The sequence below is a fragment of the Brevibacillus laterosporus DSM 25 genome (assembly GCF_002706795.1).
In the GTDB taxonomy this organism is placed as follows: Bacteria; Bacillota; Bacilli; order Brevibacillales; family Brevibacillaceae; genus Brevibacillus_B; species Brevibacillus_B laterosporus.
The window spans coordinates 3,427,939-3,543,281 of record NZ_CP017705.1 but is presented as its reverse complement, the minus strand read 5'-3'; the positions used below and the strand labels follow the sequence as shown (position 1 = coordinate 3,543,281).

The following is a 115,343-nucleotide window of genomic DNA, read 5'->3' as shown; positions in this document are numbered from 1 at the left end:
TCTCTCCCATTCGAGCTACTCCTCCTTCTGTCAGATCCTACTCATGAGAGCGCTCTTTGTTTTCTTGCACTTGCAAACAAAGCTTTTTCATCGGTATATAAACGAATGCCGCAAACAACATATTAAGTAGAACTGTCGGAAAAATTTCGTGAGTAAGTGTCCATTGAACATCTACAGGATTGGTCATAAATAAACGAAATAGTGTATAAGTAAGCCATTCATGCCCAAACAGAACTAGAAGAAGCGTAGTAAACACCACGGCAAAGCTACGATGAAATAGCATTAAGACTAGTCCAGCAAAGTACCCTGCTACCATCATAGATAACGTATACACACCGATAATATGACCAAAAATAACATCTTGTAGCAGCCCAAAGACCAATCCATATAATAATCCTTCTCGTCTCCCGATAAACAAAGAAATCAGGATCGTTCCCACTAAAGCAAAGCGGGGAATCGTCTCGTAAGACATCCCCCATGCACTCGGCACAAAAACTTGTACTACCGACCCTTCCAATATGAACAGCAATAGCAAGAAGAGGGACAATTTCGTTCGAGATAACATATTATTTACCCCCTTTTCCCTTTGATTGCTGAGTGGTACCTTTTTGATCAGGAGATACCGATTCACCAGTTGGAGTCGTCACAGGCTTGCGATCAATAACCAAGACATCAGAAATTAACGTAAAATCAGCGTACGGTCTAATATAGGCGGTTTGAGTTAATCCATAGTCTCCTGGCTCTGTTTTGACTACTACACCGATTGGAAGTTTACTAGGAATCATACCACCCAAACCAGACGTAATTACCGCATCATTCATACTTATTTTTTGATCTAAAGGAATTTTACGCATAATCAATAATTTTTCAACCGAATCGTAATCCTCTAAAATTCCACTTACATACTTGGTAGTAGTTGCAGGCTTCTGTTGATTAGGAGCCTGTGGGTTAGTTGCATTTGTTTTATTGCCCGCATTTGCTGTATTATTTGTGCCATTTGTCTGTTGACCATTACCGGTAGTCGAAGGCGGAGTTTGAATTGGTTGAGTAGCCAAAATATATCCAGAGACATGGTTACGATTAGAGCTCTCTCTGCTTGTGAGCAATTCAATTGTCGCAGAGAAATTGGAAACATCCTTCACTCTCCCAATTAAGCCTTTAGAGGTCATAACTGCCATGTCCTTCTTCACGCCTTGTTTGCTACCACTACTGATAACTAATACATCATTCCATTGACTCGAATTCCTTGCAGCTACTTCTGAATAAATCACATTGTAGTCATTTAATTTTTGTTTTGTGCCAAGACTCTCTCTAAGTTGTCCATTCTCATACTTTACGGCTTTTAACTCAGCAGACATTTGAGCATATTGATCCAAACTTGCTTTTAGTACGCGATTTTCTTCATACACATGATAAGCATCTTGAACATTGTGAACAAACTGCGAAACAGCCTGGGCAGGACGATAAAAAAGCCCCTGCACCACGCTGGTTGTATCTTTCATAAACTTTTCTGGCCATGTCAAGTTCATTCTGTCTTTAGCGGTATACCCCATCACTACTAACAGAACAACTAAGCCAATTAATACAATTATAAGTTTGCGATTACCGAAGAATGACATAGACACGTCACCCGCTTATCGTCTTTTTGCGCGTGAAGATGTGATTCCGTGTTTAGATTTAAAGAGATGCAAATTCTCAAGCGCACGTCCTGTTCCAATTGCTACACAGTCAAGAGCATTCTCCGCCACATGAACAGGCATACCTGTCTCACGTGTTAATAAACGTTCAATGTGACGTAATAATGCTCCGCCTCCCGTTAGTACAATTCCACGGTCCATGATATCCGCAGCCAACTCCGGAGGACTTTTCTCCAACGTAATTTTCACAGCTTCGACAATCGACATAATCGTTTCTGCTAATGCTTCTGCAATTTCTGTACTCGTAACAGAGATGGTTTTTGGCAAACCTGTCACAAGATCACGACCGCGGATTTCTACCGTTTCTTGTTCATCCGGGGCGATAGCGGAACCAATTTCCATTTTCAACGTCTCAGCAGTACGTTCACCAATCATCAGATTGTATCGACGTTTAATGTACTGAATGATAGCTTCATCCATTTCATCACCAGCTACACGAATGGAACGACTAGTTACAATTCCACCCAGTGAGATGATGGCTACTTCCGTCGTACCGCCCCCAATGTCCACTACCATGCTACCTGTTGGCTCCCAAACAGGTAAGTCAGCACCAATTGCAGCCGCAAATGGCTCTTCAATTGTATATGCTTCTTTTGCTCCTGCTTGTTTCGTTGCATCCTCTACCGCACGTTTTTCAACCGCTGTAATCCCAGATGGCACACAAACCATTACACTAGGACGACGGCTAAAGAAGCCTTGGTTTTTCTGAGCTTGACGAATAAAATAACGCATCATGGTTGCAGTGGTTTCAAAATCAGCAATAACTCCGTCTTTCATCGGGCGAACAGCCACGATATTTCCTGGTGTACGACCAATCATATTCTTTGCTGCATTACCTACAGCCTCAATTGTATTTGTATCAGTGCGGATCGCTACAACAGAAGGCTCGCTCACCACAATTCCTTTTCCTTTAACGTATACGAGGGTATTAGCTGTTCCCAAGTCAATCCCCATATCGCGTGTGAAACTACCAAACATATTGAAAATCTCCTTCCATTTTGTCAAAACGGTCATTTTCCTAGGATGCTTCCGCTGACAGACAGGTATTATTTGTTTTGTGAAAGGGTACGTGTTACATATATCCCTGTTCTTTTAAACTAACGTAATGGCCATCTCCGATAATAACATGATCCAAAAGAGGGATTCCTACTAAATCCCCTGCTTGAAGCAGAATTTTAGTCACATTAATATCCTCTTTACTTGGAGCAGGATCTCCGCTTGGATGATTATGCAAACAGATGATAGAGGCACAGGAGCGTTTAATCGCTTCGCGGTAAATATCACGTGGATGAACAATAGAAGAATCCAAGCTTCCCACAAAAACTGTTTTCTTCCCAATCACCTGATTTTTTGTATTTAAAAACAGGCATACAAAATGTTCCTGCACCAGTCCAGCCATCTCCGGCATCATATAATCTGCTACATCTTTTGGCAAGCGGATACTGATACGAATATCCCTAGCTTTTATGGCTGATCTTCGTCCTAACTCCAACGCAGCCTGTATTTCCACAGCCTTAACGGGACCAATCCCGTTTATATCTGTCAGCTCCTCATGAGTAGCTGTTGCAAGTTGTTGCAAATTGCCAAACACAGCTAATAAGCGCTGCGCTACCCCTTGGACTGAATCTTTTTCTGTGCCAGTCCGAAGTAAAATCGCTAAAAGCTCGACATCAGATAAAGCACCAGACCCTTGCCTTAACAAACGCTCGCGCGGACGCTCATATGTAGGGACGTTTTTTAGCTTCAAATTGTTACAGTTCATCTCTTATTTTGCCCCTTCCGTCATTCCTGCCAAGTGGCTTTTATCATGGAGAAGCAATCTAAGAGGAACACCTACTTGTTTAACAGGGAAATTCCAAATTGATTAAGCATCTGGGCTAAGCGATTAAGTGGCAAGCCCACTACCGTAAAATAATCACCCTCGATTCGCTCTACAATCGTCGATCCAAGACCCTGAATAGCATAGGAACCAGCTTTATCCATCGGCTCTTTACTAGCGATGTATCCACGTATCTCCTCAGCTGTCATTGTTCGCATTTTAACCCGTGTAGATGAATAATCAACTGCTATCTTCCCAGTCGAGACATCAATAATAGCTAGGCCGCTGTAAACCTCATGCTCGCGTCCTTCTAAAGAAGTGAGCATCCGAAATGCATCTTCTTCATCATGTGGTTTTCCCAATACCTGTCCGTCTAGCACAACAATTGTATCAGAGCCAATAACTAGACCAAATGACAAATTTTTGGCAACTGCATCCGCTTTCCTATGAGATAAGATTTTCACGATTTCTTCTGGTGCAATCTCTTCAGAAATCGTCTCATCTACATTGCTCACCTGAATGCGAAAAGGCAAGCCCAAGCAAGCCAGCAATTCTTGACGTCGTGGGGAAGAAGAAGCTAATACAATTTGCTGTTCTGGATTCATTATATCTCCCCCTATCGAATTTTTTTATATATCCAAAAAGCGAAAACAAGCCCTCCGATACTGGCTAGATTTAGTTTTACCTCAAAATGAAGATTGTACTTCAAAATGTCCAAATCTGCCGCAGGACTCCATGTTAACATCTTACTCTCTCGAAGAAAAGGAATCCAAGGACCTAATATTTGCCCTAACAGACTACCAAACAAGAGACCTGATAACAGGACAATCAATAAAATTACAAATTCTTTCCCCGTCATTCTCTCTACCCTCGTTTTTTTATCGTTGTTTGGAAGAAAGTCGTTATAATCACACCTAAGTGTAGCAAAACTTGACATCAAGAGACAACTACCGAAGCAGTTCATTTTCGATTTATTTTTTTGATCATAACGAAAGAAAGGCCTTGGTTGCAAGAAACCTTTTGCAAACAAAGCCTTTTTTCTAATTGTTTTCCTTCATCCATTTAGCATAGTAATGTAAATATTGCATAATTCCTTTTTGTACCTGCCAAGCATATGGCTCTGCATTGACTGTTTTTAGCTGAGTCATCGTGCTCATTGCCTGATTCATCCCCTGCACCATACCTGCTACATAGACTTGTTCCTTTTGTGACAGGGCCCGCTGTGTTGCTCTGCTATTGTCTAAAAAGGCGACATGCATGCTCTTTAATTTAGATTCTTGCTCGGCTGTAAGCGGTTGTACTTTTTGCTTATCTGTATTAACCACTTGACTGGATAACACAGATAGCTGTTGGATGATATCTACTCCCGATCTGATAAAAGCGTTAACGACACCTTTATCAGCAGAAGTACCTACTTCTAAAGCGGAAGCAGGGACAATCTGGACTTGTTTTTCCATAGCTGGTAGCTTCACTTCTTTTACATAGACATCAATTTGTCTTTGTCTAAAATTATCAGCCAATCCCAAAATAGCATCACGACTAGGAGCTACTCCGGTAAACAAATGAAGCCTTCCATCAATTTGATAAAGAAAATGGGGTAGTCCTTTTTCGTCAAGAGAAGCAATAGCTGGTTCAGCTGCTTTTTGGTCCGTAAACACTCCCATTTGGACCATGTAATAGTTTTGTTCCGGAAATTGTACGCTTGCAAGAACAGCATCTTCTATTTTCTGACTAGTAGAGCCAGTTGCTGATGTAGCCTGCTGTGACGTTCCCTCTTTAGGTAAGCCTGCTTCTTGTACATGATTAGATCCGTTAGCTTGATTTCCTCCATGTACAGGAATAGATTTTTCACTGAGTACATTCTTACTTTCAGAACTTACAGAAGAGGGTTGTAGTTCATTTGATTTTGGCAGTGTAGCACCCGCTTGTGAAGGATGCACCAGTTGTTCTTGTACAAAGATATTTAATACAATAAAGCCAAATAATACTCCAAGAATGATGGCACTTATTGTCGTAATAAATACTCTTAGAACAGGTCTCTTAGACATATGTCCTTGATTTTTTATTAATTTATCCCACCATGCTGGGTTCTTTGATTGTTGAAGCCAATCAGAGGAATAAAGCCCCTCGTAGTATGAGGCCTGATATCCCTCATTTTCCAATCGATCCTCTACTATCGCTCTGACTTTCTCGTCTTTTTTCAATGAACCCTCATCTCGATACAATTCAGCTAAGAATTGTTCCTTACTCGTATGAATAGGTGGGTTTTGTTCCTCCAGCTTACCCAGTCGACGCATTGCTTCAGCCAATTCTAGCTCCGCTTCCTTGACTTGTTGCTCGTCAATTTCTTGTCTGGTTTCTTTATTGTCATCACCTTCTAACTCCCGTATTCCTCCATGTATTCCCTCATTACCCATAGCCTTTTCTGCCTGTTCCTTGTGATCATGCTGTACTTTTACCTGTATATTTTCTACAGGTTTGTTTGCCCCCGTTTTATTTTTTAGAGGGATGGTAGGTGATAGTTTTATAGATATTCGATTGGAAGGTTGTCCGCTCATAGTAGGTCCTCCTCGTTCTCTTAACTCTAGTACTACTAGTTTACGAACAGACCTAACAGGTTATGACTACTTAGGGAAGAAAAAATGTGCTATAGACATGCAACACATCCATTCTATCTATATAGGTTAAAAACCAGCCAACCGTCAAACAGCATGCAAATGGTATTCCTTCTTTTTTCATCCGTGGCTGTCGCCCTAATAGAATAACAAGTGCAATTGCACTAATCCCTGCTACAAGCAAAAGAGCAATTATATATATCTTTCCAACAATTAGACCCAGTAAAGCAGCTAGCTTGATGTCTCCTCCCCCCACTCCTCCTTTTGTTATAATTGCTGTTACATACAAAAGTACAAAAGCCAATAACATGGCTAAAATATGTGTCGCAAATGTCTCTTTTTCTAAGGGATAAACTGAGCGTATACACAAAAACATCAGAATAGCGGGCAATACAATTGTATTAGGAATCAAGCGTTTCCTCATATCCGTAAGGCAAATCACCCCTAGTAACCCCCCACATAACCAGCTGATTAATCGTTCGATTTCAGCTTCTTCTATTAAGATATTGTACCAATCCCACTGAAGCATCCTAAAAACACCTGCCCCCTTAGCTGGTTACTAAGTTCACCTTTCTTTTCATCCTATTTCTTTTAACAAAGACAAAAAAACTGCCAGACAAATCCGGCAGTTTTCTTTGTTACCACTATCTAGTTTAGTATGACAATAAATGCTTTTATGCTCAGCTTTCCTGTGTTTCTTTAATCTTTTGTTCTAATTGCTCAGCGAACCAATAGGCGGTTTTCCAAATATCCCCGGCTCCCATTGTCAAGACGAGATCACCTGGTTGTAATTGTTTCACCAACTGATGCTGCACCTCTTCTTTGGTAGGAATGTACTGCGCGCGTGGATGGCTATTCACTTTAATTTTATCAACTAATATCTCCGAGGATACCCCTTCGATTTTCTTTTCGCCTGCTGGAGAGAAAATATCCGTAATAATCACTTCGTCCGCTTCCGCAAAAGCTCGGCTAAATTCTTCCATCAAGAAAAACGTACGCGTATAGCGCTGTGGCTGAAATATTGCAATTACTCGGCGACCACAAGACTTCGCTCCATTTAATGTTGCCATGATTTCTGTTGGATGGTGAGCGTAATCATCAACCACTAGAATATCCTGTACATGACCAATAATTTGGAAACGACGTTTTGCACCACGAAACGTGCTCAAGGCCTGAGAAATTCTTTCAAAGGAAACCCCTGCTTCTAACGCTACAATCATCGCTGCTAAGGAGTTGGCTACATTATGCTTGCCTGGGAAGTGAAGAATTACTTCGCCTAAATGAACTTCCTTATGCCATGCCTGATAGGTCGTAGTTAGATCACCGCATACAATGTCCGTAGCGTAGTAATCCGCTGATCCACTAAATACAGGGTCAATGGAATACGTAATTACCTGTCGATTAACTGAAGGCATTAATTCACGTACATGCTCATCATCCAGACATAAAATAGCTGTACCATCTGGTTTTATGTTGCCTAGAAAATGAACATACGCCTTTTTCAGGTTGGCAAAATCCCCATCAAAATGCTCTAAATGGTCTGGTTCAACATTGGTTACAATGGCATACGCTGGATGGTATTCCTTAAAAGAGCCGTCACTTTCATCTGCCTCTGCAACAACATAATCACTTTTACCAGCTTTTGCATTCGTACCAGCATTGACTAGCTCACCACCGATAATAAACGTGGGGTCCTCGCCACACGCTTCCAAAATGTGAGCTGTCATGGATGTTGTAGTTGTTTTTCCATGAGCACCAGCCACGGCTACACCTGTTCTCTCATTTAGAATCTTTGCAAGCATCTGTGAACGATGCAACAGCGGAATCCCTTTTTCCAGGGCCGCTGCAACTTCAGGATTTTCCTTCGATATACTAGTAGAATAAACGACGATATTTGCCCCTTCAATATGAGAAGCATCATGACCGATAACCACTTGTGCTCCTTTTTCTTGTAGTTTTCGGGCAAGATCGTTCATCGCTACGTCCGATCCTGTTACTTTATATCCTAAATCAACTAATACGCGTGCAATTCCACTCATACCATAACCGCCGATTCCGACGAAGTGGACATGTTGCAATGGTTCCACTTTATTCACCTACCTGTTCTACGGGGATTAAAAAGATTGAGCGTACCAAAGAGATGAAGTAAAGTGATCCGCAAATCAGCAACGTCTCATCGCTCTTCGTCTCGTCGCTCAGCCATTCACGCAACACGATTTCCCAATCATTAACACGTTCCAGTTGTTCTTGATTAAAGCCACCAATCAAAAAAGCATCCTCCAAGGTATCTACAGAGGCGGCTCTTGGAAAATCAAAGCTCGTGAGATACACGTTGGCAAATTCGAGCGGCGCCTCTTTAAGAACCCGAGCCATTTGAGACAACGGTTTATCCTCAAGAGCAGAGAACATTAAATAAATTCGCTTTGTATCATTTGCAAGTTCAGCTAAACTGTCGACTAGCATCGTGATACCTTCCGTGTTATGTGCTCCATCTATCATGCATAACGGTTTTCGTGAGACAATCTCCAAACGTCCTGGCCATATAGCATGCTCCAAGCCTTTTTGTCTATCTTCTTCTTCCACAAAAAAAGCATAAAATTCCCTCATCAGATCTAGAACCATCAAGGCAACACCCGCGTTTTGCACTTGATGCTTGCCTAGTAATCCCAATTGATATGTAGAAGAGGATGGACGAAACAAACTATTATATTCAATATGCTGGGTTCCTCTTGAAACGTCTGTAAAGAGGGGCTTGGAATTAAATTCGCTACCTAACCGATAAAGCTTGCTGTTTTTTTGTTTTGTAATTCGAGAAATAACATCCAGTGCCTCTTCTTGAAGATGTCCTACTACAACAGGCACTCCTGATTTGATAATGCCGGCTTTTTCCAAAGCAATCTCACCAATAGTTGAGCCTAGAACATTGGTATGATCAAGACCAACATTGGTAATGACACTTATAATGGGATGGACAACGTTTGTTGAATCTAAACGTCCACCAAGACCCGTTTCCCAAACCACAATCGCAGGTCTGACCACTCTGCCAAAATAACAGATCGCCAGTAAAGTAATAACCTCAAATTCAGTAGGACAGCCATACTCTGTTTCCTGTTCACAGCGCCCCACCAACGGCTTTATTTCATCCACAAGACGAACTAGGTCGTCCTGTGGAATGAGTTGGTTATTAAATCGAATACGTTCGCGAAAATCAGTGATATATGGGGAAGTAAAGGTTCCAACACTAATCCCCGCTTCCAGCAGAACGTGCGTCAAAAAAGTGCACGTAGAGCCTTTTCCATTGGTACCTGCCACATGAACAAATAACAAATTGCGTTCAGGATGCCCTAATTCCTCCAGCATCCAATTCATGCGCTCTAAACCAGGTTTTAGTCCAAAACGTAACAGGCTGTGAAGCCATTCCAACGCTTCATCATAAGTAAGAATGTGATCTGCCTTCATTTACCGTATGACCCCAATCGTTTAGTTATGACAAAAATGAAGCAGTCAAGCTTAGGATTCTAGATCAGCTAAACGAGCGATTACCTTTTCACGCTTGTTAGCGTAATCCGCCATTTTTGCTTTCTCTTCCTCAATGACATTTGTGGGAGCTTTTGCCATAAAGCCTGGGTTGTTCAGCTTTTTCTCGATGCGTTCTACTTCTTTATTTAGTGTATCAATTTCCTTCTCCAAACGCTTGCGCTCTTGTTCTAAGTCAAGTAACCCTGCAAGCGGTAAAAATAGCTCTGCTCCAGTGACAACAGCGGACATCGCTTTTTCCGGCGCTTCCAGATCAGTACCAATCACTAGTTTTTCAGGGTTGCAGAAACGTACCAAGAACTCTTCTCCACGTTGTAGACTTTGAAGAGATTGTTGATCGTTAGCCTTGATTACTAGCTCAATTTTTTTGGACATTGGCACGTTTACTTCTGCACGGATGTTACGTACGCTGCGGATAATGTCCATGAGCAAGCTCATTTCTGCTTCTGCATCGTTAAAAGTTAGCTCGCTTTTTACTTGCGGCCAAGCAGCAATAGTAATACTCTCACCTTGATGCGGTAGAGCTTGCCATATTTCTTCCGTGATGAAAGGCATGAATGGGTGTAATAAACGCAACGTCTGATCTAGTACGTATACAAGCACTGATTGAGTTGCTTTTTTGGCTTGTTCATCTGTACCGTACAGTGGTAATTTAGCCATCTCAATATACCAGTCACACAAATCATCCCAGATGAAATTGTACAACAGACGACCTGCTTCTCCAAAATCAAAAGCATCCATCAATCGAGTAACATCTGTGATGGTTCCTTGTAGACGGGTTAAAATCCATTTATCAGGAGCAGATAATTCTTTGGTTAAATCGATATCTTCATACGTAAAGTCTTGTAGATTCATCAAAGCAAAACGCGACGCATTCCAGATCTTGTTTGCAAAATTGCGGTTCGCCTCTACTTTTTCCCAATAGAAACGTTGATCATTACCTGGAGAATTACCCGTTGCTAACGTGAAACGTAAGGCATCCGCACCATACTTCTCGATTACTTCCATCGGGTCAACACCGTTACCAAGCGACTTAGACATCTTACGTCCATCGGAATCGCGGATAATTCCGTGGATCAACACATGTTCAAATGGTTTTTCTCCGGTGAATTCTAACCCACTGAAAATCATGCGCGCCACCCAGAAGAAAATGATGTCGTAGCCTGTTACAAGTACGTTAGTTGGATAGAAGTATTTCATGTCTTCTGTTTCATCTGGCCAACCTAATGTGGAGAATGGCCACAAAGCAGAGCTAAACCACGTATCTAAGACGTCATTATCCTGAGAAAGGTTGCTAGAATGACATTTGCAGCATTCTGTGATATCGACGCGGGACACATGCAGCTCGCCACAATCCTGACAATACCAAGCAGGGATACGATGGCCCCACCATAATTGACGGGAAATGCACCAGTCACGAATATTTTCAATCCAGCGTAGGTACGTGTTTTTAAAACGCTCAGGAACAAATGTAACACTGTCTTTTGAGGCAGCATTTTTTAGTGCCTCATCTGCAAGAGGTTGCATGTTAACAAACCATTGTGTCGATAGATATGGCTCAACTACTGCGTCACTTCGTTCACTGTGTCCAACTTGATGGATATGTTCTTCAATTTTAAACATAACGCCTTGATCTTGTAGGTCTTTAATAATTTGCTTGCGACAAGCGAAACGATCAAGCCCTTTATAGGAAGCAGCATTTTCATTCATTACCCCTGATTCATCCATGACAATGATTTGTTCCAAATTATGACGTTGACCAATCTCAAAGTCATTTGGATCATGCGCAGGTGTGATTTTGACCGCACCAGAACCAAATTCAGGGTCTACATAATCATCCGCTACAATCGGAATTTGACGACCTGTAATCGGTAGAACCACCATTTTACCAACCAAAGCTTTATAACGGTCATCCTCTGGGTGAACGGCTACTGCTGTATCGCCCAACATCGTTTCAGGACGAGTAGTAGCCACTTCAATAAATCCGCTTCCATCAGCTAATGGATATCGCATATGATGCAAAGCACCTTTTACTTCTTTATAAATAACCTCGATATCAGACAAAGCTGTACGAGCAGCTGGGTCCCAGTTAATGATCCGCTTCCCACGGTAGATCAAACCTTTGTCATAGAGGCGAACAAATACTTCACGAACAGCACGTGACAAGCCTTCGTCCATCGTAAAACGCTCGCGTGAGTAATCTAGAGCAAGCCCAAGCTTTTCCCACTGTTCACGGATATGGTTAGCGTAGACATGCTTCCATTCCCATACTTTTTCTACAAATTTTTCACGTCCCAAATCATGGCGACTTACGCCCTCTTCACGCAGATTTGCTTCTACCTTCGTTTGAGTTGCGATACCAGCATGATCCATCCCTGGTAGAAACAGCGTACTGTATCCTTGCATACGCTTAGCACGTGTAATAATATCTTGTAGCGTTGTGTCCAATGCATGACCCAAATGTAGCTTACCTGTTACATTTGGAGGTGGAATTACAATCGTATAAGGAGCTTTCTCTGGATCGCGCTCCGCTTTAAAGAATTCTTGTTCCATCCAGTAGGGATACCATTTGGCCTCCGCTGCCTTTGGATCATAGTTTTTTGGTAGTTGTGCATCAAGAGATGCTTGTTCGTTTGCCATAATCCTACTCCTCCTTATAATTGCACATCATTACATGGGCAAATAAAAAAACTCCTGATCATCAAAGGACGAAAAGGAGTTTGTTTCGCGGTACCACCTTTGTTAACGCGCATTCGTAATCATTCAAATACCTTTTCCACTCAGTAAAGGTACAGAACTCACGCGTTCACTCTAACAAGATAACGGTTTGACGCCGATTCCAACTACTTAATTATATCTCATTTCATTGGAATTGCTCATGGACGACTTTCCATATCCCTACTCCTTAGAGAATCTCGCAGCATAATGATTCTCCCTCTCTGCCAAGGTGGGTTTATGTACTCTTTCCAATCATAGCATTGTATATATAATCGTTTATATACAGCATATTATAGCGAACCCATAATGGTACGTCAAATAGAGAAAAATGTGAGTGCTTAAAAGCGGAAACGAAAGCTGTTTGATTTACCTTCCTCTCTAAATCAGACAACTTTCGTTCATTTTAATGAATGGCTTTTTTCTTAAAGCGACCGCCTTTTACATCATGAATGTTTCCAATGGCTAAAAATGCAGACTGGTCCCATTCTTCTACAATTGATTTTAATTTTGCCTCTTCCAATCTGGTGATTACAGTAAAGATAATCGTCTTATTATCCCTAGAATATCCACCTTCTCCATTTAAATAGGTAACGCCACGCCCCAACCTTGCAAGAAGGGTTTCACCAATTTCTCGATGCTTGTCACTAATGATCCAGACTGATCTGGACTCGTTAAAGCCCTCCAGTGTTACTTCAATCATTTTGTAGGCTATGTAGTAAGCAAGTAACGAGTACATAGCCTGATTCCAACCAAACACAAAACCAGCACTCCCTAAAATAAATATGTTTAGAAACATGATTACCTCTCCAACAGAAAAAGCTGTTTTTCTGTTAAACAAAATGGCTACAACCTCTGTACCATCCAGGGAACCACCATAACGAATGACCAAGCCTACCCCTATACCCAAAAATACACCTCCATAGACAGCAGCGAGAAATGGTTCTCTCGTAACTGCACTGACTGGGTGCAATAAGGTCGTAGCAATCGACATGATCGTAACTCCAAACAATGTAGACAGAGCAAATGTTTTACCTATCTGCTTATAACCAATAAGTAGGAAGGGGGCATTTAACAAAAATAAAAAAAGACCTATTGGCCAGCCTGTTAAATGGGTAAAAATAATAGAAATACCCGTAATTCCCCCATCAATGACCTGATTAGGAATCAAAAATTCTTCCAGTCCAAAAGAAAAAATCACGGACCCTAGAATGATAAAAAAAGCTCTTTTGAATAGTTGAACCGTATTAATCTTTCTGTGTTCAATCATAAGAACCACATCCTCTCTCCATTTCATTGTTTTCTATATTTTACTGCAATTCATGTAAATAAACGAATCAGAAAGTGCTTCTGGGCTTCACCCTCTATCCTCATTCTGCATACGCTGTTTCAGTAAGGGGTGATCATTATGAATTGGCGACGCTTTAAATACAGTTCTTTTCTGTTTAATTTGAAGACCTCCTATAAACAGTTTCTATTGCCTTTTACAGCCTTTCAGTTTATTAGAACCTTACTATTGCCTACCTCCCTTGATGTATTAATCTTAGGCTTCCTCGCCATTTCTTACGCAGCATTCTCGATGGATTGGCTGTAATCATGTCATGATATGTATCCAACGATCATGCAAAAAAACGCCTCCTTTTCCAAGAAGGCGCTTAAATCAAAACGCTTGATTGGTCCATCTATTTAATCTCACCAGCCGATCCAAATCCTTTTCCAATCGTTTAACTGCATATAGCTCTGTCCATTCATACCGTCTATTATAATAAGACTCCAGATTACGCATGATCCTCTCGGGATATTGTAAAAAATATTGTAGTAGCGAAATCTCTTCTGGCCGAAGGGGGAACACCTCGCTGTACTGTTCAAAAAGATCAGTTGCTGTTTTACTTTCCCCCCCTACCTGAAAATAATTACGTAGCATCATCGTTATATCTCGTACAGGAGTATCGAACACCGTTCGGTCAAAATTTAGTAAACGTATCCTGCCATTCTCATTCATAACAGTATGGCTTGGATGCGGGTAACCATGGATGAGCGATAGTCGAAATTGATTACTTGTTTCGTGGCGTCTTCTCCAAATCCGTAAATTTTCCAAGGCTTGATTAGCAGTGTCAGCGATGAAAGCATGATTTGCCAAAAAGACAACATCAAATGGGGACGCATAATCCCGTTCATTTGCGAGATCACGAAACATAGCTAACTGACGAAGCCAACTTTGCCATCTATTAATTAGGGCATCAACAAGCGGCTCCACCTGTTTTGGATCTTCAATTCGATAATTTTGAGTTAGCTGATGAAACTCCGCCAATCGAACAACTGTACCGGAAGCCCAATTAGACAGATTCGCTTTGGAAATCGAAACACTCTCTTCCCATTCGGATACATAATAAATCTCTTCCCCATGCTTTACATAAGGTTCATCAATTTTGGTATATAGAAGAGGTATAGCACCATCCCAACCTCTTTGCTCCAAATCCCTCAATACACCACTCACATAGAGTAAACGAGTGGCCGGTGCAGCTGTTTTCTTGCAGGAATAACATCCATTTGAAGTAGTTCCTTTAAAGACTCCCGGAGCTTTAACCAATTCAATTGTTTGTACATGCATATCGTACTCGTAAAACAAGGGGAAGAGTTGATCGTACTGACTCATGACAATTGCCGTCCTCGTTCTGCTCGCTTCGCCAAGCGTTGCAGATGATAATCTAGTTCGCGTTGTCGCAATACTGACTTTTTGACATCCTCCATTGCTTGTTTATCCTCTTTTGTCCTAGCTTGAAGATTTTTTTCCAACGTTTTCCACAAGTCCTGCGGATAAGCCATAAAAGAAAGTAGTAAACGAAATTCTTCATAGCTCAGTGCTTTTACCTCTTCATATCCATCAAGGAAGGCATCAACCAAAGCTGGATCCCCACCATCCAAAGCAATTTCCTGCAAAAAGCTTGCTGTATCTTTATGCTGAACAGTAAGAGAGGTTTTATAGAAGCCACGCAAAAATACCTTATCGTCAACCATCACCCAATTCTTTCGTGATAGTTCCTTATGAGAAGCTGCAAGCACTTCCTCCGGTAAAGATACGTCCTTGATCAAGCTAGCACTGCGTTCCATTCGTTCTAAAATTGACGGAAACAAGCTTCCCCATCTATTTCTCTGTCTGACATTCTTTTCACGTTCCCACTGCTTGAAAAAATTTTTTGTCCGTTCCACCACTTCCTGTGCATGCATTTGCTCACGTTTCAATAATTTTCCACCAATTTGGAGGGCTTGTGCCTGTTGAGCTTGATGCATTTGCGCTGTCATACGACCACATTCCAGCATGTTGTCAAGGGTGTAGGCAATAGGTTCTGCTTCGCTATGGTAATCTGTCAAGCTATACCCTTTTTTATTTGCTACTACATAGGGTTTAGAATCTTTTGTGCGGATAAATCGTTCAACGTTATTAACCCCTTGTCGTGCCATTTGCTCACGCCAGCCAAAAGACCAGCGCATATATTCTACACGAGGCCAAAGCCTCATCTCCTTAATTCCCCTGTTTGTTTCTATTAAATAGTAATCCGCCTTTGATGTAATTTTGATCGTTTTCAATTTATATCGTTTGCAGATGGGGGAAATATCTAATTGCTCCTTAGCCATGCCCTTCTCTCCCCTTATTGCGGAATGTAAAGAATTTGCCCCTCTTCTACCCGATCTGTTGACATTCGATTCGCCTCTTTAATTTTGGTCACGGACAAATCATATCGCTGTGCAATAGAATCTAAGGTATCATTTTTTTGGATGATACACATTTTCAATTTACTGAATTTTTCTGTACGATCCTGAACAAACGAGGTTAGGTTCCCTAATGCATCTCTACGTGAACTACTGCCATCACGTTTAGCTTTCGTTTGTTCTAATGCCTCCTCCTGTTTACTCTCCACACGTTGGTTTTTATTTTTTTCATTTCCATGTAGATGGGAGAAAATATTGGAAAAATTCATCATTTCATTTTGCTCTTTATGATTGTTTTTTGAACCAATTGCTACTTTCATTTCTTTTTCTTGTTCAACCACTGGGGATGCAACGATTTCCTCTACCGATTTTTCTTCTTCCGCTTCTAGTTGAGCCATGAGAACCGAAGCCTCTTCTTCTGTGCTTAATTCCGTACTGATAGCAGGGGCTTGCAGTTCCTGATCATATTCCGCTGTATGAGCATGCACCCTATTTTCATCTAGGTCGACATGTACTTTGGATGCTTCTGTCGTTCTTTCTGTTGTTGCTTCCTTTTTTGCTGTTTTGGTTACATCTTCTTGATCATCTTCACTACCTTCCCAGTACTTTGCATATGGATCTGGATCAGCGGATAATTGCACTTTAGATCGAGAATGAGGATTCGCTATCCATTCCTCGCGTTGTTCAGTAACAACTTCTTTTGGCTCTGTAGCCATTTCTTGCTGTTTGACAACCGCTTCTTTTGGTTCTGTAACTACTTCTTGATGTTTTACAGCAACTTCTTTTGGCTCTGTAACTACTTCTTGGTGTTTTACAGCAACTTCTTTTGGCTCTGTAACTACTTCTTGGTGTTTTACAGCAACTTCTTTTGGCTCTGTAACTACCTCTTGGTGTTTTACAGCAACTTCTTTTGGCTCTGTAACTACTTCTTGATGTTTTACAACCGCTTCTTTTGGCTCTGTAACTACTTCTTGGTGTTTTACAGCAACTTCTTTTGGCTCTGTAACTACCTCTTGGTGTTTTACAGCAACTTCTTTTGGCTCTGTAACTACTTCTTGATGTTTTACAACCGCTTCTTTTGGCTCTGCAACTACCTCTTGGTGTTTTACAGCAACTTCTTTTAGCTCTGTAACTACCTCTTGGTGTTTTACAGCAACTTCTTTTGGCTCTGTAACTACTTCTTGATGTTTTACAACCGCTTCTTTTGGCTCTGCAACTACCTCTTGGTGTTTTACAGCAACTTCTTTTAGCTCTGTAACTACCTCTTGGTGTTTGACAGCAACTTCTTTTGGCTCTGTAACTACCTCTTGATGTTTTACAACCGCTTCTTTTGGCTCTGCAACTACCTCTTGGTGTTTTATAACCGCTTCTTTTGGCTCTGTAACTACTTCTTGGTGTTTGACAACCGCTTCTTTTGGCTCTGTAGCTTCTTCTTGATGTTTTACAGCAACTTCTTTTGGCTCTGCAACTACCTCTTGGTGTTTTATAACCGCTTCTTTTGGCTCTGTAACTACTTCTTGGTGTTTTATAACCGCTTCTTTTGGCTCTGTAACTACTTCTTTGTGTTTTACAACCGCTTCTTTTGGCTCTGTAGCTTCTTCTTGATGTTCTGAAATCAATGTAAATGGTTCAGACTGCTCAATGTGAGATGACTCCTCTTTAAAGGTAGCTTCGTATGGAGATTCATGCACCTCCTCTAGAGCAGCTTCATCATCATCTTCAACTTCCACCGGCTCATGATAGGATACAGGTTCTGCATACACACCGTCAGTCCTTACCTCTTGATCTTCCACTGATTCTTCCACATATTCATTAGAAGGTGGTGGCTGATAAGTAGCTTGATATGGAGATTTAGCCATATATTCCGGTTGGTACTGCATGGCAGAAACAGGTTCGGGTACCGGATTTGGCGGATGTTGATAAAACATTTGTTGCGGTGGCGCATATGGTGGCATCTGGGCAAATGGATATTGTGGTGGTTGCTGATGATGAAACTGTCCTGCTATCGGTTGAAACGGGTTTGGAGGTGGTGGTGCAAAAGGAATTGGGTTCGGCTCTACACCAAACCCATGGCCTGGTCCCTGCCCAAAAGAATTTATTGGATAAAATGGCTGTGTGCCGTACGGCGGTGCATATTGCGGGGGCTCTGGCATGGAAATTGGGTGGAATCCATACTCATAAGGTGATTGCTGCCCCATAGATTCTTCTTGTATATTTGAATAAGTTTGATAAGGTACATTACTTGATTGCTCGATTTCTTCAATTTCTTCTCTCTCTGCTTCTTCTTCAGCTTCTGCTTCATAAGCTGCATACTGTGGATGTTGATAACGAAAACGTGTAGCCGAATCTTGATCCCAGCTACTTTGAGCTACATCTCCTTGCTGCATTTCAAATCCCGGAAATGGCTGATATAGCGGGTATGGTTGATATTGCTCTGTATCCGCCACCTCATCTATCAATTCTTGTCCCTCGTCGTTCTGTTGTTCCAATTGAGCCTCTACTTCTTTCTCTAAAGCGGTCAGCTTTCGTTCTAGATCATCAATAGTGACATGCTGATATTCATGTTCAGCACTCTCATCTTGAGCTACTTGAATATACTCCCAGGTATCAGCTGATTTATGCGATTGCTGTTCAGCACGTATCTCCTGTTCATTCTTTAGCTGGATTCCAGCTATTTTCAGATCAGCAGTAATGAGTAATTGTTTAGGGCCTTTTATCTCATAGTCAAAACTATCGACAATCCCGTGAATATCAGAGACCTCTTTGGTTCTGGAGATGGGAACAGAGATACTTAATGGTATACGATGCACGATATCCGCTTCTTCATCAGCGAAAAAAACTTCCGTATCTCCTTGTTCCAACTGCAATGGCGTAAATTTCATGGCCGAAACCAAGGTGTCCGTTCCGCCATTCGCTTTTGCATTGGCGTTCTTGGTCGGCACATACTTGCCTCGAAGTTGTAAGGACCCACATATCGTAATCTCATAATCATTTTCCCTTATTTCCAAATCGGGTAATAACTCCAGTTCCCGCAGTTCTTCAATTTCTGGTTTATCTGATGAGAGAAATATGGTCTCTTTCATTTGAAACGATAACAGTCCATCTTGTACAGACACACCTGCTCCTCCTTTCAGCTCCACAAGCATTTCCCTATATCTATATGGACAGAGCAATGGAAATAGAACATGAGAGAAGGATTTGACATAAGGTATACATCTCACCTACTGATTTTGAAAAAAGTCCCGCAATACCATGATTGAACTGTGACCCTATTTGTAGACAGTTTTAAAAGAATACCTAACTAGGCAGCTAAAAGATGACTTCTGAATTCATCAGGGGTCATCTTTTTTAATGACCACTGGTAACGTTCAGAATTGTAATAATCAATGTAACTGTCTACTCGATCCCTCAACTCTTGTATCGTTTGACATGTCTTATATTCCAAATCGTCTTTCATATGACCAAAAAAAGTTTCCATGGAAGCATTATCCCAACAGTTTCCCTTACGGGACATGGACTGCCTAAAGCCTGCTTTCCTGATTAAGCGACGGGTTTTAAAGTGGGTATAATGCAGACCTTGGTCTGAGTGTAGAATGGCTTCGGGGTGAATGTTGCCATCTAGACGTTGGAACAGTCGTTTCAAAGTAATCCTCACCAATGGAAGCTTTAAAGAAGAAGAAAGATAGTGAGCTAAAATCTGTTTTGTTGCCCCATCCTTGACTACCGACAGGTAGGCACATTGACCATTACCGTAATACATATACGTAATATCGGTGAGCAGTACTTTTTCAGGTTCTCCCTGATCAAACTGACGCTGCAACAGGTTGGGACATGTTTGGTGCTCTTGCGTTGCCTTAGCTAATTTTCTATAGGGATTGGCTTGGCGAATGGTAGCAACAAGTTTATACTTTCGCATCAATCGACGAATCTTTTTATGATTCATGATCACTCCACTTTCACGCTCAAGTCGCATCTTAATAACTAATGCTCCTGCTTTACCACGAAGAGCGTCAAAGTGCTTCTTGATAAGTTTAATGTCATGCTCGTCCGCATCCTCTCGTAGCTGTCTAGTTTTCTCCGCACGAAGCCAACGGTAGTAGCCACTCGCACTAACACATGCAAGTTTACAAAGATATCGTGTTACATCACGCAAATTGTACTGACGTATGGTGCGATTAATGATTTGATAGCGCTCGGAGGGGGATAACGTTACCTCTGCAACTTCTGCTTTTCGAGCGCGTCGAGCTTTTTTAAAAAGTCGTTCTCCGCCTCTAAAAACTTGATACGCGCCTCAGCTCGTTTAAGCTTTTCCTCTACGGACAACTCCGTTGTCGAGGGTCTACCCGTACTTTTCTTTCCTCGTTGTTCTTCTAAAAGGCCGATCTCTCCATGAATTTGATACACATTACGCCAACGTTTTAAGCATGTTTTTGGTTTGTCATGACCAATAACGTCTATGTCAAAACCAGCACCACAAAAAATTTCCATAGGTGTTTGTCCCTCTTGATACGCTTTGACAGCTGCTACCTTAAATGCTGGTGCATAAGTAATACTTTTGTACGTTACATGCTGAACATAAGGGTTAGCTTCAAGATGTTTCATTTCTTGTTCCGTGAAAACCTTTGAATTAGCTCTTGTTTTTCCCACAATTCTTTCCTCGCTTTATTTTAATAAGTTGATTAAAACACAAAAGACCCGTAAGAAGGTCACTTTTTTCAAAATGTCCATCTTACGGGTCACAGTTCAGATTCGGTAAAACGGGACTTTTATAAATCATAAAGTTCAACCATACTCATTTGAATAGTCATTACGTTTTTCTTTATTATTCCTTCTACCTAACTCTCTTCTTTTTCAAATGTTTTCTTGATTCGCTGAATAAGTGATGGTAACCATTCTTGTAAAGGAACGAATAAAAAGCCTGTCTCCTTTGCCTTTTCATTGCTCATGCACCAAACGGATTGTGATACTCCGAATGGAGACATGTGCTCATCCTCTGTCTCTGACATAATCACGGCTTGTTTACCAGTACTCTCTTCAATCAGGTTGATAAGTCCTTTTAGTGTAATACCCCCGTGGGAGCAAGCATTAAAAGTCCCCTCCAGTTCCTCTTCAGCAGCCCATAGCAAAAAACGTGCTGCTTGATTAGCTGGGATAAATCCAATAGTCGCATCTAGGTTCGGAATTCCGATTGGCCATTGTTTCATCACATGTTCTACGTGAAAATGTAAACGACGCGTATAATCATCGTCTCCTAATACAATCGGAAAACGAATGGCCGCCACAGGAAAAGGAGCTTCTTGAAAGAACACCGCTTCGGCCAAACGCTTGCCTTCCTTATAGGATGTTTCTTGTCTAGTCACATATTGAATTGGGTAGTGATATGGATCAAAATCCTCTTCCGTTACAAATCGGTCTACCTCATCATAGACAGATAACGTAGAGGTAAAAATATAACGAGACACTTTATCAGTAAAAACCTTTATAGCAATTCGAGCATCTTCTGATGCATAGCAAATATTATCAAAAATCATATCAAATTCGTAATCCTCAAATGCAGACAGCATAGACTCCTCATCATAACGGTCGACAATAATTCTCTCTACCTGGTTACCAAATGGGTCTTCGGTAAGCCCGCGATTTGCAAGGGTAACTTTCATTCCCTTATCCAAAAGCTCCTGAACCAACCTTTTTCCAAAAAAACGAGTTCCCCCTAAAACAAGCGCTGTTTGCACACTATACCTCCTTATTTTCAAATCCGTAACTATCAAACCAAATTTCAGATCGACTGACCGATAGCTCAATCGCTTTTTTTATGTACGAAATGGTATTTTGAGGAAGATCATGAATAGAGAACCATGCTAATTCATCACATTTATGGGGTTCTGCATTATAAATCTCTCCTGACCATTCTGTTGCTGTTACAAAAAAGTCAATACGCTCATCATCTGACAAACGATGCATGATGCCCGTTATCGTTACTTGTTCAGGCTTTAAAGCAATACCTGCTTCCTCACGTGCTTCACGAATCGCAGCTTCTATCACCTGTTCACCACCATCAAGGTGACCGGCTACAACACTGTAATTACCATCTTCATACCCGGTCTGATACCTTCTTAACAGTAGGATTTTGTTATCCCTTCGCAAAAAAATATGCACGGTGACTGGTGCTGTAAAACGTTCTCCTCCCATGTCATTCCTCCTTGGTGTCTCTTTCTTTGTCTGTTATAGAACCCCCTATTTATTATAGCATCTTGCTAGGAAAAGTAGGTGAACTTTGCTTTTTTCAGCAAGTTTTATGAATACAAAAAAACAGATAGATGGACTGTTCCATCTATCTGCTTCACAACCTATATTTCCATTTGAACCAATTAATTTTGTTGCTTAGACTAGAGTAGCCATTGCCCTATAGCTTGCTTGAATGGTCTTTTCAATATCTTCATCAGTGTGCATAACTGAGACGAACATGCCTTCGAATTGGGAAGGTGGAATCATGATACCTTCTTGTAACAACTGTTGGAAATAACGTGAAAACTTATCCAGATCTGCTGTTTTAGCTGTCTCATAATTGACAACTGGGGTATCTGTAAAGAATAAGCATACCATCGATCCAACACGATTTACGGTATGAGGAATTCCTAATTTAGTTGCATTAGCTGCTAAGCCTTCTGCTAGGCGGGCTGAACGAGCATCCAGTTGTTCGTAGACACCTGGCTTACTAAGCTCTGACAATGTAGCAATACCCGCTGCCATTGCCAGTGGGTTACCTGATAAGGTCCCTGCTTGATATACGCTTCCCGCTGGAGCTACATGCTGCATAATTTCACGTTTACCTCCGTATGCTCCAACTGGCAACCCTCCACCAATTACCTTACCCATCGTGGTTAAGTCTGGTGTGATGTTATATAAGTCTTGCGCACCACCACGGGCTACACGGAATCCAGTCATCACTTCGTCAAAAATAAGGACTGTACCATGTTTTTCCGTAATACTACGCAATTCCTCTAAAAAGCCTGGTTGAGGTGGCACAACACCCATATTTCCACCAACTGGTTCTACAATAACAGCTGCTATTTCATTGGCGAATTTTTCAAAGGCAAGACGTACACTATCAACGTCATTATATGGTACCGTAATGGTATTTACTGCAATTGTTTCAGGCACACCAGGGCTATCCGGCAATCCTAATGTGGCAACACCCGAACCAGCCTTAATCAGCAAACTGTCCGCGTGGCCATGATAACAGCCTTCAAACTTCATGATTTTGTCTCGTCTCGTGTATCCACGAGCTAGGCGAAGTGCACTCATTGTTGCTTCTGTCCCTGAGTTTACCATTCTCACAACTTCTACTGAAGGGACAATGTCGCACACTAGCTTGGCCATCGTGGTTTCACGTTCTGTAGGTGCTCCAAAACTAGTACCAAGCAAGGCAGTTTCACTAATCGCCTGCAATACTTTTGGATGAGCATGTCCCAAAATCAAAGGTCCCCAAGAGCCAATATAATCAATATAAGTATGCCCATCTACATCGGTAATACGGGACCCTTCCCCTTTTTCCATATAAATAGGATTGCCCCCTACGCTTTTAAATGCACGCACTGGGCTATTAACCCCACCGGGAATGTATTCTACCGCTTCTTTATGTAATTTCATTGATTTAGTAAATTGTCGAGTCATTCCACTCACCCCATTAATATCTGTTATAGTGAAACTGTTAGAAAAAACGCTTGTTTGAAAGTGATCAAACAAGCGTTTTCCTGTTATGACAATATGCTCCTTATCAGGAAACAGCGCATGCATTGCAATCTAGCGGATATTGTCCGCGTTTACTTATCCAATCCCAGTTTTTCCGCCATCTCATTTTCCCATTCATAAATCTCAGGTGTGAAATAAGATACGCGTGTTTTCTTGTATTCTTTCGTAGAGTACAATGTGATACGATCCGTGATACCCGTTTCATCCTCAATTGCTTGTAGGATTGATTCACACTCTTCCTTATCACGACCATGTACCATCGTAAAGATACTGTATTTCCAATCTGGGTAGGTAGGACGTAAATAGCAATGGCTAACCGCTCGGAAGGAACCCATTTTCATTCCAATTTCCTCAGCTTGTTCTTCTGGTACATTCCATACACCCATACCATTTGCACGGAATCCAGCTTTGCGGTGGTTTAGAACCGCAGAGAAACGGCGCATTTGACCACGCTCCACCAATACTTTCGCGTGATGTAATAATTCCTCTGTTGTCATGCCAGCGTTTTTTGCCCATTCATCAAATGGACGGGAAGTGATAGGTAAATCCTTTTGCAATTGGATAATCACCTTGATATCTTCATCAGTGATACCAAGATCAATCGCTGCCTGGCGCATTTCTTCCGTGTAGGTAGGTGCGGATTTCGTATTCGCTTCCGTTTCCTTTTTCACATCTAATTGTACTCCGATTTTAAACAGTTTTAGAGTCGGTAGAATGCGAATCGATTCCACATTAGACAATTCTCCTAAGATTTCAACCGTTTTTTCCAATCCAAAACGACTATTCGGAGGTAGAGCAATCGTGAACCACAGGTTAAAGTCATGGTTACGTTTATAGTTATGTGTAATACCAGGGTGGGAATTAAAAATCTTTACAGCCATCTCATCTAATTTATCTGGAGCAATACGAGCCGCTACAAGGCTTGATTTATATCCTAATGCTTTGGTATCACAAATAGCAGAAATTTGACGGATAGAATCGCCTTTCATTTTTTCCAAGCGAGCCATTAACTCTTCTTCTGTTGTTCCTAAATTTTCTGCCATGACTTTAAATGGTTCAGGAACTAATGGAATCTCTTTTTGAATGGCATCCAAAATCTCTTTATCTAACGTATCTAGTAAGTCAACCGACATGTTACAAACCTCCTTGTAGCCACTTGGCAACATCTTTTGCATGGTACGTAATGATTAAATCAGCACCTGCGCGTTTGAATCCCATCATCGTTTCCATAACGACGCCTTGTTCGTCAATCCAGCCATTGGCACTAGCTGCTTTCACCATGGAATACTCTCCACTGATATTGTAAACAACCAACGGCAAATCAAAGCTTTGACGCAAACGTAAAACCATGTCCATATAGGCAAGACCTGGTTTAACCATTAAGAAATCGGCCCCTTCTAGCACATCGGATTCTGCTTCACGTAGACCTTCACGTGCATTAGCATAGTCCATTTGGTAGGACTTACGGTTACCAAACTTCGGAGCGGATTGAGCTGCTTCACGGAATGGGCCGTAGTATGCAGAAGCATATTTAACCGCATAGGACATGATTGGAATATGTGTAAATCCAGCTTCATCTAAAGCTTCACGAATGGCTGTTACAAAACCGTCCATCATATTGGATGGCGCGATGATATCCGCGCCGGCTTTAGCTTGTGATACAGCAGCTTGGCTTAATAAAACAAGAGACTCATCATTTAATAGCTCTCCACATTCATGCAAAACACCACAGTGACCATGATCGGTATATTCACATAGGCATGTATCCGCAATGACCAGCATCTCGGGGAAAGAGGCTTTTATGTGACGAATAGCTTGCTGTACAATCCCATTTTCTGCATATGCTTCCGTTCCAAGAGCATCTTTATGCTCTGGCACTCCAAACAAAAGAACAGATTGAATGCCTAAGCTAACGATTTCTTCAAGTTCTTCATTAAGACGATCCAAGGAAAAATGGAAAACGCCAGGCATAGAGGAAATTTCATTTTTAATATTTTCCCCTTCTACTATGAACAGTGGATAGATCAAATCTTCTACACGCACATGGTTTTCTCGTACAAGGTTACGCATCGCTTGGCTTCGGCGCAAACGACGATGACGGTCAAATTTAATCATAGTCTACTTCCCCTTTTACGTGGTAATTAGTGCATTTACGAGTCCTTCAATAGTATATTCACTTGCCATGATATCCACTTGCAGTCCTGCTTGTCTTGCCGTATCCGCTGTAATCGGTCCGATGCAAGCAATCTGCACACCTTGAAGTAATTGGGTAAGATCGTATTCCTTCAGCGCTTCCACAAAGTTTTTAACCGTGGAGGAGCTGGTAAATGTAATGATCTGTATCGCCTTTTCTTCCAACAGAGAAACTGTTTCTCCAATGTTCTGTGCATCTATAACTGTATCATAGGTATCTACTTCCGTCACTTCCATGCCGAGAGTTCTCAGCTCTCTTGGTAAGGTTTCGCGCGCTATATCGGCACGTGGAAGCAGCACTTTAGAGCCTGGCTGTAATTCATCCTTAAGGGACTCTACCAAGCCTTCTGCCAGAAATTCGCCGGGTAGGACATCTACCGTCAAGCCTCTTTCTTCTAGCATGGAGGCCGTTTTTGGACCAACTGCCGCAATCTTACCGGTTAGGGTACGAATGTCAATCTTTAGTTCACGCAAGCGCTTAAAGAAGAATTGAACCCCATTTGGGCTAGTAAACATAACCCAGTCATACTCTGATAGCTGTTGAAGTGCGGTATCCAATTGTGGTAGGGCTTGTGGCTCAACCATCTTTATCAACGGGAATTCATATGCCTCCCCGCCCAATTCATTGATTTGATTCGATAGTTCGCTAGCCTGACTTCTAGCACGCGTCACGAGTACACGCTTCCCAAACAACGGTTTCTTCTCAAACCATTGTAGTTTTTCACGAAGCTGTACCACTTCACCAACCACAATAATAGAAGGATTCGTTAAGCCCGCTTGCTCACGCTTCTCTACAATGTCTTCCAAGGTACCAACCAAGGTTTCCTGTTCTACTAAAGTCCCCCAGCGCACCAAAGCGACCGGTGTTTTGGGAGATCGACCGTTCTTCATTAATTGTTCCGTAATATAGGGTAGATTCCCTACTCCCATATAAAAGATGAGCGTGCCGACAGCCGTAGCTAATTTTTCCCAGTTAATACTTGATTCTGTTTTCTCTGGACGCTCATGTCCTGTCACTATCGCTAAAGACGAATTAAAATCCCGATGGGTCACCGGGATGCCAGCATACGCCGGAGCAGCAATCCCTGAAGTGATGCCTGGCACAATTTCAAATAAAATATCGTGCTTAGCTAACTCTTCAGCCTCTTCACCAACACGACCAAAGATAGAAGGGTCCCCACCTTTTAGACGAGTAACGACTTTCCCTTCTAATGCTTTATCGACTAATACCTGATTGATTTCTTCTTGGGTTAATGTATGACGGTCAGGCAGTTTTCCACAATATATTAGTTCTACGTCCGGTTTTGCATGAGCTAACAACCGTGGACTCGCCAAGCGATCATACACGATGCAATCAGCCATTTGAATCGTTTCCAATCCACGCACCGTAATTAACTTAGGGTCACCAGGCCCAGCACCTACTAAAAAAACTTTCCCTTTGTTCATTGACGATTCTCCTCCAATACTTTAGCAAGCACTTCTCGCGCCCCCTGACGGAGCAGCTCATCTGCCAAATTTTCACCCAATGCTTGAGGATCGTCTCCAGTCAATGTTGCTTTAAACATTTGGCTTCCATCAGGAGACCCAACCATTCCTGTAATGCTAATGGAAGGTTTCTGTTCGGAGTCTAGCTGGACTTTTGCATAAGCACCAATCGGTACTTGGCAGCTCCCCTCCATCTTATGGAGAAAAGCTCGCTCCGCCTCGACCGCATAACGCGTCTCCAGATGATCAAACCGTTGTAAAAGTGACATCATTTCAGCATCATGTGTACGGCACTCAATAGCAAGCGCCCCCTGACCAACCGCAGGAAGGCTGATTTTCGGATCGAGATACTGCGTGATCGTGCCCTTCCATTCCACACGTTTAAGGCCTGCAGCAGCCAGAATAATCGCATCAAAATCCTCTTCTTGCAGCTTGCGGATTCGCGTATCAATATTTCCCCGAATGGGTTTAATAATTAGATCAGGTCGGTAATGTAGCAATTGGGAAGAACGGCGCAAACTGCTCGTTCCTACCACCGCACCTTCTTTTAATTCATCTAGTGTCTTACCGTCCTTGGAAATCAGTACATCCCTTGGGTCCTCCCTTTTCGGAATTGCACCGATCGTCAAACCTTCAGGTAAGACAGCAGGCATATCTTTTAAACTATGGACAGCCATATCAGTTTGTTCTTCCAGCAGGGATTGTTCGATTTCTTTAACAAACAGACCTTTACCGCCCACTTTGGAAAGTGTAACATCCAGAATGCGATCTCCCTTTGTAACAATCTCTGTGATGCTAAAACGTGATGCAGGGTCTATTTCACGCAAACGAGCCAGCACCCATTTTGTTTGGGTAAGTGCCAGCATGCTTTTACGCGATCCAACTTTCCACTCTTTCATGTCTGCCTCCCTAATTATTGCTCTCTTTGTTTCACCTGTTGTAGTAAAGCATCTGCCATCTGCTCTCTTTGCAGGGAAGACGCCTCTACATATCTATCATCAAGCAACTCTTGAAAGATTTGTTTGCGCACGGTGGCATCTTTAACCTCTTGTAAAACCTTTAGCCTCATCTGAGCTAAAAAGTCAACATAGACCTCATATTCCTGGCCAAATTCTCGCTCTAGCCTTCTGCGTAGTTTACTTGCCAAACTGGGGCTTGCACCCGAGGTAGATACAGAAATAACTAGCCTTCCTCGCTTTACCGTAGAGGGAACAATGTAATTACATAAGTCTGGTCGGTCTGCAATATTTATAAACGCTTTCGTTCTTTTAGCTTGTTCATATACCGAATAGTTAACTTGTCGATGATTGGTCGCAGCTACGATAAAAAAATACGGACTTAGATCCTGTCCCTGATACAGCTCACGTTTCCAATTGATCTTACCCTGCTCGTTCCACTCAGCTAACAATGGCGTTATCTCAGGAGAAATAACGGTGATTTTTGCCCCACACTCTAGTAGAGAACCTACCTTACGTTGGGCTACTTCTCCACCACCAATAACTGCACAGAGCATTCCTTCCATTTTAACATGAATCGGATAATGCGGATTCATCTGCCCCACCTCTCTACGACCATTGATGAAATTGCGAGTAGGGATCAATCAGCAAAAAATTAAGCAATAAACATACAAATGCGATGATGTTTATCCAAGCTGCCACTTTTCCCAACCATTGATTCCGAACCCTTTGATATAACAGCACACTATATAAGATCAGAACAATGATAGACATACACACTTTTGCATCCATCCAGAATCCATGCGAAAAAATCAACTGTGCCCAAATACTGCCTAAAATGACCGACAACAGCAATAACGGCACACCAAAAATGTTTAACTTAAAAGAAAACGCATCCAATTTCTCCAAACTGGGGAGTCGTTGCCAAAGTGGTGTCCATTTTTTTTGCTTCAGCATATGTAGGTTCACTAGATACATACCTGAGAATATCATGGACACTGCCAATAATGCATAGCTAATAATAGCGATTGTCACATGAATAAAAATAAAATCAGAGATAACCCCGCTATGTTGCAGAGTTGCTGGCTCTGAAAAGAACATGGATAAGGTGAGAACTCCAAACCCGATCACATTAGTAAAAAAGAGTAAGAAATCAATGCGAGCTACAGCATGAATGATCAGAGAAAGGGTCACCAGTACCCAAGAATAAAAAACTAAGGTTTCAAAAAATGTTACAACGGGCAAATATGACTTTACCATCACTTGGTAAACGAAAAAGATTGTTTGTAACACCCAGACAATCGAGAGTAGTCCTAGCGCAATTTGCTTCATTCGCCGGTTACTCTGCAAAAAATCATTGAAGTAACAAAGTACACCCGCTGCATAGAGAAAGATGGTCAAGTCATAGAGCCATCTTGCATTTGCCATACACGCTCACCTTTCCCTATTATCTATATCACGCCTATTTTCTCAATTGCCTGTGAAAACAGGCGGAGCAAGAAGAAAGGAGCTTCTCCCTCTCTTCTTGCTAAAAACGCTGTTCCCGTGATTGTAATGATACAGCTTTTTCACGTCTTAAGCTTTCACGCTTTTGTTGTTCCCATAATGCTTCCTGTTTTTTTCCTTCCAATCTTTCATCCAAAGCAAAAATAGTAGAAAAGATATCGAGTACCTCTTCTCCTTTCTTTTGGACGGTCAACTCCTTCAGTTGAACAATTGGGTCATGTAATAATTGAGAAATAATTCCCCTTGTATGTTTACGAATAATATGCATTTCCTTTTCATCTAAATGAGGCAATTTGTTTTCAATTTTGCGGATTGCTTCTCCGTGAATGGAAAATGCTTTTTCTCGCAATGCCGCAATTAGTGGTACAACGCCTAGCGTCTGTTTCCAGTTTATGAACTCCTGCTTCTCTTCTTCAATCATAAGTTCAATACGCTCTGCTTCCTTGGAACGCTCAGCTAAATTGCTCTGAACGATACCCTCCAGATCATCTATATCATATAAGAAAACATTTTCTAGCCCATGAATATCAGGATCAAGATCACGCGGCACGGCGATATCAATCATAAACAATGGCTTATGAGGACGCTGCTTCATAATCGGCTTTAATTGTGCTTTTGTTAACACAAAGCCGGTTGCTCCCGTCGAGCTGATGACGATGTCTGCTTTAGCCAGCTTTTGGGGCAGATCCTCCATGGTACAGGCTTCACCTCGGAACTGTTCAGCTAAGGTCTGTGCACGTTCTAACGTACGGTTTGCGACTGTAACATGAGCCACTCCGTTTGCGTGCAAATGCTTGGCTGTTAACAAGCTCATCTTACCTGCACCCAAGATCAGTACATGTTTATCAGCAAAGCTTCCAAAAATCTTTTTGCCAAGTTCAATCGCCGCATAGCTGATGGAAACAGCATTTTGGCCAACAGAAGTCTCTGTATGAGCGCGTTTTGCAAGGGTTACAGCCTGTTTAAAAAGTGTATTAAAAATGGTTCCAGTAGTCTCATGTTGTTGTGCTAGGAGAAAAGCGTTGCGAATTTGACCAATAATCTGTGTCTCTCCCATCACCATGGAATCAAGTCCACAGGTTACACGGTACAAATGTTCAATCGCTTCGTCATTTTCCTTTACATACATATAATCGAGAAGCGACTCTTTCTCTACGCCAAACCATTCTGCAAGAAAATTCCGTGTATAGAATCTACCGGTGTGCAATTGATCGCAAACCACATAGATCTCAGTCCGGTTACAGGTTCCTACAATTATACATTCTAGAATGCTTTTGGTATGAGATAGAATATGAAGTGCTCTCGGCGTGCTGTCGTCATTAAACGTGAATTTTTCACGAATTTCGACAGGCGCTGTCTTATAATTTAGGCCGAGCAGTAAGATTTCCATAGCCTTCCTCCCGTGTCATTCAAATACGGATTTTAGCTTCTTTATTATAACATTATGTCCGTAAGCAAGTAGTTTAAAATGTGAAATTTTCATTAAAGTTATCCAAAAAACCTTGTCAAATGTGCTATTCACTGGTTCGACAAATTACTTTCAGTATTTCACATCATTTTCCATTAATTAACATTTGTCGTTTTTGTTATTTTATCCAGATTTTTACTCACTTAGTTTGTCTCTTTTTTACTTGTTCATGCTTCTTTCGGAACTATCAAAAAACTCCTTCCTTCCCTGCTTATCAACTCTTATAATGAGTGATATAGATTAAAATCGGCCAACACATCTTCTAGAAACGAGGTAGTACAGTGAAAAAAGCATTTATGGTTGATTTTTTATTGTTATGTATCGTTTTTATCTGGGGAGCAACCTTTGTGATCGTTCAGAATGCTGTTCACATGCTTCCTCCCAATACGTTTAATGCTGTCCGATTTTTTAGCGCTTCGTTATTCTTAGCCCTTATCTACTTTATTCGAAATCCAAAGGCTTGGCAAACATGTAACTTTTCTTTAATACTCAGCGGTGGATTTCTAGGCTTCTGGTTGTTTGTTGGGTATGCAACTCAAACAGTGGGGCTCTTGTATACCTCACCATCAAAAGCAGGTTTTATTACAGGTCTATCCGTTGTGCTTGTGCCACTACTCTCTCTTGTTGTTCTCAAGCATAAAGTGAAAACCTCTGCTCTTGTAGGCGTCTGCATGGCCGTGATTGGGCTTTATTTGTTAACGATGAATGGAACTCTTTCTTTTACATTTGGCGATTTTTTAGTGCTTTGCTGCGCCATTTGCTTTGCGATGCAGATTGTGTTAACTGGACGGTATTCACCCCGATTCCCTACGATGCCCTTAGTTATCATTCAATTGTTCACTGTTTCATTTTTGAGTATGTGCTACGCCCTTCTCAAAGAAGACTGGCAAGCCGTATATGATCCTATGGTCATAGGACATCCTGAGATTCTATGGGCGCTATTTATCACTGCGATCCCTGCTACTGCCCTTGCGTTTTTAGTGCAAACTTCCTTTCAAAAGGAAACCTCTCCAACGCATGTGGCACTTATCTTTTCCTTAGAGCCAGTTTTTGCGGCATTCATCTCCTATCTATGGATTCACGAGGTGTTGACGATCAAACAATTTATCGGCTGTGCTTTTATCCTTAGTGGTATGCTGTACTCAGAACTCCCTATTCTATTATGGCTACGCAATCTAAAAGCAAAAATATCCGCTTAGTTTCCCTAGCCTTATCACTTAGAACTAGCTATTTTCAGTTAAAAAATCAAACAGACATCTTCCTTGGTATTAGAAAGGTGCCTGTTTGATTTTGCTTCCTACCCTATACGCGTCGTTTCCATGTCCGATAATTGCGCACTTCCAAGCTAAGTGCTTCTACCATTAACCGCATTACATTGCTACTTACCTTCTCAGGAAGCTTCTCTGCTTGCAGTAATCTTCGTCTCATTCGTAAAAAATAAAAAACGGCACGGATCGTTTGTCCCTTCCGACCAGCATCAATTAAACGAGTTGCGATCTTACCTAATTTAGCCCAGTATGCATATTTTTTGAGCCATCCTTTTATTTCTTTATATAACCTCTCATTTTGCATTCCGTTCAATAGGTGCTGAGCAGAACTCTCCATATCAGAAAAGGTATGCTCCAAGATTTTTACAGCTTTCTGTTGATCACCGTGAAAAAAGTGGTAGCGAAACTGATGTAATTTTTCCAGTAATTGCGGCGCTTCCTCGTCACATAAAAACGATGCACGCACATGATCGGCAAACAAAAGAAATGCATGAAAGTCTTCAGGCCCTACTATCTCTTTAACTGCGCGCTGAAAGGCTTCCTCAGGATCATAGGAATCCGGATGAGTTAGATACTCTCCGATCGTAATGATAGGAATTTTGGAGCTTTCAGGATATTCCATTGCATTAGCTACATACCCAGTAGCAAAACGATAAAGAGTAGCATCCCTATTTTGCAAAGGACCAATGTGTAGCTCGCTCGCCATCGCCAGGTCATTGACCGGATAATTATCCCAATAAAACGGGTAGTGTCTTGTCTGTTCAAAAAAGTATTGAGAGTCTGCTTCTGTCAAATAAGGAGAGCAGACAAACCTTCCCGTCCAAAATAGATCAATTTCCTTTGGTAAATGTTGCCCCATATAAGTAATATACGCTTCATCACCTCTCCCATGATAAACCGTAGGACATACCACGAGATGGATGTCATCCCTACCATTCTCTTTTAACTTGTTCCAGACCATAAGGGTAACCTGTACATGTGCCTCTGCTAAATGGACGAATGTCTCTATGTCACTTTTGTGCATTAATTCTTGTGGAATATCGTCAAACAACAGGGCAAATTTCGTCACACCGCAAGTAAGAAGGTTCTCGTACTTTTCTATTAATCTATCAACATGTTTAGAGTTGGCATACTGCATGCTCATCCCCGGACTGAGACAATAGTAAAAGGCACATCCAACCGAATGTGCCTCTGTAATCAGCTCCGAAATGAGACGCATTTGGGCGGGAGAATGATGCATCTGCCAATCATCTCGCAGGATCGCATCATCTTTGGGCGCATAAAAATAGGCATTAAAGCCATGCTGACTGATAAAACGCAACATATCAATCCGTTCTTCATGCGACCACGGCTTACCATAAAATCCTTCAATAAGTCCCCGTAATGCAAATCCTTGTGAAGACATCCTTTCTCCTCCTCGGGAAGCTGTTTGTCTATCTAAGCTGCTGGTGTCTTACTAACGTAGCTTGATGTATTTACTCATTACCTTCCAGTATATGAGCGGATTCCTCCGGCGATTCCTGCTTACCTTTTAGTCTACGTAAAATTTCTCCCCATAATTCATCTCTACCTTGTCCCATTTCCGTGGAGAAAACAATGAGTGAATCCGTTGACTGGAAATTCAAAGTTTGGCGAATTACTTTTAAATGTTGTAACCATCTACCGCGAGAAATTTTATCTCCTTTGGTTGCTACCACAATGGTAGGGATTCCAAGCTCCTTACAATATTCATACATACTAACGTCATCTTTAGAAGGAGCATGACGAATGTCCACTAGCTGGACAACAAATTTAAGCTCCTCTCGTTGACTCAAGTAAGCATCAATCATACCGCCCCAGGTTGATTTAATGGATTTGGAAACCTTCGCATATCCATAACCAGGAAAATCCACAAAGTACATTTGATTATTTACTTTAAAATAGTTAAGTGTCTGTGTTTTTCCGGGACGTGAGCTTGTCCGAGCAATTGCTTTACGACTTAGCATTTTATTGATTAAAGACGATTTTCCCACATTGGAACGACCCACCAGAGCAATCTCTGGCAGGCGATCCTTCGGGTATTGTTGAGGTCCTACGGCACTGATAATAAATTCTGCTGAAGTAATCTTCATTTCTTTTTCACCATTTTCTCTTGCACGAGAGCATATTTAATCACGTCATCCATGTGTTCTACAGGATGGAATGTCATATCATTTTTCACACTGTCTGGAATATCTTCTAAGTCTTTCTCGTTTTCAATTGGCAAGATAATGGTAGTTAAGCCGGCACGATGGGCAGAAAGTACTTTTTCCTTCAAACCACCAATCGGCAATACACGACCACGTAATGTAATCTCACCTGTCATACCCACTTCTTTACGCACAGGAATATTTGTCATGGCCGATAACAAGGCCGTTGCCATCGTAATCCCTGCGGAAGGACCATCTTTTGGAATTGCTCCTTCTGGTACGTGAATATGAATATCATTTTTCTCCAAGAAATCTTGTGTAATGTCCCATTGACTAGCACGAGAACGAATATAGCTAAGGGCTGCTTGCGCTGACTCCTTCATAACATCGCCTAATTGTCCTGTTAATGTCAAGGTCCCTTTACCTGGATAAACACTTACTTCAACGTTTAAGGTATCTCCACCCACCTGGGTCCAGGCTAATCCAGTAACAGACCCCACCTGGTCCTCCTTCTCTGCTAGACCATAGCGGAATCGTGGTTTTCCAAGCAGGTTTTCCAAGGTCTTCGGTGTAATGATGACACGTTTTTTCTCTCCACTAACAATGATTTTAGCAGCTTTACGGCATAAATTTGCCGCTTCACGGTTCAGGTTACGTACCCCTGCCTCCCGTGTATACTGACGAATCACCTTCATCATGGCTTCATCAGCCACTTGGAGTTTCTCTTTTGTAATTCCATGAGATTTTATATTTTTAGGAAGGAGATAATCTTGCATAATATGGAACTTCTCCAACTCGGTATAGCCGGCAATTTCGATCGTCTCCATCCGATCAAGCAATGGTCTTGGTATCGTGTGAAGCGTATTTGCCGTTGTCAAAAAGATAACATTGGACAAATCATAGGCTTCTTCTACATAATGATCACTAAATTTTTCGTTTTGATTCGGATCAAGCACTTCCAATAATGCTGACGCTGGATCTCCACGGAAATCACTAGCGAGCTTATCGATCTCATCAAGCAAAATTACCGGATTAACAGTTCCCGCTTGACGCATGGATTGAATGATTCGACCCGGCATCGCCCCTACATAGGTACGACGGTGTCCACGAATTTCAGCTTCATCACGCACACCACCAAGTGAGATACGGATAAACTCCCGGCCCATCGCTCTTGCAATAGATCGACCCAGCGAAGTCTTACCTACACCTGGAGGACCTACAAGGCATAGAATCGGCCCTTTCATCTCACTTACTAATTTTTGCACAGCAAGATACTCCAAAATGCGCTCTTTTGGTTTTTCAAGACCATAGTGGTCTTCATCCAAAATCGCTTCGGCATGGGCAATATCCAGATTATCCTCTGTCTTTTTCGTCCACGGCAAAGAGAGCATTGTATCGATATAAGTGCGGACCACACTGCTTTCTGCAGAAGTAGCTGGCATCTTATCTAAGCGATCGAGTTCTTTCTCCAACTTGACCTTGATACGTTCTGGGGCATCAGATTGGTCCAATTGCTCACGCAAATCATCCATTTCCCCATTACGTCCGTCACGTTCACCTAGTTCCTTTTGAATGGCCTTCATCTGTTCACGCAGGTAATATTCCTTTTGCGTTTTTTCCATTTGCTTCTTAACTCGTTGACCAATACGTCGTTCTAGCTCCAGTACTTCTCGTTCATTGTTTAAGATATTTAGTAAAATTTCTAGGCGGCGATGTACATCTATTGCTTCTAATACATCTTGCTTATCCTTCATCTTAAGCGGTAGATGGGATGTAATGACATCTGCCATACGACCGGCTTCTTCAATATCACTAACTGAGCTTAGCGTCTCAGGAGACACTTTTTTAGAAATTTTAATATACTGCTCGAACTGCTGTAAAACAGTTCGTACCATAGCTTCGATTTCATTTTCGTTTTCCCTGGTTTCCGGTAAATATGTAATCGAAACATAGTAGTAATCATCTTTTTGTAGATATTCGTTAATAGAGGCACGCTCTAAGCCTTCCACTAATACACGAATCGTTCCATTCGGTAGCTTTAGCATCTGCTTTACTCGTGCAACTGTACCTACCGAATAAATTTGTTCCGCATCCGGTTCCTCCACCTGCACATCCTCTTGCGTTGAAAGCAGAATATAATTATCATCTACCATTGCTCTTTCAAGAGCTCTTACGGATTTCTCACGTCCTACATCCAAATGCAACACCATGCTTGGATAAACCAATAAACCACGAAGCGGCAGCAGTGGTATTTCACGGGATCCTGTATGTTCACTCATGACCAAGCACCTCCCATTTCTAAGGCCACGATATCTCTCTTTTATAATGTCTGAAAGACGGTATCGTCTCATTGTATCGCAAAATGATACCCAATGTCTAATGACCACATGCATTTGCTTACATTGCACGCCTCTCATTGAAACATTCGTACCATATTCGATGATGAGCAGTTTTTATTATACCCAAAAATTCCTAATCTTTCATAGAAGCTTCTGCTCCTTTATACACTTTGATTGAAAAAAAAGGATAGAGATAGGCCCCGTCTAACCATGATAGGGACGGAGCCTATGTGTAAAACAAACCTATCTATCTTCTTCTGCTACAACGGTAAACCACCTGACTGAATCCCTTCCACTTGTACAGGTACACTAAACGGCGGTAAGTAGGCTTCTTCGGTCTGCTCAGTCTCATCAACTTGAGTTAAAGCGCCTTCGTCTACAAACGCCATTCGTATTGCCTCCTCTACATGATGGATTGCGATTACTTCAATTCCCTCCATATCCGCAAAGATCGTCTGCCAGTTCTCCGCTGGAATAAAAACACGTTTAGCCCCTGCTTGACGAGCTGCTTCTACTTTAGCAACTACTCCGCCAACTGGCTTTACCTTTCCATGTATGCTAACCTCACCTGTAACTGCCAACAAATTGTCAATTTGTCTATCTTTGATAGCTGAATAGATAGCGATTGCGATCGTCAAACCTGCGGAAGGACCATCCACGGGCACACCACCGGGAAAATTAATGTGTAAATCATAGTCATATGGCTGAATACCCAAGCGGTGAAGAACAGTTAATACATTATCAATGGAGCCTTTCGCCATAGATTTACGACGGATGGTACGGCTAGGACTGCCTAACTCCTCTTCTTCCACTAAACCAGTCAGAGTTAGTTTACCTGCACCTTTAATGGGCGCTAGCGAGGCCGTTACCTCCAATTCCATCACTGTTCCCATGTTAGGGCCATAGACAGCTAGCCCGTTAATAACACCAATTTGTGCTTGCTCATGAACCTGTTTCTCTTGACGTGGCGATTTTTGACTGCTATGAACCACCCATTCCACGTCTTGAGTGGTTACAACCTCGCGTCCTTCTGTCATACATATTCCTGCAGCTATCTGTAAGGTATTAATTGCTTCTCGTCCATTGGTAGCATAACGTTCTATTACAGCAATAGCCTCATTCTCTACCTGAATTTGCATTTTTTTCATGGCATTTGCAACAATACTCCCAATCTCATTAGGCTGTAGAGGACGGAAAAAAATCTCTAAACAACGCGAACGCAGAGCAGGTGGGATTTCTTCTGGTGTACGTGTTGTAGCCCCGACTAAGCGAAAATCCGCCGGCAGTCCGTATTGAAAAATCTCATGGATATGGGCAGGTATCTGGTTGTTTTCCTCGCTGTAATAAGCGCTCTCCAGCATTACTTTTCGGTCTTCCAACACTTTTAGCAGTTTATTCATCTGTACCGTATGTAGCTCGCCTATTTCATCTAGAAATAAAATCCCTCCATGTGCCTTGGTGACCGCACCTGGTTTAGGTTGTGGAATTCCAGCTTGCCCCATAGACCCAGCTCCTTGGTAAATCGGATCATGAACCGAACCAATTAGCGGGTCAGCAATACCACGTTCATCGAACCTGGCAATAGTCGCATCAATCTCCACAAATTTAGCATCTAGCTTAAAGGGAGAAAGTGAGCTTTTTTTAGCAGCTTCCAACACTACACGGGCAGCAGCTGTCTTCCCTACACCCGGTGGTCCATAAATAATGACATGTTGTGGATTAGGCCCACATAACGCTGCTCGTAATGCTTTTAGTCCATCCTGCTGTCCAACGATATCTTCTAATTTACTAGGTCGTGTTTTCTCAGACAACGGCTCAGTCAAAGCGACCATTTTCATTTTACGTAAATGATCTACCTCTTTACGGGATTCCTTTTCCGTCGAAACCTTTGTTGTTCTTTGCATCTTTAACAAATTAAAAAAGTAGATGCCAATAATGATCCCAACGACAAGCTCAATAGCCCCTACAATGACTGTTGTATATTCCAATTCTATACCCTCCCAAGTAATGCTGGTAGTACCTCCAACTATATAAAAGTAGTATTACCTAGTGCATGGGAGAGTAAACAGGATCGTTGCACAACCTTTTTGTATCAGGTTAGCCCTTGTGCCCAAACTTCCTTTCTTTGCCTCACAGTTCTGCTCAGAAGCTGTATCACACATGAATCCTTAGCATAGAACAAACTATAATTTGACACAAAAAAAGGTGCCTGTTCCAAAGAACGAAGCACCTTTTTATTAGGATTTTCTCCAAATAGGCCTTAGCCTACATTGTTGAAAGTCTATTTTACGCTGATTGGATAATGTCGCCCTCTTTATTCTTTAGCTGTGGTTTCACTTTTTCGGTAACCACTTCCTCAGTAATTAGGCACTTCTCCACGTCCTCACGAGAAGGAAGCTCATACATCATATCCAACATGATTTGTTCAATAATTGCACGTAGACCACGAGCACCAGTGTTACGCTTAATCGCTTCTTTCGCGATTTGAGTCAAAGCACCTTCTGTAAACTCAAGTTCTACTCCATCTAGGCTAAGTAGCTTTTGGTATTGTTTGATCAAAGCATTCTTTGGCTCTGTCAAAATCCGTACCAATGTCTCCTCATCTAATGGTTCAAGCGTTGCATGTACCGGCAATCGACCTACAAATTCCGGTATTAAACCGAATTTAAGCAGGTCTTCAGGCAATACATATTTCAGGTATTCGCCTTGTTTTAAGTCGGACTTCACGCCTTCTACCATTTCAGAACCAAAACCAATTACCTTTTTACCAATACGACGCTTGATAAGTTGCTCGATGCCGTCAAATGCACCACCGCAAATGAACAAAATATTGGAGGTATCGATTTGAATAAACTCTTGATGAGGATGCTTACGCCCACCTTGAGGTGGCACACTCGCTACTGTACCCTCTAGGATTTTCAACAACGCCTGTTGTACACCCTCACCTGAAACATCACGCGTGATAGAAGGATTCTCAGATTTACGAGCAACTTTATCAATCTCGTCAATATAGATAATCCCTTTCTCCGCTTTTTCTACATCATAATCAGCAGCTTGGATAAGCTTCAGTAAGATGTTCTCCACATCTTCCCCAACATATCCAGCTTCGGTTAGCGATGTAGCATCAGCAATCGCGAATGGCACATTCAGGATACGAGCTAGCGTTTGAGCTAATAACGTTTTACCGCTACCTGTTGGTCCAATTAGTACGATATTGGATTTAGATAATTCCACGTCCTCAATTTTCGCACCAGAATTAATTCGTTTGTAGTGATTATATACTGCAACAGCCAAGGATTTCTTAGCTTGATTTTGTCCAATAACATAATCATCCAAGATATTACGGATTTCCAATGGTTTTGGAATTTCCTTCATATCAATTTCTTCATCGGTCCCTAGCTCTTCTTGCACGATCTCATTGCAAAGCTCAATGCACTCATCACAAATGTAAACACCAGGACCAGCTACAAGCTTGCGAACCTGCTCTTGAGACTTTCCGCAGAAAGAGCACTTTAATTGACCTTTATCGTCATTAAATTTGAACATGTTTTTCACCTCACGTCGATGATTTTTTCAGCCTAGCACAGGATGGCCCCTTAACCGCGTTCGATCACACTGTCAATTAACCCGTAGTTTTTCGCTTCCTCAGCAGACATGAAGTTATCGCGATCTGTATCGCGGTCAATCACTTCATAAGGTTGACCTGTTCTTTCTGCCAAAATCTCATTTAATTGACGCTTTGTTTTGATAATCCAATCAGCGTGAATACGAATATCCTCCGCCTGACCACGAACACCACCCAGCGGTTGATGAATCATCACTTCACTGTTTGGCAACGCAAAGCGCTTACCTTTCGCGCCTGCAGCCAAAAGTACCGCACCCATGCTGGCCGCCATGCCGATGCAAATCGTGGAAACGTCCGATTTGATAAATTGCATGGTGTCATAAATCGCCATGCCTGCGGTTACAGAACCGCCTGGAGAATTTATGTATAGGCTGATGTCTTTTCCTGGCTCTTCAGATTCAAGGAATAACAATTGCGCAACTACCGCATTTGCTATTTCATCATCAATCTCACTTCCTAGAAATATGATACGGTCTTTTAACAGACGAGAATAAATATCGTACGCACGTTCTCCGCGGTTAGTTTGCTCTACGACCATAGGGATCAGCATAAGGGATGGCCTCCTTCACTCATTTCTGCTTCCTCTATCTGAGAAAACAAGGCACGAAAAAACGTTCGTGCCTTGCGCCCATATCTAAGGTTATGCAGTTTATTTGCTTTCTGCAACCAACAAATCTACAACTTTACGAGTTAAGATTTCACGGTACAATCCAGCAAGTCCGTCTTGAGCAGCAAAGATTTTCTTAAGCTCGTCAGCAGGACGACCATACATCTTCGCATATTGCTCAAGCTCTTGATCTACATCTTCTTCTTTTGTTTCAAGGTTTTCTGCATTAGCAATCGCTTCAAGAACCAATGCTGTGCGAACGCGCAACACTGCATCTTTACGCATTTGATCGCGAAGAGCAGATTCATCTGTACCAGAGAATTGGTAGTACAATTCTAGGTTCATACCTTGCATTTGTAAGCGTTGCTCAAATTCTTTAACCATTTGATCAAGCTCTGACTCAACCATAACATCTGGAATTTCGATCTCAGCATTCTCAGTAGCTTTTAGAACCAATTGCTCACGGACGTGGTTTTTCTTTTCCGCTTCTGCTTTTTCTTCTAATTTAGCTTTAAGGTCAGCTTTGTATTCTTCCAATGTGTCAAATTCGCTTACATCTTTCGCGAACTCATCGTCCAACTCAGGTAAGTTTTTACGTTTTAGGCTGTTCAATTTTACTTTGAACATAGCTTCTTTACCAGCAAGGTTTGGAGAGTGGTATTCTTCAGGGAAAGTAACAGTAATTTCTTTCTCTTCCCCGATTGCCATACCTACTACTTGCTCTTCAAAACCAGCGATGAATGTACCAGTTCCAAGTTCCAAAGAATAGTCTTCTGCTTTACCGCCTTCGAATGCAACTCCATCTTGGAATCCTTCGAAATCGATATTTGCAGAATCGCCAATTGCAGCTGGGCCTTCTTCAACTGTTACCAGTTCAGCGTGACGAGCTTGCAAATTCTTTAATTCTTCTTCGACCTGTTCTTCGCCTACAGTAAAATCTTTCTCTTCAACAGAAAGACCTTTGTAGTCACCCAATTTTACTTCAGGTTTTACAGTAACAGTTGCTTTGAACACTAATTTTTGACCAACTTCCATTTGCTCTACATCAACCTCTGGACGATCAACAGGTTCAATACCTGCTTCACGAACAGCTTGTCCGTATGCCTTCGGAAGAAGAATGTCCAATGCATCTTGGTACAAAGACTCAACGCCGAAGCGATTTTCGAACATTTTACGAGGTACTTTTCCTTTACGGAATCCAGGTACGTTCACTTTTTTTACTACCTTTTTAAATGCTTCATCCAGAGCAAGGTTTACTTGATCGGCATCAACTTCTACCGTCAAAACCCCCTGGTTATTCTCTAACTTTTCCCATTTTGCTACCACTTAAACTTCCCCTCCTAGATTAAATCCAGAAAACATTGCCTCACCCACACAGAAACAATCTATGTCATTAAGAAGCAATTTACCTGCCATTATAACCATTTCAGTATATCACATAACAAATAAATTTCAAGAAATCAGCGTCGTACCAAAAATTGACCACCACGTTCAGAAATTTCTTGTCCTTGTCGATCGTTGAAGCGCACCCGTACCTTAATATGGAAATCATCAGTACCTATTTGGTCCAGAACAGCATATGTAGGAGTCCTAAAACCACGTGGCATCATCAAACTACCAGGGTTAATGAACAAGATATCCCTCTCGACTTCACATACTGGAAAATGAGAATGTCCAAACAACACAACGTTCGCTCCCACTTCCTCAGCACGATAGTGTAGCTTCATCAGTGAGCTTTTAACATCGTACAAATGTCCATGTGTTTGGTAAATGATTAAATCTTTCCAGCGTGTAACTCGATCTTTAGCAACTGGTTCAAAATCACAGTTTCCTTGCACGAGTTTCATTTTTGAAAATGGTGCTTGCTTCTGGTCGACACAGAAGTCTCCACAATGCAGAATGATGTCTGCTGGGTGACGATCCACCACATCTTGTACCTCTTTGATTTGCCCATGTGTATCGCTGATGATGAGAATGCTCACGCCTATCTCTCCTTCAGTTTTTCTAGCAAATCCTTCATTGCCATGGCGCGGTGACTAATTGCGTTCTTCTGCTCTGGTGACAACTCTGCCATGGTGCATAATTGACTTGGTACAAAAAAGACTGGATCATAACCAAAACCATTGGAACCAGATGGTGCATGTGTGATTGCCCCTTCGCAAGCCCCTGTCGCAATAACTGGCTCTTGGCCTGGTGCTACATAAGCGAGCGTGCAACGGAATCGAGCTGTTCGATCTTTCATCGGAACATCTGCCAGTTTGGTTAATAGTTTCTGATAGTTTTCTTCATCTGTAGCCTTTTCTCCTGCAAACCGTGCAGAATAAACTCCTGGGGCACCATGTAAAGCATCTACCTCTAAACCAGAATCATCCCCGATTGCTGGTAATCCTAACAACTCTGAGATTGTTTTCGCTTTTTTGAGTGCATTGGCTTCAAACGTTTCGCCATCTTCCTCTACCTCGGGTGCATCTGGAAATTCCGAAACACTGATAGCTTCCAGATTCAATGCCGCAAACAATCTGTTGAATTCGCGAACTTTTCCTTGATTTCTAGTGGCTAACACCACTTTTTTCTTTGATGTTTGTTCACTCATGCTCGTCCCCCGCTTTCGTGATAAAAAGCTACCTTACAATCTTTATTGCTTATGTATTATCCCACATTATAACGCAAGCATTGTAAAAATTCACCTTTTCTCTGTAAACAAGATAGGCCTAAGATTTCTCATCCTTCCCTGACCTTTCATCCCTACAGTATTTTTTTCATGCCAATCATGTAAAAAACCCGAAATAACAGACATATGGAGATGTCCGGTTTCGGGTTTTATTTCACCTATGTAGGCCTATTGTGTACAGGAAAGTTACGCTTTACTGTAAAGCTTCACTTCTCCTAGCACTTCTTTTTGTAGTTCAATAAGGTCTTGAATCCCCTTTTGACCCAGTGCTAGTAATTGCATTAATTCATCAGTGCTAAATGGAGATTCTTCCCCTGTCCCTTGTAACTCTACATATTTGCCAGCGCCTGTCATGATAACATTCATATCAACAATCGCTGAAGAATCTTCTTTATAATTCAGATCCAGCACTGGTACACCCTCTACTACACCTACGGAAGTAGCAGCTAAAAAATCTGTGATAGGTAATTCTTTCCACGTTCCAGCAGTTACCAATGTATTCATAGCATCCACCATCGCTACAAATGCACCTGTAATAGACGCAGTACGCGTACCACCATCTGCTTGAATAACGTCACAATCTAACCAGATTGTCCGCTCTCCCATCGCTTCTAACTTCACAACTGAACGAAGAGCACGACCAATCAGGCGTTGAATCTCCATCGTACGACCTCCAACCTTGCCCCTAGAAGATTCACGCGCATTTCGTGTTTCTGTTGCACGTGGCAACATAGAGTATTCAGCTGTAATCCAGCCTTTTCCACCGTTTCGCATAAACGGAGGTACTTTTTCTTCTAACGTCGCTGTACAAATTACCTTGGTATCGCCTACCTCAATCAAGCAAGAACCTTCTGCATGCTTGATGTAATTACGGGTAATTTTAACGGGACGCAATTGGTCGCTCGAACGTCCATCCAATCTCATAAAAGACCTCCTAATATTTTCAGATTCGTAATTATGTCGCTGTGCTTGTTTACTGGTTGTCTTTGGAATGGTAACGTTTAATCACAAAGCCTTCAACTAGTATACCAAGGCACACCATGAACTGCTAGTTTTTCACTCTGATTCTCAGAAGAGCATGCTCGTTTTAACAAAAAAGCACCAGAAATAACACTGAAAAACCATTTTGGGAGGCTGTAAACCATGTAGACATAGACTATAAATAAACATCCACGCCCCTAGACGTGGATGTTAGCTTACAATTCAAAGGCATTAATTTGAATCGGTCTAGATACAGGCTGGTCGAATTTCATTGAACCTGCTTGAGCTAACGGTTTTCCCTCCACCTGCACCTGCACCTTCTTTATTCCTGTATTCTCTGTTAAAGACAACACAAGTGATTCCATCGCTTCAGGGTTTGCTTCCTTCCCCTTATCATACTTTAAAACATCGTTGCTTAGATTTACAACTACTGTATCTTTTTGTTGCTCAACTCCAAGTACCTTTGTAGTTCGTAATAAGGAGCTAAATAATGGTGAACCTTCTTTTGGCCCTTTGATCAGCTCTTCAACAGCTGCTTTCGACATGTCTTGTGTCTCCGGGATTAAACGTGTTACTGGAACAAAATAGGTTCGTTTATCATCTAGCTGACTTTGAAAATATACTGTTACCGCAGAAGTTCTGCCAGGATGTGCCCCTTCCACCAGTTCCGTGTTAATGCCCTTTTGACGGTTCAATAATGAGATAGGTGTACCATTTGCAGGCATCTCGTTTAAGGCCTGCCCATTTACCCAAATGGCAATGTCTTTAACCGTATCAAACTCTGTCATGGAACGAGTAATTGCATCGAGAATTTTTTGTTCATCGGTAGCTTTATAATTTTTAAACTCAGATGAGAATTCTATAGTTGCTTTTCCTTCTTTAATTGACATACCCAAAATTTTCGTTCCTTCAGGCAACAGAGCCTCAAATCCTTGTGGCTTCAATGTTTCCACAGGACCTCCCTTTACCATATAGCTTAGCACTTGTTTTGCGGGCCCTTCTGCTTTAGGCAAGATTAAGGAGACGGGGACGACAAAACCATTGGTATCTTGCAGATAAACCGTACGCTTTGTCGTTTGAGTAACCGCTCCTTGTGTCTCTTCTCCAGTCTGTTCTTCTGTTATCTGTAATGGATTAGGATCTACACCTGTAATGGATGGGGCCTGTATAGGGGCACTCGTTTCCTTGGACGGACCAAACAGCCCGCATCCTGTCATGAGTATCGCACTTAACCCAACAACCGCTGTCATTTTACCTATAGGTCTTTTTTTCATCCCATATCCTCCTCGTTGACACTTTGTACTACCATGTATACGAGCAGGGCTTGGGTTTATTCCTCCTTGGCCAAAGAAATCTAAAATCTAGCAATCCTTCTTAGACAGATTTCTCTTTAGAAGCGATGTTTATACTGATGATGATAATCGCAGCAACCGACATGATTACTGCTACCGCAAATGGAGCTTGTGGTGCAATTGCATGTCCAATTACTCCTGATAATAGGGGAGCTATCGCCGCTCCTAACCAACGTACAAAGTTATACACACCAGAGGTAATAGCCCGTTCAAATGGGGAGATTTCCATGACATAGCTAGAATATAGGGCATTATTTAATCCAAGTACCAATCCTGAGACAATAATAAGTATAATTTTAAATGTAATGCTAGGAATAGCAAATAAGCCGATTAAAATAACCGCTAAAGCAAGTAATCCATAGCGAATCAATGCTTTATAGGGAAATAGCGCCTCTAGCTTATGGGAAAGAACCGCTGATCCATACGCTAACATTAATCCCCATCCAAAAAACACAAAACCTAATTGAATGGCAGTCAAATGTAAAATAAGCGGCGAGTAGGCCAAAATAACAAAGAAACAATAATAATACAACATACCTGACAAAGCACCTTGCATAAACGGTCTGTAGGTTAAGAGGCTTAGAAGTTCCTTCATACCCGCTGTTTTGCGCTCTTGTTTTTTGGATGGTTCATTGACAAAAAAAATGACAAGAAGCAGTGCACAAAAAATAAAGAAAGAAGTAGCAAAGAATGGATAATTCCACGCAAAACCACCTAATAGACCACCTACTAAAGGACCCCCAGCCATTCCTAATCCAATCGCTGCTTCATACATTCCAACAGCACCACTCACCTCATCCGATAGGGCAATTAGTAACGTCATCGCTGTAGCAAAAAACATCGAGTTTCCCAATCCCCATCCCGCACGAAACCAAGATAATCCTACAATAGATGAGGACATTGCACACAACAACGAAAAAACAGTGACAATCGCTAAACCAATCGTCATTAATTTTTTATCCCCTAAACGCACAGCTAAAATACCAGATGGCAACATCATAATGGCCATGGTAAAAATATAGGCGGTAAATAACATCTCTACTTGCCAATGAGTCGCATGGATTTGTTCGGCAATGACTGGAAGAATGGGATCAACTACTCCTATTCCCATAAATGCAAAAAAAGTGGCTAGCACCGTGATGATACGTGCACGTTTTCGATTACTCTGAGTAAACTCCATCTCTGATACACCCCTACATTTTGGTCTTGTTCCTGTATTCAGGTTGTATATACACCTTTTATAGAATCTATGTTGTTCGCTTGTCGTTCTGCCGAAGCTTATCTATCTCGAGAAGCATATGCTGAAGGTCTTGACGAAAAGATTCCATTCGTCTCATTTTTTCCGTTAACATATCCACCTGCTGCTCTAATAGTTCATGGAGCCTATCAGCATGGATTGACGCTTGTTCGTCTTCTTTTTCATACGCTTGATCCATCTCTTCCTTCAAACTGATAAAATGTTGAAGCTCTGTTAAAGAAAAGCCAAGTACCTCGCGTGCCTCCAAAATCTTTTTGATATCACGAACATCCTCTGAGGAATATAGCCGAATTTTACCTTCCGTACGAATTGGGGGTTTAATCAAGCCTATCTCTTCATAATAACGTAATGTTCGTTTGGTTACTCCAACCTGCTTGGTTACCTCATCAATTTTAAAGAACGTCATGGTATCTCCTCCTTTTATATAGTTTGATATACAACTATATGTCGCAAATAACAATTTACGTTAACGTAACCTTTTTGTCAATAGAGACAGAACTTTTTTAAAAATGTCTAGTAAATAACAAAGCCAGTTCCCTCTGTTACAAGGAACTGACTTTGTTTACATATCATTCTATCCAAAATTCCTAAAATGATGAAGTCGCTTGCTCCAACGCTTGCTGCTGTACATTTAATGGACATTCCAGCCACTCTTCTCCAATTTGCTGAAATACCTGTTTATTGCCGCTTGTATAAAACAAATGTTGTTTTGGTTCGATTTCCTGCCGCTCATTCAGAAGTCCCTGCATAGACAACATTGCACTGAGTTCACGCGCAGTTTCTTCTGCCGAATTAATCAATATAATACTATCTCCCATTGCCTCCTGAATAAGTGGTGCAAGCAAAGGATAATGGGTGCATCCCAAAATCAATGTATCCAGCTCTTCATATCGGAAAGGCTTCAAGGTCTCTGTGATGATGCGCCGAGCATCTTCGGTGTGTAGGCGCTGTTGTTCAACTAAAGGAACAAACGCCGGACATGCCATACCTACTGTGTACAGCTCCGGATTAATACGGCGCATCGCTTTTAGATAGGCTCCCGTACGAATCGTCATTTCTGTACCGATTACTCCGATACGCCCCGTGCGAGATGCAGAGATGGCAGCACGTGCTCCTGGTTCAATTACACCGATAACTGGCGAATTCATTCGTTCCTTCGCTTCATGCAACACCACGGATGCTGCCGTATTACAAGCGATTACCAACGCCTTTAATTGAAATTGAGAGACAAATTGAATCATTTGATTCGTATATGTGCGAATCTCTTTGGAATCGCGTGAACCATATGGACAACGGGCATTATCGCCAAAATAGACAATCTTTTCACGCGGTAATTGCCGCATTACTTCTTTTACTACGGTCAAGCCGCCTACTCCTGAATCTATAATCCCGATGGTTTCTTTTCCATTCATTGATGTTAGCTCCTTTGAAGTCAGAGTCCCTTTTTTACCATATGCCGTTCACAGGTTCTATGCAATGACGCAAAGAGAATTAGCCAGCCAAAAATTTTTGAACCTGTAGGCATTTATCATCATAAAGTATACAGCAGGAAAGTTGAAGGAGGAATTACCTTGAACCACCGAATACAGCATCTCCTAGATTGGAGCGAATGGGGTCGGCAATGGGTCGATTACCTGCGTCAAAATCCTCATTGTGCTGAAATGAAACGGGATTTGCATAAATTCCATGTGGCCTTTAGCGAAGTGGGGCGCAAAGCCAACTATTACCAAGATAAAGAGGACCGAGAGGAAGAAATTTCTAAATTAGCTTCCCAAGCTGAAGACATTCAGCGGCACTTCCATGACCTCCTCCGTCTCGTCCAAAATCGAAAAACAGAGGAAGAGAACCAAGAGGAAGAAAAGCAAGCCAACCCGAAGACAAGAGGTCGCTTTCAACGGCATCCTAGGGTAGAACCACCCACAAAACCAGCTATTATTGCAGTTATGTCAGAATCAACCTATTCTAATAAAGCCGTTCCGATTGGTGGTCACACCCTTCCACCTCTTCCCTATTCTTATGACGCGTTAGAACCATATATCGATGAGGAAACAATGCGTATTCATCATGATATACTACATCGCAATTATGTTAACAACTTAAACAAAGCTGAAAAAATGATGGCCCAAGCTCGCGAAACAGGAAATTATGACCTAATTAAATTCTGGGAAGGGCAAGCAGCTTTTAATGGTGCTGGGCACTACTTGCATACCATTTTCTGGTCTGTTATGCGTCCAGATGGTGGTGGTATGCCAACAGGAGAACTAGCTACCCATATTAATAGTTACTTCGGATCCTTTGATAAATTCATGCAACAGTTCTCACAGGCAGCTGAAAAAGTAGAAGGAGGTGGCTGGGCTATTCTGGTTTGGTCTCCACGCTCCCATCACTTGGAAATTTTACAGGCGGAAAAACACCAAAATTTATCGCAGTGGGATGTAGTTCCATTACTAGTTTTAGATGTATGGGAGCATGCCTACTTCCTCTCTTATCGTAGCCAAAGAGCTGATTATATCAAAGCATGGTGGAACGTCGTCAACTGGGAAGAGGTAGAAAATCGCTTCCGTCAAGCAAGTCGTCTACGCTGGAAACCATATTAATCTTGTATGGTTGCACTTCTACTGTCTAAGATAATACTCCCCAGTCCTTGAGAAAAACATATCAGATACATGAAAAATACATGACAAATTCAAGATAAAAGAAAGTAGATGGGATTATTCTTTTGTCCATTCGTTTTTACAATTTCAATACCTATTCAAACAAAAACACAAAAAGAGCATGCGAGTGCCCTATGACCCGCCTGCTCTTTTGTATTTTTACTTTTATTAGCTTAAAAAAAGGGGTAGATATCAAGTTCCTTACCTAACACGGTTACTATGTTTAACAGGCTATTATCATTTGTTTTCTACGTTCTTCTCTCCTGATTTCGTTTTCTTTTCGTTGATTTTTAGGTTTGTAATAAGTAAAATTTGGCAAATATAGGAGCAAACAAAAAATTTTATCCTTTGTTTTGTCCTTTTTTGAAAAAAAAGGTGATTTTTTAAGGGTTTCTCTGCTTTTTTACTGTTCTAATAAAAGATTTTTTGGTATGATGAGTAGTAGTTTTTTAAAGAAAAGAGGTAAGAAAATGAACAAGACAGAATTGATTGCAAAAGTAGCTGAAACAGCTGAATTAACAAAAAAAGATGCTGGACAAGTGGTTGACGCCGTATTCGAAGCAATCACTGGCGCACTAAAAGGTGGAGAAAAAGTTCAATTGATGGGCTTTGGTACTTTTGAAGTACGCGAACGTGCTGCTCGTAAAGGCCGCAATCCTCAATCTGGTGAAGAAATCGAAATCCCAGCAAGCAAGCTACCAGCTTTCAAAGCAGGTAAAGAATTAAAAGAAGCTGTTAAGTAATCATTCTTCCTACATAAGAAGAGACAAATAAGGCTAGCAAATGACCAAAGGTTGTTTGCTAGCCTTTTTCTAATTAAATCACAATACACATCACTTACTGCTGAAGCGACTCCTCTTCAACGCTCTTACTCTAAGCTATGCGTTTTAGTTTTTCGTTACCAGCATCCGTTCCTTTTCTTTCATGCCTATTCTCTCTATATAACTGCACCATTCTTGTACGGTTCGTGGTGCCTTCCACGTAGCACGCTGCTCCTCATTTAATAGTGGTTGAGTACCTTCCCAGACAGTGTAGAGTAGAGGAATACCTAGCTGTACTTGGCGTAAAAGATCTTTCTGCTGAAAAACATCTTGTGGAGTTCCCTCCAAAAGGAGCGAGCCTCTATGCATAACAAAAACCCAATCTGCCCAAGCATAAGCTAGCTCCAAATCATGTGTAGACATAACAACGGTCGTACCTTGCTGATAAATTTGTTCCAATTGAGTCAGAAACAGCTGTGTATGATAGCTATCCAGATAAGCTGTTGGTTCATCAAGCAGGAGTAATTCGGGTTGTAATACAACAACTCCCGCTAGAGTCACTAGCTTTTTTTGTCCTAGGCTTAACTGATGTAATGGCAGGTGTAACCACTCTGTTATTTGAAAGGCTTCAGCTGTCGCCAACACACGCTCACGAACCTTATCTACGGAGAGGCCTTGATTACATAAGCCATAGGATAGATCTTCAGCCACTGTAGCCGCCAATAATTGATGCTCCGGATCTTGCATCACTAATCCTACTTTGCTACGTAACTCTTGTAAAAAACGGCGATCATAACGGTATGGTTCTCCCTTGTAGTACAGCTCACCCTCTGTTGGGCGGTAAATACCATTTGCCTGCAAAAACAAAGTAGATTTCCCCGAACCATTATGTCCGAGAAGTACGCTCTTCTTACCTTTTGGGATACGTAAACTGATTTCCTTTAGAGCGAGGCTATTTGTCTTGTGTTCGTAGGCATAACTTACTTTTTCCAGGCTGATCAAGGTTTCCACAAGAGCCACGCTCCCTTTCTAGTAGTAAAGAAACTTGGCGATTGCCAAGTCTCTCATTTTATCCGTTCTTATCTCTTATAACAGGGAGTGCCAGAATATCAGAGCTACACAGCACGCTCCCCCAATTGTAGCCTCGATGAGATATCGCTTTACATATACCTCTTTTTCCATATGAACCACTCGCAGATCTCCATCGAATCCACGCGCTAGAAGACCATAAGTTAATTGTTGATACCGTTGCATACTTTTAGCAAACAACAAGCTGACTAGTCGGCCCATGTCCTTCAATTGGGCTGAAAAACTCCCATGCCCACCACGTGCTTTTTGCGCAATCCATAAATCATGTGCCGTTTGGAAAAATACAAATAAGAATCGATACATCAACATAATAAGTTCAACAATGATGGGAGGCACTCGTAATGCGCGCAATACGTCAAGCAATTGAACTAAAGGGGTCGTTAGTAGCAAAAATGCAAAACAAGCACTAGCACCCAATGTGCGGCTAAACAACTTAGCGATCACAAACAAATTACGTTGATCAATAAAGACATACCAGTCACCTATTGTGATCAAGTGCCAGCTAGCTTCTAATCCAATGTTGGCTGAGCCAGACAAGTGTTGTACGTCGATTAACAAGGCCGGCGTACTACTAATAAAAAACAAACAGGCAACTCCGATAAAAATAAGATAGCTACGCAAAGGAACACTGGCATAGCCTACAATCCAGATACTCATCCAGATAAAAATAGCAATTTGGATTTCCATATCTGCACATAAAGCAAGCACAAGCATTCCTGCCGCAAAACCAGCTTTGAAACGAGCAGATACATCACGTAGTCGATTTTGGTACGCTATCCGATCGATCCAGAGATTCATTCTTGTACTTCTCGTGTCGCTTCATTTTTTTTGCGACCTTTAAAAAATCCAATTGCGTACCCAATCACACCAGCTCCAATGGCTGCCTGAACCGCAAACAACAAGCTTTCTGTTTCAGAGCCTGGTACTTCCATTAACGGTTGAAACCATGGTTCGTACTCTGGTGCCAGCTCCTGAATCGCTTCTTCTGCTTGACCATCTGCTCCACCAAATTCCGAGTCCTTGATCATCATTAGTGGAATGACAGCAATAACTACCACGAGGGCAAGTAACAACAAGTTTTTCCATTTGGCTACTCGTTTCATTATTTGGCACCTCCCCGCAAGCTAAGCAACATTTGCAATTCCTGACGGTTATACGCACTAATCCAGTTCCAAACAACAACAGTAAGTAGCCCCTCGCAAATAGCTAATGGAATCTGAGTGACTGCAAAAATGGTTCCAAACTTAATGAACGCAGCAGTAAAACCACCAGTAGCCGCTGGAAAAGCGAATGCTAATTGAACAGATGTAGTGATATAAGTAGCTAAATCAGCCAAAGCAGCAGCGAAGAAAATGCTGACCCCTTGCTTTACTTGCATACCGCTTAGTAAGCGATAAATACCATAGCCTACAAACGGTCCCACAACGGCCATAGAAAAAGCATTAGCTCCTAGTGTGGTCAATCCTCCATGGGCAAGTAAAATCGCTTGAAATAACAGAACGATACTACCTAAAACGCTCATAATTTGTGGTCCGAATAACACTGCTCCAAGTCCTGTACCTGTTGGATGAGAGCTACTGCCTGTTACCGACGGAATTTTAAGCGCCGACAATACAAAGCTAAACGCACCAGCCAATGCTAATAACAGTTTCACTTGGGGTTTGTCATTCGTCAAACGTATTAAAGAGCGAAGTCCCCAGACAAAGAACGGTACAAATACTACCCACCAAAAGATCGCCCATCCTATAGGCAAAAAACCTTCTGCAATATGCATAGCGTAGGCACTTTCAGGGGAGTTCACCAAAAAATACAGAGCAAACACAGGAAGTAACCATAACAAACGACTACTTGCTTTCCATTTCCGATTCATTTTCATCATCCTTTGGAAATTAATTAGTATCCTTCTTTTGAAACCATGCTTCAAGATGACTAATATTTAAGTGACTTTCCACGTGATGTGCTAGTTGATCATAAGCTTTTTCGCGTCTCATCTGTTCGCTGACAACCTCATCTGTAAAGATCGGTAACCCTTTTTCCTGACGTAACAGGTTAGTAAGTTGTCTGGTAAAATGTCGATTATGGAAAATCCCATGCAGGTACGTTCCACTAGCTCTTCCATCTTTAGATATGGCACCGTCTTGTTTTCCATCCTGTAAGACAAGGAAAGGAGAGCCGGAGTGATCAGTCATACAGGTCTCTCCTAGATGGATTTCATATCCCGTTACTTCAGTTTGCAGATTCTGGTTGTCCCTAGTCTGTTCCATGGTGTGCTCATGCTGTTGGTCAACTTTCCCAATCGATAATCCTAACATTTCCTGTGCCTTTGGATGTAGCTCTCCGCTAACTTGCACGGTTCGTTTCTCCTGACAAAATGTCGTTTCAACAGGTAGGAAACCTAATCCAGCACGCTCTGGAACACTACCGTCTCCTTCTATGCCGTCTGGGTCGAGTAGTTTTTCACCTAGCATTTGGAAACCTCCACAAATCCCAAACAATCTTGTGCCTGATCGATGCAATTGGCGTAGGGCATCAACAATTCCTTCCTGTTCAAGCCATGCCAAGTCGTCTAACGTATTTTTTGTACCCGGAATAATAACTAGATCAGGTTTTCCTAGCTCCTGTCGGTTACGTACATATCGCACGCCTGTTTCTGGTTCATCAAACAACGGATCAAAATCAGTAAAGTTCGAAATACGAGGTAATCGAAGAATAGCAATATCAATAGGGAATTCAGCTTCTTGTGGTTGTTTAAAGCGAAGCGATGATAGTGCTAGCGAATCCTCCGCCTCAATCTCAACAGCCATATAGGGTAAAACAGCCAAAACAGGTATCCCCGTTTTCTTTTCCAACCATTCAACTCCATCGTCTAACAAATCGCGTCTTCCCCTGAATTTATTAATGATAAATCCTTTAATTCTTGCCCGTTCTTCTTCATCGAGTAGTTCCAGTGTCCCTATAATAGAGGCAAATACTCCGCCACGCTCAATGTCTGCCACTAAAATAACATCCGCGTCTGATAAATGAGCCATTCGCATGTTAGCAATATCTCGGTCTTTCAGATTAATCTCTGCCGGACTTCCTGCACCCTCTAAAATGAGAACATCGTACTCCCCTTGTAAACGTTCCAAAGCTTCCTTTACAATTGGCATAGCTTGTTCCACATAATTTTCTCGATACTCTCTTGCATCCATATCAGCGTAACGCTTTCCATGTACAATGATTTCGGCAACCATATCCTGCTTTGGCTTTAACAAGATAGGATTCATGTCTGTAGTAGCAGTTGTTCGTGCTGCTTCTGCCTGTACACCCTGAGCACGCCCGATTTCCTTACCATCTTTTGTTACATAGGAGTTAAGCGCCATGTTCTGTGATTTAAACGGTGCAACCCGATATCCTCGATTGGCAAAGATACGGCATAAAGCAGTACAAATTAAACTTTTCCCTACATCTGAGGCTGTGCCGACTATCATGATGGCGTTTGCTTGCATGTAAGCACTTCCTCTCTAAAATTCCAAACCTTTTACCGCTGGAATTCCTTCATTATAATAGTGCTTAGACGGCTCAATGGTAGAGACCAAATCTGCTAGTTCAATCAGTTCCGTTTTCGCACTGCGACCTGTGATTACCAAATGCATATTGGTAGGGCGATTTTTGATCGCTTCTACCACTTCTGTTAATGGTAGAACATCTTCAATCGGAAACGTAGAGATTGCTAATGCATTATTTAATTCATCTAATACCAATAAATCAATGGTTGGATCGCTTAATTTCTCTTTCGTCAACGACCATGCTTTTTTTAAAGCCTCACGATGCTCCTCTGGTGTCTTGGTCCAAGTAAAACCAATTCCCAGCTGTTGCATCTCCATTCCTAATTTACGCATGGACAATGACTCACCATAGGAGCGTTGGGGGGACTTAATAAATTGTAGAAACGTCACATTCATTCCCCGTCCCAAGGCACGCAGGCTAACACCTAAAGCCGCTGTTGTCTTCCCCTTACCATCACCTGTATACATTAAAAACAGGCCACGTCGTTCGACTCTTTCTTTTGGACTGTCCTTTTGCTGTAATTCATCAAGAGATTCCACTGGAACCACTGTAGCTGCTCCATTTACATTTTGCTCCTGGCTGTATGCCTGTTCTTGATTCACGTCATTTCGATGAGACATGCTTTGCTTCCCCCTTCTGATGATTCGCTGTCGCCTGTTGTACAGTAGGTAAGTCCTTGAAAATGTACCAGGCTGAATGAATTAATTAGAAGTTTTGTGCACAGTTGATTTTCGCGTGGCATACTCCCTGCATGAATCTAGCCAACGCTTAATCATTCCTGGTTGAGAAGCAAAATGCAAGTGTGTATAACCTGCCAACAAGTTACCCTTGGCGTAGCCTTCCTTTTTCACTCCTCGCATTCCCTTCACTTGGTAAGCATGATTATCTGTAGGCTCCTCTGTTATTTTAGAGTAATGGAACTCATGCCCGCGAGCAGTTTCACCTTCCAAAAGTAACAAGGAATCCCGCTCGGCTAACGCTTCCCGATAACCCAGCGCCGCTAACTTCTGTTGCATCTCTACTTTATAAGGAATAACGCCTACCATCTCATGCTGTTGTCCCGCACGATCTGTAATTGACTGACATAGATACATGAATCCGCCACATTCAGCAAAAGTAGGTAACCCCTCTTCGATCATGTCATGCAAGGTTTGCCGTTCTTTCGTCCATTGCGACAATCGTTCAGCAAATTCTTCGGGAAAGCCGCCACCAATATAAAGTCCATCAGCGTCCTTAGGGGGAAGCTCCCCGTGTAATGGGCTAAAATAACTAAGCTGGGCTCCATACGCTTCCAGTAACTCTAAGTTTTCCTGATAATAAAAGTTAAACGCTTCATCCTTTGCCACAGCTAGTTTCACTGGAGATAAATCGGACGATGCAGTAGATGGGCCAACTAGCAATTTCTCTGTAGGCTCAGCTAGGGCTGGTGCTCCATTTGCCAACGATAGTAATAATTCTAAATCAACTGTCGCTTCTATTTTCTCGGCTAACAGATCAAACCATGGCTCCATCTCCCCACGTTCAATAGCAGGAATTAGCCCAAGATGGCGTTCAGGTACTTGCAAGGACGGATCATTCGGTAAATATCCAATCACTGGTACATCACACATTTGTTCAACAGCCGCTTTTACTAGCTTAAAATGATTAGCGCTTCCACATCGATTGGCAATAACACCGGCGATTTTTACAGCTGGTTCCAACGCTTGAAAGCCTTTAACAATCGCTGCCGCACTACGAGCCATAGCCTTTACATCAAGAACAAGAATTACCGGCGCTTGTAGTAATAAACTTATTTCTGCTGTACTCCCTTGATTGCTAAGTGGATCTTTTCCGTCATAAAAACCCATGACCCCTTCAATCAAGCTGATATCAGCTGATTGGCTTCCACGCAGAAAAACTTCATGCATGACTTGCGGCGGCATCATCCATGTGTCCAGATTACGAGATATTCTGCCAGTTGCGGCTGTATGGTAAGTAGGATCAATGTAGTCAGGACCAACTTTAAATCCTTGTACATGGAGACCACGCTTGCGCAATGCCGCCATTAATCCGATAGATAATGTTGTTTTCCCTGCGCCGCTACTGGTTCCTCCCAACACGATTCGTGGACGTTGATGAGTCTGTCCCTTACTCTCCATGTAGAATGCCTCCTCCGTTAACCAAAGCGATGGACAAGGTTACATTTCCGTTTTTTTGTTTTGCTAAGAAAGGAGTCTCTGCCTTAGCACAACGCAATGCGGCAGGTTCACTGACACCATAGGCCCCAGTAAATTTATAAACTGTTTCCGAACGTTCTGTCATTGGCATTTCATTTAATTGCTCTGGTGTATAGGCAATTAATTTCCAGCCATATTTTTGACAAACAGCCAAAAGCCCTGCTTCATCCTGCTTTAATGTAATAGTTGCGATATTGCGTACGCTTTTGACCGAAAGACCCTGTTGCTCCAAGATTTGTAGAATGACTTGTTCGATTTCTTCCGATGACGTTCCACGATTGCAGCCAACACCAAGCACAATGGTTTTGGGACGATAGACAACCCCATTTTCTAAAAAGTGTGCCTGCTCTTCTACTGTTAATAACCGTGGTGTAATGACCAATGCTGCCTTAAAGGTATCATTCCAAGCCTCTGCCATGGAATGATACACTTGAAAATGTCCCGGCAATGGCTTATCTGGATAAGGCCACCAGCCGCTTTCTCCTGCTTCTTGAATAATAGCTACTTTTTCTTCATTGACCACACTGGCACTTACAGGTGTTACCTTATCAAAACTATCTAACTCCCAGCCAAATCCACGTCCGAACAAATCTACAGGAATCGTTTTTTGCACATCTGATGCCGTAGTAATCACTGGATTTGCGTCTAGTAATCTCGCAAGCTCACGGGTTAGCTCATTTGCTCCGCCTAAATGTCCTGATAAAACGCTGATGACATTCTCTCCTCGGTCATCAACGACTACAACACCTGGATCTACTTTTTTATCCTGTAAAACGGGAGCCATCATTCGAACAACAGCGCCAAGCGAGATGAAAAAGATAAGACCGTTATATTTCTTAAAGAAATCGGCAAACAATAGGCGAACAGAGCCAGTAAACATGCGAATATCTCGTTCTTGCTCATCTCCTACCATGAATTTTTCCATGTAGTATAAATGTGAACCAGGTAATACCTGATGCAAGTGACGAGCTTTCTCCACGCCATGTTTGGTAATGGCAACAATAGCGTATGGTAGTTGCTCTGGATTTTGTACGATCTCGCTTGGGGTACGTCCAGCGGTTACGGTGTTTCCTTCGGCTCCTGCCTGCCTGCCTACGCCTACTCCCGTACCCTCACTCATCCTTTAGTCACTCCTTTACGGAAACGATGCGTAAAGGTCTTATCATACAGCTTGGAGCGATGCTCAGAAGATTCATGAAGCATCGGGTCAAGTGCCCAGCCGGCTAAGATCATGGCATGGCTACGAATTCCATTTGCCGCCATATCTTTATCCAAATTCTCAAGGGTTGTACGGACAATTTTTTGATCTGGCCAAGATGCTCTTTGTACAACAGCTACAGGAGTTTGTTCGCTCCAGCCAGCTTCTACTAGCTCACGTACAACCTTTTTAGTTAACGTAGCACTTAAATACAGTGCAAGTGTACAGTGGTGACTAGCCAGATCCTTTAGTTGCTCACGATCTGGTACAGGTGTGCGTCCCTCTGCTCGTGTTAAAATCAGAGTTTGTGTTAATTCAGGTACCGTTAACTCTGCTTGTAGTGCTGCCGCAGCCGCAAATACAGAACTAACTCCCGGAACGATGGTAAAGGAAACCTCCGCCTTTTTCATTAACACCATTTGTTCCAAAATCGCACCGTACACAGCCGGATCTCCTGTATGTACGCGAGCGACGCTTTTTCCTGCTCGAACTCGCTCTACCATCATCTCAACCATTTCATCAAGAGCAAGTCCTGCACTTTTGATTACTTCTGCTTCAGGTTTGGCACGAGCAATTAATTCGTCGTTTACTAAAGAGTCTGTATAAATCACTACATCTGCTTTTTGTAGAATATTTAATCCTTTTACAGTGATTAAATCAGGATCTCCTGGTCCTGCTCCCACAATATAAACCATAGGCTCAAGCCCATTACTTGTCATTTTTTCACTAGGTTTGTTCATGTCATTCATCCCTTCCGTACTACCATTAGTGTAAGATATTCTAGCTCTTTACCTTTTAGCTGGCGAACGTCTTTCCAGATCGTCTCTTCACCAGATGTCACCTTGGTAATTACAGACGCACAGTCTGACATACCTAGCTCTTCTAGTAAGCCAATCATCATATCTAACACTTTAGCTACTTTCAGGAAAATGACAGTATCATGATGCTCCAAGACTCTGCGCATTGATTCTCGATCCTCGGTTGCTGGAATGATACCAACCTGCTCATCTCCGTCAGCTAATGGAATGCCTAATTGTGAAGCCGCTCCCAATACCGAAGAAATACCTGGAACCGTTACAACTGGCACTTCTGGATGCAATTGATTCATTAGGCGAGCCATATGGATAAACGTACTATATAAATTTGGATCTCCCTCTGTAACAAATACAACATTTTTACCTTGAGATAGCTTTTCCCAAACCTGGGCTACTGTCTGAGTCCATTGTTTCTTCAGAACATTTTCTTCTTTCGTCATTGGGAAAACTAATCCTAATAGCTCTTTTGAAAGACCATCCGTATACTGCTCCACAATGGTTAGCGCATAGCTTTTGCCGCCCTTACGCTTTTTAGGATAGGCGATAACATCCGCTTCCTTCATCAGACGAAACGCTTTGACTGTGATAAGCTCAGGGTCTCCAGGCCCAATTCCTATTCCATATAAAGTTCCAACAGAGGCATTCACCTGATTATTTGTCAGTGTATTTTCTTGATTTTCAAGAGTTGTATTAGTCATGTTGCTCATCTTTATTCTCCTCCTTGGCTTTGTGTTTAGCAGTTATGATATAGACAGGATTTAACCCTTCAAGTCGGGTCAGATGTAAAATTGGTTTACTGCGCGACACCTGTAGCATTGTGACCGACACGTCAAAACCGACTGCTTTGCAAGCCTGCATCGCATCTGCTAAATTTTCAATGGTAACCGCATTGATTACTACACGTCCACCTGGACGCAGGCGTTTGGCGAATAACTGGACTAGCTCTGTCAGCTCGCCTCCGCTTCCCCCAACAAAGATAGCATCTGGATCAGGAAATTCGTCCATACCAGCAGGGGCTTTCGCATGGACTACTGTTATATCCGTACGAAACTTGTACATATTAGCGCGAGCATTTTCTAAATCTGGCTCATTCTTTTCTACAGCATACACAGCTCCTAAAGGGGCGAGTTTCGCTGCTTCTATCGCCACCGAACCAGTTGCTGTTCCGACATCCCAGACGATGCTATCAGGTTTTATCTGCAACTCAGCCAGACTAGCTACCCGTACTTCTTTTTTGGTAATCAGTCCCTTATCTGGTTTACGTTGAGCAAATTCCTCATCAGGAATGCCCAAGGTCCAATTCACAGGTGAGGCATTCTCTTTTCTTTTTAAAATCATTACATTCAAAGGATCGCACTCTGTCTCTGCCAATTCCACAAGCGTAAACCACCGACAGCGTTCTTCTTTATTTCCCAGCCGTTCAGCTACAAACGCTTCATATTCATCCATACCAAATCGCAGTAGATACTGAGCTACTTTTGCTGGAGTATTTTCCTTATCGGTTAAAAGAGCTACCTTGGACTTGCCATTAATACGCTGTGCTAATCCAAGCATCGGACGACCGTGTACACTGTCGATATGAGCATCTTGCCAAGCTTCCTTCATTTTGCTAAAGGCAAGTTGCAAGCTACTCAAATGCGGCACCACTTGCACGACATCACGACCGAGTTTACGGGTAAGTAAACCTCCAATCCCATAAAACAATGGGTCTCCAGAAGCAAGCACTACAACCTCTTTACCTGCTTCTAACGCTTGTTTTATTTCGCCAATTGCTGCTAGCACACCACTTTTTAACGCATAGCGTTCACAGTCAAGGTCTGGGAAAAATGCTAAATGTCGTTCTCCCCCTACCAGCAATTGCGCTTGTTTGATTAGATCAACAGCCTGGGGAAATAACCCTTGAGCCCCATCATCCCCGATCCCGATTATCGTTACCTGTGTCATCTACTACCGCCTTTCCCAACAGTTCGCCTTTCAATGTGGTGAGCACGGTTTCTATAACCATGCCTCCCCCGACGTGCTTATTGATTTGTTCGGAGCATTTGTATGCCAATAATTCAAAAAAAGCGGAGTGTCCCGCTTGGCTCATGATTTCGCCCACCTGCATGGCCGTGTTGGCTCTCTCAATTTCTGCTATATGTTCTTCACTTGCACCTATTTCTCTGGCTACCTCCGCCAAAAATTGAAAATCAACAGAAGATCCTTTGGAATGCACCATCATTGCTCCTTGGGCAACCTTAGACAATTTACCCATCATCCCAACCATGGCAATGTGTGTAAATCCTTGTTTTTTGCCAATGAGTGCACTAAATCCCACGAAATCTCCCATTTGAATAAACGATTCTTCTGCCCAATCCGGATACAGTTCCATCGCTGTTTTTTCACTACGACCACCGGTTGTAATCGCAATCGCTTGGCAATTACTTGCCTTAGCTACTTGAATAGCCTGAGCTACCGATGCTTTGTAAGCAGCCGTTGAAAATGGCACGACCGTTCCTCGTGTTCCCAAAATGGAAATACCACCAACGATTCCCAGCCGTCCATTCAGTGTTTTCTTTGCAATCTCTTCTCCGTTCGGCACTGAAATGACAACGCTGACACCACGACCCTCTAAATCATGTTGATCTAAAAGCTCTTGGACAACACCTTTAATCATTTTACGTGGAACAGGATTAATAGCTGCTTCACCCACTGGAATCGGTAACCCCGGCTTTGTAACTCTACCGACACCAATTCCGCCATCCAAATGAATGCCACTATCATCATGCCAAGAAACACGTGACAAAATAAGGGCCTTATGAGTGGCATCTGGATCATCACCACCATCCTTGATGATACCAGTCTCCACCCAATTCTCTCCTCGTTCCTGAGATACCATCTGGAACGTAACCCGATCCTTATTAGGCAAAAGAATTTCCACCTCCGAAACTTCTTCCCCACTAAGTAAGGCTAGCAGGGAAGCTTTCGTGGCGGCGGTAGCGTTGGAACCTGTTGTATATCCGTGACGAAGTGGCTTCTCATTTTCTGCCTCCGCTACCTTTGCATTAGTCATGCACGCTCGCTCCGTTCTGTTGCTAGAATGGACAACGCATTAACCGCGGCCACAGCAACTGGGCTACCGCCTTTGCGATCCAAATTCGTAATAAATGGAATATCTAGCTTCGCTAATTCCTCTTTAGATTCGGCTGCGGACACAAATCCAACAGGTACGCCAATAACCAATGAAGGGTTGGCCTTGCCCTCTTTCACAAGACGAATCAATTCGAGTAAAGCAGTCGGAGCATTCCCAATAGCATAGATACCACCTTTAATTTGGCTCGTAGCTTTGCGAATAGAGATGATGGCACGAGTTGTATTCTCGGCTTTAGCCTGTTCCATTACATCAGCATCAGAAATATAAACATGTACATCTCCACCAAACGCCTTTAGACGTGGCTTACTAATACCTACTTGAACCATTTGAACATCTGCAATAATTGGCTCACCAGCTTGAATAGCGCGAATTCCAGCTTCTACTGCATCTGGATGGAACTGCATGCTACGTCCTAAATCAAAATCGGCCGTTGCGTGAATGACACGCTGTACCACACGATACTGGTCATCCGTAAATGGATGTGGGCCTAGCTCCTCTGTAATCATTTCAAAACTTTTCGATTCAATTTCTTGTGGTTGAATCGTTAATGGTTTGAATTCCGTATGAAATTGCGATGACATATTATAACTCCCCTTCTTTTCCCACGATATTTTTAGATCGTAGCGTGTGTTTTTATCGCTTTCAAAACGCTATCAAATGTGTGATGCGTTTCTCCGTACACGAGTTTAGGTCTGTCAATCATAATGGTATAGATGCCAAGCTCTAGGGCTGCCTCCAGCTTTTCATCCACAGCGCCTACCTTACCGCTTTCTTTTGTAATCATTGTAGTAACACCAAATTGAGTATACAGAGCGGCATTCAATTCTTTAGAAAAAGGACCTTGCATAGCAATGATATTTTTTTGCTCTACACCTAGCTCTTCACACTTTTCCATATTGTCTTTACGTGGCAGCATTCTTGCGATCAAACGAATCTCAGGATCACCTAGTAAATGCTTGGTAAAAGTACCGAGTGTTTTACTTCCAGTGGTTAGCATAACCACGCCTTTTCTGCTTTTTGCTTCCAATGCTGCTTGTTCATAATTTTCCACCAAGAGCACACTAGGATGATCAACATAACTACGGGTCTCCCTCTCAAAACGAATGTAAGGGAGCTGTAATTCTTCTGCGCATGCCATAGCATTTTTAGAAGCTTCCTCTGCAAAAGGATGACTCGCATCCACAATAGTTGTGGCCTTCTGTTCCTTGGCTAAGGCAATCATATCCGCTAGTGGCAATCTTCCTACACGCGTGGCGATACCTTCTTCCTCCAAGCTTTTTGCAGCAGAATCGGTGACAACCGTTGCCAGTAGATCAATGCCTGTTGACTTCAAAAGAACAGCCAATTCGCGTGCATCACTTGTTCCTGCCAAAAACAGGATCATACACGTACCCCCCGTTTATCGTTAGCTTCTGTAGCTTGCGACTCCTTGCTACAGGATGGTTGTTCCTTTTTTGGTACCGGGGTATGACTATGCCCATTTGTATGGTGATGATCATGGTCATGGTGGTGATCATGGTCATGGTGGTGATCATGGTCATGATGGTGATCATGGTCATGATGGTGATCATGGTCATGATGGTGATCATGGTCATGATGGTGATCATGATCGTGGTGGTGATGATCGAATACAGCAAGTTTTCTAAATTGACAAAGATCACAGTTGGCTAATGCCCGTCCTTGTAGTGCTTCCACAGAGCGATCTACCACAATTTGTTCTAGCAATTCATGGAATCCTAACGCCTCGCTCATCGATGCTTGTATATCAGGGAACTCCTGATGAAACTGTTGTAAATTCTCTTCTAGACGCTTTAACAGAATACCCGTAAATAACAAATAAGGAAGGACATAAATTTGCTTAGCTCCTTGTCTTACACAACGAACTAACCCTTCTTCCACTGTTGGATAGGTAACGCCCATGTACGCCACTTCAACGTTACCTACCCCTGTGCTCTCCCACAACAAACGAGCTATTTTACATAGGTCACTGTTTGCGTCCGAGTCACTACTCCCACGACCTACTAACAGAATGGCACTATCCTTGTTTGCCTGTTCTAGTGGAGTATATGTGGTTGTATTTTGTAAACGATCCCGCAAAATTTGCACCATATCTTCATGGACACCTATAGGGCGACCATAGCGAAAATCGACATGTGGATATTTCGCTTTAGCTTCATCTATTTCATGGGGGATGTGTAGTTTTGCATGGGCCGCTTGAAACAGCATTAATGGTACCATTGCTACAGTGGTAGCCCCGCGCTCTACTATTTTTTGCACCCCTTGCATAATGGTTGGTCTGGTTAACTCCAAGAAACAAGTCTCATACAGTGTTACCTCTGTTTGTTCCTTTAACAACTCAGTAACTCGCTGTGTAAACTGTAGAAGATGCTCATTTCCCTCGGCATCTCTGCTACCATGACCGATAAAAAGTATTCCGTTCAAAGAATTCCCCCCCTTAATCTCCACACGGTTCTTCGATTTGCAACGGCGCTATGAATTCCTGATAACGATATTCAAGTACTTGCCCTGTACGTTTAAAGAATTTATGGAATCGTTCATCGATATGACCTTTTACCTTATATTCATCCACAATTCGTTCTACAAGACCAATAATTTGCTCTTCCGGTATTCCCTCAGCAATGCGTTGTCCAGGATGTGCATTACGCCCAATACGTTTACCACCTAAAAACACATCATATGCACCACGTCGATACACAAGACCAATGTCTTCCATAACCGCACCATAGCATGCCATTCCGCAGCCGTTAAAACCAATTTTTAAATCTTTAGGCACAGCTAGACCATCCAATCGTCTGCCTAATTCTTCAGCTACGGGTATGGATTCATCCTTTTCTAAATCACAAAAATCACATGCTTTTACCTGTGCACTAGCTCCGATCGGAAACAACTGAAAGCCTACTGCTCTTAATTGTTCTGTTACTTTTTGTGGATCTACCTGAGGTAATCGGAGAAGAATTTGATGCTCAATGCTATACATCATTTCTCCGCCATCTTTAGTCAAATCTGCCAAGAGTCGCATTTGCTCAGAGGTAAAATTCTTGCGCGCTACGCCAGGCGAAACGCCTAGCTCTAAAATATCAACAACTCCGCTAAACGGACGTGGTGGCGGAGTGATACCCTGATTAAGCTCTAAGGCTGTCTTTTCATCAACACACGCAAGCGCTTCCATCGCTAGCTGAAAAGCTTTAACCGCTTGTTTAGGAGCTTGAAAGCTCTCCGTTTCTACCTGAAAAGAGTTTTCAGGTACCTGCTCTACTTCCCCAGAGAATTGCCTGGGATTTGAAAGGGCTTCCATTGTCGCTAATGGTGTTGAGTCAGAAACTTGAGCTTCTTGTATTGTAGCTTGTGGTGACGTCGCTACAGTCACTCCACCAGTTGGTTGTCCTTGTTCAGAAGAAGAGCCAGATAACAGATTTCCATTCTCAGGCTGACTGTGAAGCGCCCAAGGCTCTGCCTTCTCCTGTAAACGTTCATGAGGTTTTAGCGGTTGATCCATACGATTTAACGTATATTTACGTTGATATCCGCGTGGTGTAATGATTTTTTGGTCGTAAACAAAAGTGGTCGTGTTTCCGATGATTACCGTTGTCAACATTCCAATTTCATGCTGCAACATGTCTGCAAGAGTTGTAATTACAACATGCTCACGGTCTCGGTAGGCGCTTTTCACGATTCCTACAGGCGTATCAGGAGAACGATATTTTAATAAAATTTGCTGTGTTTCTACAATTTGTCGTGTACGACGACCACTGCGAGGGTTATACAACGCAATTACAAAATCAGCAGAAGCGGCTGCTTCCACACGCTTAGCGATCGTTGCCCACGGTGTAAGATGGTCACTCAAGCTGATTGTGCAAGCGTCGTGCATGATTGGAGCACCTAATAAAGAGGCGCAAGATTGAATTGATGAAATCCCAGGTACAACCTCTACCTTCACCCCAGTGGATTCTTTCCAGCCTTTTTCTACAAGTACTTCATAGACTAATCCGGCCATGCCGTATACTCCAGCATCCCCACTAGAAATAACGCCAACAACTTTACCTAACTCAGCCAATCTTACCGCTTCTTGAGCACGACTAACCTCTTCTGTCATCCCAGTACGTACGACACTTTTTTCTGAGATTAGTTCTCTAATTAAATCTACATAAGTGTTGTAGCCAATTACCACTTCGCATTCTAGGATAGCCTCTTTTGCGCGATGCGTAATGTGATCATGATGTCCTGGTCCAAAGCCAATTAGTAGAATTTTTCCTTTATCCATCTACTCCAAGCCCCCTATCCTTATTTGCAATCGACCTTACATTTTTATACAATAAAAAAAACAGCACTTCCCCCCGTCTGACTTACGTGAGAAGTGCTGTTATGATGAGCTTGTTATTTTTTGAAAAGGAGTGTCCCCTTCTGTAGCAAAACTGCTCTCATAACACCTCCCCATCTGCCGTAGGTCTGGCGGTGTTGTTAGAATAAAGAGGGTAGCCTGACTCATGGATCGCATCCTGCTCCTTTTCGCCTCCTGAATATTTGTTATATCCAGTGACAAAAGCGGGCTCTCCAATTACAGTGGCGGGACCGTGTTGGATTTTCACCAACTTCCCCATGTGAATCGTTTCTCAATGTAACAATTCCTTTATTCCCAAGCTTATGTGATTACTTCTATCATAATCCAATTTGCATTTTATTGTCCATACTTTTCTGTCTAGCCCACTCGGGACTGGACAAGAAGTAAAAGAAGATCGTATACTGACATACTATTAGAAATCTTCTATTTTTATGCAAAGACAAAAACATATTTGAATAAACAGTATCATATTTAACATATTATAGAAAGGTTGTTAAAACATGTCCCTCTTAAACACATTACAACAGCGTCAAGCTATACGTGCCTACGATGGTCGCGATGTAGAAAAGGCAAAGATTGAGCAGTTACTAGAAGCAGCTGTACTAGCACCCAATGATCGCTTGCGAGAACCTTGGCATTTCTATGTTATTCAAGGCGCTGCTAAAGAACGATTTAACCAACTAGCACAGGATTTCTTACTTGAACGCTTTCCTACCAAACCTCATTTAGTAGAAGAGTCCATGAAAAATGTTCTAGCTACCCCTCTCATTATAATCGCTACATCACAAATCGTAGACGGAGACGAAGCTTCCTCGCTTGATAATGATTACGCTGTAAGCTGCGCTATCCATTCTATGTGGCTGATGGCGTCTGAGCTAGGACTAGGTTTTGTGTGGCGTACGCGCGGTGTAGGTCTAGCAAGAGATGAACGTCTCAAAGCATTCTTATCCCTATCCGATCAAGAGAAGGTGATTGGTTCGTTATTCATTGGCTATCCAACTGACGAAGCCACACCTCGTACTACTCGCAAGCCTTTTGCACAGAAAACAACCTGGGTCGAGTAAGAATATGGCATAATTGAAAAGGTTACATTTTTCCCCGCTTTGTTGTAACATTTTCCTCTCCTGCTACGTATTATTTTTATAGTAGGTGATGATACATATGACAAATCACATGACTTTTGCCATAATGGTAGGCTTGTGTGCGACAGCGGGACTTTTTTTATTTCGACGCGCTGTGACGAGTGGGGATCGTCAGCAAGGTGGATTCTGGATTAATGGCCTAGCTATCGCTATTGCAACTTTGCTGGTTTTGTTCTCAAGCGCCATCGTCGTGTTCCTATTGGTTACGATTCTCTGGACAGTCGGCTTTCTGTTTCCTATGTTTGTCGACAAATCTGATTTCTGGGTACTCGTTTCCTTTGCGGGCGTCTCCTTTTTCATGTTAATGCTGTACGAACTCATTCTTGAACCAGTCCTTTTATACATAATGCAAAGACTACATATCTCAAGAAATTGGAAATTGATACCTGAAATTTTAGCAACTACCTTTATTTTTTATCTCGTGCATACCACATGGATTCCCGGTGTTTTGTTAACTCCATTAACTCCCTTATTTGTTGGTATCCTGGCTGTAACAGTCGATTATTTTTTAGAATGCATCATGGGTGAAAGAAGATAAAACATAGACACGACAAAAAGCACCTCTTTGTGCGCGAATTTCGCAGCACGACAGCAGGTGCTTTTTATCTGTCCTTTCATTGGACAAAAAGGCGCTTCTGCTAGATACAGAAACGCTCAATCTGTTCTTACATTCTTTTTTATATGTATGTTCTACCGTTTTACAACATGTGCACTTAGCGTGTTGTTCCTGTTTTGCCCTGTTTCTTCTGCTGTAAGCGGTACTGAGTAGGTGTACAACCTGTTTCCTTCTGAAAAACAGCGGCAAAATAGGCACTATTGCGAAACCCTACTCCGCTTGCAATCATTGAAACATTTCGATCTGTTTCTAGTAGTTGCTTCTTCGCTTCATCCATTCGGATGCGCGTTAAATATTTGCCGGGTGTTATCTTCATGCAACGAGAAAAACAACGCTGCAAATAAAAAGGACTCACATAGAGACGTGACGCCATTTCACGCAGAGTTACGGGTTGGTTATAGCAATCGTGAATCATCTCTAGCAGACGGGTTGCCGCATCTTCTTCCGCCGATTTCCATGTTGGTTCAGATGGTCTACACCGCTTGCAAGGACGAAAACCTGCAGCAATGGCATCGGACGCCGCATAATAAATCTTCACATGCTCTCTTTTGGGTGTCCTTGATTTGCATGACGGTTTGCAAAAGATCCCCGTCGTGCTAAGGCCATAAAAGAATAGTTGATCATAATTTGGATCGCATTCTACTATAGCCTTCCAGAACTCCTCTTTCATCCACGATCCCTCCTAGCCTTCAATCTTCAGTATAACGTAATGTTTTTACTTGTAGTAAGCAACCAAGAATAAAAGAGCAAAATTTCGATAGTTTTTTCTTAATTTCACAATTATGTAACTTTTTCCAATACATAAGGTTGTTCCATTTCTTGTTTTTCTTGATCAATTTACTAACAGAACATTCTTTATTTTACTGATACTAAAAAAGCTAAGAGAAGGAAGCAAGCCCCTTCTTTTAGCTTTTTTACAAATTACTTTATTATATACGTCGATAAGCGCCCGCATTCTGCTGAAACAATTGAGGTGCCCTATTTGCCAGTAATGTAACTACTAAAGCCGTAATCACATACTCAGGTATCAAATAGGTCGCATTATATATGAGGGAATAAAGCGTTGCAGGTGTTCCTTCCGGGGCATAGCTACCAAACCAGACAGCCCCTGAAGTCGTACGGATAGCCAGACATAACGCGATTCCGACTAGTAATCCACCCCAGATGGATGCAATTTTTGTTGCTTTGTTTTGCGTCTTACTAGCGTACAGGAACGCACCAAAGCCTAGCATGGCATATGAGAAGGGATAGTCTAACAACATTTGAATAGGATGCACCATCTCGCCGCCAAAAAAGAATTTAACCATGCCTACCAGCGCACCTGTGATTAAACCTGCTACCCAACCACGGCGAAAAGCCAATAAGGCTATGGGTACCATTACCAAAGAAACGCTCCCACCTTGAGGCATAGCAAACAATTTTACCTTACTTAAAATAACAGCAATCGCTGCCATGATAGCTATTTCCATCATGATGACCAATCGTGTTCGTGACATTTCTTCTCCTCCTCGTTCTGATGCAATATGTATGTAAGCAGCAGAAATAGAAAGGGTCCAACTCAAGTTTTTATAGACCAAAAATAAAAATAAGGGCAAATTGTATCTCCTAGTTGGTTGTGAAAAAGGTGTTTTTGATGTTTTACACACAAAAAAACCACCCTTAGACGGATGGTTCTCAACTCGGCGATACAACCCCATCTCGACGATAGAGCTACAGCTTTCGCACTTGAAGTCAGCTACCTCTCCCTCCGCTGGCATTACCCAGTTCAGGTTCTACGGTTAGTAACGCATTCTGTTACAATCTCAGCCGTATTTGCTCGGCCCCCGTTTAGTACACGCTTATTTCGTTTTTCAATGTTACAAATTCAAGTAATACCATAACATATTACGAATGTTTTGCAAAGCACATCTTTGATGCAACGTTTTTTCGTTGCTACTGCCTTTTTTCATGATTATAGGTTATGACTTTGCTTCTACCAATACAGAAAAATTAGGTTGAATAAGTAGAAATGTTTACAATATGTATTGGAAAAACAGAAATTGAGTAGGCCGAGGTACCCACCTTTCACGCTATGAATAGTATGTAAGGCAAAAGCCTAAAAAGCCTGCTACTCCGGCACCAACACACTCCCCCTGACATAGGATAAGGTGACTGTATCCCTCAACCTTGTTCCTGTAGAGCCCACAAGGAGGGGTGGCACGTTTTGAAGAGTAGCGACCAAAGTAAACCGTTATTAACTAATCGCGAAAGAGAAGTGTTTGAACTCCTGGTCCAAGACAAGACCACAAAAGAGATAGCAGGACAGCTCTTCATCAGCGAAAAAACAGTCAGAAATCACATTAGTAACGTCATGCAGAAATTGGGCGTGAAAGGGCGGTCACAAGCCGTAGTAGAATTGGTGAGGCTTGGCGAATTAAAAATTTGACCGCTCGAGTGAAATACCTCCCTTTTCTTCAAATATTTGAAGAGAAGGGGGGATTTTTTCATTCCCTTAGACATAAGGGGTCCGATTATATGCTTCTTCATATCGCTTCTTCATTCCATTTACAATTAGAGTAAAACCTAAAATCGCAAACATAAAAGCGGTTAACGGAGCAAAGAAAATCCATTGCTTGGCTTGTAGGAAAGCACGTGCTTGTCCAATTAATCCAGCCCATTCATACGTTTTAGTTAAAAAAATACTCGGATCAAATTGCTGAATCGTCCCACCGATAAACAGGTTAAAAATACCCAATTGTCCCATCAAAGTCATAACCCCGATAATCTCCATAACAAAAAGCATCATAATCTGCTCTTTTAGTTGAGGAAGGATATGCCTGAGCATAATGTGATTTTTGCTAGCCCCAATAGAAATGGCTGCTGTGACAAAATGAGCTTCCTTCAACTGCTCTGTTTTTTGACGAACTGATGATACAACACTTGGAATACCTAGCACTGATACAACTATAGTAAAAATCATCACTAAGTCAAACGAAGATAAAGGTGAATTGATATTAATGCGGTACAGCAGAAAGTATACTGGTAAAAACAGCGGCACATGGCCCCACGCATTCTCTAGACTGAGCCACCATCTCTGTGGACGATCTGCCATTCCTATTTTGAGTCCGATGATCATTCCTAACATAACTCGCAACAAGGCACAAGCAATCGTAACAAACAGCGTATATCTTGCACCATATAACAAGGAAGTTAGCATATCATGTCCCCATTTATCTGTTCCAATTGGATATTTCTCTGAGGGTGGCAATGGTGGTGAAACGATGACTTGCGTACCATTTACCTCTACATATTCGGCTCGTACCTGAAAGTCTATATCATACGGAGCAACCATTGGTCCAAAAATAGCAACAATGAATAGCACTGATACAATAAAGAAACCCAACCATAATGAAATTCTACCTTTTTGCTTATTCATAAATAAACCCTCGCTCGAACAAATATAGGAAAAAACGAATAATGGCATAGGCTAGACCTGTGATCAGTAACAAAATACACAAACCAATCACAACTATATTAAATTGGTATGTGCCGAAAATAAATCTAGTGATTCCTGACACATTTAGAAGATACTCCACAATAAACAAATTAGTCACAGAAATCGAGATCGCTTTCTTTAGATCAGCAATAAAAAACGGTTTTATATTTTTATACATGTGGTGCAATTGAACATGGAATCCACCGAGCCCCTTAGCAACCGCGGTCCGTACGTAATCTTCTCCCCCGACCTGCTTGTATTTTAAATCAACTAGCTTCACTAAATACAGCATGGGTCCAATCGATAGAACCAAGATTGGAAACCAAATCCTTGAAAAATCCTTGCTTAACGGTGAGATGGTAAGTAGACGGACACCCGTTGTTTTATAGATCGTAACCGTCAAAAATAAAAAGAATAAAATTAAAATAAAATCAGGAATAATGGAAATGAAATCAAGTACTTTTTTTATCCACGTAATAATCCGCCACCTGTGTAGAAACAATCCGAACAGAATACTCACAATGATAGAAACGAGTAAACTGGACAGCAAAAGAATAAATGATTGTTTGGCAAAAGGAAAAATATCTTCTGAAATATTACGTATATTGGCACCAGATGTATATTGTCCTAAGGTTCCCTGAGAAACATCGTGTATAAGAGCCCCTGTTTGTAGGATTACGTTTTCTGGGGTTATGAACAATAATCCGTCTTCATTAATGGCAAGCATCTGTGGTAACCCTGCCATTATTATCACTAGAATAAGCATGATTATTATTTGTTTTAAAAATTTGAACAATTCTTACACCTCCACTTTGTAAAGAGCGTACTATATCATGAATCAAACTTCCAGACCACTCCATATATTTTATTTTTATTTATGACTTTTCTATCAAAATAATAAAAAGGCGCAAAGGTTATAAATAACCTAGCGCCTCTATCATTTTAGTCTAGCACCTCTCCATTACTAGCAATGACATTTTTATACCAGTAGAAACTTTTCTTTTTCAATCTTCTCAGCGTTCCCCTTCCTTCATTATCTTTATCTACATAGATGAACCCGTAACGTTTCTTCATCTCAGCAGTGGAGGCACTAATTAAATCAATTGGTCCCCATGTTGTGTAACCAATCAGGTCAACACCATCGGCAATCGCTTCTTTCATTTCAGCAATATGATCCTTTAAGTAAGCAATACGATAATCGTCCGCAATGACGTCCCCTTCTTCCACAACATCAACTGCCCCTAATCCATTTTCAACGATAAACAGTGGTACCTGATAACGATCGTACAAAATATTAAGTGCGATACGTAGACCTTTCGGGTCGATTTCCCATCCCCAATCTGTTGCTTTCAAGTACGGGTTTTTCACTCCGCCCATGATTAGATTTCCATCTGTTGCGCCAGCTTTTTCAGGGGTTACTGTTGCAGTTCTACTTACATAGTAGCTAAAGCCTAGATAATCTACTTTATACGTGCGCAGTAGCTCTTCGTCGCCTTCTTCTATGACGATTTGAATATCATTTTCAACAAAATAGCGCTTCGTATAGGATGGATAGTAGCCTCTCACTTGAATATCGGTAAAGAATAATGTTTCCCGATCTGTTATAAATGCTTTCCATACATCTTCTGGATTACTTGTTAGTGGATAGGTTGGCAAATATGCTAGCATGCAACCAATCTGAGCATCAGGAATGATCTCGTGGCATGCTTTTACAGCCAAAGCGCTTGCAACAAACTGATGGTGAGCCGCTTGATACATCGTATTCTTCTCGTTCTCACCTTCTGCAAATACAAGTCCGCCACCCGTAAACGGTGCATGTAGCACAACATTAATCTCATTGAAAGTCATCCAGTATTTCACTTTATCTTTGTAACGTTTAAAGAGTGTTTTAGCAAACCGTTCATAGAATTCAACTAACTGACGGTTTCTCCATCCCCCATATTGCTTCACCAGATAGAGAGGCATCTCATAATGAGAGATCGTTACTACCGGCTGAATACCGTGCTTACGAATTTCATCAAACAAATTATCATAGAATTTCAATCCTTCTTCGTTTGGCTCAAGTTCGTCACCATTCGGGAAAATTCTTGTCCAAGCAATCGAGGTACGGAAGCATTTGAAGCCCATTTCTGCAAACAAGGCAATGTCTTCTTTATAGCGATGATAAAAATCGATAGCTTCATGATAGGGATAGAACCCTTTCATTGATTCATCATGCGGGTACATAATGCCTCGAGGTGACACATCTGCTGTTGAAAGTCCTTTACCACCCTCTTGGTATGCACCTTCAAGCTGATTAGCTGCTACCGCTCCTCCCCATAGAAAGCCTTCTGGAAATTTCTTCACGATTTGCTTCATAACTTGTTTCCTCCTTATAAGTAGAATTGCATCTATGCAAAATTTTGTTATAAACACAGGTTGTAGATCATCATGTAATCCCCCTTATACACGCAGGGTGAGCAACAGCTCTGTCTCTTTCATTTCAGCTTGAGTCGAAGGTTGGATCTCTGGATATTGATCTGTATTCGTGATGATCACAGGAGTTATTGTCTCAAAGCCTGCCTGTCTAATCTCATGAAGATCGAATTCGATGAGCAACTCACCTACCTTGACCTGCTGACCTGTCTGTACATGGGCTGTAAAGTGTTTACCCTCTAATTTAACGGTATCAATTCCAATATGAATCAATACCTCTGCTCCCTCATCACTGATTAATCCTATGGCATGCTTCGTATTAAAAATCGAGACAACAGTCCCATTCACTGGCGAGACAACACGTCCCTCCGCGGGTTCAATTGCTATTCCTTTTCCCATAATCTCTCTGGAAAAGGTAGGATCGCTTACTTCTTGTAATGGATGAACAACTCCAGCTAATGGACTGTAAATCTGTTCACTTTTAACAAGTGTATGTCCTATTTCCACTACTTTTTCTATCTCTATCATGTCTTCTGTCTCTCTCGATTCTTCCTTAGCTTCGTTGCTTGGAATATCAACAAATCCCAGAAGATATGTCACAACTGCTCCGACAACAAAGGCAATGAGCATACCAATAATCGCATACCAGAACGTTTCGCCAATAAGGATAGGCAATCCAGGCAATCCTGCATTTCCTCCTACAATATACGCTTTCGTATTAAACAAGCTGATAAAGGCTCCACTGACGGCTCCACCGATTAACGCCGCGATGAATGGTTTTTTCAGTCTCATGTTGACCCCATACATCGCTGGCTCTGTAATACCCATCGTTGCTGTTATACTTGTAGACATGGCAATTGACTTAAATTCCTTGTTTCTTGATTTCAAGAATACCCCAAAGGCTGCTCCCGCTTGTGCTAAGTTAGCTACGAACATAATCGGAAGAATGTAATCGTAGCCAAGCTGAGCGACGGTACCAATCATAATCGGTATAAGCGCATAGTGCATGCCAGTAATAATAATGAGGGACATCGTTCCACCAAGTAGCACACCTGCAAACAATCCTGCATGATCAAACAACGCGGTAATCCCTGAGGCAAGTCCATTTCCGATAATAGTTCCAATTGGTCCAATGGCAATGAGCATAAGCGGTACCACAATGAGCAAGGTAATCATGGGTACTAAAATCAGCTTCATTGATTTATGAACTGCTTTATCTACTGCTTTTTCCACATAAGATGCCAGCCAGATCGTAATGACGATTGGAATAACCGACGAAGCATAGGTAACGGCTGTTACCGGCATCCCAAGAAAGCTTGTATTTTGACCTGTTCCTAACAAGGCTGTCAGTTGAGGATGAAGGACAGCAGCTGCGACAGAAACAGCAACGAAAGGATTATTCCCAAATTTATTTGCCGCACTAAATGCTAAGATAAGCGGTAGGAAGTAGAAAGCACCGTCTCCAATCGCATTTAGTATCAGATAGGTACTATCGTCTGGCGACATCCAGCCAAAGGTTGCCGCTAGAGACAAAAGACCTTTAATCATCCCAGCACCAGCTATGGCTGGTAGAATCGGTGTAAATACCCCGGCAATTACATCAAAAATAGCACTTATCGGGTTTTGCTTCTTTTTCGGAGCCTTATCATGTCCTTGTTTCGTAGTTACATCGGTACTCTTCATGATCTCTTTATAAACCTGCGCCACATCGTTACCAATGATTACCTGAAATTGACCTCCACTCTTCATGGTACCCATGACACCTTTTGTCTTTTCCAGCATCTCTTTATTAGCAAGCTGATCGTCATGCAAGTTAAAGCGTAATCTCGTCATACAGTGGGTGACATGTGCAATATTTTCTTTTCCTCCAACAAGCGCTACAATTTCTTTTGCTACTTTTTCCTGATCCATAGAAAAACACATCCTTTTCCTAACATGACTGAGATAAAGGCAATGCACTTGTTCAAATGGGCCCAATTGATCAAAAGATTCACATCATCTCATAAAAAAAACCCAAACATCTACCCATGTATCGACAACATAGTCGCACATGAATAAACATTTAGGTTTTGCCTGGCTTACAGTAACAATCCTAGTAGTATGAAATTTAAAAAAACCTAAATCGCTGTCCACATAAATGAACAACCATTTAGGTTTTGCCTGCTTAACCAGTAACAATCCTAATCAATAAGAACTTGTCTTATGAAGTTACTTATAAAATATCATGCTCTTTTATAAATGTCAACGCTTTCATTCTTACTTTTTATTTACCACTCGATGAATGTGGATTGTTAGATAAAGCACTTCCTCATTCGTCAACTCATGCTTATATTCCTTAGAAATGTATCGCTTGATCTTCTTCGTACACTCATAAGCTTCCTTATACTTGCTCTTAACCATCTCATATAAGAAATCATCGCTACTCTCCATGTGAGCTTCCTTGCACAGGCGTTGAGCAAAAAACTTTAAATGTGTGATAAACCGATAATAATGCAACGATTCCTCGTCCACTTCGATATTGAAATGATATTTAACGATATTTAAAATCTCCTGCATCACCTTCGTAATGGTAACAATCGTTGGCATTTCTTCATTTAGTTCAGCATTTACAATGTGTAAAGCAATAAACCCGGCCTCATCATCAGGCAATGTAACTCCCAATTTCTGATTGATCTGTTTGATTGCCTTTTGTCCAACTGAAAATTCATCTTGATACAACCTTTTGATCTCCCAAAGCAATGCATTTTTAATATCTAATCCGTCCCTGTTTCGCTGAATAGCAAAATAAATATGATCAGTAAGGGAAACGTAAATGCTTTCATTTAACTTTTTGCCCAAGCTCATTTTTGCATAAGTAATGATTTCTTCTGAGATTTCCATATACTCCATCGGAATTTCATAAAGCAACGTTTTAAACTTCTCGGAGATATCCTTATTTTCTAATGTGAAAATTTTCTCGATCTTTTCTTCTTCAACTGTATCACCTGGTCGCTTCTGAAAGGCAATCCCTCTGCCCATTATAACCAGTTCTTTCTTTTGATCGTTGTATACGCTGATCACATTGTTGTTAATAACCTTGGCTATTTTCATGCTAATGATCCTCCCTTAGGCTGAAACAAATGCTTATCAGAATCGCTCCTAATCTTTTTTTGATCGTACCTTTCTTTTCAAACGAGGTCAATGGAAAATGAATAGTGAGAAAAAAGCCCGATCACCATACTGATCGGACTCTTTCTTTATCTTATTGCACTTATGCAGGAATCACGGGTTTTTTAGCTCGTTTGTGGGTCCAAATAAACACCCCAAGCACAATTATCAATAAAATACCTTGTGACAGCACTGTTTCCATGGTTGGAAATAACCCAATTCCTTCCCACAACGGCACCTGACTTATTGGATGGACAGGCAAGGATTTGGTGATTTGTAATGCATGTACACTGACTCCAACAATCTTGAAAGCTAGCGCATAGATAACAACTGTGGCCGTCGTAAAGAATAATCGAATCGGCAGTTTTACACTGTAACGAATAAGTACAAACCCAACAACCACTAAGATAGCTAGCGCTAGGGCAATTCCCGCTAGCAATTCTTTCATCGTAATGGATGGAGCCAACCCGATATAGAAAATAACTGTTTCGGCGCCTTCACGGAAGATCGCTAGAAAACTAACGGTTGCCATGGCCCATAGTCCGCCCTTAGCAACTGCTGATTCTACCTGACCTTTAAGATAGACATTCCAATTTTGAATGTTGGATTTATTGTGTAACCAGTTCCCTACCAGCACCATCATTACAACAGCCGCAATTCCGAAAACTCCTTCTAAATATTCACGGCTAGCACCTGCTGTCGCTTGTGAAAAGAATATCTGGATACCAACAGCCAACAAACCACTACATATAATTCCGACACCCACACCTGCCCAAATCCATTTTTGTTGATGGGCGTGGTTTGTTTTTTTCAAAAAGGAGAGTAAGGCTGCCACGATTATTAAAGCCTCAAATCCTTCACGTAATAAAATCACCGCAGCATCCCACATATGATAAGAGCCACTTGACACATATGGAGCCAGATCAATCTGTAGCTGAGCCAATCGATCAGTTGCCTGTGAAGTCTTAGGAACCTTAGAGCTAAGTTCACTGATAGCTAGTGGAATTTCATTCTCTACTTTTGCATATAAGCTAGGTGCCCTCGTCATAATCTCACCTTCGACCAGTGGCCAAATCGTTAAAAATTGATTTAGGGTATCAATAGCAGTAGCATTATCATTGGCCCCTATAGCAGAGATTGAGGTCGAAAGCAAATCTAACAAGCTCTGAACAGAGTATGTCCCTTCTGCTGGGGCTTCTCCACTTGTTTTCCCATCTAAAAATGCTTGAATAGACTGGTGAAGTCCATCCATTTTTTCAGCTACCTTTTTCAAATCTAATGGTTCGGCATTTAACGCAATGCGTACAAAAGCCATTTGTTTCTCAATATCACCGTATGCCATGATACTTTTGTTTCGAACAATTAATTCGGCTCTCGTCCAATTTCTATCCAAGGATTGATAGGCCTTAAGCATCTCTGGTTGGCTTTGTTGGTTTACATCTTTTTGCCATTTTTCCAGCTGAGCTAGTACATCTTTTAGCTTCTGTTGATTTTCCTCTTTTTTTGGAGGGGCTATCGTTTCTTCGTAAGTTCTTAAGGATTTGGACAACTGCTGTAGACCAGCATAAATTGCCTTATCGTCCTTCGTCTCTTTCTGTAACTCTGCCTGCACGTACGCGATGGCGTTGTCCACCTCTTTTGCTTGTGGAATATCCGTTCTCTCTTTCGCCCATTCCCCTGCAAAAGTGGTGATTGTTGTCTCTACATGAGCCCAATCTTGCTCCTTCAGCTTCAAGAAAGCATCAGACATCGTGACAAAGAGACGATCTGTCGCTTCTGTAGCCCAGACCGGCATACTTGCCGCTACCAAAAAAGCAGCCACCATCAACATGGCCATGATACGCTGTTTACTCTTAGAAAACCACATGGGGCTCACAACTCCTACTCCTTATAGATCTACGTTACCGGAACAAGCCCTCACCTATATAGCTTCCCTTTTTTACCCCAGGGAAGCAAGCAAACAAACCACTTCCGCGATGAACAATATACTCGTTTAATTTATCATTCTTCGCCAAACGGTGCTGCATAGGGATAAATTGTTTAATCGGGTCTCTCTGGTAGCATAAAAACAGTAGACCAGCGTTGAGAGTTCCCGTTTTGCCATCCATACCATCTGCATATGAATAGGATCTGCGTAAAATTTTGATGGAACCATCTCCATGCGCAATTCTGGCATGGGACACATCTGGTAATTTCTCTGGCTGTAGTGGTTCAAACTCGTCTGTCCCTCCTAAAGGGGCACCACTAGCTCGATGTCGACCAAATGTCAGTTCTTGATCACTCAAATTGGTTCGATCCCAAACTTCAAGACGCATCTGAATGCGGCGATAAACCATATAGGAACCGCCTACCATCCAATCTGGTCCGTCATTAGGCTGTACCCAAACATGTTGATTAAGCTGTGCTGGGTCTTTCACATTAGGATTGCCTGTGCCATCTTTAAAACCAAACAGATTACGCACCGTTTCACCCTTTACATCAGCCTGCTTGGTACGTTGGAAACCCGCTTGGTTCCAACGCATGGTAGCGACACCTCTCGCTCGTCTTATGAGATTGCGCAACGCATGAAACGCCACCTGTTGATCATCTGCACATACCTGTACAACAATATCTCCACCCATCCATTCCGGCTGAAGAGCATCCTGTGCGAAATGTGGTAGTTCGATTAAAGCTTGCGGACGTTTCGCTTTAATCCCAAAACGATCTATACCGTCCTTCACAAAAAACTGAGCGCTTACGCCAAACGTAATGGTAAGCTGGGAAGCAGCAAGTCCTTCTGCTTCCCCCGTATCCACCGGAGGGAGATACTGACTTGTCTTCGTATCCTCCACTGGCAGACCTTGTGTCATGTTTTCTGTAGCTTTTGTCCAATTTTTAAAAAGGGCTATTACATCAGAGCGTTTGGTTGTAACTAAGTCAAAGGCTGCTACATATACAAAGTTTTGAACCTCTGTAGTAATGCCTGCCTGATATTCCCCGTAAAAGGGGACAATATCATCTTTCATACTACCTGATTTGTTTTTTGTCTTGGCCGAGTCACCTTGCAAATGGTTAGCTGCAGCAATGACACCGCCCATTCCACTTGCTCCAACTAAAAGTCCAAGTCCTCCAACCCCTACCATTTTAAGCATGTCTCGGCGAGAAAGCTTCGTCTCATTCTGATCAGAAGTTGTGTTCTGCTGTTGCTCGTGGTGTTTTTTCTCACGTTCTTCTTTCATAAATGCCTATCCCTCCAGCACAACACCAATTTTAGACAGTGGCTCGGCTAGTGCATCAATCGCTTGGCTAAGTTTTTTGACTTGATCTGGTTTTAGTTCGGTATAAGAAGCATACTCTTCACCTTGTTTGAAAGGTGCTAATAGTCCAAATACATCATCAAAGCGCTTTTTGATCTCATCTGATACTTTCTGATCCCTTGTTACCAAGGCAGGTTGAAGTAGCTCATAAATTTTTTGCGCCCCTTCTACATTGGCAGCAAAGTCATACAAGTCGGTGTGAGAGTAGCGCTCCTCTTCACCTGTTACCTTGGAGGATGATACCTCGTTTAACAAATCAACCGCACCTGTCACTAAAAGCTCTGGTATTACTTCTACTGTTTCCACTTTGGCACGCAATAACTTCACATCATTAAGCAACTGATCAGCCACTTTTTCATAGCCTTTTGTCGTTTTGTCTACCCATAGTCCTTGCTCTATCTTATGGAAGCCGCCCCATTCTTCTTTTGGTACGTCACCGTCACGAGCGTCAATTTTAGGGTCCAAGTCTCCCAAGGATTCTGCAATTGGTTCAATGCGCTCGTAGTACATGCGAGACGGAGCGTATAATTTCTTCGCTGTTTCCAAATCTCCTGTTTTTACAGCAGTAACGAATTTTTCAGTAGAAACCACAAATTGATCGATTTGATCAATAGAATATGTTCGATATGCTTCAGTTACACTTTTTAAAGCATCCTTTTTTTCTTCTACCTTTTGTGTAGCATCTGTTTGGGCAACCGGCTTATCTGCCTGTGTTGGCTGGGATTGTTGCGTGCATCCAAGAAGTGATGCACTCACTACAAATATTGTTGATAGAGTAAAAATAGACTTTTTCATGAAGAACTCCCCTTAATTGTTAGAAATAGAAATAAGTTCGTACCACATTATAATACGAATGATAATCATTATCAATAGATTTTTTACTTCCATTTTCAAAGTCCCGTAGCAGCGATTACGCCCGAGTAATAGCAGGGATCTTCTTAGAATGACATGATGAAATAAGGAAAGGAAGGGAATAAGCTTCTAATAGACTCATGCTCCTGTGTTGCATAAATCGCTACTGTTTTTCGCAAATCAAGAATTGGAACAGCTATTTCATGTTTACTTAATTGCCATATAGGAGTAGGTAACGAGCGGAAGGAAAAGACGACATTCCCAAAGCGACGACACTCTCGTAAGCAAGTGTCTTGTGAATACTCCTTACTCTCTTCTAACAAATGAATGGGTTCAAGACCAAACTGCTCAATCAAATGCATCCTGTCAGCTAAGTCCTTGCCATGTTTATAGGGAGCTGTCCGTCTTGGTGACAGGATTGGATAATGTTCAATGACATATTTCTCATGAATGCCATGATAAAACAAAAGCCTCACCTCTTTGTTATGAAAGAAAGAGCGACCATGATTTTGATGGTCACTCTTTTTTGATGGTATAAAAAGCATCCATTTATTCTTGCAGATTAGGCTTTATGCGTTGTGATTGTCATTTACTTCCCGTCACAATAGCCTGAGCCTTTGTCTCACGCCCTAAAAGATCGTGTGCCACTACCGTGATCGTCACTCTTCCTTCTTTTATCCGTGGGATTTCTAACAGAAAATCTCCTTGATCGCTTACATCACCATATAGGCGCTGATCACCATAGTAAAAGGATAGTTCTGTATTAGATTGCTTAACGACCCGCCCTCTCACCTGAAGGGTAGAGCCTGCTGTATCGTTATAGCTAGGTTTCGCGAAGCCCACAGAAAGAGGCTTAGCAGGAAGAGCCTTGTACGTAATACGTTTTTGATCCTGCATCACAACCACTGATCCTATCGTTGCGTCCGCATAGCATATAACAGCTTGGGTCGTCAGATTCTTCGCTTCGTCCATTGCCTCAACCAAAATTTTATTCTCACCATGCTTGAGAGCTATCTGATGCGAAAAGTATTTCTGAACAGGCTTCTCAATCTGATCCTCTTCCCAGCTTGCAATAATTTCACCATTAATTTTTATTCTTCCTTTGTAATTCATATCACGATACATCCAGCGAAGAGGAACCACGATCTTTTTGCTGGTAGCGTCAAACATAATATCCTCGTTACCATCGTTAACAAATTGCAAGACAGGTGGTGTTTTATCCACGATGATACGTTGCGTAAATTCACGGGTGTTACCAAACGCGTCTGTCACTTTATAGGGCACATATTGTATCCCCTCTGGCAAGTCTAGTACAGTCTGAAATCGACCGTCTTGCTCCACTTTCACAGATTGTTCTCTAATGGTCAGCTTAACCCGATTCATCATATCTTCACCCGTTACCGTACCACGAATAGCCACATGATTTTGATTGCTAACCATGATTTGTTGAAAGATCTGATCAGGAAACTCGATGCCCGGTGGTGTCATATCACTTTGTCCATTGATATGAGTATAGGAAGTGTTACCAGCGTAATCATAGGCAACCAGCGTCATTTTTTTGTGTGGCTGGCTAACTACTGTTTGCGTAATAGTCGGTGCATAGGGTCCCCCTGTTTTTTTCCCGTCTACATACAGCAGATAACCCTGAATATCCTTATCTTTCGTCTGCCACTGAAGTTTATTTTTATTTAGCTGTGCCGTGATTTGTGGCGCTTGGCGATCCACACGAACAGGTAGCGTAAGGGTCTGCCATTTTGCGTGAATCCCATCATTTTTGGCACGGATGACAAATCGATATGCTCCATCAGGCGCCGGTATATAGGCCCCTTTATCTGAGGAATAAATCATTCCGTCCCAAGCCCACTCTTCTTTCTCTGTAAAGAAAAAGGAATCACCTTTTTTAGACTGGTCAAATTTATTTACTTTAGCATCTTTGACAAGAGATCGAACAACTTTACCTGTTGTATCTGTAACATTAATAGAAAGCTCACGCGCATTACGTAAGAATGTAATGGATGGTGCTGCCTTGTCGTAATGACCATCTCCATTGGGTGAAAAAGCAATATGGTCTGGGTTGATTAAAACATGGCCATTCTCATCTACACCATTTACACCTAACGCATCTCGAAAACGCCATTTGTCGCTTTCTTTATCGTGATACCATGTTGTTTTTACACTGGTCAGCTTTTCCTGACTCTCAGCGCTCCACATGGGAGCATCCATGATTCTAGGTTCATTCCACTCTCCATAAAAACCATAGTAAGGAACTCGTAGAGCAGGTACATGAGCTTGTTTGGGTGTAAATAGCAAGTATCCTTCTACAAACATTTGTTTAGGAGCGGTCTTTGGCACAGTTATGGTCACCTGAACTTCTTGTTTTTGACCTGGAGCTACTGTGACGCTTGGAGTTTGGAATTGAACCTTGGCTCCAGGCAATCGAGTTCCCTTCATACTAAAGTAGCCATTCTCTATCTGGTCGGTTAACACACCGAATTCATCGCTTAGTGTATACGTAATTGGCTCTTTGCCGAATTTGTTAGAAAGTCTGAGGCTAAACGTTCGTTTCTCACCGATTTGACCTAGGGATACACCTGCTTTTCCCTCTTTATTAGTAATAACGACAGGAGTTTTCGCTGCTTTAACCACCTGCATGATTCCTGCCCCCTGCACACGAGGAGAATAAGGAGTAGGTGGGAGCTTTTCGTCTTTTGTCTTAGATGAAATAGGACGACGTGGATCAAGTACGGGCTGAGCTGTGTTCATGGCTACCGCTTTTAGGGTTTCAACCAGCTCTCGTCCTTCTAAACCATATCCTTGCTTTTTATAATACTGCTTTAGTAAGGCCATCGCTCCTGCAACGTGCGGGGTTGCCATTGATGTACCACTTTTCACTCCATATCCGTCATGCGAAACGGTAGATAAAATTCCACCACCAGGTGCGGATATCTCCGGTTTAAATTGTAAATCTGGTGTAGGTCCCCAAGAGGTAAAGGACGAGATCGTTCCACCTTCTGGATATGGCAATTCATTTTGTGCAAATTGGCCATCAAAGGTAATTTTTACCTTTTTTCCTTTTTTTAATTTTGTTGCCATAACCTCGCCCATTGATTTTAAAATAGAAGCACTTGGTATATTTTTACTCTCATTGCCACTCATCAAAAAAGGGCCTGCTTGATTGTTATAAATAAGAGCTCCAGCTGCACCGGCTTCCTTTGCTAGACGTAGCTTTTCATCAAACGTTATATCCCCACGCTCAATTAAAACTACTTTATTTTTGACACTAACATTGTAATCCTCTTTCTTCCCTTTCCCGACATATGCCATTTCATGTGACTGTGATAAATACTGTTCGGGTTGTAGTGCACTACCGCTTACTGGAATTCCTGTCAAATAGACCACTCTCGGTAGCTGATCTACTCCCTCAAGTGCAAAACTATTGCCAGCAAAAGTAGTGGCGTTAACAGATGCAACGCTAAACGCATCTGGAGCCAATCCTGGTGTCCCGATCATTGCGTAATCCGGATTGGTTCGTTTCACTTTATCACTACCAAAATAAGAATCATTGCCAGCTGCTGCGACAACGATAACACCACTATCGACAGCATTTCTGACTGCATACTGTTCCGTATTGGTTTCATCTACATATCCAGCAGAAGACCCCAGACTAAGATTGATTACATCCGCCTTTTTGGCAATAGAATCTGTCATCGCAAATAAGATGGATTCACTAAGACCAGAAATACTACCTTGATAATTGCTAAAAACCTTTTCGCTAAGCAGTTGAGCTTCGGGTGCAACCCCTTTTACCTTGCCATTTCCAGCTACAATTCCGGCTACATGAACACCATGCTGAGATTCCCCTACGTCTTGAGTTATTTGATTGCGATCGGCCCAATTGTATCCGGTAATGACCTTTTGTGTTGTTCCAGCCTTTTGTTTTGCTGCATTTTTATCATGGGGTGCTGGAAAATCAGGATGTTTATGATTAATACCTGTATCCACAATGGAAATCAGCATCCCTTCCCCTTTTACCCCTAACTCCTGCCAAGCTCTATCTGCCTCTATCATAGACAAAGTAGATTTTCCAGCTTTAGACACCGATTCCCCTTTAATCACATGCTTTAAGGCATTCCATTCGTTTGCTTGGTTCTGAAACATGCTAAAAAGATTGCCCGGGGAATGACCGACTGTTTTTTTGGGGAAAGAAGCCTTGGTTGCCTCCTGAATATCTTTTTGAATTTGCTCACGTGAAATAATTTGCTGCGTGTTATCAATCGTCTTGTGGTTATGTAAAACGGTATCTGCTCCAACGTAACTGACCGGATAATATAGCAACGGTACAACTGCACCCGCACAAAACACTTTGATCATTTGTTTCTTCATACGCAGCCCCCTCCTGGTGAAAATTCTTCATGTAGTATCTTCATCAGTTTGCCAAAGGAAGCTTATGGGTATACACCACTACCAATACAAGGGGGGAGAAAGCATACTACCAATTTTTGCAAAAAAGAAAAAAAGCCCTCTCACGTAAAGAAGGCTTTTTTGAAGTGACGTCGTATAAAATGTAAGTAGTTATCTTGTTCTTACGAGAAGAAGAAGGATTTAATGGCATGCTTCGTTGTTTCTTTGTTCATATGAGCAATTGAAGTAGTCAGTGGAATGCCTTTCGGGCAAGACTGTACGCAGTTTTGCGAGTTACCGCAGTAGCTAATTCCACCCTCGTCCATCAAGGACTCTAAACGTTCATGCTTGTTCATTTTTCCTGTTGGATGCTCATTAAATAAACGTACCTGGGAAATGGCAAACGCCCCAATAAATGGTGATTTATCATTTACATTCGGGCATGCTTCTAAACACACACCGCAAGTCATACATTTAGATAATTCGTATGCCCATTGGCGATCTACTTCCGCCATTCTTGGTCCCGGTCCTAAATCATGAGTTCCGTCGATAGGAATCCATGCTTTAACCCGTTTTAAAGCATCGAACATACGACTGCGATCTACAGTTAAGTCACGCTGTACAGAGAACGTTTTCATTGGCTCAATACGCACTGGTTGTTCCAATTTATCAATCAGAGCAGAACAGGCTTGGCGTGGTTTTCCGTTAATTACCATTGAGCAAGCACCGCATACCTCTTCTAGACAGTTGGATTCCCAAATGACAGGTTTTGTCTTCTGTCCTTGAGAGTTAACTGGGTTGCGTTGAATCTCCATTAACGCTGAAATAACGTTCATATTTGGACGATATGGAATTTTAAACTCTTCCTTATAAGGCGTGGAATCAGGTGTGTCTTGTCGGGTAACGATCAGATGGATTAAACGATCAGCCATGATCATTTCCCTCCTTTTTTATCACTGGTATAGTCACGCTTACGTGGTTTGATTAAAGAGACGTCAATATCTTCATAATAGATTTCTGGCGCAGTTGTTTCTGGGTTATACTTCGCCATTGTCGTTTTCATGAAGTGTTCGTCATCACGCTCAGGGAAATCAGGCTTGTAGTGTGCGCCGCGACTTTCATCACGTTTCAAGGCACTGATTGTAATAGCACGCCCTAGAACAAGCATGTTCCACAAATGACGTGTAAACTGTGCTCCAGAGTTACTCCATTGTTGCGTATCTTGAATGTTGATGTTTTTGTAGCGCTCTATGAGCTCCAAAATCTTATCATCTGTTTTTTGCAATCGATCGTTGTAGCGAACCACTGTTACGTTATCAGTCATCCACTCGCCCAACTCTTTATGGATCACGTACGCATTTTCTGTACCATCCATTTTTAAGATGTTGTCGTATTTATCTTGTTCCTGCTTCGCATAGCTGTCAAACAAGCCACTTGGAAGATCATCTGAAAGCTTATCCAATGAGTTGATATAATTGATTGCATTTGGCCCAGCAACCATCCCACCATAAATAGCAGATAACAGAGAGTTCGCACCCAAACGGTTACCACCATGTTGAGAATAATCGCACTCACCTGCAGCAAATAGGCCTGGGATATTCGTCATTTGGTTGTAATCTACCCACATACCACCCATGGAATAGTGAACAGCTGGGAATATGCGCATTGGTACTTTACGTGGATCTTCACCAACGAATTTTTCATAAATTTCAATGATACCGCCCAGTTTTACATCCAATTCTTTTGGATCCTTATGGGACAGGTCTAAATACACCATGTTTTCGCCATTGATACCCAATTTCATATCTACACAGACATGGAAAATTTCGCGAGTCGCAATATCACGCGGTACGAGGTTTCCGTACGCAGGATATTTTTCTTCTAGGAAGTACCATGGTTTACCGTCTTTATACGTCCAAATACGTCCGCCTTCACCACGAGCTGATTCAGACATGAGGCGTAGTTTGTCATCACCAGGAATAGCTGTTGGATGAATTTGGATGAATTCGCCGTTTGCATAAATGACACCTTGTTGATACAACGCAGATGCTGCTGTACCAGTGTTAATGATAGAGTTAGTAGATTTACCAAAGATAATACCAGGTCCACCAGTCGCCATGATAACTGCATCCGCATGGAAGGCTTTAATTTCACCTGAACGCATGCTTTGTGCAGTTATCCCACGACAGACACCAGCATCATCAAGAACAGCCCCCAGAAAATCCCAGTACTCATATTTTTTCACAAGTCCTTCCGCCTCATAACGGCGTACTTGCTCATCTAATGCATATAATAATTGTTGGCCTGTTGTGGCTCCAGCAAATGCAGTACGGTGATGCTTCGTTCCCCCAAAGCGACGGAAGTCTAGCAGACCTTCTGGAGTACGGTTGAACATAACTCCCATACGGTCTAGCATATAAATGATACCAGGTGCAGCATCACACATTGCTTTTACTGGTGGTTGGTTTGCTAGGAAGTCACCGCCATAAATCGTGTCATCAAAGTGTTCCCAAGTAGAGTCGCCTTCCCCTTTGGTATTAACAGCTCCGTTAATACCACCCTGAGCACAGACAGAGTGAGAGCGCTTAACCGGAACTAGGGAAAAAAGTTCTACGGCTACCCCTTTTTCTGCTGCTTTAATTGTCGCCATAAGTCCAGCCAAGCCACCGCCGACAATAATTAATTTACCCTTCGCCATGTTTTATTCCCCCTTCTCTTACACGAATGCAAATACGGCACGCAAGCCTACGTAGGATAATGCTACGAACAGGATCATGGTGAAATAAGTTGCCATACGTTGTGAACGTGGCCCTACTGTAATGCCCCAATGCACTAAGAACGACCATACACCATTGCAAAGGTGGAACACAGCGGATAGAACTCCCACAGCGTAAAACGCTATCATTACTGGGTTAGTAAAAATATCATGCATGAGGTCATAGTTAATTTCGGCGGTACCAAGAGCTTTGGCAATACGAGTTTGCCACACATGCCACGCTACGAAAATCAGCGTGAAAACACCTGTAATACGCTGCCAGAGATACATTTGATTACGGAAAAATGAGTAGTTGCCATTGTTAGGTTTTGCTTGAAATGCAAGATATAGACCGTAAATGGCGTGAAACAACAGCGGGAGATAAATGAATGCAAATTCCATAAACAATAAGAACGGTGCCTTTTCAATTAGACCAACCGCTTCGTTAAATGCTTCCGGCCCTTTGGTTGCTTGAAAGTTCGCCGTTAAATGGAACAGTAAAAACAACCCGATCGGAAACAACCCGAGTAGAGTGTGAAGCTTGTGCAAAGCGAAGTTTTTCTTACTTGCCATGCCTGGGTCCCCCCTTCATTGATGTGTGGAAAATGTTATCTTACAATACCTATGCTTTAACCCTGTAGGTTTCAGCAAGACACATGTTCCGCTCCGCTTCCACTTTGGAAGAACATCCTCTATGCACGAAGAACCAGTCTCTCAATAGGAATAACAAAATGTTTCCAGTTTGCGAAATGGTTTCAAAAGTCTGTCAATCCAACGCATAAAAAGCCGCGGGCGCAAACGAGTTGTGTCCAAATAAAGAATAAAGATTGGAAATTATGTGACCAAAACAATTGTACTCCTACCTTTTAGTAGCGTCAAGCAATTGAATAGACTTAATACATTCTTAGATTAATTGTAATCTATAACAATCCTATCTTTTATTATTATTTATACTTATTATGACCACGTAGCTATCGATATACTCTCTCTTCCCCTTCATTTACTCCTATCAATTTCTTAGTCTTAGCATAAATGTTTTTTTGCTTCATAGAATAGAAATCATGCACAAAAGGAGGACGAGCTACAATGAGACAAGCTACTGATGTCTTACAACAACTTTTACCTACGTTTTCACCACATGATCGTCAGCGCATGCAACAAATGAACATGCCCTTTGCCGGTCATCTCTTTTTTCGAAATGTAGTCACACAGGAATTATTGGGAGATTGCGAAGGTCCCATTCTTTATTGGATGGGAAAAGAGATAGGGGAGACCTATCATATACATGCAGCAGAGGATCTGATATTAGCCTTCATCCAACTTGGCTTAGGAAAGCTTGAACTAATCTCTTGTACAGCTAAACAGATTGAGTATCTACTGACACATCCCCATCTTACCATGCAGACGACAAACCGATTAGAACGTACCCTACAGTTTGAAACAGGCTTTCTTGCCGGATCTATTGGTAACTGGTTAGAACGTGAGACAAATGCCACACTCACTCTCCTGGAAAAGGACAAAAAAAAAGAACCAACTGCACATATTCAGGTTGTTATCTCAGGGTAACAACCTGTTTTTACGTGCAAGCTCTTATATCCGCATAAAACAGCTACTAGTAATCATTATCGTTGTTGCCTATCTATCTTCTACCTACTTTTTTGAGCAGAGAAGCTGGTTATCCAATTAATTGTGATGTTTGTTGACCTTTTACTGTCACAGGAAAATAAGGCCCTAGCAGTTGAGCCATTTTGTCTATTTCAACTAAAAAACCATCATGCCCAAATACAGAGTCAATCGCAAAAAAATCAACGTTTTTCCCCTGTCTCTTTAATGTAGAGGATAGCCAAAGCTGATGGGGAATTGGATACAATAAATCATTGGAAATAGCTATACAGACCACCTTTGCATCGATGCGTGTCAGTGCGTTTTCAATTCCATCTCTTCCTCTACCGATATCGTGTGTATCCATTGCTTTTAGCAGATAGAGGTAGCTATTTGCATCAAACCGTTGCACAAGTTTATCTCCTTGATAACGTAAATAGCTCTCCACTTCAAAAGTGGTCTCCACTAAGTCGGCATGCACGGTGCCTTGATGAGCCCTACCAAATCGCTCTTCAAATAATTCAGCTGTCCGGTATGTAATCATGCCGACCATACGCGCCGTTGATAATCCGCGAATTGGGCCTTGATTCGGATAATAATGACCATTATTCCAATCAGGATCATTGCAGATCGCTTGCCTTGCCACATCATTATAAGCGATGGCCATAGCAGATAACTGTGCGCAGGTAGCAACTGGCACCACCAAATCCATCATCTGTGGGTATTCAACTGCCCACTCATAAACTTGCATCCCACCCATCGAACCACCTATGACCGCATAAAGATGCGGGATACCCAACTGCTCGATGAGCTTATATTGAGCCCGCACCATATCCCGGATGGTCACAACAGGAAAATGAGTCGCATATGGCTCTCCAGTCTCCCTATTCATACTTGCAGGACCTGTTGTTCCGTAGCAACCACCTAGTACGTTTGCGCAAATCACGTAATAGAAATTGGTATCAATCGCTTTCCCTGGCCCAATCAATCCATCCCACCAGCCTGACTTTTCACCATCACCTACAACTTGACTGTCTCCCGTTAATGCATGACACACCAAAATTGCATTCGATTGCTCAGAGTTGTACGTACCGCTTGTCGTATATCCGATTTCCACTTGACGGAGCACCTCGCCACATTCCAACTCTAGGTCGTGAATCGTTGCTTTTTTCAATACAATTCCTCCTATTTCCACTTGATGCCCTAAAGCGCAGGTACATATGTGCTAAAAAACCCCTCTTCCGGAGAAGAGGGGTTTGATCGTATCGACTAGACCCGCTCTTATCTGCCAGACTACTTCATGCGTGCCTGCTGGATTTAGCACCTCTCCGCTTCTTGCGGGGTTGCCGGGTTTCTTCGGGCCAGTCCCTCCACCACTCTTGATAAGAGATTTCTATATAATTTTGTTTATCATACTTCTCTGAGTAAGAATTGTCAATCTATTTCAACTAAAAGGATTCTTCTCTTTTTATTTGATACATCGTCCACATTCCAATGTCTTGAAAGCCCAAACGTTTATAAATAGCTCCAGCTGCCGGATTATCGTAAAACAAACATAGATTTCGCCCTTCCGCCAAAACATCCCTGCACAGTGCTACCATACAGGCACTAGCATAGCCACGCTTGCGATAGTTTGTACGAGTACAAACACCAACGATCATCGCGGCCGTCGAACACTCGGCTGTTGTTGAGGCACAGGCTACCGTTTCTGTGTTCATCTCTACATAATAGGTTCTCCCTGTACCGCTTTCCAACGTATGGCGCAACGTTTCCTCTGCATCAGCAGATGTTCCAAATTCTTCAATTTGATTACGTAAATTCACGATTTTTTTTAATTCACGAACCGTGGCTTTTTTCACCTCAAATTTATTGATTTCATCCTTAGGCAATTGTGAGTCGTCCACTAATTCTGCAAAATATGTAGTTTTGATCACGTGCTTCGGCAGATAGCTTGCAAAGGCCTGCAAACAATCTTGTTTTCCTGATAAAACCTCCAGCTTCTTGTCAGCTAGTAGAATTTCACTGAAACCTTTGAGATCAAAGCTAGCCGGAGCATAAAAAACATATGCATGATAATATCGCAGTAGTACCGCAGAGAGCTTTGTCTGGTCATCTGCTGACCATTCTCCCCATAATTCTTGAAAATGGGTGGAGAAGCCAAAATTTTCAACATCACCAATAAGAAATAAGTTCAAGCTTCTCTCTTTTGCTACCAAGTCGATAAATGCTTCTCGATCTGCTTCTGTTAGTTTTCGTATCATTTGGTATTTCCCCCTCCAAAAGTTTTTCTCTCCATTATTTGAAAATAGGTATTACTTGTCAAGAGAAAACAGAATAAACCACGTAAAGCCTGGTGGAAGTCTCTCCACCAAGCTTCATGATAAATCCAACCCTATCCCTATTCATCCATCTTAAACAATTCTAAATCCTGTTTTGTATATCTGGAGAATTAAGCATGCACAACAGCATCTGAAGTAACATCCAATCCAAACGCCGTGTGCAATGTAGCTACAGCTTGCGACACTTTATCTGCTGGAATGACGCAAGATACCTTAATATCGGAGGTAGATACCATCCGAATGAGAATATCCTGACTGGACAAATGACTAAACATATCGGCTGCAACGCCCGGATTCGTAATCATACCAGCTCCTACAATTGAGACCTTTGCTAAACCAGATTCATATTCCACATGCTCAAAGCCTAACTCCTCCTGATGAGCTTCCAATGTCTCCAGCGTTCTATGTAAATCCTCAGCGGAGATCGTAAAGGAAACATTATTGGCTTTGTCATGATAGGTACTTTGAATAATAATATCTACATTAATAGAAGCGTCCGCCAATGCTTTAAATAAGGAAGATAGCATGCCTACTTTTACAGGCATCCCAATAACCGTTATAGATGCCACATCTTTATCGTGAGCAATTCCGCTAATTACTTTGCCTAATTCCATGTTTGTCTCCTCCTCAACCAATGTTCCTTCTTCTTCTGTAAAGCTGGAGCGAACCACAAGACGAACTCGATATTTTTTTGCACTTTCCACAGAACGCGGATGTAATACGCCAGCTCCTAGAGTTGCTAATTCTAGCATTTCATCATATGAAATGGAGCTTAATCTTTGTGCACGAGAAACGATGCGCGGATCGGCTGTAAATACCCCTGATACATCTGTATAGATTTCGCAACATGTAGCCTGTAGACTAGCCGCGATTGTTACCGCTGTCGTATCAGACCCGCCCCGTCCCAATGTCGTAATTTCTCCGTTTTCGCTAGCTCCTTGAAAACCTGCTACGATGACAATTTTGCCTTGCTGTAATTCTTGCTCAATCCGTTGGCTGTTAATCGTACTAATGCGAGCCTTACCATGTTTCTCCTCAGTTAAAATACCAGCCTGCCAGCCTGTCATGGACACAGCTTCGTACCCTCTACTCTGTAGTGCCATACTAAGTAGGGCAATGGAGACCTGTTCGCCTGTTGCGAGTAGCATATCCATTTCACGAGCAGGTGGGTTCTCATGTAATTCCTTTGCTAAATCCACCAGCACATCTGTTGTTTTTCCCATAGCAGATACCACAACCACCATGGCATGCCCGGCATCTTTATAGCGGATAATTCTCTCCGCTACTTTTTGAATACGCTCCGCAGAACCTACGGACGTTCCCCCATATTTTTGCACCACAATTTCCATTTCGAATCTCTCCTCTGGTATATTCTTCTAGTTTGGATCATATGCCTTCCTTAGTTCATCTATCATGAAAGTATTTTATTAATAATTGAATCGCAAAAAAGGCAACGACAAGGAAATACCTAGTCGTTGCCCTAACTGGACATACACGGTCCCTCCTTCCCCTGATTCACGGAATTGCCAAAGCAAATAATAATAGCTTTAGCAGCCCGGTGAGATAGCTCTCCATTTGCATGACGGGTATGACATACAAATGACAGTCTTACGCTTATTTAACGTAAGCCCAGCATGCACCGCTTGGGTATCGCGTGCACACTTCGGCAAATTCCCCTTTCCCAGCTCCATCATAGATTCCCATATCTCCGGAAGGTACTCTTGGTTTTTGCGCCTCTACCTCACTCCTGTATAGGGAAGTGAGGTTGTTTCTTATGAGATTATTCAGAATTATATCACGTTACTTTATTAGTTACAATTCTTTTTAAAAAAATATAAAAAGATATTCACGTGATACAATGAGTAAAGTTTTTCGTTCTCTTTTTAAAAGGAACATGAAAGGAGGCTTCCTATGAAGTGTAATTACCCGTTGCAGAACTCTGGCTCTAACACAGGGACAGCCGATCAGCTATCCAAGCCTCAGTTGCAGAAGCAGACTAGAACACATACACACAATAAAACTCCTTCCCCTGTACATTTGAAGTCGAAATCCACCTCGTCTGTTGTTCTTATCACTGGTTGCTCAAGCGGTTTTGGGAAGCAAATTAGTGTAGCTCTTGCTGAAGCTGGTTATCAAGTAATCGCAACGATGCGTGATATAACCAAAAAAGAGCCTCTTCTTCAAGAGGCATCAGCCCGAAACATTGGAGATCGTTTACACATTCTCCCCTTAGATGTTACTAACCAAGATAGTATCACACAGGCCATTGACGATACGCTCCGACTATTTGGCAAGATAGATGTACTAATTAACAACGCTGGATATGCAACCGGTGGTTTTACTGAAGAAATACCACTAGAGGAATGGCGAAGACAGTTTGAGACGAACTTTTTTGGAGCAGTAGCCACTACTCAAGCAGTTTTAAAACACATGCGTGAGCGGAGGAGCGGTCTCATTATCAATATGAGCAGCATTAGTGGACAATTTGGATTTCCTATGCTTGGACCCTACACCGCCTCCAAACATGCACTAGAAGGCTTCAGTGAATCTCTACGCTTAGAAATGCTCCCATTCGGCGTCCAAGTTGTCCTGATCGAGCCTGGGTCTTATCGAACCGATATCTGGCAAAAAAGTGTAGATGCAGCAGCGCTCTCACCTGAGTCTCCCTACCATACCCTTTTAGTGTATTTACAACAGCAAGCCAAACACAACTCCACTCACTCCGGTGATCCAGAAGAAGTAGTTCAAACCGTATTACGTATCGTAAAAACTCCTGAACCGTCATTTCGTTATCCTGTTGGAAAAAGCGTCAAAAACTTATTATTTAGTAAAAAAATGCTCCCATGGAAATTCATAGAACTGATTGTAAAAAAGCAATTACATAAAATACTGAAGAAATGAGCTTATTTATCATCCTTCAATCCTCTTACATGCGTAATAATATCTCTTGCTAATTTGTCACCAATACCAAGCTGACGGAAATCTTCCACTGTTGCTTCGCGCATCTTTTTCAATGAACCAAAATGCTGAAACAACTTCTTACGTCGCTTCTCTCCTATACCTGGTATCTCATCTAATTGTGAAGAAAGCATTGTTTTGGAACGAGCCTGCCGATGAAAGGTGATGGCAAAGCGATGTACCTCATCTTGGACACGTTGCAACAGATAAAACTCATGGCTATCCCGCTTAAGCTCTACAGGCATGGGCGGGTCACCATAGAGTAACATCGCTGTTTTATGCTTTTCATCCTTAGCGAGCCCACAGACGGGAATGAACAACCCTAATTCATTTTCTAGCACATCCATAGCGGCACTGATTTGACCCTTGCCTCCATCAATAACAATTAGATTAGGTAATGGTTGATTTTCTTTTAACAGGCGAGAATATCTCCGCAAAATAACCTCTCGCATGGAGCCGTAATCATCAGGGCCCTCTACCGTTTTTATTTTATATTTCCGGTACTCTTTCTTGTCTGGTTTCCCATCAGTAAACACAACCATGGCCGACACAGGTTCGGTTCCTTGTATGTTAGAGTTATCAAAAGCCTCGATGCGATGAGGGGTGCCTATTCCCATAATGTTACCTAAATTATGGACAGCCTGCACTGTACGGGCATCATCTTTTGCTAATAAGGCAAATTTCTCTGCTAAGGAAATACGCGCATTCTCTTTTGCCATATCAATTAATTCATGCTTTTTCCCACGTTTTGGGGTTAATACTTTTACTCCTAGCCATTCAGAAATCAGCTCTGGTTCACTTTCTTCAGGTAGTAGAATTTCTTTTGGCAAAGCCTGCTGTTTATCAAAATAATACTGTGCAACAAACGACATGAAATCTTCTGTGGCATCTCCGTAAAAGGGAAACGAGCTAGTATCACGCTCGATTAGCTTACCTCCCCGCATATAGAAGACCTGTACGCACATCCAGCCTTTATCGGTATGAAAACCAAAGATATCACGGTCAACCGTATCAGTCAGTGTAATCTTTTGTTTCTCCATGACTGCTTCAATATTATGAATTTGGTCACGAAATTCTTTTGCCCGTTCAAACTCCATATTCTCTGCAGCCATCATCATTTTTTCCGTTAAGATTTCTTTCGTAGCCTTATGACCACCATCTAGGAATTTAGCGATCTCATCAACAATGCGTAGGTTCTCCGCCTTATCCACCTCGAACACACAGGGTGCCATACATTGATGCATGTGGTAATACAAGCATACCTGCTTTGGCATATTTTTGCATTTACGAAGCGGGTATAAACGATCCAATAGCTTCTTTACTTCCTGAGCAGCTGTCGCATTGGGATATGGTCCAAAATACTTCGCTTTATCCTTTAAAATGCGACGTGTGATCTCCAAACGCGGATGTGCCTCATTAGTAATTTTAATATATGGGTACGTCTTATCATCTTTTAATAAGATATTGTATCGAGGATCATATTTTTTTATCAGATTACACTCTAAAATAAGCGCCTCTATTGGACTAGAGACCACAATATATTCAAAATCAGCAATTTCATTTACTAGTAACTGAGTTTTTCCATCATGACTGCCAGTAAAATAGGAACGAACGCGATTTTTTAATACCTTAGCTTTTCCCACATAGATAATGTCGCCATTCGCATTTTTCATTAGATAACAGCCTGGCTTATCCGGCAATATCGCAAGTTTATCTTTTATTTGACTCACGTCGCGTTCTCCCTTCCTGAGTATGTAAAATTATTAATCTCATCCGAACCCGAAATGTCTTTTTTCCTACCCTTTATCCTAGCACACTTGTTCTCTTTTTCCTACTTATAAAGATTGGGATGGAAAACATATGGGAAGAGTGGAAAACAAAAAACCCGCACTCCTATTTAGGAGCCGGGCTTTTAGAACGAATGATGGTAACTTCCGCATCAAACGCACTTGATCTTACCAACGACCTTACAGATGTTTGTTGATTGTTTCCATCAAAGCATCTTTTGGTTTAAAACCAACCATTTTGTCCACAGGTTGACCGTCTTTGAAAAGAATCAAAGTCGGGATGGACATAACGCCAAATTTACCAGCAGATTCTGGATTGTCGTCAACATTCACTTTCACGATTTTCAGCTTTTCGCCGACTTCATTATCCATATCTTCAAGCACAGGAGCGATCATTTTGCAAGGTCCGCACCATGGAGCCCAAAAGTCTACCAATACTGTACCTTGTTCGATATCTTGTGCAAAAGATTGATCCGTCGCATTTGTAATAGCCATAGGATAAAATCCTCCTTTACTCTTAGAAAAATAACTTAAAGCCTTCTGAAAGTATATCATCTACAGCCAAAATTGACCATGACTCAAAATACTTTCATTATACTTTGAAAAAACAATTGCTATTCTTATCTTATCCTGCTACAAAATGGTTGAATCCATTCGTTACAGTTTCCCAAATCCATCAACAAAAAAACGAACGGTCTCTGTCTCATCCTCATTTAATTCTCTATGTAAGAGTGCAGTCATACCTTTACTGATTTTTTCTTGATTACCCTTGAACTTTTCTGTAAAAAAGGCTGTATTTTTTAATAGCAGAAGCTCTGCTTCAAACTCCTCTTTTGTTAAAGGAGCCTCTTGATGAGATAGAAAAATAATGTTCGCATCATATTTTTCAAGCTGTTCTACTAATTTTCGTGATTTCTCAACTGTGTAATTCCACTTTTTAGCATAGATATTCGGATATAGGCAATCACCTAGAAACAATACTTTTTCTTCAGGGATATAAATCAGACTTGAATCAGATGAATGATCTCCTCCCACATGTTCAATTACACAGCTTACCCCACCTAAATGAATTGTCATTCGACTATCAAATATAAGCTCAGGTAATCGCAGAGTGACATCTCGGTTCGTCCCCAGTTCCTTTTTTATTGCCTCTGCACAAAATGGTATTTCTATTCCTAGCTCAACACGCTTATCTAAAGCACAATCTGTCCAGGTTAGGTCCATTAGTTCTTTAATATATTGAAGTGTTTGGCTATGTGAAACGATCGGCATGTCCATTTCGTTTAAACCAAATACATGGTCCCAGTGCCAATGGGTAAGGACCAACCAGTCAGCTTTGATACCTTTTTCGCCTAACTGTTCTAGGAATATCTTCGCATGGTTAGAAGAATTACCCGCATCAATCAAAAGTGTTTTTTCATCTCCCACTATCGCTGCTAGAATGGGGCGATCCGTTTCCTGATAGGGGGGGACATATAAAATACGTTTTGAAATTTGTACAAGTTGCTGCAATCTCTCCCTCTCCTGACTCACTTGTTTTATAGTTCATTCGCAGCATACCATTCTTATTTGTTTCTTCATTAATTTTTTGACTTCGTTTTAATCTAAACCAAATTCCCGTCAAAAGCAAAAAACTACGGTTCTAACTAAGCAACCGTAGTCTATACACCCGCCCTTATTAAACTTTAGCCTACTACTACCTTTTTGAATTCTTCCGTTAGCAATGGCACCACTTCAAACAAGTCACCCACGATGCCATAGTCAGCTACTTGGAAAATAGGGGCTTCAGGATCTTTGTTGATAGCCACAATCACTTTGGAGTTTGACATTCCTGCCAAGTGTTGAATAGCCCCGGAAATTCCGCATGCGATATATAAATCAGGAGTTACCACTTTACCTGTTTGGCCGATTTGCAGTGCATAGTCGCAATAATCTGCGTCGCAAGCTCCACGTGAAGCACCAACTGCTGCTCCTAGAACCTCAGCTAGTTCTTCCAGCGGCTGGAAGCCGTCTTTACTCTTAACGCCACGGCCACCTGCGATAATTACTTTCGCTTCGGATAAATCTACTTTGCCAGACGTTTTGCGAACGACTTCTTTAATAATGCTACGTAAATCTTTTAGTTCTACGTCTACCGTGACCACTGTAGCAGATTGACCTGGCTTTGTTTCTCCCAAAGCAATATTATTCGGACGGATCGTTACGAAAACTTTATCACTGGAAAATATACGCTTTTGAAATGCTTTCCCTGCATAAATAGGTCGAGTAAAGACAGGACCCGCTTCAACACTAGTAACATCTGAGATCAGACCTAATCCTAATCGAGCAGCAACCCGTGGTGCGATATCACGTCCAATCGCTGTATGTCCTGCCACGATAGCGTCTGGATTCACCTCTTGAATTACCTTCACAAAAGCCTGTGCATATGCATCGGGAGCATATTGGTCTAATGTTTCATTTTTTACTGCATAAAGGCTAGTCGCTCCGTATTCACCCAGTGCATTGGCATATGTATCTGCATCGCTACCGAATGCAGCAGCTACTACTTCGCCACCCTCTGCTATGATCTGGGCGGCAGCCAATGCCTCCAAGGAAACGTTACGCAATTGATGATCACGTGCTTCAGTTAGTACGAGTACTTTTTTCATTTGGAAGTCCTCCCTTAGATCACTTTTGCTTCGTTACGCAGTAGTTGCACTAATTCAGCCACTTGGCTCGGAACATCACCTGACAAGATACGACCTGCTTCTTTCTTTTCTGGTACATATTGATATACGATCTCGGTCTTACTTGCTACATCTTCTGCTGTAAGCCCCAAATCATCTGCGGACAGACGATCGAACGGTTTCTTTTTCGCCTTCATGATACCTGGTAGTGATGGATAACGCGGCTCGTTAAGGCCTTGCTGCGCCGTAATAAGGACAGGTAGGGAGGTTTCTACTACCTCCATATCTCCTTCCACATCGCGTTCCACGCGGACAGTAGTACCATCAATGTCAATTTTAACCGCTGTTGAAACATGGTTGATAGATAGCTCTTCAGCTAAACGAGGACCACCTTGACCTGCACCCGAATCCACAGCCATTTGTCCACCTAAGATGAGATCGAATCCTTCTTTTTTGGCAACTGCGGCTAGTACCTTTGCTGTCGTATATTCATCACCAAATAACGATTCATCATCTACTAAAACTGCTCGATCAGCTCCCATAGCTAGAGCAGTACGCAATTCTTTTTCGGCTCCATCTTTGCCTAGGGTCATTACAATAACCTCGCCACCAAGGTCATCGCGTAGCTTGATTGCCTCTTCAATGGCATATTCGTCATAAGGATTAATAATCGTCTCCACACCATCATCACTAATGATACCGTCCTGAATAATGATCTTTTCTTCCGTGTCAAAGGTCTGCTTCATCGCAACTAAGATTTTCATGGTTGAACCCTCCTATCGATTGGAAAATTGCGGTTTGCGCTTTTCAAGAAAAGCAGTCACGCCTTCTTTCATATCTTCAGTAGTGAATACCTGACCAAATAATTCAGCTTCACGCTTCGTTCCAGCAGATAAACCCAGTTCTACGCCACTGTGAATTGCATCCAGTGCGTATTTGACAGAAATCGCACCCTTTTCTGAAATTTTACGAGCTAGCTTTTTACTTTCTTCCAACAACTGTTCCACTGGATAAACAGCTTCTGCCAGACCGATAGCATGAGCTTCTTCACCATCGATCATATCGGAAGTCAGTATTAGTTGGGTAGCTTTTCCTCGTCCAATCAGACGCGGCAAACGTTGAGTACCACCGTATCCGGGGATTAGACCCAGATTAAGCTCAGGTAGCCCTAACTTCGCTTCCTTTGCTACATAACGGATGTGGCACGCCATAGCAAGCTCCAACCCGCCGCCGAGGCAAGCTCCATTTATTGCAGCAATGATAGGTTTAGAAAAAGTCTCCATTCGCAGAAACAATTGTTGTCCTCGCTCCGCCACCTGCTGTGGACTCTGTTCAGCCAATTCAGTAAATTCTTTAATGTCAGCACCTGCGATAAAAAAGCGGCCTTCGCCAGTAATAACAATGGCACTGACCTGATCATTTTGCTCCAAATCGTCTAAAACCTGAGCCAAACTGGTGAGTGTAACCTGATTTAACGCATTGGCTGGCGGATGGTTAATCGTCAATATAGCGATAGTTCCTTCTGTTACAAGCGTAAGATTTGGATACGACATGCTTTGTCCCCCTTTTACACCGAACGAGCGAATGAATGAGCGCCCGATCAGTTTTGTACAAAATAGAACCTAGGCAACATTGTATCAGAGGAAATCTCTATACAAAAGTCTTTTTACAAGTTTTGTTGAGGTGAAATAACCAAGATTATTTCAAAAACGTTGTATTGAGATTTCCTAGGCTTAAATGGGGTCTAGTTTTTGCAGAATCCCTTTAGGAAGAGATTGTGAATGGGATCCACAAGAGAGACGAGATCGTACTTACATTCTTTCATAATCCAAGAAGTTACCGTCTGATCCAACGTACCAAAAATCATAGTGCGTGCCATCCGTACATCAATATCTGAACGGAAGATACCGCTGTCCATCCCTTCCTGAACGACTGCATCAATCAGGTTAAAGTATGATTTCAATACTTCTCCAATACCCTGACTTACCTCAGGATTAATCTGACGCAACTCAATTTGTGTCACAATCGCTAAGTTATGATCCTGCGCCAATTGGCTGAGATGACTCCGAATGAGAATACGTACCTTCTCAGAAACATCGTTTGCCTGAGAAGTCAACTCACGGCAATTCTCTACAAATTGTCCCATCTTCTCGTTAAACAGCGAGATAAGGACATCATCCTTGTTTTTAAAATAGAGATAAATGGTCCCGTCCGCTACCTTAGCTTCTTTAGCGATTCGCGATACCTGCGCGTTATGATAACCGTGCTTGGCAATCACCGTGACGGCTGCATTTATAATGGCTTGATACTTTTCCCCCGTTTTTTTGGCCATGTTGCCCTCCATTTTACTTTCTTAGATGTCCTTGTTTAATTCGTAATAAATGAATGAATATTCATTCAAGAAAATTTTATAATACCTAGGCACCTCTGTCAAGCATTAGACAAATAAAAAACGGCTTACCCCATCTCAGGGTAAACCGTTGCTACAATTGTAACTCTGATTGAATAGATAGGCAATTCTTCCTAGCCAGAAAAGTGCTAGAATCATTTCTTACGTCGAATTTCGTCGCATTTTAGACACATTTTAGAGATTTATCCTAATTTACTAGTGCTTTCTAATTCCATACGTTTCTTCTCTTCTTCTTGCAAATGACGACGAAGTACCTTGCCGACCATGGTTTTAGGTAATTCTTCCCTAAATTCGTAGGAACGCGGCACCTTATAGCTAGCTAACCGCTGACGACAGAATGCATTTAACTCGTCCTCCGTCACCTGATAGGAATCCTTCACTACAATAAAGGCTTTAACCGTCTCTCCTCGATATGGATCTGGTATACCGACTACCGCAGCCTCTTGAATGGCAGAATGTTCAAACAAAACCTCTTCCACCTCACGAGGATAGATATTAAATCCACCAGCAATAATCATATCTTTTTTACGATCAACGATATAGAAAAAACCCTCTTCATCCATATACGCAATATCTCCGGTCAGTAACCATCCATCCTTGAGAACCATCGCCGTGTCTTCGGGACGGTTCCAATACCCCTTCATAATCTGAGGGCCACGAACAGCCAATTCACCAATCTGATTAGGAGGCATTGCTTCATCTGTGGCTGGGTCAATAATACAAGCTTCTGTATCTGGCCACGGAAGTCCAATGCTACTATTGACACGTCTTTCCCACAGATTATTTGAATGGGTAACAGGAGAGGTTTCGGTTAGACCATATCCTTCGACTAATTTGCCACCCGTAATTTCTTCAAATCGCTCTTGTACTTCTAAAGGCAACGGAGCAGAACCACTAACACAGGCCTCAATAGAGGATAAATCATAATTTTTAATGTCTGGATGATTAATGAGACCGATATACATAGTAGGAGCTCCTGGAAAGATAGTCGGGCGCTCCTTCTGTATTAATTGCAAGATTTGCTTAACGTCGAAACGTGGAACCAGCACTATTTCTGCAGCCATCTGAACTCCGCAATTTATCACGGTAGTCAGTCCATAAACATGGAATAAGGGTAAGACCCCTAGAATTTTCTCTTGTCCTTGCCTCATCTTATAAAGAACAGCCTTGCATTGAACAGCGTTTGCCACCAGATTGCGATGGGTAAGCATCACTCCCTTGGCAAGACCAGTCGTTCCACCTGTATATTGCAAGATGGCCAATTCTTCCTCCCAGTTTGCTTCAATATGAATGGGATCAGGTTGTGCCTGCTTTAAAGCGCGCACAAAATTCACTACCCCATCCTGATAGAGAATGGCTGGTACTGGCACCGCTTTTTTATCAAATTTCTGAGCTATTGGGTAAAGCGCTTTCTTCATGGGGGGTAAAAAATCTCGTATGCTGGTTAGAAATACATGAAGTAATTTGGTATTTGACTTCACATTCAGTACTCGGTTGTATAAGAGATCGAGGGTTACAATGACCACTGCACCAGAATCGTTTAACTGGTGTGTTAATTCACGTTCTGTATACAAAGGATTGGTCATAACAACCACCGCTCCAGCAAATATCGCTCCATAAAAAGCGATTATGGTTTGCGGAATATTTGGCAGCATAATGGCAATGCGGTCTCCCTTTTGTACGCCTCGCGCTCGTAATACATGAGCAAAACGATAGGATTGGGTGAGTAGTTCTTGATAGGTCATGCGCTTTCCCATAAAAGAAAGAGCATAATTTTGTGGATAATCTTGTGCTGATTTTTCTAAAAAGTAAGTCAATGGAACACGGGGGTATTCCACTGTAGCGGGGACTTCTGCTGGGTAACAAGATAACCAAGGCTTGGCAATTAACATCGCTTTCCCTCCAACCTTTGATACCTCATCTTTCCCATCTTCACATTCACAATCTCTCCTTAATTGTCTATTTTATTCTAAACAGATAGACTTTTCCAGTTTTTTTACTAATCTTTCCAGCGAGGAAAGGCAAAACGAAACAAAACGAACTGCTCCAACTGATGGTTATGCCTTTCCTTCTCCTACTATTTGGTTTTAACATGTTTCTTCTTTCTAAAAAATGAGGAGCACAACTCTGTTTATTCTGTTGCGTTCGTTTTCAATACTTTTCTTATTTTTTCTTGGATTCGCTCTCGCTCACCTGATGAAACCAGATAGTACCATCCGAGTGTTGAATGATTCCAAATACGTTCATCACGTCCTTTAATTGTTTCTGTTGTGATGTGATTTTGTTTAGGATCATAGTAGGTAACAAGCAACGAGGAAATTTCATTTTGTGTGAGGTCTGTCTTGATATGTTTCCCTAAAATATCCATCAATTTAAATGCCTTTAAAAAAGCATCCATGGAGCTTCCTTTATTCGCTAAGGCCCGAATAATTTCTTGCTGACGGGCAATTCGTTCGTAGTCGCTGTCTTCGTGGCCAAAATCACTTTTCCGATAGCGTGCATAATCTAGTGCTTGCTTGCCATCCAGCACTTGTTTGCCCGGATATAGATCAATATTTGTTCCATCACTAGGGTCGGTATACTTCATACGTTTCTTGACGGTTACTTCTACACCGCCCAATTCGTCAATTAGTTTTCGGAAGCCATCAAAGTCAATCGTGGCATAGCGATCAATCTTGATTGACAAGTAGTCTTCCAATGTCTTTTTTAACAGAACAGGTCCACCAAAGGCAGTTGCGTGATTTACTTTGTCAAAGCCTTTGCCGGGAATTTTAATATAAGTATCACGAGGAATCGAGATCAATTGAGCTTGTTGAGTTAATGGATTGATTGTAGCTATCAAAAGGGTATCCGAACGTGCACGCTCCCCTTTCCTGCTATCTGTACCAATTAGCATCATACTAAAGGGCTGAAGGGTTTGTTCTTTGTGATAGAGCTCTTCTGCTGTAAGGGTGGAGGACTGATCCGAGGGAAGCCCTGGTGCCTGCATGATTGAGGTATCGTCTGGAAATGAAGAGCCGCTCACCTGAGGAAGCGGCTCATACCAATCTTGCGTCATCTGCTTGTATTGTTGAAAAGCAGTACCTAGATAGGCGATCAACGCTATAAATAAGACGCAAAGGACAATGATGATCACTTTTTTTACGGTTTCTTTCTGCTTGGCTCGCATCTGATCTTCCCCTTACCTCATCGCAGTGTCTACAAAAAAAGAAACCCTATACAGGGTCCTTTATACTATGGTCAAAAAATGTCCGATTTATGCAATAGCTACCAAGCCTAGTATAGCTCTTAGGATCATCCTCTATCGTTTATTCACGCCATTTTATCGCTCTACAATCATGCTCATACCCAGTCCTCCGCCTACGCATAAAGTGGCTAGCCCTCTCTGTAACTGGCGTCTCTTCATTTCATGCAAGAGGGTAACGATTAGACGACAGCCAGTTGAGCCTACTGGATGGCCAAGTGATATCCCACTACCATTTACGTTCGTGATGGTTCGATCCAACTCCAATAGCTTTTCTACCGCCAGATACTGGGCAGCAAAAGCTTCATTAACCTCAATCAGTTGTATGTCTTGTAAACGAAGCCCTGCTTTCTTCAAAGCTTTATGCGTTGCTGGGACTGGTCCATATCCCATTAAGTCAGGCTCAACACCTGCCCATGCATAAGAGACAATTCGACCTAGTACCGTAAGGCCAAGATGTTTTGCTTTACTTTCTTTCATTAGTAGCACGGCAGAAGCACCATCATTTAAGCCTGAAGCATTCCCCGGTGTAACCGTTCCCTCATCACGAAAGGTTGGCTTTAATTTGGCTAAAGCATCGAGCGTAATGTCTGGACGAATATGCTCATCTATGGCTAGTGTGATCGTTTTATTTTTTTTACTCAAAACAATCGGTATGATTTCGTCCTCAAAACGTCCCTCTTTAGTGGCATGTGCCGCTTTCTGATGACTTAAATAAGCGATCTCATCCTGCTCTTCCCGACTAATCCCATAGCGATCCACCAGACGCTCTGCTGTTTCACCCATTAAAATATCGTGATGCGGATCTGTAAGTAGGTCCCACAAAGCGTCTGTCATTTCACCATGCATCAACCTTTTGCCAAAACGAGCTTGCTTTAAAACATAAGGAGCACGGCTCATGCACTCTACACCACCCGCGATCACAACCTCGCTATCGCCTAAAGCTATCTGTTGCAGACCTGAGACAATTGCCTGCATACCGGAAGAACATTGTCGCTGAACAGTCAATCCTGTCACTTGCTGAGGCAGACCAGCATCCAGAAGAGCTGTTCTTGCAATATTCGGCTCATCCGTACGTTGAATACAATTCCCTAGAATAACTTCATCAATCTCTCCTGGGTCAATCCCTGTTGTATCCATGATGTCACGAATCGTTAGTTCAGCTAATTTACGTGCTGACACATCTTGAAACATGCCGCCAAATGTTCCGATTGGCGTCCGTTTTGCTGCGACAATTACGATAGGCTCTGCCATGCTACTCCTCCTTGGGGATGCAACTATTTTCCTTTATTGTCGCACAATTCCAATAAGAGTGTCACCCATTCTTCACTTTGTTTTTGTTCCATTACATAAAAACCTGCTTGTTCATAAGCTTCTACTACTTTTGGTAAAATCCACTCTACTATTCCTGACAGGATCAAGCGGCCTGTAGGCTTAAAGGTACGTCTTACTAGCGGTAACATCTGAATCACTTCTTCTCCGCCAATATTAATGAAGATAAAATCAAAATGCTTTTCTAAGGATAATAGGTTATCGTCGACTGATGCATCACCTATCAATACCTTCACAGATTGATCAGATAATTGATTGAGGGCTAGATTTTGCTTTAGTTGATAATCGGTTTCTGGATTGATATCTGCTGCATAGACAGGGTATGCGGCTCCATTTAGTAGGCTGAAGATAGAAAGAATCCCTGACCCCGCTCCCACATCCAAAATAGTTTTGCCTGCTAATTGACTCTCCTGTAAAAACCGCAAAATATCCTGAGTTGTTCCATGATACCCCGTTCCAAAAGCAGCACCGGGATCAATGTAGAGCACATGCGCCGCTTGCTCTACCACCTTCGCGTCTTCCCAGGAAGGCGCTATTAGCCAATCACCTATTTGTATGGAGGTAAACTCATCTTTCCACGATTCGTTCTCCTCCTCAACTTGTTCAGTAGCTGCAATTCTAATTCTGCCTTCCCATTGATCAAGATATCTTTGTAGTCTAGCTGTCTGTTCCTGCTCGGTAGTCGCTAGTGGTTCAAACAGATAGGCGGTCATCGGTTTCTCAGTTAATTCCGCATAATCGTAGCCATTGTCAGTCGTAATGACCTCTACTTGGGGTTCAATCCACCCTAATGTGTAGTCGGTTTCCATAATGGTATAGGAAAATATCTCCTCTAATTCTCCTGGTAGGGAAAGCGTATATTTCATCCAATATTTTGTCATGCAACAAGTTCCTTTCTGCCAAAAATCTAGCATATTCTAGTGTAGACATGGTAATATGAACGGTATTAGAGCGTGTTCAAGAGAGGGGTCTACATGATGTTTGATGAGTTTTTCTATCGAAGACGAAAAAACAAAGGCATCCTGTATGTAATGATTAGCTTTATCGTACTTAGTGTGTTGTTAGTTGCCGCAGGAATCTACTATATTATGTAGTTCTGTCTCCTTCGCTTTACTTACCTATCGCCTCTCGATTATACTTGAGGATGTGCCCAATTTAGAAAAACGGCACTTATGATTGTATACTACTTATCAGTTACGTTACCAGTACGTTTGAATAGAAAGAAGGTTCTCTCATGTCGCGAATTCTCATCTCCGGATATTACGGCTTTAATAATGCCGGGGACGATGTTGTGTTATATGGAATAATTACCTCGCTCAGACGAGAACAACCGAATATTTCCCTATCCGTGTTGTCAAATACGCCTGAGCGGACAACATCGCTATTTGGGATATCCGCTCATAATCGTTGGAAGCTCCCCACGATTGTGCGAGAATTAAAGCAAAGCGACCTGTTGGTAATGGGTGGCGGTACACTCATGCAGGACGTTACCAGCCCCCGCAGTGTACTCTATTATCTCGGGATCGTTACCATTGCCAAATTGTTAGGCAAACCCGTCGTATTTTATGCCCAAGGCTTCGGTCCCATCCTAAAATCCTTTAGCCGTTCCATGATTAAAACAGTCGTGAATCATGTAGATGTCATTACTGTACGCGATCATGAATCAGGTGAAGATTTTAAAGCTTGTGGAGTAACCAAGGCTCCGTTATATGTTACAGCGGACCCTGCACTCACTATTCATCCTGAAGATATTTCAGATAAGCGAGGGGCTGAGCTGGTATCACCTATGTTCGAAGATTCATCCCGACCGCTTGTGATCTTTTCCGTTCGTGATTGGAAAACGGAAGCGCGTTTCAAACAGGTGATTGCCGATGCTGCGGATTATTATCAGGAACGCGGATGGAACGTGCTGTTTCTACCGATGCATTTCCCAAGTGATATCGCCCCTTCTGAGGATATTTTAAAGGCGATGCAGCATAAGGGCGCGGCAATGCTGAAAGAGCATGTCTCTTTTCATGACATTATGTGCATCTTGAAGCAAGCGGATTACGTGGTGGGGATGAGGCTTCACTCTTTGATCCTTGCTTGTATGCTTCACATTCCGTTTATCGGGATTTCCTATGATCCTAAAATTGATCGTTTTGTGGAACGTGCAGGCATGACCTGTGCGGGCCATATCAAGGATTTAACATCAGAACAGTTGCTTTCGCTACTTGACGATCGTATGCAACACCTAGATCGAGAGCAAGCTATCATCCGTGAAAAAGCTGACATGCTCAAAGCGGAAGCTATGAAAAGTAGTGAGCTAGTTTTACAAGCGTTAGCCAGCAAGAAATAACTGTCGTTTGTTTGTAAGGAGGCAAAAGATCTTGTCACTCTCTTCGTCATTACTTATCGCGTTAAACAAAATGTTTCCTTTGCCCGTTCATCCGTTCAATCTAGCGAATGACGGTAAAATGAGCTATACCGAATGGCAATTCCGCAAGGGTGATCAGACCATTCAATTCTTCTTGCCGTTCCATTCTCAGGAAGAAATGTTTAAAAATAAGACCGTGTTAGATATCGGTTGTGGCGGTGGCGGTAAAACCTGCTATTACGCTACATTTGGTCCAGAAAAGATTATCGGAATTGACATTGTTCCTCATTATGCAGAAGAAGGTAATGCCTTTGCTCGGGAAAAAGGCTTGGATAACATCGCCTCCTTCATGACAGGTGATGCATCCAAAATGTTGTTTGAAGACGAGACATTCGATACAATCATCATGAACGATGCGATGGAACACGTAGATAATCCAGAGAAAACGCTGGAGGAATGCTTTCGTGTCTTGAAAAAGGGCGGTCATCTATACATTAACTTCCCACCGTATTACCATCCATACGGCGCTCACTTGTCAGATGCAATTGGATTTCCCTGGGTTCACTCCTTCTTTTCTGAACAAACCTTGATCGATGCGTATCGTAAACTCGTTCAAGATTTGCCAGACGGGGAAGATCGTCTAGGCTTTCGTATCAGCAAACGTCCAGATGGTTCCGAGTACTTCTCGTATATCAATCGCATGACGATCAGACGTTTCCGCAACATTCAAAAAGGCGTTCACTACCCTGCTGTGTATGAAAAGGAAATCCCTCTGCGCAATGTAGTAGCTAATTTAGCAAAAACGTCTTTGTTCCGTGAGTATTTTGTGAAGATGGTCGTTTGTGTTTATCAAAAGAAATAAGACAAAACCCCCAAACAGATCGAATGAACTGTGACCCGTAAGATGGACATTTTGAAAAAAGTGACCTTCTTACGGGTCTTTTGTGTTTTAATCAACTTATTAAAATAAAGCGAGGAAAGAATTGTGGGAAAAACAAGAGCTAATTCAAAGGTTTTCACGGAACAAGAAATGAAACATCTTGAAGCTAACCCTTATGTTCAGCATGTAACGTACAAAAGTATTACTTATGCACCAGCATTTAAGGTAGCAGCTGTCAAAGCGTATCAAGAGGGACAAACACCTATGGAAATTTTTTGTGGTGCTGGTTTTGACATAGACGTTATTGGTCATAACAAACCAAAAACATGCTTAAAACGTTGGCGTAATGTGTATCAAATTCATGGAGAGATCGGCCTTTTAGAAGAACAACGAGGAAAGAAAAGTACGGGTAGACCCTCGACAACGGAGTTGTCCGTAGAGGAAAAGCTTAAACGAGCTGAGGCGCGTATCAAGTTTTTAGAGGCGGAGAACGACTTTTTAAAAAAGCTCGACGCGCTCGAAAAGCAGAAGTTGCAGAGGTAACGTTATCCCCCTCCGAGCGCTATCAAATCATTAATCGCACCATACGTCAGTACAATTTGCGTGATGTAACACGATATCTTTGTAAACTTGCATGTGTTAGTGCGAGTGGCTACTACCGTTGGCTTCGTGCGGAGAAAACTAGACAGCTACGAGAGGATGCGGACGAACATGACATTAAACTTATCAAGAAGCACTTTGACGCTCTTCGTGGTAAAGCAGGAGCATTAGTTATTAAGATGCGACTTGAGCGTGAAAGTGGAGTGATCATGAATCATAAAAAGATTCGTCGATTGATGCGAAAGTATAAACTTGTTGCTACCATTCGCCAAGCCAATCCCTATAGAAAATTAGCTAAGGCAACGCAAGAGCACCAAACATGTCCCAACCTGTTGCAGCGTCAGTTTGATCAGGGAGAACCTGAAAAAGTACTGCTCACCGATATTACGTATATGTATTACGGTAATGGTCAATGTGCCTACCTGTCGGTAGTCAAGGATGGGGCAACAAAACAGATTTTAGCTCACTATCTTTCTTCTTTAAAGCTTCCATTGGTGAGGATTACTTTGAAACGACTGTTCCAACGTCTAGATGGCAACATTCACCCCGAAGCCATTCTACACTCAGACCAAGGTCTGCATTATACCCACTTTAAAACCCGTCGCTTAATCAGGAAAGCAGGCTTTAGGCAGTCCATGTCCCGTAAGGGAAACTGTTGGGATAATGCTTCCATGGAAACTTTTTTTGGTCATATGAAAGACGATTTGGAATATAAGACATGTCAAACGATACAAGAGTTGAGGGATCGAGTAGACAGTTACATTGATTATTACAATTCTGAACGTTACCAGTGGTCATTAAAAAAGATGACCCCTGATGAATTCAGAAGTCATCTTTTAGCTGCCTAGTTAGGTATTCTTTTAAAACTGTCTACAAATAGGGTCACAGTTCAGAAAACTCTGTTGGGGGTTTTACTATTTCGCTATCCTCTATCATAATGTAGTAATTTTGATCTTGAGGTAAAAATATGCGTAATTAAGCCTATTCACCTGTCAGCTTTTCTGATCGCTGTTTCGGGCAAACCAGTACCTGAGGTCGCTCCGTCTTGGGATGAGGGACAATCGCTGTGTTTACTTGAAAAACGTCAGAAAGTCGCTTTGTGGTCATCATTTCAGTCGGTGTTCCCTCATCCGAAATCCTACCATCATGTAGCACAATAATCCGATCACAGTACAGGGAAGCTAAATTCAGATCGTGTAAAACAGATACGACTGTTACCCCGCAATCCTGCTGCCACTCCTGCACCACGTCCATGAATTGCACTTGATAATGAATATCTAAATAAGTGGTTGGTTCATCCAACAAAACGATGCTAGGCGACTGAGCCATTAACTTGGCTAATGCAGCTCTCTGTCGTTGTCCACCACTCAATTGGTCTAGTCTTTTGTTTGCCAGCTTCTTCAACTGTAGTCGATCCATAATGCTATCGATAAACGGTCCACTATCCTCAGTTTCTGTTCCCCACCAGGATTGATATGGAAAACGTCCCATTTCTACGACTTCTTGCACCGTATAATGAATCGCAGGTATCGTTTCCTGTTGAAGAACAGCCATATGCTGGGACAGTTTTTTTCTCCCATATGACTTGATGTCTTTTCCATATACGAGAATCTGTCCAGCAGATGGCGTCTCCGCTCGTGACATCAGAGATAGCAGGGTAGATTTGCCACTGCCATTCGGTCCAATAATACCTAGCCACTCACCCGCTCGAATCTCAATGCTCACCTGTTGCAAAACCGATTGATTTCCATATCGATGTGAGACATCACAGACAGAAATGACAGGAGCATTCTGTTCTTTTTGCAAGGTCTCCTGGCTATTGAAGTATGTGGAATAATCACGATTTTGCTGTAGCTTATGTTCTGATGTTACTTGTTGTCCTCTGCTCTTCATCAGCGATCATCCTCCCCTGCGCTTCCGTTTATTTCGGATCAGTAGCATGGCAAAGAACGGTGCACCAATAAAGGCGGTTACTACTCCAAGTGGTATCTCTGTTGGGGCAAGTAAGGTACGGGAGATGGTATCCGCCCACAACACATAAATAGCACCACCTAAAGCAGACATGGGGATCAATAAGCGGTAATCAGACCCTATGATCATCCGAAGTAAATGAGGAACGACCAATCCAACAAAACCGATCACACCTGCCACGGATACAGCAGCTGCCGTCACGAGAGTAGCTGTTAGTAGCACGATCCACTTCGTCCGTTCTACATGCAGACCTAGATGCCCGGCTTGTCTCTCTCCCAATGCAAGCATATTTAAGGGACGAGCATATGCAAATAAAATCAGTAGTCCTATCACTAAGTATGGCAATAAGACACTTGTATAGGACCAGCCCCGCATAGCCAGACTTCCCATCACCCAAAATAAAATTTCATTGATGGTTTGCTTAGACATTGCCACAAGAAAAGAAACAATCGAGCCTAGGAAGGCTTGCATAACTACCCCAGATAAAATCAGGGTTTCAATCGGAATCTTTCCGTTTTCTCTTGCCATCTGCAACACAATCACTAATGTACAAACTCCGGTCACAAAGGCAGTCAATGGCACTGTCCATTGTCCCAACCAAGCATATTGCAGGCCAAAGTAAATAAGGATGGCCGCCCCAACTGAAGCACCAGAGGATACTCCTAAAGTAAAGGGGTCTGCTAGTGGATTGCGTAAAACACCTTGAAACGCTGCCCCTGCTATCCCAAGCGAAGCCCCGACTAACAAAGCCAAGATTACCCTCGGCAATCTGACGTTTAGCATAATTTGTGTAGAGGACTCATCCCATGTAACGGGAATAAATGAATGAATCCCAGGAATCTGGTGCAATAAAATACGTGTAATCTCATCCATCGGCAACAGAACAGAACCAATGGCTAAACTAGCCACAACAGACAGCAGGAGCAGTATCATTCCCACTGCTCCTGCTGTCATTCTTTTTTTCCCATTCATCTGTCCGTAAGCGTTATTTGTACTCATCCTAGAGGTCAGCCCCACTTACTTAAATTTATCAGGATAGATTGCTTTCGCCATCTCTTTCAAGCCTTCTGCAAGGCGTGGTCCAGGACGACTGATGATATTCTGGTCAAGTCCTACTACTGTGTTGTTTTTAATCGCCTCGATCCCACTCCAGCCTTTACGAGAACGTATAATATCCTCTAAGGATTGGTTTGTTTTAGAGTCTATTACTCCCAGTGTGTAGAGAATAACATCGGGATTTTTTTTAATGATGGTCTCTTCATTAATTTGTACCCAGCCTTTTGTGTCACCAGCCACGTTGATTCCACCAGCAAGCTCTATTATTTGGTTCAAAAATTCCCCGCTACCAACCGTCCAGCCTGGAGAAAATTCAAGATAAACTTTCTTTTTCTCGTTCATATTTTTTACAACAGCTAAAACCTCGTCACGAGTCTTTTGAAGCTCGTCCACAACTTTCTTCGCTTCAGCCTGATGATCGGTAATTTTTCCATACAACTCCATATTTGCAATCACGTCATCATACGTCTTTGGTTCTACCTTAAAGATTTTTACACCAAGCTCTCGAAATTTCTTGACCGTCTCTTCTTTCATTGAAATCCCTG

The 115,343-nt window shown here is 42.1% G+C and carries 101 protein-coding genes, 2 pseudogenes, 4 riboswitches and 1 other annotated feature (2 of these 108 only partly in view); of the genes and pseudogenes, 13 read left to right on the top strand and 90 right to left on the bottom strand.

Going from position 1 to position 115,343, the window contains the following annotated elements; translation table 11 throughout:
- The 13 genes from BrL25_RS16840 to BrL25_RS16780 all read right to left on the bottom strand — a co-directional run.
- Window positions 1–10, bottom strand: the 5' portion of a protein-coding gene (locus BrL25_RS16840) for a penicillin-binding transpeptidase domain-containing protein (RefSeq protein ID WP_018672252.1). The gene continues 2,393 nt to the left of window position 1, outside the view; only the first 10 of its 2,403 coding nucleotides appear in the window; it begins with the start codon at window positions 8–10; its stop codon lies off the left edge, out of view.
- Between the two features lie 27 nt (window positions 11–37).
- A complete protein-coding gene (mreD, locus tag BrL25_RS16835) occupies window positions 38–565 on the bottom strand; it encodes a rod shape-determining protein MreD (RefSeq protein ID WP_018672253.1) in 528 nt (175 codons plus the stop codon).
- Between the two features lies 1 nt (window position 566).
- Window positions 567–1,619 carry a rod shape-determining protein MreC gene (mreC, locus tag BrL25_RS16830; protein WP_018672254.1) on the bottom strand — a complete coding sequence of 351 codons (1,053 nt, stop codon included), beginning with the start codon at window positions 1,617–1,619 and terminating at the stop codon, window positions 567–569.
- A gap of 15 nt (window positions 1,620–1,634) precedes the next feature.
- Entirely contained in the window at window positions 1,635–2,675 is a 1,041-nt protein-coding gene (locus BrL25_RS16825) for a rod shape-determining protein (protein ID WP_003338394.1), read from the bottom strand.
- A 94-nt stretch (window positions 2,676–2,769) separates the two neighbouring features.
- Window positions 2,770–3,444: a RadC family protein gene (gene radC / locus BrL25_RS16820; protein ID WP_269467103.1), complete on the bottom strand. Its 675-nt coding sequence runs from the start codon at window positions 3,442–3,444 to the stop codon at window positions 2,770–2,772.
- Between the two features lie 86 nt (window positions 3,445–3,530).
- Window positions 3,531–4,121 (bottom strand): Maf family protein, encoded by a 591-nt coding sequence (locus tag BrL25_RS16815; RefSeq protein ID WP_018672256.1) that lies wholly within the window; start codon window positions 4,119–4,121, stop codon window positions 3,531–3,533.
- Window positions 4,122–4,132: 11 nt separating this feature from the next.
- A complete protein-coding gene (locus BrL25_RS16810; RefSeq protein ID WP_018672257.1) occupies window positions 4,133–4,375 on the bottom strand; it encodes a DUF4321 domain-containing protein in 243 nt (80 codons plus the stop codon).
- Window positions 4,376–4,556: 181 nt separating this feature from the next.
- Window positions 4,557–6,074 carry a sporulation protein gene (locus BrL25_RS16805; RefSeq protein ID WP_018672258.1) on the bottom strand — a complete coding sequence of 506 codons (1,518 nt, stop codon included), beginning with the start codon at window positions 6,072–6,074 and terminating at the stop codon, window positions 4,557–4,559.
- A gap of 70 nt (window positions 6,075–6,144) precedes the next feature.
- A complete protein-coding gene (locus BrL25_RS16800; RefSeq protein ID WP_018672259.1) occupies window positions 6,145–6,660 on the bottom strand; it encodes a prepilin peptidase in 516 nt (171 codons plus the stop codon).
- 151 nt (window positions 6,661–6,811) lie between these two features.
- A complete protein-coding gene (gene murC / locus BrL25_RS16795) occupies window positions 6,812–8,218 on the bottom strand; it encodes a UDP-N-acetylmuramate--L-alanine ligase (protein ID WP_018672260.1) in 1,407 nt (468 codons plus the stop codon).
- Window position 8,219: 1 nt separating this feature from the next.
- Window positions 8,220–9,590: a bifunctional folylpolyglutamate synthase/dihydrofolate synthase gene (locus BrL25_RS16790; RefSeq protein ID WP_018672261.1), complete on the bottom strand. Its 1,371-nt coding sequence runs from the start codon at window positions 9,588–9,590 to the stop codon at window positions 8,220–8,222.
- 51 nt (window positions 9,591–9,641) lie between these two features.
- Entirely contained in the window at window positions 9,642–12,308 is a 2,667-nt protein-coding gene (locus BrL25_RS16785) for a valine--tRNA ligase (RefSeq protein WP_018672262.1), read from the bottom strand.
- 61 nt (window positions 12,309–12,369) lie between these two features.
- Window positions 12,370–12,651 (bottom strand) — a binding site (T-box leader).
- A 138-nt stretch (window positions 12,652–12,789) separates the two neighbouring features.
- On the bottom strand, window positions 12,790–13,653 hold the full coding sequence (locus BrL25_RS16780; protein ID WP_018672263.1) for a YitT family protein: 864 nt from the start codon (window positions 13,651–13,653) through the stop codon (window positions 12,790–12,792).
- Between the two features lie 138 nt (window positions 13,654–13,791).
- On the opposite strand from BrL25_RS16780, the gene BrL25_RS16775 reads away from it, so the two are divergent.
- Complete coding sequence (locus BrL25_RS16775) at window positions 13,792–13,977, top strand: hypothetical protein (protein WP_018672264.1); 186 nt, start codon at window positions 13,792–13,794, stop codon at window positions 13,975–13,977.
- 66 nt (window positions 13,978–14,043) lie between these two features.
- On the opposite strand, the gene BrL25_RS16770 is transcribed toward BrL25_RS16775, so the two are convergent.
- From BrL25_RS16770 to hemA, 15 genes and pseudogenes are all read right to left on the bottom strand, one after another.
- A complete protein-coding gene (locus BrL25_RS16770) occupies window positions 14,044–15,039 on the bottom strand; it encodes a phosphotransferase (protein WP_018672265.1) in 996 nt (331 codons plus the stop codon).
- Window positions 15,036–16,019, bottom strand: coding sequence for a hypothetical protein (locus BrL25_RS16765; protein ID WP_018672266.1), 984 nt, complete (start codon window positions 16,017–16,019; stop codon window positions 15,036–15,038). Before BrL25_RS16765 ends, BrL25_RS16770 begins: the two co-directional genes overlap by 4 nt.
- A gap of 14 nt (window positions 16,020–16,033) precedes the next feature.
- Window positions 16,034–19,210, bottom strand: coding sequence for a LysM peptidoglycan-binding domain-containing protein (locus BrL25_RS16760; protein ID WP_157775853.1), 3,177 nt, complete (start codon window positions 19,208–19,210; stop codon window positions 16,034–16,036).
- Between the two features lie 185 nt (window positions 19,211–19,395).
- A pseudogene (locus tag BrL25_RS16755) lies at window positions 19,396–20,286 on the bottom strand (IS3 family transposase); the annotation flags it as partial.
- Between the two features lie 17 nt (window positions 20,287–20,303).
- Entirely contained in the window at window positions 20,304–20,741 is a 438-nt protein-coding gene (locus BrL25_RS25750; protein WP_104033844.1) for an HTH domain-containing protein, read from the bottom strand.
- 188 nt (window positions 20,742–20,929) lie between these two features.
- Window positions 20,930–21,826, bottom strand: a complete 897-nt coding sequence (locus BrL25_RS16750; protein WP_018672768.1) for an NAD-dependent epimerase/dehydratase family protein — start codon at window positions 21,824–21,826, stop codon at window positions 20,930–20,932.
- Between the two features lies 1 nt (window position 21,827).
- Window positions 21,828–22,283 (bottom strand): NUDIX hydrolase, encoded by a 456-nt coding sequence (locus tag BrL25_RS16745; protein ID WP_018672769.1) that lies wholly within the window; start codon window positions 22,281–22,283, stop codon window positions 21,828–21,830.
- A 192-nt stretch (window positions 22,284–22,475) separates the two neighbouring features.
- Entirely contained in the window at window positions 22,476–23,768 is a 1,293-nt protein-coding gene (gene hemL / locus BrL25_RS16740) for a glutamate-1-semialdehyde 2,1-aminomutase (RefSeq protein ID WP_018672770.1), read from the bottom strand.
- Between the two features lie 149 nt (window positions 23,769–23,917).
- Window positions 23,918–24,979, bottom strand: coding sequence for a siroheme decarboxylase subunit alpha (ahbA, locus tag BrL25_RS16735; protein ID WP_018672771.1), 1,062 nt, complete (start codon window positions 24,977–24,979; stop codon window positions 23,918–23,920).
- A 1-nt stretch (window position 24,980) separates the two neighbouring features.
- Window positions 24,981–25,961 carry a porphobilinogen synthase gene (gene hemB / locus BrL25_RS16730; RefSeq protein WP_018672772.1) on the bottom strand — a complete coding sequence of 327 codons (981 nt, stop codon included), beginning with the start codon at window positions 25,959–25,961 and terminating at the stop codon, window positions 24,981–24,983.
- Between the two features lie 15 nt (window positions 25,962–25,976).
- Window positions 25,977–27,485, bottom strand: a complete 1,509-nt coding sequence (gene cobA / locus BrL25_RS16725) for a uroporphyrinogen-III C-methyltransferase (protein ID WP_018672773.1) — start codon at window positions 27,483–27,485, stop codon at window positions 25,977–25,979.
- On the bottom strand, window positions 27,482–28,423 hold the full coding sequence (gene hemC, locus BrL25_RS16720) for a hydroxymethylbilane synthase (RefSeq protein ID WP_018672774.1): 942 nt from the start codon (window positions 28,421–28,423) through the stop codon (window positions 27,482–27,484). Before hemC ends, cobA begins: the two co-directional genes overlap by 4 nt.
- Window positions 28,424–28,437: 14 nt before the next feature.
- Window positions 28,438–29,076 carry a precorrin-2 dehydrogenase/sirohydrochlorin ferrochelatase family protein gene (locus tag BrL25_RS16715; RefSeq protein ID WP_018672775.1) on the bottom strand — a complete coding sequence of 213 codons (639 nt, stop codon included), beginning with the start codon at window positions 29,074–29,076 and terminating at the stop codon, window positions 28,438–28,440.
- A 13-nt stretch (window positions 29,077–29,089) separates the two neighbouring features.
- On the bottom strand, window positions 29,090–29,908 hold the full coding sequence (locus BrL25_RS16710) for a cytochrome C assembly family protein (protein ID WP_018672776.1): 819 nt from the start codon (window positions 29,906–29,908) through the stop codon (window positions 29,090–29,092).
- 100 nt (window positions 29,909–30,008) lie between these two features.
- Entirely contained in the window at window positions 30,009–31,376 is a 1,368-nt protein-coding gene (gene hemA / locus BrL25_RS16705) for a glutamyl-tRNA reductase (RefSeq protein WP_018672777.1), read from the bottom strand.
- A 359-nt stretch (window positions 31,377–31,735) separates the two neighbouring features.
- On the opposite strand from hemA, the gene BrL25_RS16700 reads away from it, so the two are divergent.
- Entirely contained in the window at window positions 31,736–32,653 is a 918-nt protein-coding gene (locus BrL25_RS16700; RefSeq protein ID WP_018672778.1) for a DMT family transporter, read from the top strand.
- Between the two features lie 103 nt (window positions 32,654–32,756).
- Here the strand turns inward: BrL25_RS16700 and BrL25_RS16695 are convergent, their stop codons facing one another.
- The 14 genes from BrL25_RS16695 to racE all read right to left on the bottom strand — a co-directional run bounded on the left by BrL25_RS16695 (window position 32,757) and on the right by racE (window position 49,135).
- Window positions 32,757–34,127, bottom strand: coding sequence for a protein O-GlcNAcase (locus BrL25_RS16695; protein WP_018672779.1), 1,371 nt, complete (start codon window positions 34,125–34,127; stop codon window positions 32,757–32,759).
- A gap of 70 nt (window positions 34,128–34,197) precedes the next feature.
- Window positions 34,198–34,833, bottom strand: coding sequence for a ribosome biogenesis GTP-binding protein YihA/YsxC (yihA, locus tag BrL25_RS16690; protein ID WP_018672780.1), 636 nt, complete (start codon window positions 34,831–34,833; stop codon window positions 34,198–34,200).
- Complete coding sequence (gene lon, locus BrL25_RS16685; protein ID WP_018672781.1) at window positions 34,830–37,169, bottom strand: endopeptidase La; 2,340 nt, start codon at window positions 37,167–37,169, stop codon at window positions 34,830–34,832. The genes yihA and lon overlap by 4 nt, the downstream gene beginning before the upstream one ends.
- Before the next feature lie 320 nt (window positions 37,170–37,489).
- Window positions 37,490–39,217, bottom strand: coding sequence for an ATP-dependent protease LonB (lonB, locus tag BrL25_RS16680; RefSeq protein WP_018672782.1), 1,728 nt, complete (start codon window positions 39,215–39,217; stop codon window positions 37,490–37,492).
- Window positions 39,218–39,515: 298 nt separating this feature from the next.
- Entirely contained in the window at window positions 39,516–40,775 is a 1,260-nt protein-coding gene (gene clpX, locus BrL25_RS16675) for an ATP-dependent protease ATP-binding subunit ClpX (RefSeq protein ID WP_018672783.1), read from the bottom strand.
- A gap of 50 nt (window positions 40,776–40,825) precedes the next feature.
- The gene (gene clpP, locus BrL25_RS16670) at window positions 40,826–41,404 is read right to left on the bottom strand and encodes an ATP-dependent Clp endopeptidase proteolytic subunit ClpP (protein ID WP_018672784.1); all 579 of its coding nucleotides are present in this window, start codon (window positions 41,402–41,404) and stop codon (window positions 40,826–40,828) included.
- A gap of 99 nt (window positions 41,405–41,503) precedes the next feature.
- Window positions 41,504–42,787 (bottom strand): trigger factor, encoded by a 1,284-nt coding sequence (tig, locus tag BrL25_RS16665; protein WP_018672785.1) that lies wholly within the window; start codon window positions 42,785–42,787, stop codon window positions 41,504–41,506.
- 134 nt (window positions 42,788–42,921) lie between these two features.
- Window positions 42,922–43,443, bottom strand: a complete 522-nt coding sequence (locus BrL25_RS16660) for a metallophosphoesterase family protein (RefSeq protein WP_018672786.1) — start codon at window positions 43,441–43,443, stop codon at window positions 42,922–42,924.
- 2 nt (window positions 43,444–43,445) lie between these two features.
- On the bottom strand, window positions 43,446–44,054 hold the full coding sequence (locus tag BrL25_RS16655) for an XTP/dITP diphosphatase (protein WP_018672787.1): 609 nt from the start codon (window positions 44,052–44,054) through the stop codon (window positions 43,446–43,448).
- Window positions 44,055–44,318: 264 nt separating this feature from the next.
- Window positions 44,319–45,056, bottom strand: coding sequence for a ribonuclease PH (rph, locus tag BrL25_RS16650; RefSeq protein WP_018672788.1), 738 nt, complete (start codon window positions 45,054–45,056; stop codon window positions 44,319–44,321).
- Window positions 45,057–45,328: 272 nt separating this feature from the next.
- Entirely contained in the window at window positions 45,329–46,387 is a 1,059-nt protein-coding gene (locus BrL25_RS16645; RefSeq protein ID WP_018672789.1) for a GerMN domain-containing protein, read from the bottom strand.
- A gap of 100 nt (window positions 46,388–46,487) precedes the next feature.
- Complete coding sequence (locus BrL25_RS16640) at window positions 46,488–47,645, bottom strand: MFS transporter (protein WP_018672790.1); 1,158 nt, start codon at window positions 47,643–47,645, stop codon at window positions 46,488–46,490.
- A 67-nt stretch (window positions 47,646–47,712) separates the two neighbouring features.
- On the bottom strand, window positions 47,713–48,129 hold the full coding sequence (locus BrL25_RS16635; protein ID WP_018672791.1) for a MerR family transcriptional regulator: 417 nt from the start codon (window positions 48,127–48,129) through the stop codon (window positions 47,713–47,715).
- A gap of 181 nt (window positions 48,130–48,310) precedes the next feature.
- Window positions 48,311–49,135, bottom strand: a complete 825-nt coding sequence (racE, locus tag BrL25_RS16630; protein WP_018672792.1) for a glutamate racemase — start codon at window positions 49,133–49,135, stop codon at window positions 48,311–48,313.
- Between the two features lie 159 nt (window positions 49,136–49,294).
- On the opposite strand from racE, the gene BrL25_RS25745 reads away from it, so the two are divergent.
- Both BrL25_RS25745 and BrL25_RS16620 read left to right on the top strand, forming a co-directional pair.
- Window positions 49,295–50,320: a superoxide dismutase gene (locus BrL25_RS25745; RefSeq protein WP_018672793.1), complete on the top strand. Its 1,026-nt coding sequence runs from the start codon at window positions 49,295–49,297 to the stop codon at window positions 50,318–50,320.
- A 527-nt stretch (window positions 50,321–50,847) separates the two neighbouring features.
- Entirely contained in the window at window positions 50,848–51,120 is a 273-nt protein-coding gene (locus BrL25_RS16620; protein WP_003338869.1) for an HU family DNA-binding protein, read from the top strand.
- A gap of 144 nt (window positions 51,121–51,264) precedes the next feature.
- Here the strand turns inward: BrL25_RS16620 and BrL25_RS16615 are convergent, their stop codons facing one another.
- The 16 genes from BrL25_RS16615 to cobJ form a co-directional block, all read right to left on the bottom strand.
- Window positions 51,265–52,149 (bottom strand): energy-coupling factor ABC transporter ATP-binding protein, encoded by an 885-nt coding sequence (locus BrL25_RS16615; protein WP_018672794.1) that lies wholly within the window; start codon window positions 52,147–52,149, stop codon window positions 51,265–51,267.
- A gap of 75 nt (window positions 52,150–52,224) precedes the next feature.
- Window positions 52,225–53,025, bottom strand: a complete 801-nt coding sequence (gene cbiQ / locus BrL25_RS16610) for a cobalt ECF transporter T component CbiQ (protein WP_018672795.1) — start codon at window positions 53,023–53,025, stop codon at window positions 52,225–52,227.
- Window positions 53,022–53,330: an energy-coupling factor ABC transporter substrate-binding protein gene (locus BrL25_RS16605; protein WP_018672796.1), complete on the bottom strand. Its 309-nt coding sequence runs from the start codon at window positions 53,328–53,330 to the stop codon at window positions 53,022–53,024. The genes cbiQ and BrL25_RS16605 overlap by 4 nt, the downstream gene beginning before the upstream one ends.
- Window positions 53,330–54,097 (bottom strand): energy-coupling factor ABC transporter permease, encoded by a 768-nt coding sequence (locus tag BrL25_RS16600; RefSeq protein ID WP_018672797.1) that lies wholly within the window; start codon window positions 54,095–54,097, stop codon window positions 53,330–53,332. The genes BrL25_RS16605 and BrL25_RS16600 overlap by 1 nt, the downstream gene beginning before the upstream one ends.
- A 19-nt stretch (window positions 54,098–54,116) precedes the next feature.
- The gene (locus BrL25_RS16595) at window positions 54,117–55,715 is read right to left on the bottom strand and encodes a cobyric acid synthase (protein WP_018672798.1); all 1,599 of its coding nucleotides are present in this window, start codon (window positions 55,713–55,715) and stop codon (window positions 54,117–54,119) included.
- Between the two features lie 15 nt (window positions 55,716–55,730).
- Window positions 55,731–56,396, bottom strand: a complete 666-nt coding sequence (locus BrL25_RS16590) for a cob(I)yrinic acid a,c-diamide adenosyltransferase (RefSeq protein ID WP_018672799.1) — start codon at window positions 56,394–56,396, stop codon at window positions 55,731–55,733.
- 81 nt (window positions 56,397–56,477) lie between these two features.
- The gene (locus BrL25_RS16585) at window positions 56,478–57,914 is read right to left on the bottom strand and encodes a cobyrinic acid a,c-diamide synthase CobB (RefSeq protein WP_018672800.1); all 1,437 of its coding nucleotides are present in this window, start codon (window positions 57,912–57,914) and stop codon (window positions 56,478–56,480) included.
- Window positions 57,904–59,112, bottom strand: a complete 1,209-nt coding sequence (locus BrL25_RS16580) for a cobalt-precorrin 5A hydrolase (protein ID WP_018672801.1) — start codon at window positions 59,110–59,112, stop codon at window positions 57,904–57,906. Before BrL25_RS16580 ends, BrL25_RS16585 begins: the two co-directional genes overlap by 11 nt.
- A complete protein-coding gene (cobM, locus tag BrL25_RS16575; RefSeq protein ID WP_018672802.1) occupies window positions 59,109–59,930 on the bottom strand; it encodes a precorrin-4 C(11)-methyltransferase in 822 nt (273 codons plus the stop codon). Before cobM ends, BrL25_RS16580 begins: the two co-directional genes overlap by 4 nt.
- A gap of 5 nt (window positions 59,931–59,935) precedes the next feature.
- On the bottom strand, window positions 59,936–60,703 hold the full coding sequence (gene cobI / locus BrL25_RS16570; protein ID WP_051088602.1) for a precorrin-2 C(20)-methyltransferase: 768 nt from the start codon (window positions 60,701–60,703) through the stop codon (window positions 59,936–59,938).
- Entirely contained in the window at window positions 60,696–61,949 is a 1,254-nt protein-coding gene (gene cbiE, locus BrL25_RS16565) for a precorrin-6y C5,15-methyltransferase (decarboxylating) subunit CbiE (protein ID WP_018672804.1), read from the bottom strand. The genes cobI and cbiE overlap by 8 nt, the downstream gene beginning before the upstream one ends.
- Entirely contained in the window at window positions 61,915–63,057 is a 1,143-nt protein-coding gene (locus BrL25_RS16560; RefSeq protein WP_018672805.1) for a cobalt-precorrin-5B (C(1))-methyltransferase, read from the bottom strand. The genes cbiE and BrL25_RS16560 overlap by 35 nt, the downstream gene beginning before the upstream one ends.
- Window positions 63,054–63,719, bottom strand: coding sequence for a precorrin-8X methylmutase (locus tag BrL25_RS16555; RefSeq protein ID WP_018672806.1), 666 nt, complete (start codon window positions 63,717–63,719; stop codon window positions 63,054–63,056). The genes BrL25_RS16560 and BrL25_RS16555 overlap by 4 nt, the downstream gene beginning before the upstream one ends.
- A 32-nt stretch (window positions 63,720–63,751) precedes the next feature.
- A complete protein-coding gene (gene cobK, locus BrL25_RS16550; protein ID WP_018672807.1) occupies window positions 63,752–64,522 on the bottom strand; it encodes a precorrin-6A reductase in 771 nt (256 codons plus the stop codon).
- Entirely contained in the window at window positions 64,519–65,580 is a 1,062-nt protein-coding gene (locus BrL25_RS16545; RefSeq protein WP_018672808.1) for a sirohydrochlorin chelatase, read from the bottom strand. Before BrL25_RS16545 ends, cobK begins: the two co-directional genes overlap by 4 nt.
- A gap of 13 nt (window positions 65,581–65,593) precedes the next feature.
- Complete coding sequence (gene cobJ, locus BrL25_RS16540) at window positions 65,594–67,420, bottom strand: precorrin-3B C(17)-methyltransferase (protein ID WP_018672809.1); 1,827 nt, start codon at window positions 67,418–67,420, stop codon at window positions 65,594–65,596.
- Between the two features lie 189 nt (window positions 67,421–67,609).
- Window positions 67,610–67,804, bottom strand: a riboswitch (cobalamin riboswitch).
- A gap of 194 nt (window positions 67,805–67,998) precedes the next feature.
- Here cobJ and BrL25_RS16535 point away from each other — a divergent pair.
- Window positions 67,999–68,562: a nitroreductase family protein gene (locus BrL25_RS16535; RefSeq protein ID WP_018672811.1), complete on the top strand. Its 564-nt coding sequence runs from the start codon at window positions 67,999–68,001 to the stop codon at window positions 68,560–68,562.
- A 97-nt stretch (window positions 68,563–68,659) separates the two neighbouring features.
- Window positions 68,660–69,178 (top strand): hypothetical protein, encoded by a 519-nt coding sequence (locus BrL25_RS16530; protein WP_018672812.1) that lies wholly within the window; start codon window positions 68,660–68,662, stop codon window positions 69,176–69,178.
- 175 nt (window positions 69,179–69,353) lie between these two features.
- Here the strand turns inward: BrL25_RS16530 and BrL25_RS16525 are convergent, their stop codons facing one another.
- Together BrL25_RS16525 and thiT are read right to left on the bottom strand one after the other, a co-directional pair.
- Window positions 69,354–69,926, bottom strand: a complete 573-nt coding sequence (locus BrL25_RS16525) for a bifunctional transcriptional activator/DNA repair enzyme AdaA (RefSeq protein WP_018672813.1) — start codon at window positions 69,924–69,926, stop codon at window positions 69,354–69,356.
- 259 nt (window positions 69,927–70,185) lie between these two features.
- Window positions 70,186–70,752, bottom strand: a complete 567-nt coding sequence (gene thiT, locus BrL25_RS16520) for an energy-coupled thiamine transporter ThiT (protein ID WP_035312140.1) — start codon at window positions 70,750–70,752, stop codon at window positions 70,186–70,188.
- A 229-nt stretch (window positions 70,753–70,981) separates the two neighbouring features.
- Window positions 70,982–71,093: riboswitch (TPP riboswitch) on the bottom strand.
- A gap of 366 nt (window positions 71,094–71,459) precedes the next feature.
- On the opposite strand from thiT, the gene BrL25_RS16515 reads away from it, so the two are divergent.
- Window positions 71,460–71,681: a helix-turn-helix domain-containing protein gene (locus tag BrL25_RS16515; protein WP_003334928.1), complete on the top strand. Its 222-nt coding sequence runs from the start codon at window positions 71,460–71,462 to the stop codon at window positions 71,679–71,681.
- Window positions 71,682–71,747: 66 nt separating this feature from the next.
- On the opposite strand, the gene BrL25_RS16510 is transcribed toward BrL25_RS16515, so the two are convergent.
- The 13 genes from BrL25_RS16510 to BrL25_RS16450 form a co-directional block, all read right to left on the bottom strand.
- Window positions 71,748–72,671 (bottom strand): ABC transporter permease, encoded by a 924-nt coding sequence (locus BrL25_RS16510; protein ID WP_018672815.1) that lies wholly within the window; start codon window positions 72,669–72,671, stop codon window positions 71,748–71,750.
- Complete coding sequence (locus tag BrL25_RS16505) at window positions 72,664–73,527, bottom strand: ABC transporter permease subunit (RefSeq protein ID WP_018672816.1); 864 nt, start codon at window positions 73,525–73,527, stop codon at window positions 72,664–72,666. The genes BrL25_RS16510 and BrL25_RS16505 overlap by 8 nt, the downstream gene beginning before the upstream one ends.
- A gap of 146 nt (window positions 73,528–73,673) precedes the next feature.
- On the bottom strand, window positions 73,674–75,089 hold the full coding sequence (locus BrL25_RS16500; RefSeq protein ID WP_018672817.1) for an aryl-phospho-beta-d-glucosidase: 1,416 nt from the start codon (window positions 75,087–75,089) through the stop codon (window positions 73,674–73,676).
- Window positions 75,090–75,173: 84 nt separating this feature from the next.
- Window positions 75,174–77,057, bottom strand: a complete 1,884-nt coding sequence (locus tag BrL25_RS16495; RefSeq protein ID WP_018672818.1) for a beta-glucoside-specific PTS transporter subunit IIABC — start codon at window positions 77,055–77,057, stop codon at window positions 75,174–75,176.
- Window positions 77,058–77,402: 345 nt separating this feature from the next.
- The gene (licT, locus tag BrL25_RS16490; protein WP_018672819.1) at window positions 77,403–78,236 is read right to left on the bottom strand and encodes a BglG family transcription antiterminator LicT; all 834 of its coding nucleotides are present in this window, start codon (window positions 78,234–78,236) and stop codon (window positions 77,403–77,405) included.
- Window positions 78,237–78,396: 160 nt separating this feature from the next.
- A complete protein-coding gene (locus BrL25_RS16485) occupies window positions 78,397–80,160 on the bottom strand; it encodes an FTR1 family iron permease (RefSeq protein WP_018672820.1) in 1,764 nt (587 codons plus the stop codon).
- A 34-nt stretch (window positions 80,161–80,194) separates the two neighbouring features.
- Window positions 80,195–81,511, bottom strand: a complete 1,317-nt coding sequence (gene efeB, locus BrL25_RS16480; protein ID WP_018672821.1) for an iron uptake transporter deferrochelatase/peroxidase subunit — start codon at window positions 81,509–81,511, stop codon at window positions 80,195–80,197.
- A 6-nt stretch (window positions 81,512–81,517) separates the two neighbouring features.
- On the bottom strand, window positions 81,518–82,384 hold the full coding sequence (gene efeO / locus BrL25_RS16475) for an iron uptake system protein EfeO (RefSeq protein WP_018672822.1): 867 nt from the start codon (window positions 82,382–82,384) through the stop codon (window positions 81,518–81,520).
- A 143-nt stretch (window positions 82,385–82,527) separates the two neighbouring features.
- Window positions 82,528–82,908, bottom strand: coding sequence for a hypothetical protein (locus tag BrL25_RS16470; RefSeq protein WP_018672823.1), 381 nt, complete (start codon window positions 82,906–82,908; stop codon window positions 82,528–82,530).
- 118 nt (window positions 82,909–83,026) lie between these two features.
- On the bottom strand, window positions 83,027–86,824 hold the full coding sequence (locus tag BrL25_RS16465; RefSeq protein WP_018672824.1) for a S8 family serine peptidase: 3,798 nt from the start codon (window positions 86,822–86,824) through the stop codon (window positions 83,027–83,029).
- A gap of 200 nt (window positions 86,825–87,024) precedes the next feature.
- Window positions 87,025–87,774, bottom strand: a complete 750-nt coding sequence (gene sdhB, locus BrL25_RS16460) for a succinate dehydrogenase iron-sulfur subunit (protein ID WP_018672825.1) — start codon at window positions 87,772–87,774, stop codon at window positions 87,025–87,027.
- A 2-nt stretch (window positions 87,775–87,776) separates the two neighbouring features.
- Window positions 87,777–89,540, bottom strand: a complete 1,764-nt coding sequence (gene sdhA, locus BrL25_RS16455; RefSeq protein ID WP_018672826.1) for a succinate dehydrogenase flavoprotein subunit — start codon at window positions 89,538–89,540, stop codon at window positions 87,777–87,779.
- Between the two features lie 18 nt (window positions 89,541–89,558).
- Complete coding sequence (locus BrL25_RS16450; protein WP_018672827.1) at window positions 89,559–90,170, bottom strand: succinate dehydrogenase cytochrome b558 subunit; 612 nt, start codon at window positions 90,168–90,170, stop codon at window positions 89,559–89,561.
- Window positions 90,171–90,683: 513 nt separating this feature from the next.
- On the opposite strand from BrL25_RS16450, the gene BrL25_RS16440 reads away from it, so the two are divergent.
- Window positions 90,684–91,163, top strand: coding sequence for a DUF2507 domain-containing protein (locus tag BrL25_RS16440; RefSeq protein WP_018672828.1), 480 nt, complete (start codon window positions 90,684–90,686; stop codon window positions 91,161–91,163).
- 109 nt (window positions 91,164–91,272) lie between these two features.
- Here the strand turns inward: BrL25_RS16440 and metX are convergent, their stop codons facing one another.
- From metX to BrL25_RS16425, 3 genes are all read right to left on the bottom strand, one after another.
- The gene (gene metX, locus BrL25_RS16435) at window positions 91,273–92,373 is read right to left on the bottom strand and encodes a homoserine O-acetyltransferase MetX (RefSeq protein WP_018672829.1); all 1,101 of its coding nucleotides are present in this window, start codon (window positions 92,371–92,373) and stop codon (window positions 91,273–91,275) included.
- Window positions 92,374–92,477: 104 nt separating this feature from the next.
- Window positions 92,478–92,588: riboswitch (SAM riboswitch) on the bottom strand.
- Between the two features lie 59 nt (window positions 92,589–92,647).
- The gene (locus BrL25_RS16430; RefSeq protein WP_018672830.1) at window positions 92,648–93,460 is read right to left on the bottom strand and encodes a GNAT family N-acetyltransferase; all 813 of its coding nucleotides are present in this window, start codon (window positions 93,458–93,460) and stop codon (window positions 92,648–92,650) included.
- A gap of 188 nt (window positions 93,461–93,648) precedes the next feature.
- A complete protein-coding gene (locus BrL25_RS16425; protein WP_018672831.1) occupies window positions 93,649–94,887 on the bottom strand; it encodes an aspartate kinase in 1,239 nt (412 codons plus the stop codon).
- 207 nt (window positions 94,888–95,094) lie between these two features.
- Window positions 95,095–95,285, bottom strand: a riboswitch (Lysine riboswitch).
- 164 nt (window positions 95,286–95,449) lie between these two features.
- On the opposite strand from BrL25_RS16425, the gene BrL25_RS16420 reads away from it, so the two are divergent.
- Window positions 95,450–96,439 carry an SDR family oxidoreductase gene (locus tag BrL25_RS16420; protein ID WP_018672832.1) on the top strand — a complete coding sequence of 330 codons (990 nt, stop codon included), beginning with the start codon at window positions 95,450–95,452 and terminating at the stop codon, window positions 96,437–96,439.
- A gap of 2 nt (window positions 96,440–96,441) precedes the next feature.
- On the opposite strand, the gene uvrC is transcribed toward BrL25_RS16420, so the two are convergent.
- The 11 genes from uvrC to BrL25_RS16365 form a co-directional block, all read right to left on the bottom strand.
- The gene (uvrC, locus tag BrL25_RS16415) at window positions 96,442–98,169 is read right to left on the bottom strand and encodes an excinuclease ABC subunit UvrC (protein ID WP_051088603.1); all 1,728 of its coding nucleotides are present in this window, start codon (window positions 98,167–98,169) and stop codon (window positions 96,442–96,444) included.
- 294 nt (window positions 98,170–98,463) lie between these two features.
- Window positions 98,464–98,778 carry a thioredoxin gene (trxA, locus tag BrL25_RS16410; RefSeq protein ID WP_018672834.1) on the bottom strand — a complete coding sequence of 105 codons (315 nt, stop codon included), beginning with the start codon at window positions 98,776–98,778 and terminating at the stop codon, window positions 98,464–98,466.
- Window positions 98,779–98,940: 162 nt separating this feature from the next.
- On the bottom strand, window positions 98,941–99,795 hold the full coding sequence (locus tag BrL25_RS16405; protein WP_018672835.1) for an MBL fold metallo-hydrolase: 855 nt from the start codon (window positions 99,793–99,795) through the stop codon (window positions 98,941–98,943).
- 173 nt (window positions 99,796–99,968) lie between these two features.
- Entirely contained in the window at window positions 99,969–100,931 is a 963-nt protein-coding gene (locus BrL25_RS16400) for an electron transfer flavoprotein subunit alpha/FixB family protein (protein WP_018672836.1), read from the bottom strand.
- A gap of 14 nt (window positions 100,932–100,945) precedes the next feature.
- Window positions 100,946–101,713 (bottom strand): electron transfer flavoprotein subunit beta/FixA family protein, encoded by a 768-nt coding sequence (locus BrL25_RS16395; RefSeq protein WP_018672837.1) that lies wholly within the window; start codon window positions 101,711–101,713, stop codon window positions 100,946–100,948.
- Window positions 101,714–101,725: 12 nt separating this feature from the next.
- Window positions 101,726–102,502: an enoyl-CoA hydratase gene (locus tag BrL25_RS16390; RefSeq protein ID WP_018672838.1), complete on the bottom strand. Its 777-nt coding sequence runs from the start codon at window positions 102,500–102,502 to the stop codon at window positions 101,726–101,728.
- 191 nt (window positions 102,503–102,693) lie between these two features.
- Window positions 102,694–103,281 carry a fatty acid metabolism transcriptional regulator FadR gene (locus BrL25_RS16385; RefSeq protein WP_018672839.1) on the bottom strand — a complete coding sequence of 196 codons (588 nt, stop codon included), beginning with the start codon at window positions 103,279–103,281 and terminating at the stop codon, window positions 102,694–102,696.
- A gap of 260 nt (window positions 103,282–103,541) precedes the next feature.
- Entirely contained in the window at window positions 103,542–105,251 is a 1,710-nt protein-coding gene (locus tag BrL25_RS16380) for an AMP-binding protein (RefSeq protein WP_018672840.1), read from the bottom strand.
- A 239-nt stretch (window positions 105,252–105,490) separates the two neighbouring features.
- Complete coding sequence (locus BrL25_RS16375) at window positions 105,491–106,528, bottom strand: LCP family protein (protein WP_018672841.1); 1,038 nt, start codon at window positions 106,526–106,528, stop codon at window positions 105,491–105,493.
- A 153-nt stretch (window positions 106,529–106,681) separates the two neighbouring features.
- A complete protein-coding gene (locus tag BrL25_RS16370) occupies window positions 106,682–107,857 on the bottom strand; it encodes a thiolase family protein (protein WP_018672842.1) in 1,176 nt (391 codons plus the stop codon).
- Window positions 107,858–107,880: 23 nt separating this feature from the next.
- The gene (locus tag BrL25_RS16365) at window positions 107,881–108,816 is read right to left on the bottom strand and encodes a 50S ribosomal protein L11 methyltransferase (protein ID WP_018672843.1); all 936 of its coding nucleotides are present in this window, start codon (window positions 108,814–108,816) and stop codon (window positions 107,881–107,883) included.
- A 353-nt stretch (window positions 108,817–109,169) separates the two neighbouring features.
- On the opposite strand from BrL25_RS16365, the gene csaB reads away from it, so the two are divergent.
- From csaB to BrL25_RS16350, 4 genes and pseudogenes are all read left to right on the top strand, one after another.
- Complete coding sequence (gene csaB / locus BrL25_RS16360; RefSeq protein WP_018672845.1) at window positions 109,170–110,273, top strand: polysaccharide pyruvyl transferase CsaB; 1,104 nt, start codon at window positions 109,170–109,172, stop codon at window positions 110,271–110,273.
- A 31-nt stretch (window positions 110,274–110,304) separates the two neighbouring features.
- A complete protein-coding gene (locus tag BrL25_RS16355) occupies window positions 110,305–111,153 on the top strand; it encodes a class I SAM-dependent methyltransferase (protein ID WP_018672846.1) in 849 nt (282 codons plus the stop codon).
- A 123-nt stretch (window positions 111,154–111,276) separates the two neighbouring features.
- Window positions 111,277–111,714 (top strand): HTH domain-containing protein, encoded by a 438-nt coding sequence (locus BrL25_RS25740; RefSeq protein ID WP_236848048.1) that lies wholly within the window; start codon window positions 111,277–111,279, stop codon window positions 111,712–111,714.
- Window positions 111,715–111,731: 17 nt separating this feature from the next.
- Window positions 111,732–112,619: pseudogene (locus BrL25_RS16350) on the top strand (IS3 family transposase); the annotation flags it as partial.
- A gap of 133 nt (window positions 112,620–112,752) precedes the next feature.
- Here the strand turns inward: BrL25_RS16350 and BrL25_RS16345 are convergent.
- The 3 genes in view from BrL25_RS16345 to BrL25_RS16335 are tightly spaced (at most 18 nt apart) and all read right to left on the bottom strand, a layout consistent with a single transcriptional unit that may run on beyond the window.
- The gene (locus BrL25_RS16345) at window positions 112,753–113,664 is read right to left on the bottom strand and encodes an ABC transporter ATP-binding protein (RefSeq protein ID WP_018671263.1); all 912 of its coding nucleotides are present in this window, start codon (window positions 113,662–113,664) and stop codon (window positions 112,753–112,755) included.
- Window positions 113,665–113,670: 6 nt separating this feature from the next.
- Entirely contained in the window at window positions 113,671–114,741 is a 1,071-nt protein-coding gene (locus tag BrL25_RS16340) for a FecCD family ABC transporter permease (protein ID WP_018671264.1), read from the bottom strand.
- Window positions 114,742–114,759: 18 nt separating this feature from the next.
- A protein-coding gene (locus tag BrL25_RS16335; protein ID WP_018671265.1) for an ABC transporter substrate-binding protein crosses the window boundary here: on the bottom strand, window positions 114,760–115,343 show its 3' portion. The gene runs 421 nt beyond the window's last position; the window shows 584 of its 1,005 coding nt (coding positions 422–1,005); its start codon lies off the right edge, out of view; its stop codon occupies window positions 114,760–114,762.

Bases quoted from the DNA above. Each gene is read 5' to 3' on its own strand.
- BrL25_RS16580 (WP_018672801.1), bottom strand. From the start codon at position 59,112: ATGAGTGAGGGTACGGGAGTAGGCGTAGGCAGGCAGGCAGGAGCCGAA.
- BrL25_RS16590 (WP_018672799.1), bottom strand. From the start codon at position 56,396: ATGTCTCATCGAAATGACGTGAATCAAGAACAGGCATACAGCCAGGAG.
- uvrC (WP_051088603.1), bottom strand. From the start codon at position 98,169: ATGAAAAATGCGAATGGCGACATTATCTATGTGGGAAAAGCTAAGGTA.
- hemB (WP_018672772.1), bottom strand. From the start codon at position 25,961: ATGATTAAATTTGACCGTCATCGTCGTTTGCGCCGAAGCCAAGCGATG.
- cobI (WP_051088602.1), bottom strand. From the start codon at position 60,703: ATGACTAATACAACTCTTGAAAATCAAGAAAATACACTGACAAATAAT.
- BrL25_RS16385 (WP_018672839.1), bottom strand. From the start codon at position 103,281: ATGGCCAAAAAAACGGGGGAAAAGTATCAAGCCATTATAAATGCAGCC.
- BrL25_RS16655 (WP_018672787.1), bottom strand. From the start codon at position 44,054: ATGAGTGAACAAACATCAAAGAAAAAAGTGGTGTTAGCCACTAGAAAT.
- BrL25_RS16430 (WP_018672830.1), bottom strand. From the start codon at position 93,460: ATGATACGAAAACTAACAGAAGCAGATCGAGAAGCATTTATCGACTTG.
- hemL (WP_018672770.1), bottom strand. From the start codon at position 23,768: ATGACTCGACAATTTACTAAATCAATGAAATTACATAAAGAAGCGGTA.
- BrL25_RS16805 (WP_018672258.1), bottom strand. From the start codon at position 6,074: ATGAGCGGACAACCTTCCAATCGAATATCTATAAAACTATCACCTACC.
- BrL25_RS16640 (WP_018672790.1), bottom strand. From the start codon at position 47,645: ATGGAGTTTACTCAGAGTAATCGAAAACGTGCACGTATCATCACGGTG.
- sdhB (WP_018672825.1), bottom strand. From the start codon at position 87,774: ATGGCTGATCGTTTAATCCATCTGATCGTTACCCGACAAGACACACCT.
- BrL25_RS16500 (WP_018672817.1), bottom strand. From the start codon at position 75,089: ATGAAGCAAATCGTGAAGAAATTTCCAGAAGGCTTTCTATGGGGAGGA.
- cobJ (WP_018672809.1), bottom strand. From the start codon at position 67,420: ATGGATAAAGGAAAAATTCTACTAATTGGCTTTGGACCAGGACATCAT.
- BrL25_RS16380 (WP_018672840.1), bottom strand. From the start codon at position 105,251: ATGTTAATTGCCAAGCCTTGGTTATCTTGTTACCCAGCAGAAGTCCCC.
- BrL25_RS16555 (WP_018672806.1), bottom strand. From the start codon at position 63,719: ATGTCATCGCAATTTCATACGGAATTCAAACCATTAACGATTCAACCA.
- BrL25_RS16695 (WP_018672779.1), bottom strand. From the start codon at position 34,127: ATGTCTTCACAAGGATTTGCATTACGGGGACTTATTGAAGGATTTTAT.
- BrL25_RS16340 (WP_018671264.1), bottom strand. From the start codon at position 114,741: ATGAGTACAAATAACGCTTACGGACAGATGAATGGGAAAAAAAGAATG.
- BrL25_RS16510 (WP_018672815.1), bottom strand. From the start codon at position 72,671: ATGAATAAGCAAAAAGGTAGAATTTCATTATGGTTGGGTTTCTTTATT.
- BrL25_RS16600 (WP_018672797.1), bottom strand. From the start codon at position 54,097: ATGAATCGGAAATGGAAAGCAAGTAGTCGTTTGTTATGGTTACTTCCT.
- BrL25_RS16605 (WP_018672796.1), bottom strand. From the start codon at position 53,330: ATGAAACGAGTAGCCAAATGGAAAAACTTGTTGTTACTTGCCCTCGTG.
- BrL25_RS16400 (WP_018672836.1), bottom strand. From the start codon at position 100,931: ATGAAAAAAGTACTCGTACTAACTGAAGCACGTGATCATCAATTGCGT.
- BrL25_RS16535 (WP_018672811.1), top strand. From the start codon at position 67,999: ATGTCCCTCTTAAACACATTACAACAGCGTCAAGCTATACGTGCCTAC.
- BrL25_RS16395 (WP_018672837.1), bottom strand. From the start codon at position 101,713: ATGAAAATCTTAGTTGCGATGAAGCAGACCTTTGACACGGAAGAAAAG.
- BrL25_RS16370 (WP_018672842.1), bottom strand. From the start codon at position 107,857: ATGGCAGAGCCTATCGTAATTGTCGCAGCAAAACGGACGCCAATCGGA.
- BrL25_RS16495 (WP_018672818.1), bottom strand. From the start codon at position 77,057: ATGGATCAGGAAAAAGTAGCAAAAGAAATTGTAGCGCTTGTTGGAGGA.
- BrL25_RS16585 (WP_018672800.1), bottom strand. From the start codon at position 57,914: ATGGAGAGTAAGGGACAGACTCATCAACGTCCACGAATCGTGTTGGGA.
- BrL25_RS16810 (WP_018672257.1), bottom strand. From the start codon at position 4,375: ATGACGGGGAAAGAATTTGTAATTTTATTGATTGTCCTGTTATCAGGT.
- BrL25_RS16620 (WP_003338869.1), top strand. From the start codon at position 50,848: ATGAACAAGACAGAATTGATTGCAAAAGTAGCTGAAACAGCTGAATTA.
- csaB (WP_018672845.1), top strand. From the start codon at position 109,170: ATGTCGCGAATTCTCATCTCCGGATATTACGGCTTTAATAATGCCGGG.
- BrL25_RS16800 (WP_018672259.1), bottom strand. From the start codon at position 6,660: ATGCTTCAGTGGGATTGGTACAATATCTTAATAGAAGAAGCTGAAATC.
- rph (WP_018672788.1), bottom strand. From the start codon at position 45,056: ATGAGATTGGATGGACGTTCGAGCGACCAATTGCGTCCCGTTAAAATT.
- BrL25_RS16715 (WP_018672775.1), bottom strand. From the start codon at position 29,076: ATGAATCCGCATTATCCGATTCATGTTAAAATGGAAGGAATGCTCTGT.
- BrL25_RS16420 (WP_018672832.1), top strand. From the start codon at position 95,450: ATGAAGTGTAATTACCCGTTGCAGAACTCTGGCTCTAACACAGGGACA.
- BrL25_RS16450 (WP_018672827.1), bottom strand. From the start codon at position 90,170: ATGGCAAGTAAGAAAAACTTCGCTTTGCACAAGCTTCACACTCTACTC.
- racE (WP_018672792.1), bottom strand. From the start codon at position 49,135: ATGAATGGAAAAGAAACCATCGGGATTATAGATTCAGGAGTAGGCGGC.
- efeB (WP_018672821.1), bottom strand. From the start codon at position 81,511: ATGAAAGAAGAACGTGAGAAAAAACACCACGAGCAACAGCAGAACACA.
- clpP (WP_018672784.1), bottom strand. From the start codon at position 41,404: ATGCTGATCCCTATGGTCGTAGAGCAAACTAACCGCGGAGAACGTGCG.
- yihA (WP_018672780.1), bottom strand. From the start codon at position 34,833: ATGAAGATTACTTCAGCAGAATTTATTATCAGTGCCGTAGGACCTCAA.
- BrL25_RS16635 (WP_018672791.1), bottom strand. From the start codon at position 48,129: ATGACGTTCTTTAAAATTGATGAGGTAACCAAGCAGGTTGGAGTAACC.
- BrL25_RS16525 (WP_018672813.1), bottom strand. From the start codon at position 69,926: ATGAAAGAGGAGTTCTGGAAGGCTATAGTAGAATGCGATCCAAATTAT.
- thiT (WP_035312140.1), bottom strand. From the start codon at position 70,752: ATGTCACGAACACGATTGGTCATCATGATGGAAATAGCTATCATGGCA.
- mreD (WP_018672253.1), bottom strand. From the start codon at position 565: ATGTTATCTCGAACGAAATTGTCCCTCTTCTTGCTATTGCTGTTCATA.
- cobA (WP_018672773.1), bottom strand. From the start codon at position 27,485: ATGAACAAAGGGAAAGTTTTTTTAGTAGGTGCTGGGCCTGGTGACCCT.
- BrL25_RS16530 (WP_018672812.1), top strand. From the start codon at position 68,660: ATGACAAATCACATGACTTTTGCCATAATGGTAGGCTTGTGTGCGACA.
- BrL25_RS16645 (WP_018672789.1), bottom strand. From the start codon at position 46,387: ATGAAAAAAAGACCTATAGGTAAAATGACAGCGGTTGTTGGGTTAAGT.
- sdhA (WP_018672826.1), bottom strand. From the start codon at position 89,540: ATGGCGAAGGGTAAATTAATTATTGTCGGCGGTGGCTTGGCTGGACTT.
- BrL25_RS16465 (WP_018672824.1), bottom strand. From the start codon at position 86,824: ATGAAGAAACAAATGATCAAAGTGTTTTGTGCGGGTGCAGTTGTACCG.
- BrL25_RS16375 (WP_018672841.1), bottom strand. From the start codon at position 106,528: ATGCGAGCCAAGCAGAAAGAAACCGTAAAAAAAGTGATCATCATTGTC.
- hemC (WP_018672774.1), bottom strand. From the start codon at position 28,423: ATGAAAGAGTGGAAAGTTGGATCGCGTAAAAGCATGCTGGCACTTACC.
- cobK (WP_018672807.1), bottom strand. From the start codon at position 64,522: ATGATCCTGTTTTTGGCAGGAACAAGTGATGCACGCGAATTGGCTGTT.
- BrL25_RS16440 (WP_018672828.1), top strand. From the start codon at position 90,684: ATGAGACAAGCTACTGATGTCTTACAACAACTTTTACCTACGTTTTCA.
- BrL25_RS16770 (WP_018672265.1), bottom strand. From the start codon at position 15,039: ATGAGTCAGTACGATCAACTCTTCCCCTTGTTTTACGAGTACGATATG.
- cbiE (WP_018672804.1), bottom strand. From the start codon at position 61,949: ATGACACAGGTAACGATAATCGGGATCGGGGATGATGGGGCTCAAGGG.
- BrL25_RS16815 (WP_018672256.1), bottom strand. From the start codon at position 4,121: ATGAATCCAGAACAGCAAATTGTATTAGCTTCTTCTTCCCCACGACGT.
- trxA (WP_018672834.1), bottom strand. From the start codon at position 98,778: ATGGCTATTACAAATGCGACGGATCAATCTTTTGCACAAGATATCGAA.
- BrL25_RS16345 (WP_018671263.1), bottom strand. From the start codon at position 113,664: ATGAAGAGCAGAGGACAACAAGTAACATCAGAACATAAGCTACAGCAA.
- BrL25_RS16365 (WP_018672843.1), bottom strand. From the start codon at position 108,816: ATGACAAAATATTGGATGAAATATACGCTTTCCCTACCAGGAGAATTA.
- cbiQ (WP_018672795.1), bottom strand. From the start codon at position 53,025: ATGAATCTCTGGATCGATCGGATAGCGTACCAAAATCGACTACGTGAT.
- ahbA (WP_018672771.1), bottom strand. From the start codon at position 24,979: ATGTCGGTTGACTTACTAGATACGTTAGATAAAGAGATTTTGGATGCC.
- clpX (WP_018672783.1), bottom strand. From the start codon at position 40,775: ATGTTCAAATTTAATGACGATAAAGGTCAATTAAAGTGCTCTTTCTGC.
- BrL25_RS16425 (WP_018672831.1), bottom strand. From the start codon at position 94,887: ATGGAAATTGTGGTGCAAAAATATGGGGGAACGTCCGTAGGTTCTGCG.
- BrL25_RS16790 (WP_018672261.1), bottom strand. From the start codon at position 9,590: ATGAAGGCAGATCACATTCTTACTTATGATGAAGCGTTGGAATGGCTT.
- mreC (WP_018672254.1), bottom strand. From the start codon at position 1,619: ATGTCATTCTTCGGTAATCGCAAACTTATAATTGTATTAATTGGCTTA.
- lon (WP_018672781.1), bottom strand. From the start codon at position 37,169: ATGAGTGAACATACAGGATCCCGTGAAATACCACTGCTGCCGCTTCGT.
- efeO (WP_018672822.1), bottom strand. From the start codon at position 82,384: ATGAAAAAGTCTATTTTTACTCTATCAACAATATTTGTAGTGAGTGCA.
- BrL25_RS16825 (WP_003338394.1), bottom strand. From the start codon at position 2,675: ATGTTTGGTAGTTTCACACGCGATATGGGGATTGACTTGGGAACAGCT.
- BrL25_RS16390 (WP_018672838.1), bottom strand. From the start codon at position 102,502: ATGTCGTATCCAAATCTTACGCTTGTAACAGAAGGAACTATCGCTATA.
- BrL25_RS16710 (WP_018672776.1), bottom strand. From the start codon at position 29,908: ATGGCAAATGCAAGATGGCTCTATGACTTGACCATCTTTCTCTATGCA.
- BrL25_RS16775 (WP_018672264.1), top strand. From the start codon at position 13,792: ATGAATTGGCGACGCTTTAAATACAGTTCTTTTCTGTTTAATTTGAAG.
- BrL25_RS16780 (WP_018672263.1), bottom strand. From the start codon at position 13,653: ATGATTGAACACAGAAAGATTAATACGGTTCAACTATTCAAAAGAGCT.
- hemA (WP_018672777.1), bottom strand. From the start codon at position 31,376: ATGGAAATCTTACTGCTCGGCCTAAATTATAAGACAGCGCCTGTCGAA.
- BrL25_RS16765 (WP_018672266.1), bottom strand. From the start codon at position 16,019: ATGGCTAAGGAGCAATTAGATATTTCCCCCATCTGCAAACGATATAAA.
- BrL25_RS16745 (WP_018672769.1), bottom strand. From the start codon at position 22,283: ATGGGAGGAGAACGTTTTACAGCACCAGTCACCGTGCATATTTTTTTG.
- licT (WP_018672819.1), bottom strand. From the start codon at position 78,236: ATGAAAATAGCCAAGGTTATTAACAACAATGTGATCAGCGTATACAAC.
- BrL25_RS16595 (WP_018672798.1), bottom strand. From the start codon at position 55,715: ATGCAAGCAAACGCCATCATGATAGTCGGCACAGCCTCAGATGTAGGG.
- BrL25_RS16560 (WP_018672805.1), bottom strand. From the start codon at position 63,057: ATGACTAATGCAAAGGTAGCGGAGGCAGAAAATGAGAAGCCACTTCGT.
- cobM (WP_018672802.1), bottom strand. From the start codon at position 59,930: ATGAACAAACCTAGTGAAAAAATGACAAGTAATGGGCTTGAGCCTATG.
- BrL25_RS16485 (WP_018672820.1), bottom strand. From the start codon at position 80,160: ATGTGGTTTTCTAAGAGTAAACAGCGTATCATGGCCATGTTGATGGTG.
- BrL25_RS16785 (WP_018672262.1), bottom strand. From the start codon at position 12,308: ATGGCAAACGAACAAGCATCTCTTGATGCACAACTACCAAAAAACTAT.